This is a genomic window from Paracidovorax anthurii, from assembly GCF_003269065.1.
Classification (GTDB): Bacteria; Pseudomonadota; Gammaproteobacteria; order Burkholderiales; family Burkholderiaceae_C; genus Paracidovorax; species Paracidovorax anthurii.
Map to the genome: position 1 here is coordinate 1 of NZ_QLTA01000019.1, position 83,340 is coordinate 83,340.

Here is an 83,340-nt window from a genome sequence, read left to right on the forward strand (position 1 = left end):
GGGCAGATCGTTGCCGCCCAGACTCAAGGACAGCTGCTGCACCACCTGCCACATCGGCAGTTGCCGATATAGCGACAAGCCGATGACCAGCCAGATGGCGTGCTCGGCTGGAAGCTTGCGCCTGCGGATGCTGGCCTTGCCGCTGGCGGCAAGGGCTTGGGTGATCCACTCGTTGTCGATCAACTGCGCCAGCTCCCCCAGGCTATCGTTGGGGGCTTGTTGCAGGGTTTGGGTCAGGGTGTTTTCGAGCAGGCGCAAAGCAAAAAGGGAACGTGTTGCACACGTTCCCTTTTTAGCTCCCATCAGACTTCCAAGGGCTTATCTGACTGGCATTGCCCTGCGGGCGGGGCCCGCGCCCGGCCGGCCTATTGCCGCGCCGTGCGCACGTTGGGCGGCAGGGCCTGCGGGTGGCTGGTGCGCAGCGGGTTGATGTCCAGCCCGCCCCGGCGCGTGTAGCGTGCGTACACCGACAGCTTGATGGGCCGGCAGCGCGTCCACAGGTCCATGAAGATGCGCTCCACGCACTGCTCGTGGAATTCGTTGTGGTTGCGGAAGCTGACGAGGTATTGCAGCAGCCCCGCCTGGTCAATCTGCGCGCCGCTGTACTGGATGCGCACGCTGCCCCAGTCGGGCTGGCCGGTCACCAGGCAGTTGCTCTTGAGCAGATGGCTCACGAGGGTCTCGGTGACGGGGGCTTCGCCGTGTTGGGCGTGCAGCAGTTCGGGGGCCGGGGTGTACTGCGTGCATTCCACGTCCAGCCGGTCCAGCAGCAGGCCGTCGAGCTCCTGCACGGGCTCGCGGTCGAACATCTCGGGCAGCACGAGCTTCACGCCCACCGTGGCCGGGTGCTGCGCGCCGCGCCAGACCGCTTCGCTCACGTCGGCGCGGAGGCGCGCCTGCACTTCGGCCGCGTCGGCGAAGCGCGTGCCGTTGAAGCTGTTCAGGTAGAGCTTGAACGACTTGCTCTCCACGATGTTCGGCGTCTCGCAGGGCACGGTGACGTGCGCGATCGCCACCTGCGGCTTGCCGCGCGGGTTCAGCCACGAGAGCTCGAACGCGGTCCAGAGGTCCGCGCCGAAGAAGGGCGGCGCACCGGTGATGCCGATCTCGTCGCGCTTGGGCTTCCGCGGCAGGGGGAAAAGCAGCGAGGCGTCGTACTGGTCGGCATAGGCGGCGGCGCGGCCCAGCTGCGATTGGTCGGGAGTGCTCATGGGGTTTCGTGGAGATTGCTACTTTATTAATAGCAAACTATGTAGAAAATACGGCGACATGGAGGCGATTTCATTCGAAACGGCCCTCGCGCAGCCATTTCGTGGCGATCCACTTGTCTCCCGCGACGACGGGCGCCCCACCGTGCAGCGTGCGTGTGGACGGGTGGGGGCGCTCGTAGCTGAAGAACACCGCGTTGCCCTGGCGCGGGGCGATCTCCAGGTGCACGTCGGGGAAGGTGGTGCCGCCACCCTTCTCGGGGTTGTTGAGGTAGATGACCAGCGTGGCCACGCGCTGGCCGCCGCGCCGCAGGATGGTGGGCGTTCCGGGCTCGGCGGGGTCGAAGTAGTCGTAGTGCGGCTTGTATTCGGCGCCGGGCCGGTAGTGCAGCACCTGCAGGCCCTCGCCGTTCTCCAGGGGCCACTTCACCAGCCGGGCGATGCGTTCTTCCAGCCGCGCCACCACCGGGCTCTCGCCGCGCTGGAAGAACATGCCGTTGCTGGTGCGGTCGCCGTTCACCTCCTCGCCGCCCGTGCGCGTGGCGACGGTGAGCGAGCGCGCCATGCGGGGGCGGGCCGCGTCGATCAGGGCCTCGCATTCCTCGGGCGAGAGCAGGTTGCCGAACAGCACGATGCGCGGCTGAGCCAGGGCCATGAGCACTTCCACGTGGCGGTCGCCCACGTCGATGGAGCCGGGCGCGTCCGCCAGATCGGGCTCGGGCACGCGCGAGCCGGCGGGCTGGCCCTGCTCGACGGCCAGGGCTTCGAGGTGGTCGCGCAGCACGTGCTCCATCGCATAGGTGGCCACTTCCGGACTCCAGCCCGCGTCGAGCATGGACTGCAGCACCACGGATGCCGTGAAGCCGGCCTGGGCCTGCGCGATGATCCAGGTGCGCAATTCAGGCGTGATGGAACTGGAGAGCGCTGCGTCCTTGTCGTCGGCATGCGCGGGCGAGGTGCTGGGGCGTGTGGCGGACATGGCGGGTGGATCTCTGCGAAAGGCCGGTGGGAAGCGGGAAGGTACCGCCCGCGGGAAACTCGGTCGCCGAATGCGGTCTTTCCGCGGGGCGTTACTCCGAGGTCTTGCGGCGGAAGACGAGCCGCTCAGGCGCCGAGGCGGCAGGGGCGAAGGCATAGCCTTCGAGGTCGAAGCCTTCGAGCTGGCGCGGGGTGGCGATGCGCCGCTGGATGGCGTGGCGCGCCATCAGGCCGCGCGCGCGCTTGGCGTGGAAGCTGATGATCTTGTAGCGGCCGCCCTTCCAGTCCTCGAACACGCATTCGATCACGCGGGCCTTGAGCACGCGCGTGTCCACGGACTTGAAGTATTCCTGCGATGCGAGGTTGACCACCACGGGCGTGGCGTCGGCCGCGAGGCGCCGGTTCAGGTGCTCCGCGATGCGCGGGCCCCAGAACTGGTAGAGGTTGGCGCCGGCCTCCGTGGCCAGGCGCGTGCCCATCTCCAGGCGGTAGGGCTGCATCCAGTCGAGCGGGCGCAGCACGCCGTAGAGGCCGCTCAGGATGGCCAGGTGGTCCTGCGCCCACTGCAGGTCTTCGTGGCCGAGGCCGTGGGCCTGCAGGCCCTCGTACACGTCGCCATTGAAGGCCAGCGCGGCCTGCCGCGCGTTGGCGGCGCTGAATTTCGGGGACCACGCGGCGTAGCGCGCCACGTTCAGCCCGGCGAGCGCGTCGCTGATGTCCATCAGGGAGGCGATCTGCTGCGGCGACTGGCGCCGCAGCACCTCGATCAGGCGCGTGGACTCGGGAATGAACGGCGGCAGCGTGTGCGCCAGCCCTTCGGGCAGCGGCGTGTCGTAGTCCAGGGATTTGGCGGGGGACAGCAGGAACAGCATGGGCGCTCGGGTCCGGGGGATCGGGGGAGAGCGGGACGGGCGGCGGGGAGGGCGGCCCGGGGGCCGCGCGGAGGGCGCCGTGCCTGGCGCATGCCCCGTCCCGGAAAAAGAAGCCCGCCCGCAGGCGCCAGGCGGCGCCTGCGGGCGGAGGGCCCTTGCCGTCAGGCGGAGGCCTGCTGCTCGAACGGCAGCTTCAGGTCGCGCAGGTCGCGGCGGGTTTCCACCAGCACCAGCGGGCCTTCGTCGACCACCACCACCGGGGGCCGCTCGCGCGGCACGTGGACCGGGCGAGGCTCCGCGGCGATGGCGGCCTGGGCGGCAGCGATCTTCCCGGCATCGGAGTTCACCCACTGCAGGCCGGAGCCTTCGGCGATGCGGCTCAGCTCATCCACGGGCAGCGTGAAGGCCGACACGCGCGGCATGCCCGCTGCCGGAGCCGCTGCGGCAGGTGCCGTGGGCGCCACGGGGGCTGGAGCTGCCACGGGGGCCGGAGCCGCCACGGGGGCGGGCACGCTCGCCGCCACGGCCGTTTCCGCCACGACCGGAGCCGGTGCTGCGGCCTGCGGGGCCGGCTCGGCCGCCGGCGCGGGGGCGCTGTTGAAATAGCTGCGGCGTTGCGGCTCCTGCGGGGCGTCGTCCTCCTGCGGGACGGACGGGGAGTGCGGGGCGTCCGCCTGCACCGGCTCGGCCTCGGCGCCATCGCGCGGGGCACGGTCGCCGCGCTCGCGGCGGTCGCGTCCGTAGCGGTCGCGCGAGCGGCGTTCGCGGCGCGGCTCGTCGTCCGGCGCTGCCGTGGATTCGCCCACGTTCAGGTCCAGATCGGGCAGCGTCGCGAGCGGCGACGTGTCCACGAACTCGGCCTGGGCTTCGTCGCCACGCGGGCTGCGTTCGCGGCGCTCGCCGCCGCGCTCCCGGCGTTCGCGGCGCTCGCCATTGCGCGGGCCGCGCTCGGCGCGGTCCTGGCGCTCCTGCGCCGCGCCGTGGTCCACGGACACCTCGGCGGCGTTCAGGGGCAGGGCCGCATCGGCGCCGGCCAGGGGCTGGCGCTGCGCATCGGCCCCGTCACGGCGGTCGCGGCCCCGGCCACCTTCACGGCCCTCGCGGCCTTCACGACCATTCCGGGGGGCCAGTTCTCCTTCGCCCCGGGGGAGGGCGTCGCGGCCGTTGTCGCGTCCCGCATCGCGGCCGTTCTCACGGTCGCGGCCCTGGCGGCCTTCGCGGCCTTCACCGTCGCGCGGGCCTCGGCCGTTGCGCGGGGCCTCGCCCTCCGGGCGCTCGCTGCGTTCGCCCCGGCGGCCACGGCCTTCCGCGCCGCCGTTCTCGCGCTGTGCATCGCGCTGTCCGTCCCGGCCGCCGTCGCGGCCATTGCGCTCGCCACCGCGCCGGCCGCCACGTCCGTCACGGCGTCCTTCGCGCGGCGGCTCGGCCGCAGGTGCCGGCGCCGGCGCGGCCACCGGTGCGGGCCGGGTTTCGCCGAAGCCGAAGAGGCTTCGCAGCCATGCGAAGAATCCCTGCTCCTGCGGGGCCGCCGGCGCTGGCGCGGGTGCCGGTGCGGGGGCCGCGGCAGGGGCCGCCGCCGCGCCGGAGCGCGCGCCGCCCGTGCGCGTCGGCTCGGGGCGTGGCTCGGCGATCGGTGCGGGCGCGTCGGGCAGCACGCCCTTGATCACGGGCGTCTGCTTGTTGGTGGGCTCCTGCGAGCGGCGCGTGACGGTCGTGGGGTCTTCCATCTCCTCGGCCAGCGTGTAGCTGGCCGTGATGTGGTCCAGGCGCGGATCGTCGTGCTTGAGGCGCTCGAGCTTGTACTTGGGCGTCTCCATGGTCTTGTTGGGCACCATGAGCACGCTCACGCGCTGCTTGAGTTCGATCTTGGCGATCTCGGTGCGCTTCTCGTTGAGCAGGAACGAGGCCACTTCCACCGGCACCTGGCAGTGCACGGCGGCGGTGTTGTCCTTCATGGACTCCTCCTGGATCATGCGCAGGATCTGCAGCGAGAAGCCTTCCGTGTCGCGCACGTGGCCCGAGCCGTCGCAGCGCGGGCAGCGGATGTGCGCACCCTCGCTCAGCGAGGGCTTGAGGCGCTGGCGGCTCATCTCCATGAGGCCGAACTTGCTGATGGTGCCGAACTGCACGCGGGCGCGGTCCTGTCGCAGCGCGTCGCGCAGGCGGTTCTCGACCTCGCGGCGGTTCTTGGCCTCTTCCATGTCGATGAAATCGATCACGATCAGGCCGCCCAGGTCGCGCAGGCGCATCTGGCGCGCGACTTCATCCGCGGCTTCGAGGTTGGTGCGCGTGGCGGTTTCCTCGATGTCGCCGCCCTTGATGGCGCGCGCGGAGTTCACGTCCACCGAGACGAGCGCCTCGGTGTGGTCGATCACGATGGCGCCGCCGCTGGGCAACTGCACCGTGCGCGCGTAGGCGGATTCGATCTGGTGCTCGATCTGGAAGCGGCTGAACAGGGCCGCGTCGTCGCGGTAGCGCTTGACCTTGGCGGCATGCTCGGGCATCACGTGCGCCATGAACTGGTGCGCCTGCTCGTAGATGTCGTCGGTGTCGATGAGGATGTCACCGATGTCGTTGTTGAAGTAGTCGCGGATCGCGCGGATCACCAGCGACGATTCCTGGTAGATCAGGAACGCGCCCTTGCCGCCCTTGGCCGCGCCGTCGATGGCGGTCCAGAGCTTGAGCAGGTAGTTCAGGTCCCACTGCAGTTCGGGCGCCGAGCGGCCGATGCCGGCGGTGCGCGCGATGATGCTCATCCCCTTGGGGTATTCGAGCTGGTCCATCGCCTCCTTCAGTTCGGCGCGGTCCTCGCCCTCGATGCGGCGCGAGACCCCGCCGCCGCGCGGGTTGTTGGGCATCAGCACCACGTAGCGGCCCGCGAGGCTGACGAAGGTGGTCAGCGCCGCGCCCTTGTTGCCGCGCTCTTCCTTCTCGACCTGGACCAGCAGCTCCTGGCCCTCGCGGATCACGTCGTTGATGCGCGCCTGGCTGGGCGAGACGCCCTCGGCGAAATACTGGCGGGAGATTTCCTTGAACGGCAGGAAACCGTGGCGGTCCTCGCCGTAGTCGACGAAGCAGGCCTCCAGGCTGGGCTCCACGCGCGTGACGACGGCCTTGTAGATGTTGCCCTTGCGCTGTTCACGCCCTTCGATCTCGATCTCGTAGTCCAGCAGCTTCTGGCCGTCCACGATGGCCAGGCGCCGTTCTTCGGGCTGCGTGGCGTTGATGAGCATCCGCTTCATGATGCGTTTCCTTTTTTCGTTGCGTACGGGACGCTGCGCAGCAGGGGGCTGCATGCGTCCCGTGGGGGTTCAACCGATGACACAGGCTCTCCAGGAGCCATGGATGCCAGGGCCGACGCACTGAAACGAGGGGAATTGCCGCTGAAGCCAGGCGGCCGCGAAGCATCTAGCTTGGCAGCCGGGGAGGTGGGGCGTGGATGGGGGCGATGGAGAAGGCGTGCCTGGGTGCCATGAAGAAGGTGGCTGGTAGCGCACGCCACGCAGGCGCTTCCGGCATGCGGATGGCCCATACCAGAGGCGCTTGCCTCTGCCACAGGACCATGAACCAAGCCATCAGCGCCAACATGTTTTTCGCTTTGATCCGCGGCAGGGCAGTCTCGGAGAGGAGATGGCCTGCCGGCTGGGGATTCCGTTTGGATGTTTCAATTCGTCAGCCGGCCGTGCGGAATGCGGGCCTTCGCAGGCAACGGGCCTGCGATCTGCGCGCACGACGCCCGTTGGCATCGACCTTGCCCGGGCGGCTTGCAGGGTTGGGTGGACTAAACTCCAGACAAATCAACCACTTACACAACGTCGCACAGGTGAAACACATTATAGGGGCCAAACCGGCGCCCGGCCGCCCCCCGGCCGCCAACTCTCCCGGCCCCGCCACGGTGCGCATGGTGGAGGTCGATGCCGAATTCGCCGGCCAGCGGCTCGACAATTTCCTGATACGCGAACTCAAGGGCGTGCCCAAGACCCACGTCTATCGCATCATCCGCAGCGGCGAGGTGCGCATCAACAAGGGCCGCGCCCAGGCCGACACCCGCGTCGAGGCCGGCGACATCGTGCGCGTGCCGCCCGTGCGCGTATCCGAGAAGGCTGCCGAGAAGGCCGAGAGGCCCGCTCCGGCGCGCGAATTCCCGCCGCTGCTGGAAGACGATCACCTGATTGCCCTGGACAAGCCCGCCGGCGTGGCGGTGCACGGCGGCAGCGGCGTGAGCTTCGGCGTCATCGAGCAGTTGCGGCAGGCGCGGCCGCAGGCGCGCTTCCTGGAACTCGTGCACCGGCTGGACCGCGAGACCTCGGGCATCCTGCTCGTGGCCAAGAAGCGCTCGGCGCTCACCCACCTGCAGGACCAGTTCCGCGAGCGGGAGACCGGCAAGACCTACCTGGCCCTCGTGGCCGGGGACTGGCCCGAGCGGCTCAAGGTGATCGACGCGCCCCTGCACAAATACCTGCAGGCCGATGGCGAGCGCCGCGTGCGCGTCACCACGGCGGACGACCCCGATGGCATGCGCTCCATCACCCTCGTGCGGGTGCGCTCCCGCGCGGCGGCCCGTCCGGCCGAGGGCCTGCCCGCCATGACCCTGCTGGAGGTCACCATCAAGACCGGCCGCACCCACCAGATCCGCGTGCACCTGGCCAGCCAGGGGCATGGCATCGTGGGGGATGACAAGTACGGCGATTTCGACCTGAACCGCCGCGTGCACAAGCACGGCCTCAAGCGCATGTTCCTGCATGCGTGGCGGTTACAGTTCAGCCACCCCGCCAGCGGCGAGCGCATCGAGCTGCATGCCGAATTGCCGCCGGAGCTGGCCGGCTTCCTCGCCGCCATCCCCACCTGACTCCCGCCCGCCATGTCCGCATCCCGCCCCCGCCGCTTCGACCTGATCGCCTTCGACTGGGACGGCACGCTGTTCGACTCCACCGCCATCATCGTGCGCTGCATCCAGGATGCCGTGCGCGACGTTGGCGGGCAGGCGCCCAGCGACCGCGACGCGGCCTGGGTGATCGGCATGGGCCTGATGGAGGCGCTGGCGCACGCCGCGCCCCACGTGCCGCCCGAGAAATACCCCGAACTGCGCAGCCGCTATGGCTACCACTACGCGCGCCACCAGGACGACCTGAGCCTGTTCGATGGAGTGCTGCCCATGCTGGAAGACCTGCGGTCGCGCGGCCACCTGCTGGCCGTGGCCACCGGCAAGAGCCGCCGCGGGCTCGACGAGGTGCTGCATGCCAAGGTGCTGCGCGGCATGTTCGATGCGTCCCGCACGGCCGACGAAACGGCCAGCAAGCCCCATCCGCTCATGCTGCAGGAGCTGATGGCCGAGTTCGACGTGGCGCCGCAGCGGCTGCTCATGATCGGCGACACCACGCACGACCTGCAGATGGCCGTGTCGGCCGGCTGCGCGAGCGTGGGCGTGAGCTATGGCGCCCACGAGCCTTCCGGCTTCCATGCGCTGGCGCCGCTGCATGTCGCCCATTCGGTGCGCGACCTGCACGACTGGCTGGTGCTCAACGGCTGACCGCCGCCCGGATCGCCCGCATGGCTTCTCCCGCCGGCCAGCCCGTTGCCCTGTGCGCCAGCGCCGACCTGATCGATGGCGGCCTCGCCGTGCCGTTCGACGTGGTGTATGCCGGCCAGCCCTGCCGCGCGTTCGCCATCCGCCACCAGGGCCGGCCCCAGGCCTACCTGAACCGCTGCACCCATGTGGCGATGGAGATGGATTACCAGCCGAACCGCTTCTTCGACGACAGCGGCCAATGGCTGCTGTGCGCCACGCACGGCGCCGCCTACCGCCCCGATACCGGCGAGTGCGCGGGCGGCCCCTGCCGTGGCGGACTCGTGAAGATCGCGATTTCGGAAGAGCTCGGGATGGTGCGCTGGCATACTGACCGCCACGTGCAACCCGTGGAATTCTGAGAAATCACATGACCGATCCGACCCGGAACGAGCCATCCGGCCTGGGACAAAATCCGCCGCCCACTCCCGATCTGTGGGCGAAGCCTGCTCCTGAAAAAGGAGTGAAAGATGCCGAGGCATCCGCCGGCAAGGCGCCGGGTTGGGAGCGCGACGTCCTCGAAAAACTGGTCTTCGCCACCCTCAGGGAGCAGCGTTCCGCGCGCCGCTGGAGGGTTTTCACCCGCATGGCCTGGCTGGTGTTCCTGGTCGCGGTGGCCTGGGTGTTGCTGGCGCGCGACATGGCCGCCCCGAGCAAGAGCACGCCCCACACGGCCGTGGTCGATGTGAAGGGCGAGATCGCCTCGGGCGCGGAAGCCAGCGCCGAGTTCGTCGTGGCCGCCATGCGCAGCGCGTTCGAGGACTCGGGCTCGCAGGCCGTGGTGCTCCTGATCAACTCCCCGGGCGGCAGCCCGGTGCAGGCCGGCATCATCAATGACGAGATCGTGCGCCTCAAGGCCAAGTACAACAAGCCGGTGTACGCGGTGGTCGAGGAGACCTGCGCGTCGGCCGCCTACTACATCGCCGCCGGCGCGGACCAGATCTTCGTGGACAAGGCCAGCATCGTGGGCAGCATCGGCGTGCTGATGGACGGCTTCGGCTTCACGGGCACCATGGAGAAGCTCGGCGTGGAGCGCCGCCTGCTCACCGCCGGCGAGAACAAGGGCTTCCTCGATCCGTTCAGCCCCCAGACCGAAAAGCAGCGCGCCTACGCGCAGGCCATGCTGGACCAGATCCACCAGCAGTTCATCCACGTGGTCAAGCAAGGGCGGGGCGATCGCCTCAAGCCCACGGCCGACACCTTCAGCGGCCTGTTCTGGACCGGCCAGCAGGCCGTCGAGATGGGCCTCGCCGACCATCTGGGCAACCTGGACTACGTGGCCCGCGAAGTCGTCAAGGCCGAAGAGATCATCGACTACACGCGCCGCGACAACGTGGCCGAGCGCCTCGTGAAGAAGTTCGGCGCGGCCATGGGCGAAACCGCGATGCGCGCCATCAAGAGCGTGCCGGCCGTGCGCTGAAGCGCCGTTCGTCGCTTCCGCCGCATCCGGCAAGAAAGAAGGGGCGCCATCGGGCGCCCCTTCTTTCTTTATGGGGGCGAAGCCGCCGCTCCCGCCTTGCGCTGGCGCGAGCCGTCTTCCAGCAGGATGTCGTCCGCCATCAACTCGCCGTCCTCAGACCACTCCTTGCGCGCCTCGATGCGGGTGCGGCCCCGGTTGTCGGGGGCGCTGAAGGTTTCCTCGCGCGCCAGGCGGCCGTTGGCATGGAAGCGCTGCTGCACGCCCGTGGGTCGCCGGTCGGCCGTGAAAAGGCTGCGGTGCGTGAGCCGACCTTCGTCGTTGAAGAGTTCGCTCTGCAGCCGGGCGGCGTCCCCGGTGCCCGTCAGCACGGTGCGCTCGCGGCGCTCGCCGTTGGCGTACCAGCGTTCCTGGAGCGTCTCGCGGCCGGCCGTGTAGCCGATCTGCTCGATGAGCTGGCCGCCGGCACTCCAGCGCCGCAGGGTGGCCGGTTGCCCGCCGCGGTCGGTCAGCGGGCGCTCGTCGGGTTCGTAGATCCGCTCCTCGCGGCGCACGGGTGCGGGCAGGGTGCCCGTGCCGGCCGGGCCTTCGGCGCTGAAGCTGCGCTGCACGCGGCGGCCCTGCTCGAAAAGCCACTGCGTGGCCAGTTCCCCCCGCGCATTCCACTCGGAGGCGGCCATGAGCCGCCCGTTCTCGTAGCGGCGCTGGGCGGCTTTGCCGCCGTCGGCCGTGTAGAGCACGGTGTCGGCGGCACCGCCGGGGCCGAAGCCGCACAGGGGGCGGTCTTCCAGGGTGACGCTGCTGGCCGGGCAGAGCAGCCGCGTGGGCTGGCCCGCCGGGTTGTAGCTGGCGGAGAAGAGTTCGCGCCCCTCGCCATGGAAGGTGAGCCGTTCCAGCCGGCCCTGGCTGTCGAAGCTCCGCACCAGCCCCTGGGTGCGGCCATTGACGGCAAACTCCTCGCGCCGCACGCGGCCGTCGGGCCAGAACTCCACCACCCGGCCTTCGCTGTTGCCGCGCTCGTTCACGCTGCGCTCGCGCAGGAGCCGACCCTCCCGGTCGAAAAAGCGCTCCGGCCCCACGAAGCGGCCCTCCCGCAGGGTCTGTTCGCGCTGCAGGCGGCCCGTGTCCTGTTCCCGGCACTGCAGCAGGCCGGACCGCCCGGCCAACTCGGCGCCATGGGCCGGATTGACGGCCTGACCGTCCATTTCGCAGCGAATGATCGCGTATGTCGCCGTATTTATTGCAAAGTATGCTATGAAAATAGTAGCAATCGACAGGGCGTGGCGTGGCATGGCGGCAGGTGTTCAGCGCCCGATGGCGAATACCGCGGGCGTGCGGTTGTCCGGGGGCTCCGGCTGTTGCCGCCACTGGCGTACCAGGCGGCTCGACGTGCGTGCGTGTGCCAGGGTCAGGCCGCTGGCAATCGCGAGGCGGGTGTTGGCCTGCAGCGCCTGCACCAGGGATTGCCACAGCGCGGCGTTGCGGTAGGGCGTCTCGATGAAGAGCTGGGTCTGGCCCTGCTTGAGGGCGATGGCCTCCAGCTCGCGGATGCGCTGGGCGCGCTGGGCGGCATCCTGGGGCAGGTAGCCGTTGAACGCGAAACCCTGGCCGTTGAGCCCGCTCGCCGCCAGGGCCAGCAGCAGCGAAACGGGGCCGACCAGCGGCACCACGCGCAGCCCCAGGTCGTGGGCGGCGCGCACCACCGAACTGCCCGGGTCGGCCACGGCCGGCATGCCGGCCTCGCTTACCAGGCCCATGTCGTGGCCCACGAGCGCCGGCGCCAGCAGGCTCCGGGCGTCGAAGTGCGCCGCCTGGCCCATGCCCGCGTGGTCCCCTTTCTTGTGGACCTCGCGCGGCAGCTCCGTGATCTGCTGGCCTTGCAGGGGCGCCGCCAGCGGGTGGAGCGCATCGATGCGCTTGAGATAGGCGCGGGTGCTCTTGGCGTTCTCGCAGACCCAGTGCGTGAGCCGCGCGGCCGCCTGCAGCGTGCCGGCGGGCAGGGCTTCCTCCAGCGGTGCCTGGGCATCGCAGCCGAAATCGAGCGGCGCGGGGACGAGGTACAGGGCGCCGTGCGGGGGCGCGCCAGAGGGCGTGTCCGCCGTCATGGCAGCACCATTCCCGCAGCGCGCAGCATGCGGCAGGTGCGGATCAGCGGGAGCCCCACGAGCGCGGTGGGATCGTCGCTCACGATGGCTTCCAGCAGGCTGATGCCCAGGCCTTCGCTCTTGGCGCTGCCCGCGCAGTCGTAGGGTTGCTCGGTGCGCAGATAGCGCTCGATCTCCGCGTCGGAAAGGTCCCGGAAGCGGACCTCCACCGGCGCGATGTCCACGGCCTCGAAGCCGGTGGCCACGCACACCACCGCCAGGGCCGTCTGGAAGACCACTGCGCGGCCGCGCATCCGCTGCAGTTGCTCCACCGCGCGCTCATGGGTGCCCGGCTTGCCGAGCGGCTCGCCCGCCAGGTCTGCCACCTGGTCGGACCCGATGACGATGGCCCCGGGGTGCCGAGCGGACACGGCCCGCGCCTTGGCGAGCGCGAGGCGCAGGGCGAGGTCCCGGGGGGGCTCGCCCTGCGCGGGTGTTTCGTCCACATCGGGGGCTGCGACATCGAAGTCGAGGCCCAGCCGGGACAGCAGTTCGCGCCGGTAGCGGGACGTCGAGCCCAGTACCAACGGGCGGATCAGGGAGGGAGAGTCGGGCATGGCGGCGATTCTCTTACACTGCCGCCATGACCAAGGAATTCTCTCCCCAGCGCCTCGACGTCAAGGCATTCGCGCAGGCGGGCGGTCATCTGTCCGGCCACGATTCGCTCTTGAAATATGAGCGTCTGGTGCAGGAGGCAAAAGGACTGCACCCCGATTTGATCGTGGATTGGCAGGCCCATGGCGAAGTGCGTACCACGCACGGCATCGGCGGGCAGGTCTGGCTGCGGCTCGTCGTCAGGGCCTTCCTGCCGATGACTTGCCAGCGCTGCCTCGGCCCGGTGGACGTGCCGCTGGAGGTGGACCGCGAGTTCCGTTTCGTGGCCGACGAAGCCACCGCCGAGGCGCTCGACGACGAAAGCGAGGAAGACCTCCTCGCGATGAGCCGGGAGTTCAATCTGCGCGAGTTGATCGAAGACGAATTGCTCATGGTGATGCCCCTCGTGCCACGGCACGACGAGTGCCCGGCGCCCGTGCACATGGCGTCCAGCGACGAGGATTTCGAAGAGGCCAATGCCGACAAGCCCAACCCTTTCGCGGCCCTGGCTTCCTTGAAGGCCGGCAAGTCCGGAGGGTGAAAAAACCTTTTGGGCTATAATCGAGAGCTTCGCGCGAATCCCCTCGTGTCTTCTATGGGCTGATCGCGTTTTACCCAACCCTTCAAGACTCAGGAGCCACCATGGCTGTTCAGCAAAACAAAAAGTCTCCCTCCAAGCGCGGCATGCACCGTTCGCACAATGCGTTGACCGTGCCCGGCATTGCCGTCGAGCCCACCACCGGCGAAACCCATCTGCGCCACCACATCAGCCCGAACGGCTTCTATCGTGGCCGCCAAGTGCTGAAGAACAAGTCTGAAGCCTGACCTTCTTCCTCGCGCCAAGGCCCGCTGCTACGCAATAGGTAGCGCGGGCCTTTGTCTTGTCTGCAGCTCCATTTTTCCCTCGGGTCCCGTTCGTGCGACCCGCCAAGTCGCCCATGATCACACTGGCTGTTGACTGCATGGGGGGCGATCACGGCCCCCGCGTCACGCTGGCGGCGTGCCGCCAATTCCTCGATCGTCATCCTGAAGCGCGCCTTCTGCTGGTGGGGCAGCCGGATGGCTTGAGCGGCTTCGTGCATGAGCGCGCCGTGGTCGTGCCGGCCAGCGAGGTCGTTTCCATGGACGACCCGGTGGAGGTGGCCTTGCGTCGCAAGAAAGACTCCTCCATGCGGGTCGCGATCCAGCAAGTCAAGGAGGGCGCCGCCCAGGTTGCTGTATCTGCGGGTAATACAGGCGCTTTGATGGCGATCGCTCGCTATCTTCTCAAAACCCTGGATGGCATCGACCGCCCGGCCATCGCCACCCAGATGCCCAATGCCCAGGGGGGCGCCACGACCGTGCTCGATCTCGGGGCGAACGTGGACTGCAGCGCGGAACATCTGGTGCAGTTCGCCGTCATGGGGGCTGCGCTGGTGTCGGCATTGCAGGAAGAGCGACCGGAGCCTACCGTCGGCCTCCTCAATATCGGCGAGGAGGTCATCAAAGGCAATGAAATCATCAAGAAGACTGGTGAGCTGCTGCGTTCTGCCGCCAAGTCGGGCGATATCAACTTTTATGGCAACGTCGAGGGCAATGACATCTTCAAGGGCACCGTGGACATCGTCGTTTGTGACGGTTTTGTGGGCAATGTGGCGCTGAAGGCCAGCGAGGGGGTCGCCTCGATGATCGTCGGCGCGCTCAAGCAGGAGTTCAAACGCAGCATCTTCACGAAAGTGGCCGCGGTTGTTGCTTATCCGGTCTTATCTGCGCTTATGCAGCGCATGGATCATCGTCGCTACAACGGTGCCGCGCTCCTGGGGTTGCGGGGGTTGGTCTTCAAGAGTCATGGTTCCGCTGACACGATGGCTTTCGAGCAGGCGTTGAACCGCGCGTATGATGCGGCCCGCAACAACCTGCTCGACCGAGTCCGTACGCGGGTTGCGCATGCCGCTCCTCTTCTGGCGCCGGCCGATGTCCAGCCCGTTGCCTGAGCGTTCGAGCCTCTGATTAATGAGACGTTATTCCCGTATCACAGGGACTGGCAGCAGCCTGCCGCCCCGCCGTCTGACGAATGCCGACCTCGTGGCCGAACTGGCGGGGCGTGGCATCGAGACTTCGGACCAGTGGATCGTCGAGCGCACGGGCATCCGCGCGCGGCACTTCGCCGATCGGGATGTGTGCAGCAGCGATCTGGGGCTGGAGGCCGCCCGCCAGGCCCTGCAGGCCGCGGGGGTCCAGCCCCGGGATATCGATCTCATCATCGTCGCCACGTCCACTCCGGACATGGTGTTTCCTTCCACGGCCTGCATCCTCCAGAACAAGCTCGGTGCCAATGGTTGCCCGGCATTCGACGTGCAGGCGGTTTGCAGCGGTTTCGTCTATGCGCTGACGGTGGCGGATTCCATGATCCAGTCGGGTGCCGCGCGCCGCGCCCTGGTGGTGGGGGCCGAGGTGTTCAGCCGTCTGCTGGATTTCAATGACCGCACGACCTGTGTCCTCTTTGGGGATGGCGCGGGGGCCGTCGTGCTGGAGGCCTCCGACACTCCCGGGATTCTTTCCAGTGATCTGCATGCCGACGGGAGCCATGTGGGCATTCTCTGCGTGCCGGGCAACGTCTCTGGCGGGCAGGTCCTGGGTGATCCGCTGCTCAAGATGGATGGGCAGGCGGTGTTCAAGCTGGCGGTCGGCGTGCTGGAAAAGGCCGCCCGGGCCGTGCTGGACAAGGCTGGCCTGAAGGATGCCGACATCGACTGGCTGATTCCGCACCAAGCCAATATCCGCATCATGCAGAGCACGGCCCGGAAGCTGGGACTGCCGATGGACAAGGTGGTGGTCACGGTGGACCAGCATGGCAATACCTCGGCAGCGTCCATTCCCTTGGCGCTCGACCATGCCGTGCGGTCGGGGCAGGTGCGCCCAGGCCAGAACCTCCTGCTCGAAGGCGTGGGAGGGGGCTTCACCTGGGGCGCGGTGCTGTTGACGTTGTAGTCATCGAACCCCCTCCGTGCGGACGGGGGTTGTTATTGCTTGAACTCATTCATGACAACGAAAAATTTCGCATTTGTCTTTCCGGGGCAGGGATCGCAGTCTGTGGGCATGCTCGATGCCTGGGGCGACCACCCTGTGGTGGCGCAAACCTTGCAGGAAGCATCGGACGCCCTCGGGGAAGACGTCGCGCGCTTGATCCATGAAGGGCCCAAGGAGGCGTTGGCGCTGACCACCAATACCCAGCCCGTCATGCTGGTGGCGGGCGTGGCGGCATGGCGGGTGTGGCGTGCCGAAGGTGGTGCGGCTCCCTCGGCGGTCGCCGGGCATTCCCTCGGGGAGTATTCGGCCCTGGTGGCTGCGGAAGTGTTGTCCCTTGCCCAGGCTGCGCCCCTCGTGCGCCTGCGTGCGTCCGCCATGCAGGAGGCCGTGCCCGTGGGCACGGGCGCCATGGCCGCCATCCTGGGGCTGGACTCCCTCAAGGTGATCGAAGGCTGCGCGGCCGCCTCTGCTGCCTTCGGGCAAGGCAGCGCGGATGTCGTGGAGGCCGTCAATTTCAATGACCCGATTCAGACGGTCATCGCGGGGACCAAGGCGGGGGTCGAGAAGGCGTGTGAGCTGCTCAAGGCCGCTGGCGCCAAGCGTGCGCTGCTGCTGCCGGTGTCGGCGCCTTTCCATTCCAGTCTCATGAAGCCGGCGGCCGAGAAGCTGCGGGCGGCACTCGCGGAGCTGGCCTTGGCGGCTCCCCGGATTCCTGTCGTCAACAACGTCGATGTGGCTGTCCTGCAAGATGCCGATGCGATCCGCGACGCGCTCTATCGTCAGGCTTTCGGGCCCGTGCGGTGGGTGGAGTGCATCGGGGCGCTCAAGGCGCGTGGGGTGAGTCATGTGGTGGAATGCGGTCCGGGCAAGGTGTTGACGGGCTTGGTCAAGCGCATCGACTCCGCGCTGACGGCCGGATCCTTGTATGACCCCGCATCCCTGTCCGAAACCCGTGAATTGCTGGCGTGAACGCAATGTCTACCCATAACACCCCTTCTCCTCAGATCGCCCTCGTGACGGGGGCATCCCGTGGCATTGGTGCCGCCATTGCCGCAGAGCTGGCCGGGCGCGGTTACCGTGTCATCGGCACCGCCACCACCGACGAGGGGGCCCAGCGCATTACCCAGGCGCTTGCGACCCACGAGGGATGCCGCGGGGCGGCGCTCGATGTCAACGATGCGGCAGCCCTGGAGGCACTGGTCGATGGCATCGTCAAGGAGCATGGTGGCGTGCACGTGCTCGTGAACAACGCCGGCATCACGCGTGACCAGATCGCCATGCGCATGAAGGACGACGACTGGGATGCCGTGCTAGACACGAATCTCAAGGCAGTGTTTCGAGCCAGCAGGGCCGTGATGCGCCCGATGATGAAGCAGCGCTTCGGGCGCATCATCAATATCACCAGCGTGGTGGGTGCATCCGGTAACCCGGGTCAGGCCAATTACGCTGCCGCCAAGGCCGGCGTGGCCGGCATGACCCGCGCTCTTGCCCGGGAACTGGGCAGCCGGGGCATCACGGTGAACTGCGTGGCACCCGGCTTCATCCGGACCGACATGACGGCGGAGTTGTCGGAGGAGCAGAACAAGGCGCTGCAGGCCCAGATTCCGCTGGGTCACATGGGCCAGCCCTCGGACATCGCGCAGGCGGTCGCATACCTCGCATCCCAGGGGGCTGGGTACGTGACAGGCCAGGAGTTGCATGTCAATGGCGGCATGTGCATGTAATTGAAGCAAGTTAACGCCGGTTGTTCCGCCCGGCAGGCTATTTCGGGGTGTATCTCGATACGGCTAGAATCGCGGATTCATTCACAACCCCCAAAGGGAAACCATGAGCGATATCGAAGCACGTGTCAAAAAAATCATCGCCGAACAACTCGGCGTGGAAGAGTCGCAAGTCACCAATGAAAAGGCTTTCGTGGCCGATCTGGGTGCTGACTCTCTCGACACGGTGGAGCTGGTGATGGCGCTGGAAGACGAATTCGGCATCGAGATCCCTGACGAAGACGCAGAGAAGATCACGACGGTGCAAAACGCCATCGACTACGCGAACGCCCATCAGAAGGCCTGAGTCCGGGTTTCGATCCCGGATCTCCCGATCCGATCAGCACACAAGAGTCTTAGCGCATGAGCCGTCGTCGCGTCGTCGTGACCGGCCTGGGTTGCATCACCCCCGTCGGTAACACGGTGGCGGAAGCCTGGGCCCGTATTTTGGCCGGTCAGTCCGGTATCGATCTCATCACCAAGTTCGATGCATCGAACTTTGCCTGCAAGATCGCAGGCGAGGTCAAGGGATTCGACCTGAATGCCTACATCAACGCCAAGGATGCACGCGCGATGGACACGTTCATCCACTACGGCATTGCTGCGGCGGATCAAGCGGTGCGCGATGCGGGCTTGCCCACGGGAGAAGCCCTGGACGATGATCTGGCCACCCGCATCGGCTGCATCATCGGGTCGGGCATCGGCGGCCTGCCGCTGATCGAGAACACGCACGCCGAACTCGAAAGCCGGGGGCCGCGCCGTGTCACGCCGTTCTTCGTGCCGGCATCCATCATCAACATGGTGGCGGGGCATGTGTCGATGCGCTTCGGCTTCAAGGGGCCCAATCTCTCGGTCGTCACGGCCTGCACTACGGGATTGCATTGCATTGGCGAAGGTGCGCGCAAGATCGAGTATGGGGATGCCGATGTGATCATCGCCGGTGGCACGGAGTCCACCGTTTCTCCATTGGGGGTCGGTGGCTTTGCGGCCATGCGGGCGTTGTCGACCCGCAATGACGATCCCAAGACGGCCTCTCGCCCATGGGACAAGGACCGCGATGGGTTCGTCCTGGGTGAAGGGGCGGGAATGATGGTTCTTGAAGAGTACGAGCATGCGAAGGCCCGTGGCGCCAAGATCTATGCCGAACTCTGCGGGTATGGCCTGAGCGCCGATGCGGGGCACATGACGGCGCCCAGCATGGATGGTCCGCGCCGGGCCATGCTCTCGGCGCTGCGCAATGCGGGCATCAATGCCGATGAGGTCGATTACCTGAATGCCCATGGCACGTCGACCCCGCTGGGCGATCTCAACGAAACCAATGCGATCAAGGCGGCATTAGGAGATCATGCCAAGCGCATGGTGGTGAGTTCCACCAAGTCGATGACCGGCCATTTGCTCGGAGGGGCGGGCGGTATCGAGAGTGTTTTCACCGTATTGGCCTTGCGTGACCAGAAGGTGCCACCCACGATCAATATCTTCGAGCAAGATCCTGAGTGCGATCTGGATTACTGTGCCAATACAGCGCGCGATCTGAAGATGAATGTCGCCGTGAAGAACAATTTTGGATTTGGTGGCACCAACGGCACGCTGGTGTTCCGCCGCATGTGATCCATCCCACGCGCGCAGTCCGTCGCTGAACGCCACGTTGCCTTGCACGCCCTCATGGCGTATTCCGTTCGGACCCACCATGCTCCGGCTGTGCGCCATATCGTGGGAGCCGGCCGCTGTGTGCCGGCTTTTGCGATCTGCGTCAGTCTCCTGGGGCTTGGGCTGTGGAGTGCCTGGGTGCTGACGGGGAGCGGGTCCCACTGGATGCCTGCAGTGCTTGGTTGCGTACTTTGGGTCACCGTGTCGGGGGCCGCTTGGCATACCGTTCATCGCTGGGCCGAAGGGCTGTTGTCCTGGGATGGTCTTTATTGGTCACTGGACCGGGGAAACGCGTCTGCGCAGCTCCTGGGGCGGCTGGAGATACAACTGGATCTGCAGTTTTTCATCCTGGCCCGCCTGCTCGGCCTCGATGGCCGTACGGTGTGGCTGGGGCTTGAGCGGGGCAATGACTCTGCCGCATGGTCGGCGTTGCGCCGTGCGGTATATTCCCGGCCCGAACGGGAGCCCGCTGCCGAGGGTTCGACGATCCCTCCCGCTCATCGCGACGGCGCATGAGCTATTGAATACATGAACGCTTCCACGCCCCCGCCTTCTCCCGCCGACAGCGACATCCAGCTCGTGGAGCGCACGGTTTCCGGCGACCACAGGGCATACGAACTGCTGGTGATCAAATACCAGCGCCGCATCGAGCGCCTGATCGGCCGCATGGTGCGCGATTCCGACCTTGTGCAGGACATTGCGCAAGAGACCTTTCTGCGGGCCTACCGCGCGTTGCACCAGTTTCGTGGAGAGGCCCAGTTCTATACGTGGCTCTACCGCATCGCCGTCAACACGGCTAAGAAGGCCTTGATGGATATCAAGCGCAATCCGGTGATTTCCGAAAATGCGCTGAGGGGAGGTGACGATGAAGATGAAACTTCCCGTATCGGACATGAACTAACCAGCGACGAAACCCCGGAAACCGTCCTGGCTGCACAGGAAATCGCGGCGGCGGTGAATGCCGCGATGGATGCGCTTCCCGAGGATTTGCGCCAGGCCGTGGCATTGCGCGAAATCGAGGGGTTGACCTATGAGGAAATTGCCGACGCCATGAATTGCCCGATCGGGACGGTGCGTTCGAGAATCTTCAGGGCGCGTGAAGCCATCTCTGCCCGCGTGCGCCCACTGCTGGAAAAGCAGTCCGGCAAACGCTGGTGACACGAGATGGTGTTGGGAGCCTGGCGGCCTTGCCAGGCGCAACGACGATAGCAGGTGATTAGCATGAAAGACGATCTGAAACTGCGTGAGCAACTTTCCGCCCTGGCCGATGGCCAGTTGCAAGGGGCGGAATGGAGCGAGGCGGTCGCGTACGCTCAGAGCGACGATGGCCGGGCCCATTGGGAGGTCTACCACTTGGTCGGTGACGTCCTTCGTTCCTCGGACCTGGGCAAACCTTCCGATAGGTCGCTTGCGGCCCGGGTTCGCTCGCAGCTGGAGCAGGACCGCACGCACGTGGAATTGCCCGAGCCGGCACGGGTCGTGGCAAAGACGATCGAAGCGCAGGATGAGGCGGCCAACGCGGCGGTATTCCGCTGGAAGATGGTGGCTGGTCTGGCGTCCCTGGCGGCGGTGGGGGTTCTGGGCTGGAATGGCTTGAATGCACTGCAGCAATCGGATGGCGGTGCGCAACTGGCGTCCATTGCCGCGCCGGGGCAGGTGCAGGGGGCCACCATTGCCGCAACGGAGGTGGCGGGAAGCCAGCAAGTGATGCTCAGGGATCCCCGGCTGGATGAGTTGCTGGCGGCGCACAAGCAGTATGGGGGCGCGTCCGCGCTGCAGATGCCGGCCGGATTTCTGCGTAACGCCACGTTCGAAACTTCCGCGCGGTGAGCATTGGTGGGACAGGAGGGAGTGGGTTGGCCAGGAACCATGACATCGGGTCTTGTGTGAGCACGCGAAGGCCCGCGGCCAGGACATGCGGTCTCTGGATTTCGGCATGGCTGGCATGCACGCTGATGGGAGGGAACGTGTGGGCGACTCCCCCCGAGCCCGAGCGCCCGGCATCCGTTGCCTTGCGCTCCGCGGCGCCGGCCGATATCCAGCAGTGGATGGAGCGCATTCACCGCGCTTCGCGCGAATACAGCTACAGCGGCAGCTTCGTGGTCTGGTCCTCCTCGGGCGCCATGGCCAGTTCGCGGATCTGGCATGCGACCGATGGCAAGGTGCAGATCGAGCGTATCGAGGCGTTGAACGGCTCGCCGCGCACCGTGTTCCGCCGTGATGACCTCGTTCGCACATTCCTGCCGCAGGCCCAGATGGTCAAGGAGGAGCAGCGGGACATGCCGGGCCTCTTTCCCCATCTTCCCCAGGCCGAGGGGGCGGCGCTGGCCAGCCACTATCAGGCGCGGGTGGTGGGCAGCGAACGAGTGGTGGGGCAGGAGGCCGACATCGTCTTGCTCCAGCCCAAAGACGCGTTGCGCTTCGGCTATCGCATATGGACGGCGCGCACGAGTGGCCTGGTCGTCAAGCTGCAGACCCTGGGGCCGCAGGGGCGGGTTCTGGAGCAGGCCGCTTTTTCTCAGCTCGATTTCGACGCGCCGCCCACGGTGTCCCAACTGGCGGCGCTGATGAACGATACGCGCGGGTTCCGCGTGCTGACGATTCCTCTGGCCAAAACCACGGCGAAGGATGCGGGCTGGCAAATGCGCCAGCCTGTCGCGGGCTTCTCGCCGGGCGATTGCTACAAGCGCGAAGCTTCGTCCATGCCGATGGCGATGGCCCTGCCGCCGCTGCAGTGCATTTTTTCGGATGGCCTTGCGACGGTCTCCCTCTTCTTCGAGCCGTACGACGCGGCCCGGCATGCGCGCGAGCCCAGGCGCATGGACATGGGTGCCACCCAGACGCTGGCCATGAAGGTGGCGGGCGATACGTGGCTGACGGCTGTGGGCGAGGTGCCCCAGGAAACGTTGCGGTTGCTGGCAGAGCAGGTCGAGCCCCTGCGCTGATGCTCCATTCCACGGATGGGGTGGCCGCCGGATACGATCTCCGGAACCAAACAAGGTCTTGGCCTTCACACCATCGGTCACTTTTTGACCAAGATATCTGATTTGCACGAAGAGAAGGAAAGGTCTTTCATGCTCACGATGCCGCGTAGAACGCTGCCGTTTCAAGCCCTGGCCCGCGCGCTCGCCTTGGCAGGCGCCGTGGCCCTGGTGCCCGCCGGAGCCCTCCATGCCCAGGCGGCCACGCCTTCCTCGCCGTCCCTGGTGCAGGGTCTTCCCGACTTCACGGATCTGGTGGATCAGGTGGGGCCGGCCGTGGTCAACATCCGCACGCTGGAGAAGGTGCCCGATCGGGCGGCCGCCGGCGCGATGGACGAGGAAATGCTGGAGTTCTTCAAGCGCTTCGGCCTGCCGATGCCCAACGCGCCTCGCCAGCAGCGTCCGCAGCGCCCGGATGAGGAGCAGCCCCGGGGCGTGGGCTCGGGCTTCATCCTGACTTCCGACGGCTATGTGATGACGAATGCCCATGTGGTGGAGGGTGCCCAGGAGGTGCTCGTCACCCTGACCGACAAGCGGGAGTTCAAGGCCAAGATCGTGGGCTCGGACAAGCGCACCGACGTGGCGGTGGTCAAGATCGAGGCCACGGGCCTGCCTGCGGTGAAGGTGGGAGATGTGAACCGCCTGCGCGTGGGTGAATGGGTGATGGCCATCGGTTCGCCGTTCGGGCTCGAGAATTCGGTGACTGCCGGGATCGTCAGCGCCAAGCAGCGCGACACGGGCGACTATCTGCCGTTCATCCAGACCGACGTGGCGATCAACCCGGGCAATTCGGGGGGGCCGCTGATCAACATGCGCGGAGAGGTCGTGGGCATCAACAGCCAGATCTACTCGCGCTCGGGCGGCTTCATGGGGATTTCCTTCGCCATTCCGATCGATGAGGCCATCCGGGTGAGCGACCAGTTGCGCGCCACGGGGCGGGTGACCCGTGGGCGCATCGGCGTCCAGATCGGCCAGGTGACCAAGGACGTGGCGGAGTCGATCGGCCTCGGCAAGCCCCAGGGGGCGCTGGTGACCGGGGTCGAGGCAGGCTCGCCCGCCGAGAAGGCCGGCGTGGAGGCGGGCGACATCATCACCCGTTTCGACGGCAAGGGCATCGACAAGATCTCGGACCTGCCACGGATGGTGGGCAACACCAAGCCGGGCAACAAGAGCACCGTCACCGTGTTCCGGCGTGGTTCCACGCGCGATCTGTCCATCACCGTGGCCGAGATCGAGCCCGACGAGAAGGTGGCCGCGAATGCCAATGAACGCGGCAACGCGAAGCCCAAGGCGTCTCCTGCGGCGCAACAGCTGGGGCTGGCGGTCGTGGAGCTGACGGACGCGCAGAAAAAGGAACTCAAGGTGAAGGGGGGCGTGCGCGTGAGCGCCGCCACCGACGCGGCGGCCCGTGCCGGGCTGCGCGAGGGTGACGTCATCCTGGGCATCGCCAACACGGAGATCACGGGCCTCAAGGATTTCGAGGCGGCGCTGGCCAAGGCGGACAAGAGCAAGCCCGTCAACGTGCTCTTCCGGCGGGGCGACTGGGCGCAGTATGCGCTGATCCGCCCGGCGCGCTGATGGCGTCCGGGCCCCGGATGCCGAAAAGCCCCATCCCGCAGTCGGGAGTGGGGCTTTTGGTCGGTCCGGGGTGCCCCATTGGGAAGGCCCTTGCAGGCAGCGATGCCTGCAGAAAAAAGTCTATCTACAGCTTTGGATAGAATGCGGGGCGTTTTTGCGGCGCTGATGGTATATGCGAGGCTTGTAACATCACGATATGGGATCGTCACTCTTCATGCACAGGTGTTCCACAGATCGCCCACAACTTGTTCCCAAAGAACTCGGCATTTCTGTGAATAAGTTGTGCATAAAATACGCGTTGCAGGGTGGCAACGCGCTCTGGGCGTGGTAGTGCAGGCTTTCCCTGGCGGCCTTTTTGCCTACAATGAAGCTCCAACCATCGCAGTTGCCAAAGATTGTTGGTTCAGGGCGCGTCACCATTTGACGCGCCCTTTTTTCTTGTGCGCGCCGTTTCAATTCAATTACTTGTCGCTTCTCGTTGATGAATCACATCAGAAATTTCTCGATCATTGCGCACATCGACCACGGCAAATCGACCTTGGCTGACCGGCTGATTCAGCGGTGCGGCGGCCTGGCGGACCGCGAGATGGAGGCCCAGGTGCTCGACTCGATGGACATCGAGAAGGAGCGTGGGATAACCATCAAGGCCCAGACGGCGGCTCTGCAGTACACGGCGCGCGATGGCAAGGTCTACAACCTCAATCTGATCGACACGCCGGGCCACGTGGATTTCTCGTACGAGGTGTCGCGCTCGCTGTCGGCGTGCGAAGGGGCGCTGCTGGTGGTCGATGCGTCGCAGGGGGTGGAAGCGCAGACGGTGGCGAACTGCTATACGGCGCTGGACCTGGGCGTCGAGGTGCTGCCCGTGCTGAACAAGATGGATCTGCCGCAGGCCGACCCGGACACCGCGAAGGCCGAGATCGAGGATGTGATCGGCATCGACGCGACCGATGCGATTCCCTGCTCCGCCAAGACCGGCATGGGCATCGACGAGATCCTCGAGTTGATCGTCGCCAGGGTGCCCGCGCCGCGCGGCAACCCGGACGCGCCGCTGCGCGCGATGATCATCGACAGCTGGTTCGATCCCTACGTGGGCGTGGTGATGCTGGTGCGCGTGGTGGATGGCCGCCTGCTCAAGGGCGAGCGCTTCAAGATGATGGCTTCGGGGGCGGCGTACAACGCCGACAACCTGGGCGTGTTTACGCCCGCCAACGAGCCGCGCAATGCGCTGAATGCGGGCGAGGTGGGCTACATCATCGCCGGCATCAAGGAGCTCAAGGCAGCGAAGGTGGGCGACACCATCACGCTGGAAAAGAAGCTGCCGAACAACCTGGGCCCGGCGGAGCGGGCGCTGCCCGGTTTCAAGGAAATCCAGCCGCAGGTGTTCGCCGGCCTCTATCCGACCGAGGCCAGCGAATACGACCAGTTGCGCGACGCGCTGGAGAAGCTGCAGCTCAACGATGCCTCGCTGCATTTCGAGCCCGAGGTGTCGCAGGCGCTGGGCTTCGGCTTCCGCTGCGGCTTCCTGGGCCTGCTGCACATGGAGATCGTGCAGGAGCGGCTGGAGCGCGAGTTCGACCAGGACCTGATCACCACGGCGCCCAGCGTGGTGTACGAGGTGGTCAAGGGCGACGGCGAGGTCATCATGGTGGAGAACCCCTCCAAGATGCCCGAGCAGGGCCGCATCCAGGAGATCCGCGAGCCCATCGTGACGGTGCACCTCTACATGCCGCAGGACTACGTGGGCCCGGTGATGACGCTCGCCAACCAGAAGCGTGGCGTGCAGATCAACATGGCCTACCACGGCCGGCAGGTGATGCTCACCTATGAACTGCCGCTGGGCGAGATCGTGCTCGACTTCTTCGACAAGCTGAAGTCGGTTTCGCGCGGCTATGCGTCGATGGACTACGAGTTCAAGGAGTACCGTGCCTCCGATGTGGTGAAGGTGGACATCCTGCTCAATGGCGAGAAGGTGGATGCGCTCTCGATCATCGTGCACCGCAGCCAGTCGCAATACCGCGGCCGCGCGGTGGCGGCCAAGATGCGCGAGATCATCAGCCGGCAGATGTTCGATGTGGCGATCCAGGCGGCCATCGGCGCGAACATCATCGCGCGCGAGACCATCAAGGCGCTGCGCAAGAACGTGCTGGCCAAGTGCTACGGCGGCGACATCACCCGCAAACGCAAGCTGCTCGAAAAGCAGAAGGCGGGCAAGAAGCGCATGAAGCAGATCGGATCGGTCGAAGTGCCGCAAGAGGCCTTCCTGGCGATTCTGCAGGTGGAGGACTGATCCGATGCAAGCAATGCAATATGTGACCGCCGCGGTGCTGGCGGCCTTCGTGGGCTACGTGGGTGCCTGGTACGTGGGCGCCATCGAGGGCAACTTCGCGCTGCTGCTGCTGCTCGCGACGGTGGTGACCGGCGCCTACTGGGTGGCCGAGCGCCTCGTGTTCCTGCCGCGCCGCCAGCGTGCCGCGCAGGCCATCGAGGAGGCCGCGGCCCAGCGCCGCGCCGAACTCGACCGCATGGGCATCGCCAAGGTGGACGGCGACGTGCAGGAGGCGAAGGACAGCATCCTCATGCAGCCCTGGTGGCTCGACTGGACCGCCGGGCTCTTCCCGGTGATCGCCGTCGTGTTCCTGCTGCGCTCCTTCCTCTTCGAGCCCTTCAAGATCCCGTCCGGCTCGATGATTCCGACGCTGCTGGTGGGCGACCTCATCCTCGTGAACAAGTTCACCTACGGCATCCGCCTGCCCGTGATCAACAAGAAGATCTCCCAGGGCACGCCGCCCCAGCGCGGCGACGTGATGGTGTTCCGCTATCCGCCGCAGCCCAGCATGGACTACATCAAGCGCGTGGTCGGAGTGCCCGGCGACGAGATCGCCTACCTGAACAAGCGGCTGACGGTGAACGGCAAGCCGGTGGAAACCACGGCGCTGCCCGACTTCCTCGACGAGGATTCGATGCGCTATTTCAAGCAGTTCGACGAGCAGCTGGGCGAGAAGCGCCACCGCATCATCAACAACCCGGACGTGCCGGCCTTCATCCAGGGCGCGAGCGACTACGCATTCCGCGAGAACTGCCGCTACAGCGTGGAAGGGGTGGTGTGCAAGGTGCCCGAGGGCCACTATTTCATGATGGGCGACAACCGCGATAATTCGCTCGATTCCCGCTACTGGGGCTTCGTGCCGGATGCGAACATCGTCGGCAAGGCCTTTTTCGTGTGGATGAATTTCGGCAACTTGAAGCGCATCGGGCCGTTCCAGTGAACGGCGGCGCGCCGCCGGCGGGTCGCATGGCCTGGCGGCGCCACCCAACAGGACGACAGAAAGACGAGGGTTCGGGCATGGGTCTGCATCAGCACTATCGGCAATCCTTTCCATCGCGTGCCATCGGGGCGGGGCGCCGCGCCCGGCAGCGGGGCCTGTCGTTCATCGGGCTCGTGTTCGCGGCCGTGTTCGCGGTGGCGGTTTTCGCGATCGGCGGGCAGTCCGTGCCCATCTTCCTGGAGTACCAGGCGATCCGCAAGGCGGCAAACAAGGCCGCGCGCGAAGCCACCACGGTGCCGGAGGTGCGTGCCGTATTCGACCGCGCCAGCGCCATCGACAACATCAGCTCGATCGGCGGCAAGGACCTCGAGGTGACCAAGCGCAACGACAAGATCGTGGTGTCGTTCAGCTATTCGCGCGAGATCCCGCTCGTGGGCCCGGCCTATCTGGTGTACCGCTTCCGCGACCAGACCAACTGATTCTTTCTATTTCCGCTTTCTCGGTGTCTCCCAGTCTTTCCGCATTGCAGGACCGCCTGCAGCACGCCTTTTCCGATTTTTCCCTGCTGCAGCGAGCCGTCACGCACCGCAGCTTTTCGGCCGACCACAACGAGCGCCTCGAATTCCTGGGCGACTCGGTCCTGAGCCTGGCCATCTCCAGCCTGCTCTATCAGCGCCTGCGCGACCTTCCCGAGGGCGATCTCTCGCGCGTGCGGGCCAATCTGGTCCGCCAGGAGACGCTGCACGGCCTGGCGCTGGGCCTGCAGCTGCCGGAGGTGCTGCGGCTGGGCGAGGGCGAGACCAAGTCGGGCGGCAAGCAGCGGCCCTCGATCCTGGCCGACGCGCTGGAGGCCCTCATCGGCGCGGTGTACCTCGATGCGGGCTACCAGCGCGCCGAGGCGATGGTGCACCGGCTCTACCAGGGCGTGGAGATCAATCCGCGCATGCAGGCCGCCGCCAAGGACGCGAAAACCGCGTTGCAGGAGTGGCTGCAGGGCCGCAAAATGAAACTGCCGCAGTACCGCGTGGTCGCCACCGTGGGCGCTGCCCACCGGCAGACCTTCGACGTGGAGTGCGACATCCCCGAACTGGGCCTGACCGAGCGTGGCATCGGTGGCTCCCGGCGGGCGGGCGAGCAGGCCGCCGCCACCGCCATGCTGGCCACCCTGAAAGCGAAACATCCATGAATCCGACCGTTCCCCCTTCCACCGGCGCCGACGCAGGCCAGGACGACCTGGAGGCCATGCTGGCCGCGGCCCGGCCGGGGAGCGCCGCCGCGCCGGCGGCCGGCGCCGAGGGCCCGCAGCGCTGCGGCCTGATCGCCATCGTGGGCAAGCCCAATGTGGGCAAGTCCACGCTCATGAACGCGCTCGTGGGCCAGAAGATCAGCATCACCTCGCGCAAGGCGCAGACCACGCGCCACCGCATCACGGGCATCCGCACGCGCGAGCAGACGCAGTTCGTCTTCGTCGATACGCCGGGCTTCCAGACCCGGCACAGCACGGCGCTGAACAAGTCGCTCAACAAGACGGTGATGGGCGCGATCGGCGACGTGGATCTGATCCTCTTCGTGGTCGAGGCCGGCAGCTTCACGCTGGCCGACGCCAAGGTGCTCTCGCTCTTCAAGCCCGGCATTCCCACGCTGCTGATCGCCAACAAGCTCGACACGGTGCACCGCCGCGCCGAGATCGCGCCCTGGCTCAAGGGCATGCAGGAGCGCCACCCGTTCGCCGAATTCGTGCCCATGTCGGCCAAGAACAAGGGCGACATCGAGCGGCTCTTCGGCATCTGCGCGAAGTATCTGCCCGAGCAGGCCTGGTGGTATGCCGAGGACGAGCTGACCGACCGCAGCGAGAAGTTCCTGGCCAGCGAGACGGTGCGCGAGAAGCTCTTCCGCTTCACGGGCGACGAGCTGCCCTACACCTCCACCGTGGTGATCGACAAGTTCGACGAGGAGCCCAGCAAGACGCACAAGCGCTTCGTGCGCGTGGCCGCCACGATCGTGGTGGAGCGCGACGGCCACAAGGCGATGGTGATCGGCGAGAAGGGCGAGCGCCTCAAGCGCATCAGTACCGAGGCGCGCCAGGAGCTGGAGAAGCTGCTGGATGCCAAGGTGTTCCTCGAAGTGTGGGTGAAGGTGCGCTCGGGCTGGGCCGACGACGAGGCGCGCGTGCGCTCGTTCGGGTATGAGTGAGGCCCCCCCTGAGTCGCCTGCGGCGCCTTCCCTCCGAGGGGGGACGACGCCAGCGGCCGGGCAAAGCCCGCTCCGCGGCGTCTGCCGGCCTGGCCTGCTCCGCGGCCATCTGAACGATGGGCGCCGCGCCGGTTTCGGGTGCCGTGGGTGAGCGGACGTGCGCCGGGCTCCTGACCGTTCCTGTCTCCGCTTTTTTCGCTGGCCGCTGTCCGGCGGGCGCGCCGTGCCGTTGGCGAACTAGCAATCCATGGCCGCACGCCGCATCTCCGAAGAACCCGCCTATGTGCTGCACCGCTACGACTGGAGCGAGTCCAGCCTGATCCTGGACGTGTTCACACGCCACCATGGCCGCGTGGCGCTGGTGGCCAAGGGGGCGAAGAAGCCCACCTCCAATTTCCGGCCCGTGCTGCTGCCGCTGCAGCCGCTGCGCGTGGGCTACACGCTGGGCGGGGAAGGGCGGGGCGAGGTGCATGCGCTCAAGGGCGCCGAGTGGGTGGGCGGGCACGTGATGCCCACGGGCGATGCGCTGCTCTCGGGCCTGTACCTGAACGAGCTGCTGATGCGCCTGCTGGCCCGCGAGGACACGCATGCGCCGCTCTTCGATGCCTATGCCGGCGTGGTGCGCGTGCTGGCCAGCGAGCATGGTGACGCGCTGGAGCCCGTGCTGCGGAGCTTCGAGCTGCTGCTGCTGCGCGAGATCGGCCTGCTGCCCGCGCTGGACGCCGAAACCGCCACCCTCGCGCCGCTCGCGCCGCAGGCGCGCTATGCGCTGGTGCCCGAGGCGGGTCTGCGCGCGGCGCTGCCCGCGGACCGCAGCGCGCTGGGGGGCGCGCAGTGGCGGTTGCTGCACCGCGCGCTGGACGATGCGCAGCCCTACACGGCCACGCTGCGCGCCATCGTGACCGGCATCGCGGGCGCGCCCCTGGCGGCCGACCTCAAGCCGCAGCTGCGCACGCTGCTGCAATACCATTGCGGCAGCCCTTTGCTGCGCACCCGGCAGCTCATGATCGATCTCCAATCCCTATGACGCAGCATTCCCCCCGCACCGCGCTGTCGGTGAACGTGAACAAGGTCGCCCTGGTGCGCAACACGCGCCATCTGGGCATTCCCAGCGTGGAGCGCGCCGCGCGGCTGTGCCTGGAGGCCGGCGCCCAGGGCATCACCATCCACCCGCGCCCCGATGGCCGGCACATCCGCGCGGACGACGTGCATGCCCTGGCCGCGCTGATGCGCCAGTGGCCGGACCGCGAGTTCAACATCGAGGGCAATCCCTCGCAGAACCTGATGGACTTCATCCGCGAGGCGCGGCCCCACCAGGCGACCTTCGTGCCCGACAGCGAGGACCAGTTCACCAGCGACCACGGCTGGAGCTTCCCGCAGGACGCCGAGCGGCTGGCGCCCCTGGTGGCCGAGTGCCGGAGCCTGGGCGTGCGCGTGAGCCTCTTCATGGACCCGGAGCCCGGGTCGATGGCCGCCGCCCGCGCCGTGGGCGCCGACCGCGTGGAGCTCTACACCGAGCCCTATGCCGCCGCCTGGGGCACGCCGCAGCAGGTGGCGCAGCTCGCCCGCTATGCCGCCGCCGCGCGCGCGGCGCAGGGTGCCGGCCTGGGCGTGAACGCCGGGCACGACCTGAACCGCGACAACCTCGCGGCCTTCGTCGCCCAGGTGCCCGGCGTGCTGGAGGTCTCCATCGGCCACGCGCTCATCGCCGACGCCCTGGAGCTGGGGTATGCCGCCACCGTGCAGGCCTACCAGCGCTGCATCGACGAAGGTGTCGCCGCACGGCGCTGAGTGCTATTAATTAAATAGCTGCTCATGCAGCAAAGACGGCGACATGACTGCAATTTCGGCCTGAATCAACCCCGGGGGCGCGCTTTTCCATGATCTACGGCATCGGCACCGACATCTGCGACATCCGCCGCATCCGCGCGAGCCTGGAGCGGCACGGCGACCGCTTCGCCGAGAAGGTGCTGGCCGCCGGCGAACTCGCCACCTGGCGCGAGCGCGGCGCCCGCTGGCCCGAGCGCGGCGTGCGCTACCTGGCCACGCGGTTTTCCGCCAAGGAGGCCTTCAGCAAGGCCATCGGCATGGGGATGCGCATGCCCATGACCTGGCGCGACTGCGAGGTGGCCAAGCTGGACAGCGGCCAGCCCGTCATCGTGCTGCACGGCGCGCTCAAGGCATGGTTCGAGGCCCGCGGCCTGCGCTGCCACCTGAGCGTCACCGACGAAAGCGACTACGCCGCGAGCTTCTGCGTGGTGGAGCACGCGCAGGCGGCTGGCGGCACGGATTCGGGTCGAATCCCCTCCATGTCGCCGTAAACGCTATGCGAATAGCTCACTAATTGATAGCAAATCATCTTCCAGCTCCCCCCATGACCCCCGACATCGAACACGCACCCGTCATCCTCGACGTGGCCGGCACGGCCCTGAGCGACGCCGACCGCCGCCGCCTGGCCCATCCGCTGACCGGCGGCGTCATCCTCTTCGCGCGCAACTGGCGCGACCGCGCGCAGCTGCTGGAGCTGACGGCCTCGATCAAGGCCGTGCGCGACGATCTGCTCATCTGCGTGGACCACGAGGGCGGGCGCGTGCAGCGCTTCCGCACCGATGGCTTCACCCCGCTGCCGCCCATGCGCGCCCTGGGCGCGATGTGGATGGCGGACGGCCGCCAGCGCCCCGGCAGCGGCGCGCTGCGCGCCACCCAGGCCGCGACCGCGGTGGGCTATGTGCTGGCCAGCGAACTGCGCGCCTGCGGCGTGGACTTCTCCTTCGCGCCGGTGCTGGACCTCGACTGGCCGGGCGATGCCGCCGGGGCGGGGTCGGCCGGCGGCTCCCAGAGCAGCGTGATCGGCGACCGGGCGTTCCACGGCGATCCGCGCGTGGTCACGCTGCTGGCCAAGAGCGTCGCCCACGGCATGCTGCAGGCGGGCATGGCGCATTGCGGCAAGCACTTTCCGGGGCATGGCTTCGTGCGCGCCGATTCGCACACCGACGTGCCGGTGGACCGCCGCAGCCTCAAGGCGATCCTGGCGGACGACGCCGCGCCCTACGAATGGCTCTGCGGCACGCTCACGGCGGTGATGCCCGCGCACGTCATCTATCCCAAGGTGGACGGCCGGCCGGCGGGCTTCTCGCAGCGCTGGCTGCAGGACATCCTGCGCCAGCGGCTGCGCTTCGGCGGAGCCATCTTCAGCGACGACCTCAGCATGGAAGGGGCCCGCCGCATCGACGGGGCCGTGGTGGACTACGCCACCGCTGCCCTCGCGGCCCTGGAGGCCGGCTGCGATCTCGTGGTGCTGTGCAACCAGAGCCTCGTGGGCGAGGGCGCCGAGCGGGGCCGGGCGCTGGACGACCTGCTCGACGGGCTGTCGCGGGCCCGCGCCCTGGGCCGCTGGCGGCCCAGCCCCGGCAGCGAGTCGCGGCGCGTGGCGCTGCTGCCCCAGACGCTGCCCCTGCCCTGGGACGAACTGATGCTGGAGCCCGCCTACATGCAGGCGCTCGACTCTCTGCCCTGATTTTCGGGGCCTCCGGGGATGCCGGGCGGCGGCCCGGATGGGGTGGGCGGGGGGTAACCCATCCTCCCTGGATTGTGAGCAAGTGTTGCTGGCGGCGGGCGGTTCCCGGTGGGCGGCTGCGGCGCCTGAATGGCCTGCCTCCCGAGGGAGCGCGGGCCTGCGGCCAGGGCGCGGGCTCCCACGCGCCGCCGTCACATCGGCCTACAGATCGGGGTCAACGCGGCGCGCAGGCTGGCGTTGGGAAAAAGGTGCGGCTGCCGATGGCGGCAGCGCGGCTTTCCCGGAAGGACCTTCCCATGGCGCGACCCTCCCTGTTTTTCACCGGCCGGCTTCCCCCCGCGGCGCTCACCCTGCTGGCGGCCTGCGCGCTGGCCGCCTGCCAGCGCGTCGCGCCCCCCACGCCCTCGGCCGCCGGCCCGGCGCCCGAGCCGCCTCCCGCCGTCGTGCCCGCCGCCTACACGCCGCCCGGCGCCGATGCCCTCTACCAGATGGTCGCGCCCATCGCGCTCTATCCCGACAAGCTGGTGGCCCAGGTGCTGGCCGGGGCCACCTACCCGGACCAGATCACCGCGGCGGAGGGCTGGCTGGCGCAGAACCCGGCGCTCAAGGGCGATGCCCTGGCGAACGCCGCGGAGTCCCAGCCCTGGGACCCGAGCGTGAAGTCGCTCACGGCCTTCCCGAACGTGCTGGAGCAGATGGCGTCCAACCTGCCCTGGACGACGGCGCTGGGCAAGGCCTACTACCACGACCCCGCCGATGTCATGAACGCGATCCAGGTGCTGCGCGCCCGGGCGGCCCGGGCCGGAACGCTCCAGAGTTCGCCGCGGCTGCGGGTGGCCACGGTGGCCGGCAGCGCGCTGCCCCCGCCGCCGCCGGCCACGCTGCCCGTGGAGGTTTTCCAGGGCCCGGTGGTGGTGGCGCCGCCGCCGACGGTGATCACCATCGAGCCCACGGAGGTGCAGACCGTCTATGTGCCGCGCTACGACCCGCAGGTGGTGTTCGGAACGCCGGTGCCGCTTTATTCCGGCTACCGCTGGGCCGCGCCCGTGGTGCCGATGGTTCCCGTGGCCGTCGCGGCCGGGCCCGACCCGGTGGCCGTGGGGGTGCTGGCCTTCGGCGCCGGCGTGCTGGTCGGGGCCCTGGCCGGCCACGGCCACCATGCCTGGGGGTGGGACGCCTGGAATGTGCACTGGGGCGGGCCCCCGCCGCAGCCCGTGGCGTGGGGGCCCGCGCCCGCTCCCGCGTGGCGCCCCGCCGTGGTGTACCGGGGAACGACCTACGTGTCGCAGTCGCCCACGGTGATCGAGAACATCCACAACCACATCACCGTGAACCACCGCGACACGTTCTATGCGGCGCCCTCGGCTCCCCCGCTGCCCGGGCCCGTCCGGGTGACCGCGGAGGCCGGCGGCGCGCCCGCCATGGCGCTGGCTGGCGGCATGGCCGCCCCGGCCCGGCCCGGGGGGCCGCCGCACCCCGTGCAAGGGGTGGGCCAGCCCGCCGCGCCGATGGCCCGGGTGTTCGCGCCAGGGGCACCATCGCCTGGATCAGCCGCCTTCGCGGCCGGGCGCCATGCGCCGCCCCTGGTGGCTGCGGTCCCGGCGGCACTCGCCCACGTGCCCGTGGCGCTCCCGCATCCGCCATCGCAATCGACCCTGCCCGGCCGGCCGGCCGCGCCGCTGGTCCAGGCGGTGCGCAATGCTCCGGGTGGGGTGCCTCCTGCCGCCGTGCCCCGGGACGCCGCGCATCCCCCCGCCGGGCCCGTGGCGGCCGCCCTGGCCACGCCGGGCCCGTTTCCCGTGAGGATGGCCGCACCCTCGCCGGTGCCGGCACCGCCGCACGGATCGGAGGTGGTTCACGCGGGGCCGGGCAGCGGCAATGCGCGCGAGGCATTCCAGGCGCGCGGCATGCCGATGCCGCCGGTGCCCATGCCCCGGCCCATGCCGGTGGAAGCCCCGGTGGCGCGGCATGAGCCGCCGCCCCGGCCGCAGCAACCCGTGGTCCACATGCCGCCCGCGCTGCAGCAGGTCCATGCCGCGCCGGCCCCGCAGTTCGCCGGCGGGCACCCGCCCCCGCAGGGCGGCGCGCCGAGGCCCGAGGCGCACGCACATGGGCAGCCGCCGCAGCAGCGGCCCGACCACCGCCATCCGCATGGCGATGGCGCCTGAGAGCGCCAGCACGTTCTGACGCCCGGGCCGCGCCGAAGGGGCGCGGGCCCGCCCGTCAGGGCCCGGCGGGCGTGGGGGCGGGTGTGCCGGCTTCCGCCGTGGCCGTGGCGGAGGGCGCGGCGTCGCCGGCATGCGCCACGGCCGCGTTCGGCCGGGAGGGCGCCGTGGTCCAGCGGCGCACCACGCGCTGGAAGATGAGCGCGTTCGGTATCTGCAGCAGCACGGGGGCGTCCGAGTCGCCGAGGAAGTCTTCCAGCGTGGTGTAGAGCAGGTTGATGTCTACCACGCGGCCCTTGGCGCCGGGCTTTTCGGCGGTGTCGAGCACCTCGATGTAATCGCCCAGCCGGAACGGCTCCACGGTGAAGATCAGCAGGGCGCAGAACAGGTTGGAGAGCACGCTCCAGGCCGCGAAGAACGCCACCGCGCCCACGGCCGCGAAGCCCGTGAACGCCGTCCAGAGCACGGTGGCGGAGACGCCCAGGCGTTCGAGCACCAGCAGCGCGGCGCCGCCCATGATGATCCAGCGCACGAGCGCGCCGATGGGCACCATGAACTCGATCGGCCACTGGTAGTGGCGCCCGGCGCGCTGCAGCAGGCGGTGCAGCATGCGCTGCAGCAGGATGGCCACGAGCACGATGAGCACGATCTGTACGCCGGGCACGATGATGTCCAGCCAGTCCTGCATCCAGTCGGGGAGGTAGGGGCGAAGGCGCAGCATGGGGGAGGAGAAGGAGAACAACGGATTCGGGAAGGGCAATGGGAAAGGCACGGGCCCGGGGCCGCCTCGGAGGGCGGGTGTTCCGCGGAGCGGACCAGAGAATACGCCGGAATGCGGCCGTGGACCCCAACCTGGCCCGGGCCGGTCCGGCCGCCGCCGGGCGGGCCGCGTTTCAGCTGCGCAGCTGCTCGACGGTGTCCATCTGCATCTCGAAGCTGAAGAAGCGGGCCCGGCCCTGGGCCTTGGCGGCGTAGAGGGCCTCGTCGGCGCGCATCAGCATGGCCTCGGCGCTCGTGCCCTCGTCGGGCACGCAGGTGGTGATGCCGCCCGACACGGTGAGGTGGTCGCCCAGCGGGGAATCCGGGTGGGGCATGGCGCGCGCGTTCACCAGCTTGCCCAGCGCCCGCGCGAACGTCATGGCGCCCGAGCGCGGCGTGTTGGGCAGGATCAGCGCGAACTCCTCGCCGCCGTAGCGCGCCGCCACGTCGCGGGGCCGCACGCACACGTCCTTGAGCAGCCGGCCCACCTCGCGCAGGCAGGTATCGCCCTGCACGTGGCCCACGGCGTCGTTGAAGCGCTTGAAGTGGTCCAGGTCGCAGAGCATCAGGGTGAGTGGCAGGCCGTCGCGGCGCGCGGCCAGGATCTCGCTGTGCAGGATGCGGTCGAAGCCGCGCCGGTTGACCAGGCCCGTGAGCGTGTCCACCTCCACCATCTCGTTGAGCCGCTGGTTGGCCAGGTGCAGCTCCTGCGACATGCTCACGAGCCGGCGGCGCATGTCCAGCAGCCGGCGCATGGCGCGCAGCTTGGCCACCAGCACGATGGGCTTGACCGGCTTGACGAGGTAGTCGTCGCCGCCGGCCTCGATGCCGCGCCACACGTCCAGGTCGCTGTCCAGGCCCGAGAGGAAGATGATCGGCGTCCAGCCGCCCGGCTCGGCCTCGCGCATCTGCTGCGCGACCCAGTAGCCGTCGTTCTCGTCCGAGAGGCGGATGTCCAGCAGGACCAGGTCCGGGCGGCGCAGCTTGAAGAGCTGCAGGGCCACGTCGCCGGAGGCCGCCTCCAGGACGTCGGAGACGCCGGCGTGCCGCAGCTCGGACACCAGCGCCAGCCGCACCGAGAGCTGGTCTTCCACCACCAGCACGGAAAAGGGCCCCGCCGCCGGCGGTTCGTCGTTGTGCCGGCCGGCGTGCACGGAAGGATCGGTGGGCGTGGAGGTCATGGTCCGTCCTCTCAGGGCTGGGCGCGTTCTTGTGAAAGGTGCCGCCACGCCCGGGCCCCGGAGGCCGGCCGCGCGGCGGGCACGCTTTTTCAGTGCTCGCGGCGCAGCGCGGGGAACAGGATCACGTCGCGGATGCTCGGGCTGTCGGTCAACAGCATCATGAGCCGATCGATGCCGATGCCGCAACCCCCGGCGGGAGGCATTCCGTACTCCAGGGCGCGCACGAAGTCGTGGTCGAAGTACATGGCCTCGTCGTCGCCGCTGTCTTTCTGCGCCACCTGGGCCTGGAAGCGCGCGGCCTGGTCCTCGGCGTCGTTCAGCTCGGAGAAGCCGTTGCCGAATTCGCGGCCGGTGATGTAGAGCTCGAAGCGCTCGGTGACCTCCGGGCGGGCATCGTTGGCGCGCGCGAGCGGCGAGATCTCGGTCGGGTGCTCCATGATGAAGGTGGGCTGCCAGAGCTTGTCCTCCACCGTTTCCTCGAAGTAGAGCACCTGCAGGCCGGCCAGGGTGCGGGTGGAGAGGCGGTTCTTCTCCTCGGAGAGGCCCAGCTTCTTGAGCGCGCTGGTGAGCCAGGCGGCGTCGTCCACGTGGGCCCCGGCCTCGGTGTACTGGAAGATCGCCTCGCGGATCGTGAGGCGCTGGAAGGGCTGCGAGAGATCCACCTCGCGCCCGCCGTAGGTGAGCTGCAGGCCGCCGGTGGCCTTCATCGCGGCGTCGCGCACGAGCTGCTCGGTGAAGTCCATCAGGTCGCGGTAGTTCCAGTAGGCCGCGTAGAACTCCATCATCGTGAACTCGGGGTTGTGGCGCACCGAGATGCCTTCGTTGCGGAAGTTGCGGTTGATCTCGAACACCCGCTCGAAGCCGCCCACGACCAGGCGCTTGAGGTAGAGCTCGGGCGCGATGCGCAGGTACATCTCCTGCTCCAGCGCGTTGTGGTGCGTCACGAACGGCTTGGCGTTGGCGCCGCCCGGAATAGGGTGGAGCATGGGCGTCTCCACCTCCAGGAAGCCGTGCCCCACCATGAATTCACGGATGCCGCTCACGGCCTTGCTGCGCGCGATGAAGCGCCTGCGGGCGGCTTCGTCGGTCATCAGATCCACGTAGCGCTGGCGGTACTTGACCTCCTGGTCGGCCACGCCGTGGAACTTGTCGGGCATGGGGTGCAGGCTCTTGGTGAGCAGGCGCAGGTTCGTCACCTTGACCGACAGCTCGCCGGTCTTGGTCTTCATGAGCGTGCCCTCGGCCCCGACGATGTCGCCCAGGTCCCAGTGCTTGAAGGCCGCATAAGGTTCTTCGCCGATCGCGTCGCGCGTCACGTAGAGCTGGATGCGGCCATGGGTGGCGCCGAGCGAGCCGTCCTGCACGGTGGCGAAGCTGGCCTTGCCCATCACGCGCTTGAGCATCATGCGGCCGGCCACGATCACGGGCACCGGACTGGCTTCGAGCGCCGCGGCGTCGGTTTCGGCGTACCGGGCCTGCAGGTCCGCGGCGTGGTGCGCGGGCTTGAAATCGTTGGGGAACGCCACGCCCTTGCCCTGTGCCTGGGCCTCCCGCAGGGCCTTGAGTTTTTCGCGGCGCTCGGCGACGAGCTGGTTGGTGTCGATGGCAGGCGTGGCAGTGTCGGACATAGGATCGAAAAGGGGAGGGCGTGGAGGCGCGCGTCGCGGTGCGCGGCCAAACCGGTGATTTTAAGAGGCAGTCCGCAAAACGAGCTCTAGCGCAGCCAGGTGCGCAGCAGCCGCAGGCCGAATTTCAGGCAGGAGACCGGCAGCGCCAGCACCAGCGCGCCGCGGTGCGCGCGCCAATCGACGGCACCGAGCGCCCTCAGCTCCCCGCGCTGCATGCGCCACAACTGCGCGCTCAGGCCCGATGCGCCGAAGGCCGGTTTGTGCATGAACGAGAGCGTCTGCGTGTGGCGCGCACAGCGCCAGCCGGCCGCGATCAGCTGCAGCCAGAGCGCATAGTCTTCGCTGAGCTGGCCGTCCTCGGGAAAGCGCACCCGTGCATCGCGCCGCACCATGACCGACGAGGTGTGGAAGGGGTTCGACAGCATGGCCGGCAGCAGTGCGACCTCGCGGGTGTCGAGTGGAGGGGGCGCATCGTGCGGGCGTGCCGGCGGCATTTCCGGTGCCAGCAGGCCCGAGTAGCCGCCGAACAGGTCCAGGCCCTGCCGCTGCATCGCCTCCAGCTGGCGCGCGAGCTTGTCCGGCGACCAGAGGTCGTCGGCATCGAGAAAGGCAATGACGTCGCCCGTGGCCAGGTCCAGGCCGCGGTTGCGCGCCGCTGCCGCACCGGCGTTGCGCGGCTGCTGCACCACCCGCAGCAGGAAAGCGCCCGCGGGGTCGTAGCGCGTGGCCAGCGCGACGGAGCCGTCGCGCGAGCCGTCATCCACGCAGATCACCTCGAACGGCGGCAGGGTCTGGGCCCGCACCGAGTCGAGCGCGCGCTGCAGCGTTGCCTCGGCGTTGTAGACGGGGATGACGACGGAGACGCGCGGCAGGCTCATGGCGCCGGGGCGAAATCGGCGCCGAGCCGGTGCCATCCGGGCAGCGACGGATCGGCCCCGGCGAGCGCGGGGCCCCGGAACCACGGCGCCGGCGCAAACACCGCACGCGCGCCACCCAGGTAGCCCGCCATCGCGCTGAACGAGCTGTTGGCGCAGGCCAGGACATCGGCATTGATCAGGGCCTGCAGCGCCTGTTCGGCCGTGTCGTTGCCGCCGAGGTGGGTGTCGAGGAACAGGCCGCGGTCCGGTGGCATGAGCGGCGCGAGCAGGGCCCGTGCATGCGCATAGTCATCGGAGATGACCAGCACGGGCAGTTCGGGCCAGTCGCGCTCCAGCGCCTGCAGCACGCTGCGGTAATAGCCGGCGCCGAGCGGGCCGATCTGCTCGCGGTTGTAGCGCAAGGCGGCATAGTCGCCGCCCCGGACATGCAGGGCCGCGTAGCGCGACAGGCCTGCGGGGGCCGTGCGCAGCGCCGGGCGCAGCCGTTCACGGGCCTGCAGCAGCGCCCGCTCGCTGAAATGGCGCGGATGCTGGTAGTAGCCGTAGTGAAAGCGTGCAGGCGTGCTGCCGTCCGCGGAAGAGGCATCGGTGCGCAATTGGCCCAGCAGGCGGGCTGCACGCACGAACACCGGTTCGGCGCGCCACAGGCCCTGGGTGCGGCGCAGCGGCAGGCGCAGGTCAGTGAACACCTTGGCCAGTTCGACCTCGCCGATGGCCTGGTTGCCGCGCACCTTGCGCAGGAAGCTGGTGTCGAGCGCGACATCGGCTCCCGATTCGGCCAACGTCAGTGCGTGCAGCCATTCGAAGAACTGGTTGCCGAGCCCGCCGCGCAGGAAGACGCGCGTTGTGGTCATGTTTTTTTCCGGTCAGTGGACACGATGGAGTTGGAAGAGACCGGGCAGGCTCGCAATGAGAGCGACAAGATTGATGACCAGCCAGCCCGACGTTGCGCCGACCACCCCGAAGCGGGCGACCATGATGGGAATGATCAGCAGGCACAGCGCGCCGGTCAGCACATTGATCTGGAAGATGCGGTCGATTTTGCCGTGCACGAGCCAGTGGGTATAGCCGATGTTGTAGAACGCATTGAGGATGGCTCCGACCAGAAGCCACCCCAGCAAGGGATAGACGACCGCTGCGGCATGCGCGTCCTTGAGCCACCATTGCAGCAGTGCAGGACCAGGGACCGCGTAGACCATCACGCCCGAGGCGGCGATCACCGCGATGGCGCCGAACAGCCGCAGGTACAGGCGCCCCAGCGCCATCGGATCTGCCTTGAGTCTGAGGGCGCGCGGCAGCACGGCCTGCATCAAAGGATAGGTCAGCAGGAACAGGCCGCCCGCCGCCGACGAGGCGATCACGTAGTAGCCGAAGTCCGCGATCGGGACCAGGTTGCTGAGCAGCAGCTTGTCCAGTTGCATCGTGAGCGCGCCCAGGCCCGAGGCGACCGCAAGGCCGGCAACCGCAGGCCAGGCCTGGCGGATCACCTCGCCGTGCCAGCGGGCGTCGCGGCGCCGCGTGCCGGTCGCGGACCAGGCGGCGCGGGCGCGCAGCGCGGTCTCGAACAGCCCGGCGGCGACGTGCCAGACCAGATAGACCGTCAGTGACGGCCAGCAGGTCACGGCCAGCACGGCGCCGCCATGGCGAAGCAGCGTGGCGATGAGCAGGATCTTGTTGAGGGTGACCTGATGCTCCGTGCCCACGAGGAGGCTGCGGTAGAGCGAGCCCGGGAACATGGTTGCGAAGATCGCGGCCGCACCGAAGACCGCAGCATGGCCGCTGGCCTGCGCCGCTGCATCCAGGTGGAGCCAGTGGCGCGCGATGGGCCCTGCGAGCAGGGCCAGTCCGAGGCAGATCAGGAGCGCCAGCGCCCAGTAAAAGCGCTCGAACCCGTACAACAGGGTCGCTGTGCGCGGCTTCACGGCGCCTTCGCCGGCGGAGCGCAGCGAGATCTCGCGCACCAGGGCCTGGCTCATGCCCGCGTCGAGCAGGTTGAGCACGGCCTGCAGCGTGGTGACGAAGCCCACGAAGCCGAACTGCTGCGGGCCGAGCGCGGCGAGATACCAGGGCAGGGCCAGGATGGGCGCGAGCGCGACGGCTCCCGAACCGACGTAGTTCGCCAGGATGTTGCGCTCAAGGGACATGGGGGGGCGTGGCGCCTGCGTGAAGACCCGGCCGGCATGGCGCGCATCGACCTGGAGCTGCGGGATGGCCTGCTTCCTGGCCGGCCCTGTCGGTCTTGCCTGGAAGCACCCGGGGTACAGGCCGGGCCGCCAATCGTTGCCGGTCAGCCGTTTTCACCGCGCTCCAAACCCCGTCAATACCGTGCGCACCGTTTTGTAGCCAATGAGCAGGTCCAGCGCCATGGAGCAGTGCGCCACGTAGTAGAGGTCGTAGCTCAGTTTGATGGCGGTCTGCTCGGCGCTGTCGGCGTAGCCCTGCTGCACCTGCGCCCAGCCCGTGAGGCCGGGGCGCACCAGGTGGCGGTAGGGGTAGGTCGGCATGGCGGCCGCAAAATCCTGCGCGAACTGCACCTGCTCGGGGCGAGGGCCGATCAGGCTCATGTCGCCGCGCAGCACATTCCAGAGCTGGGGCAGCTCGTCCAGCCGGGTACGGCGGATGAAGCGGCCCACGCGCGTGATGCGGTCATCCTGCTGGCGCGCGAACTGCGCGGTGCGGTCGGCGGGCTCGTGGCGCATGCTGCGCAATTTCCAGATGCGGAACGTGCGCCCGTGGCGGCCCATGCGCGGCTGCGAGTACAGCATGGGGCCCGGCGAGTCGAACTTCACGGCCAGCCCCGCGCCCAGGCACAACGCGAGCCACACCGGCAGGGAGATCAGGGTCAGGCCCAGGTCCAGCAAGCGCTTGGCGATGTCGTAGGCGGGGTGGCTGGCCAGTTGCCACAAGTCCTGCTCGCCCAGCGAGCCGGTGATCTTGCGGCCCGACAGCATTTCCGCCGCCGCTTCGGTGCTGTAGAGCGGCACGCGCTGGAGCTTGAGTTCGCTCACCCATTGCAGGCGCTGCATGTCTGCATCGACCAGCCGGTCGATCACCACGCCGTCCACGCCCATGCGCTGTGCGGGAGCGGGCAGGCCGCCCGTCCAGCTGACCAGGCGCAACTGGCTGTCGCGCTGTTCCTGGGGGCGGAGCATCTGGCGCAGCGCGGGGGGAGTGCCCGCATCGAGATAGGCCAGGTGCAGCGTGCGGCGGCGGCCCCAGAGCCCGTGCCCGCACAGCAGCCAGGCCAATGCCAGCACGTAGGCCAGCAGGACGGCACCGCGCGAGTAAGGCTCTTGCAGCAGCGCGAAACCCAGCGGCGCCAGCAGAAACGCCACCGTGGTCACCACCAGCAGGAAGCCGCCCTGTTCCAGGGGCGGCAGGTGGGCACCCTGGTGCAGCCAGCGCGCCGCGAGCAGGTAGGGCACGGCGCACCACAGCACGGTGGAGGGAAACAGTGGCGTGACCCAGCCCGCGTCCTCCATCTGGCGTGCCACGGCGTAGCCCAGCGCCTGCGTCAGCAGGCCCAGCAGACTCCACCAGAGCAGGGCGTTGCCACGCCGCGTGGGGGCGGGCGCTGTGGTGGGGCGGGGCGTACCGGAAGAGGTCATGCAAGGGCCTGGATGTAGATGGCGAGTATGGCCGACGCCATGTGTTCGGGGGTATGGCGCTCTTCGTACCGCGTGCGGGCCGCCCGGCCCAGGCGCTCGCGCAGCGCGGAGCTGCGGGCCAGGCGTTCCAGGGCGTGGGCGATGGCCTCCACCTCGTTGGGGACCAGGGCGCCGTGCTGTTCGCCGGGGAGCAGCTCGCCGATGCCCGGCAAATGGCTGGCCACGATGGGAAGGCCCGCACGCATGGCTTCGATCACCGAGATGGGCAAGCCCTCGTGGTCGGACAGCAGCACGAAGATGCTGTGCCGGGCGAGGCGCCGGGGCACGTCATCCGCATCGCCCACGAAGCCGACCTGGTGCAATGCCAATTGGTGCGCCTGCGCTTGCAAGGCCACGCGACCCGGGCCGTCGCCGATGATGCTGGCGGGCACCTCGTGCCCCAGGGCATCGCGCAGCCGGGCCAGGGCGTGCAGTAGCAGATCGGGGCGCTTGGGCGCGGCCAGCCGGGCCACCATGGCGATGCACGCGGGTTCGAGCCCGGGCTGCGCCCGGTGGCCGTCGTCTTCCACGGCATTGGGCACGACGGTTTGCCGGCCAGCCTGCACCGGCAAGCCTTGCGCAAGCTGCAGTTCATGCGCCGATACGCACACCAGGTGCTGCGTCCACCGCGCCAGCAGCCATTCGCAGCACCAGGCCACGGTGCGGCGCAGCCAGGGCGCCTCGGGCTTGAAGGCAAACCCGTGCACGGTATAGACCACGGGCTTGCGGCACAGCCTGCCCGCAAGGCGCGCCACCACGCCGGCCACGGCGCTGTGGGCGTGCAGCACATCGGGTTCGTGCTGGCGGATCAGCGCACGCAGTTCCAGGACCGAGCGGCACAGGTGCCAGGGCGCCAGTGAATTGCGCAGGCTGGGCGCGCGGTGGACGGGGAGCCCCAAGGCGTGCAGATCGCTTTCGAGTGGCGCGGGCTCGGTGCCGCCGATGACGGCGCTGAAGCGGACTTGCGGGGCGAGTGCCCGGCACAGGGTGCGCACGTGGGTCTGGGCGCCACCCCGTTCGCCTTTGGTGATGACCTGCATCACCTTCGGTTCAGCCGCCATGTTCTATCTGGAATGTGTTGTCGCCATGGAGGGATCGCATCGCCCTGCGAAAGTGTGTGGGTGCACGCACGGCGCCGTGTGTCTTGAAGGTGGGCGTACTGTGATGCGTTTCGCGACCCTTTTCATGGCGTCGGCGGCCCCTAGCTCGCAATACCCGTGCGGTCCAGCACGTCGCCCACCAGTTCCAGCCGCAGCAGCGGGCTTTCGAGCTGCATGAGCTGCTGCTTCAGGTCGAGCGGCACGGGCAGCAGCTCGCACCAGCGGTTGGCCACCCAGCCGCAATCGTCCAGTTGCGCCGCCAGGGGCACGGCCAGGCCAGGGTCGTCCGGGCTGCGGTCGCGCAGCCGCGCCAGCACCTGCTCCAGGGCCGATGCGGTCTTGCGCAGGTCTTCGGGCACCGGGATCGCGGCGTCCGGCGGCAGTTGCTCCACGTCGGCGATCCAGAGGCCGTGGGGCAGCAGGTGGCGGCGCACGATGCGAAAGCGCTCCGACCCTTGCGCCCGCAGGGCGATGAGGCCGGGGTGCGATGCGTCCAGGTCGGCGATGGCGGCGAGCGTGCCGACATCGTGGAATTGCTCCGGCGCCGCCCCTGGCTGGCGCACCTCGTGGCCGTCCGTCAGGGCCACCACCCCGAAGGGCGCGCCGGTCTGGCGGCACTTGCGCACCATGTCGAGGTAGCGCACCTCGAAGACGCGCAACGCCAGCTGCCCTCCCGGAAAGAGCACCGTGCCGAGCGGGAACAGCGGCAGCGATGTCAGGGTGAGCGGCGGGGTGGGGGGCTCGGAGGGGGGCGGGGCGAAGGTCATGGTCGCCAGTATGGCCCGCTATCATCCCATGGCGAAACAGGCCCGCGACGGGTCTTTACATGACGAGGTTTCATGCTTTTCCAGATCGCATCTTTCTTGCTGGACGTGGTAGGCGGGCTGCTCACCGGCGCCTGCCTGCTGCGTCTCTACATGCAACTGCAGCGCGTCCCTTTCTCCAACCCGATTGGGCGGCTGGTGTTCGCGCTCAGCGACTGGCTCGTGCTGCCGCTGCGCCGGGTCGTGCCCACGGCGGGGCGCTGGGACTGGGCGAGCCTCGTGGGCGGGCTGCTGATCCAGTTCGTTCAGTACCTGCTTCTCTGGCTGCTGCTCGGCGGCGGCATGGGGCTGACCTGGCTGCCCTGGCTGGCGGTGTTCGGGCTGGCGCGGGTGGCGGTGTCCGGCCTGATGGGCCTGCTCATCGTGTGCGCCGTGCTGTCGTGGGTGCAGACACGCTCGCCGCTCTCGGACGTCATCACGCGGCTCTGCGACCCGGTGCTGCGGCCGCTGCGGCGCGTGATCCCGTTGCTGGGCGGGGTGGACCTGTCTCCCCTCGTGGCCATCGTGGGCCTACAGGTCGTCATGATCGTGCTCGGCCACCTGCAGAATGCGGTGCTGTAGCAGCGACTGGCCAGAAGCCGGAAGCGGCGCCCCCGGCGCCTACTTGCATGAGAAATAGCTGCCATGTCGCTGAATCCAGGACGTCGGCAGCTATCTTTTTGATAGCGCAGTGTGCCGGGGCCGCTCAGGCCACGGAATCGGCGGGCAGGCGCTGCAGCATCGCGAGGCTCTTGGCCACCGTGCTGCGCAGCTCGCGCCGGTCGCAGATGAAGTCCACCGCGCCCTTGGTCTGCAGGAACTCGGCGCGCTGGAAGCCTTCAGGCAGGGTGACGCGCACGGTGGATTCGATCACGCGCGGCCCGGCGAAGCCGATCAGTGCCTTGGGCTCGGCGATCACGATGTCGCCCACGAACGCGAAGCCGGCCGACACGCCGCCCATGGTCGGGTCGGTGAGCACGCTCACGTAGGGCAGGCCCTTCTTGGCCAGCCGTGTGAGGGCCGCGTTGGTCTTGGCCATCTGCATGAGCGAGAGCAGGCCTTCCTGCATGCGCGCGCCGCCCGTGGCGGTGAAGCAGATGAAGGGCACCTTCTGCTCGATGGCGGTCTCGACGCCGCGCACGAAGCGCTCGCCCACCACGCTGCCCATGGAGCCGCCCATGAAATCGAACTCGAAGCAGGCCACCACCACGTTGATGCTCTTGACCGAGCCGCCCATCACCACCAGTGCGTCGGTCTCGCCGGTGTTCTCCAGGGCTTCCTTCAGGCGCTCGGTGTACTTGCGGCTGTCCTTGAACTTGAGCGCGTCCACCGGCAGCACTTCCTGGCCGATCTCGTAGCGGCCTTCCGGATCGAGGAAGGCGTCCAGGCGCGGACGGGCATTGATGCGGTGGTGGTGGCTGCAGTGCGGGCACACGTTCTGGTTGTGCTCCAGATCGGTCTTGTAGAGCACCGTCTCGCAGCTCGGGCACTTGATCCAGAGCCCCTCGGGCACCTGGCGGCGCTCCGTCGGGTCGGACTGCTGGATCTTGGACGGCAGGAGTTTTTCAAGCCAGGACATGTGTATTCCTCTAGATGAATGGCAGGTCGCAGCACGCAACCTTCAAAACCGGCGCGGCCCAGGCGAGGGACGCCGCGGAACCGGCTCCGCCGGGCCGCTGGCGTCGTCCCCCTTCCCGCGCGAAGCGCGAGAGAAGGGGGAAGCGGCAAAGCCGCTCAGGGGGATGCGCCCCATTTTATGCGTCGAGCGCCTTGCGCACCCCGCGCAGGAAGTCGATGGCGAGCGGCACCACCTTCTCGTGGGGCTGGTCGTCCAGCAACTGGATGATGCGGCTGCCGATCACCACGGCGTCCGCCACGCGGCCAATGGCCTGCGCGGTGGCCGCGTCGCGGATGCCGAAGCCCACGCCCACGGGGATGTGCACGTGGCGGCGGATCACCGGCAGCATGGCCTCGACGGCCGAGGTGTCGAGCGCGCCCGAGCCGGTCACGCCCTTGAGCGAGACGTAGTACACGTAGCCGCTCGCCACGCGCGCCACCTGCTGCATGCGGGTCTCGGTGCTGGTGGGCGCGAGCAGGAAGATCAGGTCCATGCCGTGCGCGCGCAGCCGGGCCGCGAAGTCTTCGCATTCCTCGGGCGGGTAGTCCACGATGAGCACGCCGTCCACGCCGGCCTGCGCGGCATCGCGCACGAAGGCGCCATCGCCGTGGACCTGGTCGTAGCGCTCCACCGGGTTGGCATAGCCCATGAGCACCACGGGCGTCTTGGTGTTGCGCTGGCGGAACTCGCGCACGTGGCCCAGCACCTGCGCCATGCCGATGCCCAGCGACAGGGCCTTTTCGCCCGCTTTCTGGATCACCGGCCCGTCGGCCATGGGGTCGGAGAAGGGCACGCCCAGCTCGATGATGTCGGCGCCGGCCTCCACCATGCCGTGCATGAGCGCTGGCGTGATGTCGGCGAAGGGGAAGCCGGCCGTCACGTAGGGGATGAGCGCCTTGCGGCCCTTGGCCTGCAGTTCGGCGAACGTGGCGGCGATGCGCCCGCCCGTGGCGGAGGGAGGGGTGGTGGTGGAAGCGGTCATGCGGTGGGGCTCCCCTTCACGGCGTGGCCGCGCATGGAGGGGCGGTCGTAGAAGTCCACGCCCGAGAGGTCGGCCACGGTGCCGATGTCCTTGTCGCCCCGGCCCGAGAGGTTCACGAGGATGGACTGGTCGGCGCGCATCGTGCGGGCGAGCTGCAGGGCATAGGCCACGGCATGGCTCGACTCCAGCGCGGGGATGATGCCCTCGGTGCGGCAGAGGTAGTGGAAGGCGTCCAGCGCCTCCTTGTCGGTGATGCCGACGTATTCGGCGCGGCCGATCTCCTGGAGCCAGGCGTGCTCGGGGCCGACGCCGGGGTAGTCCAGCCCGGCGCTGATGCTGTGCGTCTCGGTGATCTGGCCGTTCTCGTCCTGCAGGATGAACGTGCGGTTGCCGTGCAGCACGCCGGCGCTGCCGCGCTGCAGCGAGGCCGAGTGCTTGCCGCTGTCCAGGCCCTCGCCCGCGGCTTCCACGCCGATGAGGCGCGTCTTCTCGTGCGGGATGTAGGGGTGGAAGATGCCCATGGCGTTGCTGCCGCCGCCCACGCAGGCGATCACCGCGTCGGGGTGCCCGGCGGCGATGTTCTGCGCGGCGAGCATGGCGGGCATCTGCGCGAGGCACTCGGTGCCGATCACGCTCTGGAAGTCGCGCACCATCATCGGGTAGGGGTGGGGGCCCGCCACGGTGCCGATGATGTAGAAGGTGTCGTCCACGTTGGCCACCCAGTCGCGCATGGCTTCGTTGAGCGCGTCCTTGAGCGTGCGGCTGCCCGATTCGACGGGCACCACGGTGGCGCCCAGCAGCTTCATGCGATAGACGTTGGGGCTCTGGCGCTTCACGTCCTCCGCGCCCATGTACACCACGCACTCCAGGCCGTAGCGCGCGCAGATGGTGGCCGTGGCCACGCCGTGCTGGCCCGCGCCGGTTTCGGCGATCACGCGCGGCTTGCCCATGCGCCGGGCCAGCATCGCCTGGCCGATCACGTTGTTGATCTTGTGCGCGCCGGTGTGGTTCAAGTCCTCGCGCTTGAGGTAGATCTGCGCGCCGCCCATCTCGCGGCTGGTGCGTGCCGCGTGGTAGATGGGCGAGGGCCGCCCCACGAAGTGCGCCAGTTCACTGTGGAATTCCTTCAGGAAGTCCGGGTCGTTCTGGTAGCGCGCATAGGCCTCCCGGAGTTCGGTGAGGGCGTGCGTGAGCGTCTCGCTCGCGAAACTGCCGCCATAGCGGCCGAAATGTCCCGAGGCATCGGGTTGCTGGTAGGAAAGCATCAATCGTTCTCTGCAAAGTGCCCATCGGCCGCGCGCACGGCGGCGATGAAGCGTTGGATCTTGCCGGCGTCCTTGATGCCCCGCAGCGGCTTGCCGTCGGGGCCATCGGCTTCCACGCCGGAACTGACGTCAACCGCGAGCGAGAGGCCGCGCGGCCGCACCTGCAAGATGCCATCGGTCACGTTTGCAGGCGTGAGTCCACCAGACAAAACGAGGTGAGAGCCGACGCTTGGAGGAAGGAGTGACCAATTGAATGCCTTGCCGCCGCCGCCATAGCCTTCGACATGGGCGTCGAGCAGGATGGCCTGGGCGTGTGAGTATTGGTGGGCGAATTGTACGAGGTCGAAAGCCGGGGCCTCCGCGCCCAGGGGAATGCGCGCGGCCCGCAGGTAGGGCCGGCGGCCGGCATCGGCCGCCGCCCGGCAGTCCTCGGGGGTCTCGTCCCCATGGAACTGCACGGTGGCCGTCGGAATGTCGGCGCAGGCGGCCATCACGTTGGCGGTGCTCTCGTTCACGAACAGGAGGACCGGCGTGACGAACGGGGGCAGGCGGCGCGCCAGCTCGGCCGCGCGCCGGGGCGTGACGGCCCGGGGGCTCTTGGCGTAGAGCACGAAACCCACGGCATCGGCGCCCGCCGCCACGGCGGCATCCACGTCCTGCTCGCGGGTCAGCCCGCAGATCTTGATCCGGGTGCGCGTGGCCGCGCCGGCCGGGAGGGCTGCGCTGGAAGGGGAACTGGAGGCGGAAGGCGGTGGGTGGAGCATGGCAAGCCGAAAGCGCTGGATGCCCCGGAGGGCGGCGGAACCCGTTCGGGACGGGGCCGTGGGCGGTGAAAGCGTGGGTTGCGCCGCTGGTTGCCCGCGTCAGGGCAGCCAATCATACGCAGCGGTGCGTGCGGGCAGCCCCCAGGCCGGATCGTAGACGGGGCCGAGAAAGTAGAGCCCGTCGGGGGAAAAGGTGGGGGCGGCGGCATCGCGCGAGCGTGCTTGCAGCACGGAGCGCATCCAGTCCGGGGGGTGCTGGCCCTGGCCCACGGCCACGAGACAGCCCATGATGTTGCGCACCATGTGGTGCAGGAAGGCATTGCCCTCGAATTCGAAGCGCCAGTAGCAGGCAGGAACGTCGTCGCGCCCTCCCGGGCGTGGAACGGGCTGCGTATCCAGGGGGCCGCGCCGCGTGATCGCGATGCGGTTCAGCGTTTTCACCGGCGACTTGGCCTGGCAGGCGGAGGCGCGGAACGAGGTGAAATCGTGCTCGCCGATCAGGTGCGTCGCCGCGGCGCGCATGGCGTCTTCGCCGAGCGCATTGAATACCCATCCCACACGCCCGGCATCCACGCTGGGCCGCACGGGGGACTGCAGCAGCACGTAGGCGTACCGCCGGGCGGTAGCGCAGGCTCGGGAATGGAAGGATTCCGGCACGGGCCGGGCCCACTGCACCGCGATGTCCGGCGGCAGGAAGGTGTTGGTGCCCCGCACCCAGGAGAACGGTGCCCGCTCCAGGGGCGTATCGAAGTGCACGACCTGCATCAGGCCGTGCACGCCGGCATCGGTGCGGCCCGCGCAGATGGTGGCTACTTCATGGGTGGCGAAGCGGGCCAGGGCCGCTTCGAGGTGGTCTTGCACGGTCTGGCCGCCGGGCTGGCTCTGCCAGCCGCGGTAGGCCTGGCCGTTGTAGCTGACGCCGAGGGCGACCCTCATGGCCGCGCGCCCTTCCGCCCGGCCCGCGCCGGGGCGGACACGGCGGGCATCAGCCCAGTTCGGCCAACAGGCGCTGTGCCCGGGCCTTGAGCGGGCCGGAGGATTCGGCGATCACTTCCTCGACCAGGGTGCGGGCGCCTTCGCTGTCGCCGATGGCGTTGAACTCCTCGGCCAACGCGAGTTTGGTGGCCAGCGGATCGTCCGGCAGGGCCGGCGCGTCGTCGGCGGCAGGGTCCGCCGCAGGGGCTTCGGCGGCGGGGGCTTCGGATTCCAGGCCCGAGCGCGCGGTGGTGGGCGAGTCCAGGTCGAGCGACAGGCCGCCCAGGTCGAACTCCAGCGGCGCGGGGGCCGAGGCCGGGCTGGCGTCCGGCGTGAGCGGGGCGCTTGCCGAGTTCATGAGCGACAGATCGGTCGGGAAGTCGAGCTCGGGGGCTGCTGGCTCGAGGTTGTTGGCCGCCGCCACCGGAGGCGGCGCCATGCTGGCTGGCTCGAAGTGCAGCGGCTCCATGCCGGCCGGGGGCGTGGGTGCCGCAGAGGCGGCAGCCGTTGCCGCGGCGAACGCGCCGGGGGCGGCCGGAGGCGCCGGGGGGGCCTCGGTCAGCGCATCGTCCGGCAGGTCGAGGTCCAGGTCCAGGTCGAGATCGGGCGGCAGGGCCGCTGCCGCCGCTGCGGCCGCCCCGGCACCCGCCACGGCGACTCCGGCTCCGGTCCCGGCCGGGCGGCCGTCGGTGAGCGTGCTCGCAAAGCCTTCGCTGGGGTAGCTGCGGCTGTCGTCGCTCTCCAGCGTGGGCGGGCGGCCGCCGGGCTGGTAGAACGCATTGTCGGGGTCGATGCCCCGGCCGATGTCCGCCACGCGGCTCCAGTCGGGGCCCTGGCCGTCGGTGAGGCGGAACACGTCCTGGGCCACGGCTTCGAGGGCCTTGCGGTCCTGGCGCTTGGCATAGATTTCGGCCAGCTTCACGTGCACCGCCGTCCGCTCGGGGCTGTGGCGCAGGGCCTCCTTCAGGATCTCCTCGGCCTGCAGGTCGCGGCCATAGGCGAGGTATACGTCGGCCTCCGCCACGGGGTCCACGTCGCCGCCGGCATCGAGCTGGCTCGGGGAGTACGCCATGGACGACGAGCCGGTGCTCAACTGGCTGCTGGCGGTGTCCACCCGCTGGCCGCCGCTCGCGCCGAAGAACGAGTCCTGCTGCAGCTTGCTTTCCATGAAGGAGCTGTCGACCGCGCCCCGGTTGCGACGGCTCTGTACCGTGCGATAGACGCCGTAGCCCAGCAACAGCGCGAGCAATCCGCCGCCTGCCAGGGGGACCATCGGGTTTTCGAGCAGGGAATCGACGAACCCAGGCTCCTCGGGTGCGGGAGCCGGCGCGGGGGCCGGACGCGGCGGTGCCGCCGGGGCTGGCGCGGCGGATGCCGTGGCCTCGGGCTCGGGCGCCGCAGTGCTGGCGGCGGGGGCCGGCTCGGAGGCGGCCGGCGCCGAGGGGGCTGCGCTGGATGCGCCAGCCGCCACGGCTGGGGCCGGGGTGGGGGCCGCGGGGGCGCTGGCCACGGGGGCTGGAACGGAGGCCGGGGTGGCAGCCGCCGGCGCGGCCGGAACGCTGCCCGCAGGGACCGCGACGCGGGCGCCGCCCGCAGCCGACGCCGCAGGCGCGGGGGTGGGCGCACCCGCCGGTGCGGAGGCCGTCCCCAGCTTGTTCAGGTCGGAGATGTTCTTGGACAGCTCGGCCATGCGGTTCGACGCATCGCTGGCCTGCTTGTCGCGGGCCAGTTGCTCCTCGGCGGCACGCTGGCCCTGCACCGATCCCTTGGACAGCGTGAGCTTGTCGGGCGCGGTGGTGGCCGGCTTGCGGTCTTCGACCTGGGCCTGGACGCGGCCGCTGGCCGAGCGTTCTGCCGTGCCCACGTCTGCGGACGGCGCGGCACCGGCCAGGCGGCGGCGGAAGTCGTTGAAGTCGCGGCTCTGGGCGGCGATGATCTGGCGGGCCTCGGCGGGCGGCGTGGCGCGGGCCTGGGTCTCGTCCGGGATCTGGAGCACCGCGCCGGCCTTGAGCCGGTTCACGTTGCCACGCACGAAGGCGTCGGGGTTGGCGCGCATCATCGCCACCAGCATCTGGTCGAGCGACACGCCCGAGGGGCGGTACGTGCTGGCCAGCCGGCCGGCGGTGTCGCCAGGGCGTGCCACCACGCTGTCGGCGCTGGCCGGTGCAGATGCAGATGCAGATGCAGGGACAGCGGCGGGGCGGGGGGTGGGTGCGGGACGGGGTGCGGCCGCCGGCGTTTCAGCCCGCGGCGATGCGGGCGCGGCCGTGGCGGGCCGCGTGGACTGCGGCGCTGCCGACGCGGTGCTGCCGGCCTGTGCCGCGGCCGTGGGCGAGGGGGCTTCGCGGCGCATGGCCGGCGGGTCCAGCAGCAGCGTGTAGCTGCGCACGATCTGGCCGGAACTCCAGCTGGCGTCCAGCACCAGATCGACGAAGGGGTCGTTGACCGGGCGGCTCGTGCTCAGCCGCAGCGCCATCGTGCCGTCGGCACGGCGCTGCAGGCGCACCTGAAGATCGTTGAGGGTGGGCGAGAACTCCATGCCCTGGGCGCGGTAGGCCTGCGGGGAGGCCGGCGCGGCGCGCAGGGATTCCGCCTCGGCGGCGGTGATCTGCGGCAGATCGATTTCCGCCCGCAGGGGTTCCCCCAGGGCGGATTGCACCGTGAGGCGACCGAGGGCGAGGGCGCTGGCATCGGGAGCATAGAAGCTGGCCGAGACGAAGGCCGCGGCGGCCAGGACAGAGAGTTTCCAACGATGCATGTGTGCCATCAGCCAGTCAGGTTGAGCCTTCGCGAAAAACGCGGAAGCAGGCCTGAACCCGGTTCCGCGCCAACGCGTGAAAATATGTAAAAAGCACCATAGCATCAATGGTTTGCAGTGACAAGCCGAGCCGCACGGCGTTCCAGAGAGCCTCTGGAGATGCTCAAAAACAGAGGGTTTTCGATGTTGCCGGGCGACAACGAGTCGTAACAAACCGTGCCAGAGGCGGCCGTGGCGGGCGGGTCGCGGACCCGCCTCCGCCGCGGCGGTCCGTCAGGCGTCCAGCAGGATGCGCAGCATGCGGCGCAGCGGCTCCGCGGCACCCCACAGCAGCTGGTCCCCGATGGTGAACGCGCCGATGTATTCCGGTCCCATGGCGAGCTGGCGGATGCGGCCCACGGGAATGTGCATGGTGCCGGTCACGGCCACGGGCGTGAGGTCGCGCAGCGTGGCCTCGCGCGTGTTGGGCACCACCTTCACCCAGTCGTTGTCGGCGGCGATCATGGCCTCGAGGTCGGCCACGGGCACGTGCTTCTTCAGCTTGAAGGTCAGTGCCTGGCTGTGGCAGCGCATCGCGCCCACGCGCACGCAGAAGCCGTCCACCGGCACGGGCTGCGTGCCGAAGCCTTCGCCCTGGCCCATGATCTTGTTGGTTTCGGCCATGCCCTTCCACTCTTCCTTGGACATGCCGTTGCCCAGGTCCTTGTCGATCCAGGGGATCAGGCTGCCGCCCAGGGGCACGCCGAAGTTGGCGGTCTCGGCCTCGGAGAGGCTGCGCTGCTTGGCGATGACCTTGCGGTCGATCTCCAGGATGGCGCTCTTGGGATCGTCGAGCAGCGCGCGCACCTCGGCGTTGAGCGTGCCGTACTGAGTGAGCAGCTCGCGCATGTGCTGCGCGCCGCCGCCGCTGGCGGCCTGGTAGGTCTGCGTGCTCATCCATTCGACGAGGCCGGCCTTGTACAGCGCGCCCACGCCCATCAGCATGCAGCTCACGGTGCAGTTGCCGCCGACCCAGTTGTTGCCGCCGCTGGCCAGGGCGTTCTTGATGACGGGCATGTTCACCGGATCGAGCACGATCACGGCGTCGTCCTTCATGCGCAGGGTGGACGCGGCGTCGATCCAGTGGCCCTTCCAGCCGGCTTCGCGCAGCTTGGGGAAGACTTCGGTGGTGTAGTCGCCGCCTTGCGCGGTGATGATGATGTCGCAGCGCTTGAGGGCGTTGATGTCGAACGCGTCCTGCAGCGTGGTTTCGTTGCGTGCCTGGGCGGGCGCCTTGCCACCGGCGTTCGACGTGGAGAAGAACAGCGGTTCGATGAGGCCGAAATCGCCTTCGGCCTGCATGCGTTCCATCAACACCGAGCCGACCATGCCGCGCCAGCCCACCAACCCTACCAACTTGCTCATTTCAACGCCCTTTCGGTTTAAGAAAACAGTGCCCGACCGGGACTGCTCGCCTGGCTCGTCTGGGCCAGGAAGGGCGCACGACGAACCAGGCTGGGTCAGCCCTTAATGGTGGTCGTGGTTTTGGTGATCGTTGCGCGCTCGGCCACACCGGCCAGGGCGGCGGGTGCATTGTTCAGGGCGAACGGGCGGGCGGCAAACATGGCGGGCATTGTAGCGGATAGCCTTGCGCGGCCCCGTACGTGGATCCACGCATCGCGTGCCGCCGGGTGGGACGCGGCGCTTGCCGGCCGGGCCCGCACCCGGAAGGGAAAGCGGCCCGTGGGCCGCCGTGCCGGCACACGGGCGCAGGGCGAGGTCAGGCCGCCAGCGCCTTCACCACCGCGTCGCCCATCTGCGCCGTGCCCACCTTCGTGGTGCCTTCGCTGTGGATGTCGGGCGTGCGCAGGCCCTGCGCGAGCACCTTCGTGACGGCGGCCTCGATGCGGCGCGCGGCGTCTTCCTGGTCCAGGCTGAAGCGCAGCATCATCGCCGCCGAGAGGATGGTGGCGAGCGGGTTGGCCACGCCCTGGCCGGCGATGTCGGGCGCGCTGCCGTGGCTGGGCTCGTACAGGCCCTGGTTCTTCGCGTTCAGGCTGGCCGAGGGCAGCATGCCGATGGAGCCGGTGAGCATGGACGCCTCGTCGGAGAGGATGTCGCCGAACATGTTGCCGGTGACGATCACGTCGAAGGCCTTGGGCTTCTTCACGAGCTGCATGGCGGCGTTGTCCACGTACATGTGCTCCAGCGCGACGTCGGGGTAGTCCTTGTGCACCTCGGTGACCACGTCCTTCCAGAACTGGAAGGTCTCCAGCACGTTGGCCTTGTCCACGCTCGTCACCTTCTTGCCGCGCTTGCGAGCGGCCTGGAAGGCGACGTGCGCGATGCGCTCGATTTCGGGGCGGCTGTAGCGCATGGTGTCGAAGGCTTCCTCGGCACCGGGGAAGTGGCCGTCGGCGGCGGTGCGGCGGCCGCGCGGCTGGCCGAAGTAGATGTCGCCGGTCAGCTCGCGGATGATGAGGATGTCCAGGCCCGCGACGAGTTCGGGCTTGAGGCTCGATGCGTGCGTGAGCTGCTCATAGCAGATCGCGGGACGGAAGTTGGCGAACAGGCCAAGGTTCTTGCGCAGGCCCAGGATGGCCTGCTCGGGGCGCAGCGGGCGGTCGAGCTTGTCGTACTTCCAGTCGCCCACGGCCCCGAAGAGCACGGCGTCGGCCTGCTGCGCGAGCGCCAGGGTGGCCTCGGGCAGCGGGTGGCCGTGCGCCTCGTAGGCCGCGCCGCCCACCAGGGCCGATTCCATCTCGAACGGGAGGCCGAGCGCGTCGAGCACCTTGACGGCCTCCGCCACGATTTCCGGGCCGATGCCGTCACCCGGCAGAACTGCGATTTTCATACTTGCTTCTCTTTTGATAGCGGACTATTGAGTGAATACGGCGACCTGGAGCCCCCCGGGCTTGAAATCCGGCTCCGGGGCGCACCGGAGCGCCCCGGGAGGGGGCCTCAGGCCGGCATGGTGTGCGCCAGCCAGGGCTTTTTGGCCAGGCGCTCGGCCTCGTAGGCGCGGATCTTGTCGGACTGGCGCAGGGTGAGGCCGATGTCGTCGAAGCCGTTGAGCAGGCAGTACTTGCGGAAGGGCAGCACGTCGAAGGCGATCTCCTCGCCCTGCGGGCGCACGATCGCCTGCCGCTCCAGGTCGATGGTGAGCTGGTAGCCGGGGAAGGCGGCCACTTCGTCGAAGAGCTGCGCCACGGTGGCCTCGGGCAGCACGATGGGCAGCAGGCCGTTCTTGAAGCAGTTGTTGAAGAAGATGTCGGCGAAGCTCGGCGCGATGACGGCGCGGAAGCCGTACTGGTCGAGCGCCCAGGGCGCGTGCTCGCGGCTCGATCCGCAGCCGAAATTCCTGCGCGCCAGTAGGATCGAAGCGCCCGCGTAGCGCGGCTGGTTCAGCACGAAATCGGGGTTGGGCTTGCGGCTGGCCGGGTCCTGGCCGGGCTCGCCGTGGTCCAGGTAGCGCCATTCGTCGAACAGGTTCACGCCGAAGCCGGTCTTCTTGATCGACTTGAGGAACTGCTTGGGGATGATGGCGTCGGTATCGACGTTCTCGCGGTCCATGGGGGCCACGAGGCCCTGGTGCACGGTGAATTTCTGCATGGTGGTGTTCCGGGTGTCCTGGGCTTTACTTGGCGGCGCGCTCGATGGCGCTGCCCGCGCGCTGCACGTCCTGGCCCATGCCCTTGACGGTGTTGCAGCCCGCCAGCAGGCAGGCCAGCGCGACGGCGATGAACGATGCGGTCGTTTTCATGGCGATGCTTCCTTCGTGTTCTTTCCGTGGCGGTGCGGATCAGGCGAACTGGCGCACGTCCACGAAATGCCCGTGCACGGCGGCGGCGGCGGCCATGGCGGGGCTCACGAGGTGGGTGCGCCCGCCCGCGCCCTGGCGGCCTTCGAAATTGCGGTTGCTGGTGGAGGCGCAGCGCTCGCCAGGCTCCAGGCGGTCGGCGTTCATCGCGAGGCACATCGAGCAGCCCGGCTCGCGCCATTCGAAGCCCGCGGCCTTGAAGATCTCGTGCAGGCCCTCGCGCTCGGCCTGCTCCTTCACGAGGCCCGAGCCCGGCACGACCATCGCCACCTTGACGTTGCGCGCGACCTTCTGGCCGAGCTTCTTCACGATGGCGGCAGCCTCGCGCATGTCCTCGATGCGGCTGTTGGTGCAGCTGCCGATGAAGATCTTGTCCACGAAGATGTCGGCCAGCGGCTTGCCGGGCTCCAGGTTCATGTAGGTCAGGGCGCGCTCGATGGCGCCGCGCTTGTTGGGGTCTTTCTCCTTGTCGGGGTCGGGCACGCGGCCGTCGATGCCCAGCACCATCTCGGGCGAGGTGCCCCAGGTCACCTGCGGCACGATGGCCGCGGCGTCGAGATCCACCACCGTGTCGAACTTCGCATCCGGATCGGAATGCAGCGTCTTCCAGTAGGCGGCGGCTTGGTCCCACTCCACGCCCGTGGGCGACAGGGGGCGGTTCTTCACGTAGTCGATGGTCTTCTCGTCCACCGCCACGAGGCCCGCGCGCGCGCCGGCCTCGATGGCCATGTTGCACACGGTCATGCGGCCTTCCATGCTGAGCGCGCGGATGGCGGAGCCCGCGAACTCGATGGTGTAGCCCGTGCCGCCGGCGGTGCCGATCTTCCCGATGATGGCCAGCACGATGTCCTTGGCCGTCACGCCCCGCGCCACCGGGCCTTCCACCCGGATGAGCATGTTCTTCGCCTTCTTGGCCAGCAGCGTCTGCGTGGCCATCACGTGCTCGACCTCGCTGGTGCCGATGCCGTGCGCCAGCGCGCCGAAGGCGCCGTGGGTGGAGGTGTGGCTGTCGCCGCAGACCACCGTCATGCCCGGCAGCGTGGCGCCGTTCTCGGGGCCGATCACGTGCACGATGCCCTGGCGGCGGCTCATGAACGGGAAGAACGCGGCGGCGCCCACCTCGGCGATGTTCTTGTCGAGCGTGGTGATCTGCTCCTTGCTGATCGGGTCGGCGATGCCGTCGTAGCCGAGTTCCCAGCCGGTGGTGGGCGTGTTGTGGTCGGCGGTGGCCACGATGGAGCTCACGCGCCAGACCTTGCGGCCCGCCTGCCGCAGGCCCTCGAAGGCCTGCGGGCTGGTCACCTCGTGGACGAGGTGGCGGTCGATGTAGAGGATCGAGGTGCCGTCTTCCTCGGTGTGGACGACGTGTTCGTCCCAGATCTTGTCGTAGAGGGTGCGTCCCATGGTGTGCTTTCTCGTGGGCTGGTTCAGGTGGGGTGGTGGATTGTAGGAAGGCCGGATGGCGGGGCTGTAACCGTGCCCTGCGCGCCGCCGGCGGCCTGGCGCGCGAGGTGGCCGGCCAGCAGGCGCGCGGCGGCGGGCAGGGCATCGAAGTCGCGCGCCACGAGGCGCAACGAGCGCTCCGCCCAGGGTTCGTCGAGCGCCACGGCCTGCAGCCGCCCCACGCCGCGCATGAGCGCGAACGCCCGGTCGGGCAGCAGGCCGATGCCCAGGCCGTTGTCGATCATGCGGCACATGGCGTCGAGCCCGGTGACCTGGATGCGCTGGCGCAGCGGCCGGCCGGCCCGCGCGGCGGCGCGCCGCATCGCCAGGCTGATGCTGCTGTGGGCCTGCAGGCCGACGATGTCCCGGTCCAGCACGTCCTCGAAGCGGACGGCGGGCCGCCCGGCCAGCGCATGCCCTTCGGGCACGACCAGCACCAGCCGGTCGCCGCGGTAGGGGCGGCTCTGCAGCTCCTGCGGCTCCGCGCCGTCGCTGGTGTGGCACAGGCCCAGATCGGCGGCGCCCTCGCGCACGGCGTGGAGCACGTCGGGGCTCAGGTGCTCCTGCAGGTCGATCTTGATCCGGTCGTGCTCGCGCGTGAACGCTCCGAGGTCCTCGGGGAGGAACTGCACGATGGCGGAGATGTTGGCGTGCATGCGCACGTGGCCGCGCACGCCGTCGGTGTATTCGCCCAGCTCGCCCTGCATGCGCTCCAGCCCGAAGAGCACGGTGCGCGCATGGTGCAGCAGGCTCTCGCCCGCCGGGGTGAGGGAGACGCCCCGGCTGTGGCGTTGGAGCAGGGCGGTGCCGACGGCGGACTCCAGGTCCGAGAGGCGCTTGCTCACGGCCGATGCCGCGATGAACTCCCGCTCCGCCGCGCGGCCGATGCTGCCCAGTTCGCAGACGGCGACGAACAGTTGCAGCGAGGTCAGGTCGATACGGCGCGCGAAACTGCGCTCGGAGTTCTTCATGGCGGGGTGTGCTTCTCGATTGGAGAAGGGATGCCCCTATTTTCCTGTAGAAGAACCTCGCCAGCCATCGTGAGATGCGATGTCGCGCATCGCGATGGCGCATCCCTGGGCGCAAAAAAAGCCGCCCGGCCATGGGGCGCGGGCGGCGTGGCGGGTGGCCGCCGGCGGAGACGGGCGGCCCGAGGGCAGGGTCAGCTGAACAGGTTCTTCAGCCGGTCGGTCCAGCTCTCGCCGCTGGGAGAATGCTTGGCGCCGCCCTTCTTGAGCGATTCGTCCAGCTCGCGCAGCAGCTTGCGCTGGTGCTCGGTGAGCTTGACGGGGGTCTCGACCACGATGTGGCAATAGAGGTCGCCCGGGTAGGTGGCCCGCACGCCCTTGATGCCCTTGCCGCGCAGGCGGAACTGCTTGCCGGCCTGCGTGCCCTCGGGGATGTCGATGGCGGCCTTGCCCTGCAGCGTCGGCACCTCGATCTCGCCGCCCAGCGCGGCGGTGATGAAGCTCACCGGCACCTGGCAGTGCAGGTCGTCGCCGTCGCGCTCGAAGATCTCGTGCTTCTTGAGGCGGATCTCGATGTAGAGGTCGCCCGGCGGCCCGCCGTTGGTGCCGGGCTCGCCGTTGCCCACGCTGCGGATGCGCATGCCGTCGTCGATGCCGGCGGGGATCTTCACCTCCAGCGTCTTCTGCTTCTTCACGCGGCCCTGGCCGTGGCAGGTCGTGCAGGGCTCGGGGATGATCTTGCCGGTGCCCCGGCAGTGCGGGCAGGTCTGCTGCACGCTGAAGAAGCCCTGGCGCATCTGCACCGTGCCCGTGCCCGCGCAGGTCGTGCAGGTCTTGGCGCTGGTGCCGGGCTTGGCGCCGCTGCCGTGGCAGGTCTCGCAGTTCTCCCAGGACGGGATGCGGATCTGCGCTTCCTTGCCCTTGGCGGCTTCCTCCAGCGTGATGTCCATCGCGTAGCTGAGGTCGTTGCCGCGATAGACCTGCCGGCCGCCGCCCGCGCCCCGGCGCCCGCCGAACATGTCGCCGAAGATGTCGCCGAAGGCCTCCGCGAAGCCGCCGAAGCCTTCCGCGCCGGCGCCGCCCGGGCCGCGCATGTTGGGGTCCACGCCGGCATGGCCGAACTGGTCGTAGGCCGAACGCTTCTGGGGGTCGGAGAGCATCTCGTAGGCCTCCTTGACCTCCTTGAACTTCTCCTCGGCCGGCTTGGCGGCATCACCCTGGTTGCGGTCCGGGTGGTACTTCATCGCCAGCTTGCGATAGGCCTTCTTGATTTCGTCGTCCGAGGCGTTCTTCGGAACGCCCAGGATCTCGTAAAAATCTCTTTTGGACATGGTGTTTCCGGGTCCGTTGGGAACAGGAACGCCGCGCTGGCCCTGGGGAAGGGCCCGGCGCGGCGGCTATGGAAGGCACGCGGGCCCCACGGGTCCGCGCGCGCGGGGCGTCAGCCCTTCTTGACTTCCTTGACTTCGGCGTCCACCACGTTGTCGTCGTGCGGTGCGGAAGCGCCGCCCGAGGACGACGAGGCCGCGCCGCCGGCCGCAGGGCCGGCTTCCGCACCCGCCGCTGCGGCGGCAGCGGCCTGGGCGGCCTGCGCGTCGGCGTACATCTTCTCGCCCAGCTTCTGGCTGGCGGTCATCAGCGCGTTCGTCTTTTCCTCGATCGCGGCCTTGTCCTCGCCCTTGAGCACGGCTTCAAGGTCCTTCACGGCGGCCTCGATCTTCTCCTTCTCGCCGGCATCGAGCTTGTCGCCATGCTCGGCGAGGCTCTTGTTCACGCTGTGCACCGTGGCCTCGCCCTGGTTGCGGGCCTGCACGAGTTCGAGCTTCTTCTTGTCGTCGGCGGCGTTCAGCTCGGCGTCCTTCACCATCTTCTGGATCTCGTCCTCGGACAGGCCCGAGTTCGCCTTGATGGTGATCTTGTTTTCCTTGCCGGTGCCCTTGTCCTTGGCGCCCACGTGCAGGATGCCGTTGGCGTCGATGTCGAAGCTCACCTCGATCTGCGGCACGCCGCGCCCGGCCGGCGGAATGCCTTCCAGGTTGAATTCGCCCAGCAGCTTGTTGGCGGTGGCGAGCTCGCGCTCGCCCTGGAACACCTTGATCGTCACGGCCGGCTGGTTGTCGTCGGCGGTGGAGAAGGTCTGAGCGAACTTCGTCGGGATCGTGGTGTTCTTGGTGATCATCTTGGTCATCACGCCGCCCAGGGTCTCGATGCCCAGGGACAGCGGGGTGACGTCGAGCAGCAGCACGTCCTTGCGGTCGCCCGAGAGCACCTGGCCCTGGATGGCGGCGCCGACGGCCACGGCCTCGTCGGGGTTCACGTCCTTGCGCGGCTCCTTGCCGAAGAACTCCTTGACCTTCTCCTGCACCTTGGGCATGCGGGTCATGCCGCCCACGAGGATCACGTCGTGGATGTCGGCCACGCTGATGCCGGCATCCTTGATGGCCGTGCGGCAGGGGGCGATGGTGCGCTCGATCAGCTCATCGACCAGGCTTTCGAGCTTGGCGCGCGTGAGCTTGATGTTCAGGTGCTTCGGGCCGGAGGCATCGGCCGTGACGTAGGGCAGGTTGATGTCGGTGGCCGAGGAGCTGGACAGCTCGATCTTGGCCTTCTCGGCGGCTTCCTTCAGGCGCTGCAGGGCCAGCACGTCCTTGGACAGATCGACGCCTTGCTCTTTCTTGAACTCGGCAATGATGTAGTCGATGATGCGCTGGTCGAAGTCCTCGCCGCCCAGGAACGTGTCGCCGTTGGTGGAGAGCACCTCGAACTGCTTTTCGCCATCGACGTCGGCGATCTCGATGATGGACACGTCGAACGTGCCGCCGCCCAGGTCATACACGGCGATCTTGCGGTCGCCCTTTTCCTGCTTGTCCAGGCCGAAGGCGAGCGCGGCGGCCGTGGGCTCGTTGATGATGCGCTTGACGTCCAGGCCGGCGATGCGGCCGGCGTCCTTGGTGGCCTGGCGCTGGGCGTCGTTGAAGTAGGCCGGCACCGTGATCACGGCCTCGGTCACGGGCTCGCCCAGGTAGTCCTCGGCGGTCTTCTTCATCTTGCGCAGCACTTCGGCGCTGATCTGCGGGGGCGCCAGCTTGTTGCCGCGCACTTCCACCCAGGCGTCGCCGTTGTCGGCCTTGGCGATCGTGTAGGGCATGAGGTCGATGTCCTTCTGGACTTCTTTTTCCTCGAACTTGCGGCCGATCAGGCGCTTGGCGGCGTAGATGGTGTTGCGGGGGTTGGTGACGGCCTGGCGCTTGGCCGAGGCGCCGACGAGGATCTCGCCGTCTTCCTGGTAGGCGATGATGGACGGCGTGGTGCGGGCACCCTCGCTGTTCTCGATCACGCGCGTGGTATTGCCTTCCATGATGGCCACGCAGCTATTCGTGGTGCCCAGGTCGATACCGATGATTTTTCCCATGTTGTTCTCCGCGATTCTTGAAGGATTTGGATAGCCAATAACGTGTGGATAACTTGCCCGGCTTCAAGCCGTCCGCGCACCGATTTCTGCAGGTCGCGCGGCCCGGTCCGGGGCGGGGCGGCTTATTTCGGGGCCGCCACGGTCACCAGCGCGGGGCGCAGCACGCGGTCCGCGATGGCGTAGCCCCTCTGCAGCACGGCAACCACGGTGTTGGGCTCCTGCTCGGCGGGCACCATGCTGATGGCCTGGTGGTGGTGGGGGTCGAACTTTTCGCCCGCGGCCGGCTGGATGGCCAGCACCTTGTTGCGCTCGAGGGCGGAGTTGAGCTGGCGCAGCGTGGCGTCGGAGCCTTCGCGCAGTTGCTCGATCGTGGCGTCCTTGATCGCCAGGGCCGCCGTCAGGCTGTCGGCCACGGGCAGGAGGCTTTCCGCGAAGCTCTCGATGCCGAACTTGCGGGCCTTGGACACTTCCTCTTCCGCGCGGCGGCGGGCGTTCTCGGCCTCGGCCTTGGCGCGCAGGAACTGGTCGGCCAGATCCGCGCTCTTGGCCTTGAGCTCCGCCAGCTCGTTCTGCAGGCGGCCCAGTTCGTCCGCGGTGTGCGCCGCCATCGCAGCTTCGACCTCTTCGGGCGCGGCGGACGGTGCGGGGGTGCCTGCGGGTGGGGGGGTGAAATGCTGTGGATCGGACATGTCGGTTGTTCTATGAAGAAGTGAGAATGAACGAGGACGCCCGGCACCTGGGTACAAAGGGACGGATTTCAAGCGAAAACCCGCCAAATTCCGGCATCTGCCTCCTCCGCAGGTGCGGCAGGCGCACGGCGACCAGGCGGAAGTGTACAAGCCGGAGGGCTCGCGGCTATAATCGCCGGCTTTGCCTTGCCACACTGCTTCACTCGACGCGGCAGGTGGTTTTCGACCAAAAGGAGTTTGCATGCGTCACTACGAAATCATCTTGCTGATCCACCCGGATCAAAGCGAACAGGTTCCAGCCATGCTGGAGCGCTACAAGGGCATGATCACTGCCGGCGGCGGCAAGGTCCACCGCGTGGAAGACTGGGGCCGCCGCCAGCTGGCCTACATGATCAACAAGCTCGCCAAGGCCCACTACCTCTGCGTGAACATCGAGGCCGATCAGGCCGTGATGGCCGAGCTGGAGCACGCCTTCAAGTTCAACGACGCCGTGCTGCGCCACCTGACCGTCCAGAAGAAGAAGGCCGATACCGGTCCTTCCTCCATGATGAAGACCGTCGAGCGCGAAGAGGCCCGCAAGGCCAGCCAGGCCGAGTTCGCCGCTACCGAGCGCTGATCCGCCGGCAGCATCCGAGGATGCGTGGAACACCGCAATACCGTGGCCCTCACGGCCTGCATCGCGGAGACGAAACCCCTGCGATACACGCCCGCCGGCCTGCCTGCGCTGGATCTTCTGCTGGAGCACGCATCGCGGCAGACGGAAGCCGGCGTGCAGCGTGAAGTGAGCGCCGCCGTCAAGGCGATCGCCTTCGGCGCGCTGGCCGAGCGGCTGGCCCGGCAGGCGCTGGGAAGCCTCTGGACGTTCCAGGGCTTTCTCGCCACGCCGCGCAACGGCAAGGGTCTGGTGTTCCACATCCAAGACATTCAACAAGATTAATTTTCAAGAGGTCCGAAAATGGCCACGTTCAAGAAATTCAACAAGGACAAGCGTCCGAAGCGCAACACCCAGTCGCTGCTGTTCAAGCGCAAGCGCTTCTGCCGCTTCACCGTCGCCGGCGTCGAAGAAATCGACTACAAGGACGTCGACACGCTGCGCGATTTCATCGCCGAGAACGGCAAGATCATCCCCGCGCGCCTGACCGGCACGCGCGCCATCTACCAGCGTCAGCTGAACACCGCCATCAAGCGCGCCCGCTTCCTGGCCCTGGTGCCCTACAGCGACCAGCACAAGATCTAAGGAGCACGAGCCATGCAAATCATCCTGCTCGACAAGGTCGTCAACCTCGGTAACCTCGGCGAGATCGTCAAGGTCAAGGACGGCTACGCACGCAATTTCCTGATCCCCGCGGGCCGCGCCCGCCGCGCCACCGAAGCCGCCAAGGCCGAGTTCGAAGCCAAGCGCGCCGAACTCGAAAAGGCCGCTGCCGCCAAGCTGGCGGAAGCCCAGGCCCAGGGCGAGAAGCTCGGCGGCACGACCGTCAAGCTGACGCAGAAGGCTGGCGTGGACGGCCGCCTGTTCGGCTCCGTGACCAACCACGACATCGCCGACGAGCTGAACAAGCAAGGCTACAAGGTCGCGAAGGCGCAGATCCGCCTGCCCAACGGCCCCCTCAAGACGGTGGGCGACGCCACGGTGAGCGTGGCTCTGCACACCGACGTGGTGGTGGAAGTCAACGTGTCCGTGTACGGCGAAACCGCCTGATCCACGCGGAAAGAAGACTTCTTTCCGCCATGGGCAAAAGCCGCCTCCGGGGCGGCTTTTGCGTTTCTGGCGCGGCCATTCATGCACCGCCTGCCCACCGGCTGTGAACGGGTTGTCCACAGACTTGTCCCCTGATCGATATGCCCCGGGCGCCTCGGCGCGCGGGGGTGCAAGGACCGATTGCCATGAGTACCGACTTCCCTCCCCTCCTTGAGTCCGATTTCACGCCGTCCGTGCCTGCCGACCAGGAGGTGGCCAAGCTGCGCGTGCCGCCGCATTCGCTGGAGGCCGAATCCAGCGTGCTGGGCGGGCTGCTGCTGGACAACATGGCCTGGGACCGCGTGGGCGACCTGCTGGTGGACGGCGCCTTCTACCGGCATGAGCACCAGCTGATCTATGCGGCCATCGGCAAGCTGATCAATTCCAGCAAGCCGGCCGACGTGATCACGGTCTTCGAGGAACTGCAGAGCCTGGGCAAGGCCGAAGAGGTGGGCGGGCTGGTCTACCTCAACAACCTGGCGCAGTACGTGCCCAGCGCCAGCAACATCCGCCGCTATGCGGAAATCGTGCGTGAGCGCTCGGTGCTGCGCAAGCTGGTCACGGCCAGCGACGAGATTTCCACGAATGCCTTCAACCCCAAGGGCAGGACCGTGGAGAAGATCCTGGACGAGGCCGAGTCCAAGATCTTCGCCATCGGCGAAGAAGGCTCGCGCATGAAGCAGGGTTTCCAGTCGCTGGACACCCTGGTGGTCGATCTGCTGGACCAGGTGCAGGAGATGGCGGACAACCCCATGGACGTGACGGGGGTGCCCACCGGCTTCGCGGACCTCGACCGCATGACGTCGGGGCTGCAGGCCGGCGACATGATCGTGCTGGCGGCGCGGCCGTCCATGGGCAAGACCTCGTTCGCCGTCAACATCGCCGAGCACGTGGCGCTCAACGAAGGGCTGCCCGTCGCGATCTTCTCGATGGAAATGGGCGCCGCGCAGCTCGCGGTGCGGATCGTGGGCTCCATCGGCCGCGTGAATCAGGGCAACCTGCGCACCGGCAAGCTCACCGACGAGGAGTGGCCGCGTCTGACCGAGGCCATCGAGCGCCTGCGCACCGTGTCGCTGCACATCGACGAAACCCCGGGCCTCACGCCCGGCGAACTGCGCGCCAATGCGCGGCGGCTGGCGCGGCAGTGCGGCAAGCTGGGGTTGATCGTGGTCGATTACCTGCAGCTCATGAGCGGATCGGGCAGCAGCGGCGGCGACAACCGCGCCACCGAGCTGGGCGAGATCTCGCGGGGCCTGAAGATGCTGGCCAAGGAGCTGCAATGCCCGGTGATCGCGCTCTCGCAGCTCAACCGCTCGGTGGAGCAGCGCACCGACAAGCGCCCCATGATGTCCGACCTGCGCGAATCCGGCGCCATCGAGCAGGATGCGGACATCATCATGTTCATCTACCGCGACGACTACTACAACAAGGACAGCAAGGAGCCGAACGTGGCCGAGGTCATCATCGGCAAGCAGCGGAACGGGCCGACGGGCACGGTGAAGCTGTTCTTCCAGAAGAACCAGACGCGCTTCGAGAACCTTGCCATGGGCTCGGGCGACGACTTCTGAAGCCTTTTGGGCTCCATGTCGCCGTATCCATTGAATAGTTTGCTATTTTTTATGTAGCAATCGGAGGCCTTGGGCCTCGCGGTACGCGGCTGGCGGTTTCAGGCACCCGCCGTCACCCAGGCCCCCAGCACCACCACCACGAGGGCCAGCGCGCCGCCGGCCCAGGCGAGCCGCTGGCCCTGCACGCGCAGGGTCTCCACGGTGCGCACCAGCAGGGCGTTCTGCTCGGCCAGGGACTGGATCAGCTGGGCGGACGCCTGCTGCTCGGCCTCGAGGCGCTGCACGCGTTCCAGCAGCATCGCCGCGGTTTCCTCGGGCGAGGGCGCGGCAGGCGCGCCCGGCGCCGTCTCGGCGGGGCGGCGCGATGCGCCCAGCAGCCGGCGGGCCGCCTGCACGATCTGGGGCGTGGCTTCGATCACCTCGCCCCAGGGCACGAGTTTCAGCGCGGTCATCCATCCCACGGCCATGCCCGGTGCCCCTGCCGTCAGAGCACTTCACTCGCGAAGTCCGCGAGGCGCGAGCGCTCGCCGCGTGCCAGGGTGATGTGCCCGCTGTGCGGCCAGCCCTTGAAGCGGTCCACGGCGTAGGTGAGGCCGGAAGAGCCTTCGGTGAGGTAGGGTGTGTCGATCTGCGCGAGGTTGCCCATGCAGATGATCTTGGTGCCCGGGCCCGCGCGCGTGATGAGGGTCTTCATCTGCTTGGGCGTGAGGTTCTGGGCCTCGTCGATGATCACGTACTTGTTCAGGAAGGTGCGGCCGCGCATGAAGTTCATGCTCTTGATCTTGATGCGGCTGCGGATCAGCTCGTTGGTGGCCGCGCGGCCCCATTCGCCAGCATTGCCGCCGTCGCCCTTGGCCAGGAATTCGAGGTTGTCGTCGAGCGCGCCCATCCAGGGGCCCATCTTTTCCTCTTCGGTGCCGGGCAGGAAGCCGATGTCCTCGCCCACGCTCACGGTGGCGCGGGTCATGATGATCTCGGTGTAGCGGCGCTCGTCCAGCACCTGGGTGAGACCCGCGGCGAGTGCCATGAGCGTCTTGCCGGTGCCGGCCGTGCCGGTCAGGGTGACGAAATCCACGTCCGGGTCCATGAGCAGGTTCATCGCGAAGTTCTGCTCGCGGTTGCGCGTGTTCACGCCCCAGACGGTGTTCTTGGCCGAGCCATAGTCCTTGAGCGTCTGCAGCACGGCGGTCTTGTCGCGGATCTCGGTGACGCGCGCGAACAGGCTGGGCTCGCCGGGCGCCTCGAAGAACACGAACTGGTTGATCATGAGCTGCGGCACGATCGGCCCGCCGATGCGGTAGTAGGTGTGCGGGCCGTTCTGCCAGCTCTCCACGTTCTTGCCGGTCTTGGCCCAGAAGTCGGGCGGCAGGGCCAGCACGCCGGAGTAGAGCAGGTCGCCGTCCTCCAGGGCCTTGTCGTTCTGGTAGTCCTCGGCGGCGAGGCCCAGGGCGCGCGCCTTGACGCGCATGTTGATGTCCTTGGACACCAGCACGACCTCGCGCGGGGCGTACTTGTGGCGCAGGGCCTCGACCACGCCCAGGATCTGGTTGTCGGCCTTGCCGGGGGGCAGGCTCGTGGGCAGGCTGTAGTCGAGGGGCTCGGTCTGGAAGTAGAGGCTGCCGCCGGCCGCGCGCTGGCCCGTGGCGTCGAGCCGGAGGCCGCGGGCCATGTCGGCGCCCTGCGCGGCGGCGAGCTGATCGAGCGTGCGGCTGGCCTGGCGGCCGTTGCGGGCCACCTCGGTCATGCCCTTCTTGTGGCCGTCGAGCTCCTCCAGCACGATCATCGGCAGGAAGATGTCGTGCTCTTCGAAGCGGAAGAGGCTCGTCGGGTCGTGCAGCAGCACGTTGGTGTCGAGTACGAACATCTTGGTGGGGCCGGTGCCCCGTGCCTTGCGCGGGCGCACCGCAGGTTCGGCGGGCGGGGTGGGCTGCACGCGGGTTGCCGCGGGCTCGGCGGCGGTGGCTGCGGGCGGTGTGGCGAGGACGGCGGCCGGGCGCTTGGCGGTGCGCCGTGCGCTGGAGGCGGGCACGGGCGCTGCTGCCGGCGTGGAGTCCTCGGTGGCCGCGCTCTTGGCGCGTGCATTGGCGCGTGCATTGGCGCGGGGGGCGGTGCCCGGGGTGGCGCGCGCGGTGCGCCGGGAGGACGTGCGCGGTGCTTCGGCGGGGGTGGCCGGCACATCGGCGCCACGGTCATCCGTGGCCTGCGGGTCTTCCGTGCGGGACTTGGCGGTGGCGCGGAACGCGTCCGGGGAGAGCAGGGCGGCGCGCTTCGTCGGTGCGGGTGGCAGGGGCATGGTGCGGGGCCTCGAAAGGACGGAAGAGGGTCAGAAAGCAAAAAGCCGCCTGGAGGCCAAGGCGGCTTTGGTGGGGAGCGGTGGCTTTGCGGAGTGCTGCGGCATCGAGCCCATTATGCACGTCCCCATGCGGCTCCCGCGGTGCGCGGGCGGGTGCCCGCAGGGGCTTACGCCGCCTTCTTGAGGGCCTTGATGGACTTGACGGCCTTCAGGACCTCGTCCACGTGGCCCGGAACCTTCAGGCCGCGCCACTCCTGCACGAGGATGCCGTCGGGGCCGATGAGGAAGGTGCTGCGCTCGATGCCCTTGACCTTCTTGCCGTACATGATCTTGTTCTTGACCACGCCGAACATGTGGCACATCTTCTCTTCCGTGTCGGCGATGAGCTCGAAGGGCAGCTCCAGCTTTTCCTTGAAGTCGTCGTGGGACTTCATGTTGTCGCGCGACACGCCGAACACCGCTGCGCCGGCCTTGGCGAAATCCTGGTACTTGTCGCGGAACTGCATGGCCTCGGTGGTGCAGCCCGGTGTGTTGTCCTTGGGATAGAAGTACAGGATCAGAATCTGGCCGAGGTGCGATGTGTTGGAGACCTTGATCCCGCCGGTCGCGTTGGCTTCAAATTCAGGGAGGGGTTTGTTGACAACGATCGCCATGGCACTTCAATCTTTGGATGTAGTCGTTGAAAAGCCGGAGGAGTTGTGTGTTATTGCTCTTGGAAGGCCCCCGACCGCAACCCGTGATTTTACCTTGAAACGGACTCTTTCGCGAATCGCAGTCTGTAACCAAGATACCAGCGCATTTCAGGCGGTGGACTCCAGCACCAGGGCCGCGACGACGTTGCGGCCCTCGCCGGCGAGGATGTTGTAGGTGCGGCAGGCGGCCTGCGTGTCCATGGTTTCCAGGCCCGTGCGCCGGGCCATGAGCGGCTGCAGCCAGGCGGGCGGCGGGAAGCGGTTGCGGCGGCCGCTGCCGAAGATGATCACCTCGGCATCGAGGTCGGCCAGTTGCGCGAAATGCCCGGCCGTCAGGTCTTCGAAGCGCGCGCAGTTCCAGGTCAGCCGCTGGCCGCGCGCGCCGATCACCACGCTCTCGGTGAGCCGCTCGCTGCCCACCGCGATCCAGTCCGGGCCATAGGCGCTGATGGTCTGGGCTTCGGAGCGGTCGGGCTGGAATTTCATGGGGCTGGGCGGGTGCGCCGCCCGCGGTGTCTGCCGCCGCGCGGGCAGCTCTGCGCAGGGCGCGGGCGAAGGGTGGAACTGTGGTCAAATTATAGGTTTCGCCAGAGAGGCAATGCCCGCTGGCGGGGTATCCGGCCTTTTACGTTCCCTCTTCCCAAGTCCCTCGCGGCGCCGTTGCGCGCGGGCCTCCGCATGATGAAAACGATTCACAAATCCGCGAAGTTGAATAACGTTCTCTATGACGTGCGGGGGCCGATCGTGGATGCGGCCAAGCAGATGGAGGACGAGGGCCAGAAAATCATCAAGCTCAATATCGGCAATCTCGCGCCGTTCGGTTTCGATGCCCCCGAGGAAATCCAGCAGGACATGATCCGCAATCTGCCGAATTCGGCGGGTTATTCCGACAGCAAGGGGATTTTCGCGGCGCGCAAGGCCGTGATGCATTACAGCCAGCAGCAGGGCGTCAAGGGCGTGACGCTCGACGACATCTACCTGGGCAACGGCGCGAGCGACCTCATCACCATGGCCACCAACGCGCTGCTCGACGACGGCGACGAGCTGCTGGTGCCCGCGCCCGATTACCCGCTCTGGACCGCCGCGGCGAGCCTCTCGGGTGGCCGCCCCGTGCACTACCTGTGCGACGAGGCCAACGGCTGGATGCCCAACCTGGACGACATCCGCGCCAGGATCACGCCGCGCACCAAGGGCCTCGTGGTCATCAACCCCAACAACCCCACGGGCGCGCTCTATTCCGACGAGCTGCTGCAGGCGCTGGTGGACATCGCGCGCGAGCACGGCCTGGTGCTGCTCGCCGACGAGGTGTACGACAAGGTGCTCTACGACGGCGTGCGCCACACGCCGCTGGCGAGCCTCTCGACCGACGTGCTCACGCTCACGTTCAATTCGCTCTCCAAGGCCTATCGCTCCTGCGGCTACCGCGCGGGCTGGATGGTGATCTCGGGCAACCGGTCGGTGGCCCGCGACTACATCGAGGGCATCAACATGCTCGCCAACATCAAGCTGGGCTCGAACGTGCCCGGCCAGTGGGCGATCCAGACGGCGCTGGGCGGCTACCAGAGCATCAACGACCTGGTCAAGGAAGGCGGGCGCCTGCGGCGCCAGCGCGACCTGGCCTACGAGCTCATCTCGGCGATCCCGGGTGTGAGCTGCGTGAAGCCGAAGGCGGCGCTCTACATGTTCCCCCGCCTCGATCCCGCGATGTACCCCATCGCGGACGACCGCCAGTTCTTCATGGAGGTGCTGCGCGCCACGCGCGTGATGCTCGTGCAGGGCTCGGGGTTCAATTACCCCGACCAGCAGCATTTCCGCATCGTCTTCCTGCCGCACGAGGACGACCTGCGCGAGGCCATCGGCCGGCTGGCCGACTTCCTCGCGCAATACCGCCAGAAGCACGGTACGGCGTGACGCCGGGCCGGCTGCTGACCCCTGTTTCCATCGCCGCGGATGCCGCCCCGGGTGCGCGATGCGGCGCAATTTGACTGGTAATTCTCTGATCATGAAACCGATCCAAGTGGGCCTGCTGGGCATTGGCACCGTCGGCAGCGGCGTGTTCAACGTGCTGAACCGCAACCAGGAAGAAATCCGCCGCCGCGCGGGCCGCGGCATCGAAATCGCCTGCGTCGCCGACCTGGACGTCGGGCGCGCCCGCTCGGTGGTGGGCGATGCCGCGCAGGTCGTGGCCGATGCGCGCGCCGTGATCGCCAACCCCGACATCGACATCGTGGTGGAGCTGATCGGCGGCTACGGCATCGCCAAGGCGCTGGTGCTCGAAGCCATCGCCGCCGGCAAGCACGTGGTCACCGCCAACAAGGCGCTGCTGGCCGTGCACGGCACGGAGATCTTCGCGGCCGCCTCGGCCAAGGGCGTGATGGTGGCCTTCGAGGCCGCGGTGGCCGGCGGCATCCCGATCATCAAGGCGCTGCGCGAGGGCCTCACGGCCAACCGCATCCAGTGGATCGCCGGCATCATCAACGGCACCACCAACTTCATCCTCTCGGAGATGCGCGACAAGGGGCTGGACTTCGACGTGGTGCTCAAGGAGGCGCAGCGCCTGGGCTACGCCGAGGCCGACCCGACCTTCGACATCGAGGGCGTGGATGCCGCGCACAAGGCCACGATCATGAGCGCCATCGCCTTCGGCATCCCGGTGCAGTTCGACAAGGCCTACGTGGAAGGCATCACCAAGCTCGGGGCGGCCGACATCCGCTATGCCGAGCAGCTCGGCTACCGCATCAAGCTGCTGGGCATCGCCCGCCGCCGCACGGGCGGGGCCGACGGCGTGGAACTGCGCGTGCACCCGACCCTGGTGCCGGCCAAGCGCCTGATCGCCAACGTGGAAGGCGCGATGAACGCCGTGGTGGTGCAGGCCGATGCCGTGGGCACCACGCTCTACTACGGCAAGGGCGCGGGCAGCGAGCCCACGGCCAGCGCCGTGATCGCCGACCTGGTGGACATCGCGCGCCTGGCGGCCGCCGACCCCGAGCACCGCGTGCCCCACCTGGCCTTCCAGCCCCACACGCTCGACGAGGCGCGCGACGCGCTGCCCGTGCTGCCGATGACCGAGGTGGTCACGAGCTACTACCTGCGCCTGCGCGTGGCCGACGAGGCCGGCGTGCTCGCCAAGGTGACCGGCCTGCTGGCCGGCGCGGACATCAGCATCGATGCCGTGCTGCAGCGCGAGGCCGACGAGGTGGGCGGCGAGGGCTCGACCCACACCGACCTCATCATCCTCACGCACGAGACGCGCGAGGGCACCATGAACGACGCGATCGCGCAGATGCAGGCCCTGCCCACGGTGCTGGGGCCGATCGTGCGCATCCGCAAGGAGGAGTTGAACTGATGCGCTACCTCTCCACCCGCGGCCACGCAGACCGCAAGCGCTTCTGCGAGATCCTGCTGGAAGGCCTCGCGCCCGACGGCGGCCTTTACCTGCCCGAGCACTATCCGCGCATCGACGACGCCGCGCTCACGCGCTTGCGCGCGGCCTACCACGAGCAGGGCTACGCCGAGCTGGCGTTCCAGATCCTCTCGCTCTACATCGACGACATTCCCCCCGCCGACCTCAAGCGCCTGTGCGAGAAGACGTACACGGCCGAGGTGTTCGGCACGGGCGAGATCGTGCCGCTGCGCCACCTGGAGAACAGCCTGTGGCTGGAAGCGCTTTCCAACGGCCCCACGCTCGCCTTCAAGGACATGGCGATGCAGCTGCTCGGCAACCTGTTCGAGTACGAACTGGGCCGCCGCGGCGAGACGCTCAACATCCTTGGCGCGACCAGCGGCGACACCGGCAGCGCGGCCGAGTACGCGATGCGCGGCAAGCGCGGCATCCGCGTGTTCATGACCAGCCCGCACGGGCGCATGAGCCCGTTCCAGCAGGCGCAGATGTTCAGCCTGCAGGACGAGAACATCTTCAACATCGCCATCGAGGGCGTGTTCGACGATTGCCAGGACATCGTCAAGGCCGTGAGCAACGACCTGGCCTTCAAGCGACGCTTCAAGATCGGCACGGTGAACTCGATCAACTGGGCGCGGCTGCTGGCGCAGGTGGTCTATTACTTCGCGGGCTACGTGCAGGCGACGGAGCACAACGACCAGAAGGTGAGCTTCACGGTGCCCTCGGGCAATTTCGGCAACGTCTGCGCGGGCCACGTGGCGCGCATGATGGGTCTGCCGATCGACAAGCTCGTGGTGGCCACCAATGAGAACGACGTGCTCGACGAGTTCTTCCGCACCGGGGTCTACCGCGTGCGCGGCAGCGCCGACACGCACGAGACCTCCAGCCCGTCGATGGACATCAGCAAGGCCAGCAATTTCGAGCGCTTCGTGTTCGACCTGCTGGGCCGCGATGCGCAGGCGACCCGCGCGCTCTTCGGGGATGCCCTCGCGCGCGAGGGCCGCTTCGACCTGAGCGGCGACCCGCGCTTCGCCGAGGCGGCCGCTCGCTACGGCTTCGAGAGCGGCAAGAGCACGCACGCCGACCGCATCGCCACCATCCGCGACACCTGGCAGCGCTTCGGCATCACCATCGACACCCACACGGCCGATGGCGTGAAGGTGGCGCGCGAGCACACCGAGCCCGGCGTGCCCATGCTGGTGCTGGAGACGGCGCTGCCGATCAAGTTCGCGGAGACGATCGAGGAGGCCCTGGGCCACGCGCCCGAGCGCCCCGCGAAGTTCGAGGGCATCGAGAACCTGCCCAAGCGCGTGCAGGTGATGCCCGCCGACGCGCAGCGGGTGAAGGCCTACATCGAGCAGCATTGCGAAGCCCCGGCTTGAGGGTTTGAACGCGTTCTGAGAGCCTGGGAGCCTCCATGTCGCCGTGTTTGCTGCATGGAATGCTCCTGAAAATATAGCAAACGCACGGAGGCTGCCATGAAGGTCGTCGGCTTCGCCGGTTTTTCCAACAGCGGCAAGACCACGCTCGTGGAGCGGCTCATTCCCCTGCTGCGCGCGCACGGGCAGCGCGTGTCGGTGGTGAAGCACGCACACCACAAGTTCGACATCGACCAGCCCGGCAAAGACACCTGGCGCCACCGCGTGGCGGGGGCCTTCGAGGTGGTGGCGTCCTCCGGCCAGCGCATGGCGCTGATGCGCGAATACGAAGTGCCCGCCGAGCCCGTGGTGCACGACCTGATCGCGCGGCTCGACCCGGCCGTGGACTGGGTGCTGGTGGAGGGCTTCAAGGAAAGCGACCTGCCCAAGGTCGAGGTCTGGCGTTCGCCCTCGGCCGACTATCCGGCGCATCCCGTGCGCTACGGCGCCGATCCGTGGATCGTGGCCGTGGCCGCCGATGCGCCCGCCGCGCGCCTGCCCGCGCCGCCCGGCGCGCTGCCCGTGTTCGACGTGCGCGAGCCTGCCGCGCTGGCCGACTGGCTGCGGGCCGAGGGGCACCGCTGGGAGTACCGCGCGGGCGGCGCCGCGCCGGCGGCCCGGGAGGCCCGGCCATGACCGCCCCCGCACCCCGCCCGCCGCTCAAGCCCCTGGACGATGCGCTGGCGGACCTGCTCGCGCAGGCCGCCCCGCTGTCGGGCGAGGACGTCGTGGACACCTTCGATGCCGATGGCCGCGTGCTGGTGGCCGATGCCGTCTCGCCGCTGCGGGTGCCGCCGCACGACAACAGCGCCATGGATGGCTACGCGCTGCGCTGCGCCGATCTGCCGCTGGAGGCATCGGCCGGGCTGCCAGTGTCGCAGCGCATCGCGGCGGGGGCCGCGCCTGAACCCCTCGCGCCCGGCACGGCCGCGCGCATCTTCACGGGCGCGCCGCTGCCTCCGGGCGCGGACGCGGTGGTCATGCAGGAGGAGTGCGAGGCCCTGGAGGGCGGTGCGCGCGTGCGCATCCAGGCCGTGCCCCGGCCGGGCCAGTGGGTGCGCTGCGCGGGCGAGGACATCGAGGCGGGCGCCACGGTGCTCGCGGCCGGCACGCGGCTCGGGCCGGCGGCGCTGGGGCTGGCGGCCAGCATCGGGCTCGCGCGGCTGCGCGTGGCCCCGCGCCCGCGCGTGGCGCTGTTCTCCACCGGCGACGAACTCGTGATGCCCGGCGAGGTGCCCTCCGAGCGCATGCCGCCCGGCGCCATCTACAACAGCAACCGCTTCTTCCTGCGCGCGATGCTGCAGCGCCTGGGCTGCGAGGTGACCGACCTGGGCATCGTGCCCGACCGGCGCGATGCCACCGAACGCGCGCTGCGCGAGGCCGCGCAGGGCCACGATCTGGTGCTCACGAGCGGTGGCGTCTCGGTGGGCGAGGAAGACCACGTCAAGCCCGCCGTGGCGGCGCTCGGCCGGCTCGACCTGTGGCAGGTGGCGCTCAAGCCGGGCAAGCCCTTCGCCTACGGGCGCATCGGCGAGCGCGCGCATTTCATGGGGCTGCCGGGCAATCCGGTGTCGAGCTTCGTCACCTTCGCGGTGCTGGTGCGGCCCTTCCTGCTGCGGCTGCAGGGCGCGCGCGACGTGGCGCCCCGGGCGGTGGATGCGCGCGCCCATTTCGCGTGGCCCCGGGCGGACAAGCGCCGTGAATTCCTGCGCGTGCGCCGCAATGCCGAGGGCGGGCTCGAATTGTTCCCGCACCAGGGCTCGGGCGTGCTCACGTCCGCTGCCTGGGGCGACGGCGTGGTGGACAACCCGCCGGGCCGCACGATCGCCCACGGCGACACGGTGCGCTTCATTCCCTTCGCCGATCTGCTCGCATGACCTTCGACGCGCCAGCTTCTTCCGTCACCGCTCCGGGCTCCCCCGGGGCCATCACGGTCACCGTGCGGTATTTCGCGTCCATCCGCGAGGCGGTGGGGCGGGGCGCCGAGGCGCTGGCCACGCGCGCGGCCACGCCGGGCGCGCTGCGCGACGAGCTGATCGCGCGCGGCGGCCCCTGGGCCGAGGCCCTGGCGCGCGGCCGCGCGGTGCGCGTGGCGCTCGATCAGGTGCTGTGCGGCGAGGATGCCGCGCTGGCCGAGGGGGCCGAGGTGGCGTTTTTCCCGCCGGTGACGGGCGGCTGAACTCGCCACGGCAGCGCCCGTCCCTTCATTCCCGGGGCGTGTCGAGGTCCGCGAGCGCTTCCGCCTGCGCCTTCGCCGCGTCCCGCAGGCGCTGGGCCAGCGCCACCGAGGCCGGCGCCATCGGCGCGCGCAGCGTGTTCTCCATCCAGCCCCGGGCCGACAGCAGGGCCTTGAGCGGCGCGGGGTTGGGCTCGGTGAAGAAGGCCTCGACCAGCGGCGCGAGCGCGCGCCACAGCGCCCGGGCGCGCGCGAGGTGGCCCGCCTCCAGCGCGCGCAGGCATTCCACGAGGCGCGCCGGCTGCCAGTGCGCGCTGGCCGCGATGGCGCCCGCGCCGCCCAGGGCCATGGTGGCGAAGATCTGCGCATCTTCCCCCGCCAGCACCTGCAGCGCGCCGTCGGCGATCAGCGCCTGGGTCTTGGCCGTGCTGCCGCCGCAGTCCTTCACGGCGCGGATGTTGGCGTGCGCGGCCAGCGTGCGCAGCGTGCCCAGCTCCAGCGTGGCGCCGGTGCGGTAGGGGATGTCGTAGACGATGAGCGGCACGGCGCTGGCGTCGGCGATGGCGTGGAACCACTGCAGCAGGCCCGCCTGCGCGGGGCGGATGTAGTGCGGCGCCGGCACCAGCAGGCCGGCCAGGGGCAGGGCGTTCCACTGGCGCACGCGCTCCAGCGCGTGGCCCAGGTGGTAGCCCGACAGGCCCATCACCACCGGCAGGCCGTCCGCGGCGTCCAGCACGGTGGCCAGCACCGCATCCTGCTCGCCGGGCTCCAGCGCGGCCGCCTCGCCCGTGGAGCCGCAGGCCACGAAGCCCGCGATGCCCTGGTCCCGCAGGCGCCGCACCAGGGCCGCCAGCGTCGCATGGTCCACCGCGCCGCCCGAGGCCGCGAAGGGCGTGACGAGCGGCACCCAGAGCCCCGAGAAGTCGCCGCGGGCGCGCCGCGGGGCGGGCGCGGGCAAGGGCGCGGCGGCCACGGAGAGGGAGACGGGGGAGGTAAGGGGCATGGAAAGCATCCTTGTTCAAGAAACCGGAATGCCGGGACCGGCCCCGTTGCCCTCCGGCATGCGCAGGGAGGTCCGGTGGGTCGGGGATGCCTGGGGGAGGGAGGGGGCCGCCGCGCACCAGGACGGGCATGGCCCAGTGTAGTGGCGGTGCCGTAAAAACAGTGTCAATGCCGCGCCGCATTCCACGCGGGCCCGGGGCCCGCGCTGTCAGAACGTGTTCACGTGCTCAGGCGGCGGGTGGCGCCCCGGCGGCCGGCAGCTCCGGGCAGCGCCAGTCCAGCAGTTCGGCCAGCCGCAGGGTGATCCAGCGGGCCTCCGCCATGGTCACGCCGGCGCCGGGCGAGGCCAGGCCGGCGTGGATGCGCAGCAGCACTTCGGATTCCGACGGCGCCTGCACGTGGTAGAGCACCCGGGCCTGCTCCACGAGGTGGTTCGCGAGGTCTTCGCAGAACTCGTGGCGCTCCCGCACCTCGGCGGCCGGCGCGGTGAGGCGCTGGCGCGCGTCGCTGTAGAGCGCGATGAAGGAGGGCGGGACGTGGATCTGGTTGTCGTCGTGCATGGCGGCGGCTCGGGGGGCGGGGCGGTGTCAGTCGGGCGTGAAGAGCCGCTCGAAGCGCCGGGCATCCTCCTCGCGCTCGAAGGTGGCGAGCTGCCCCATCTTGTTGTCCGCGTGCCGGCAGGCGGCGAACAGGCTGGCCGGGCCGGCGAGGCCGTAGTCCGGCAGGTGGATGAGGGCATACGGATGGGGCACGAAGACCTGGTGCGCGAAGACGTCCCGGCGCGTGTTGCGCGGCGACGGGAAGAGCAGGTAGAGGTCGGTGGTGATGGTCTGCGTGGCCATGGCGGGAAGCGGCGTGGGGATCGGCGGGCCGGGCACTTTAGCAAACGTGGCCCCGGGCGCGCGGCGCGGCCGCTTCCGTGGACCGTTCCCGTGGACAATGGGCAGCCATTCACGCTGATACACGCACCAGGAGCCCGCATGGCACGCCAGGACAAGAACGCATGGGCCGCGAAGGTCTTCGCCCTCATCCAGGGAGGCCAGACGCAGGCCGCCATGGCGCAGATCAAGGTCGCCCCCTCGGCCGCCGACGTCGGGCGGCTGCAGGCGATGCTTGCGCGCGCGCCGGCCGCCACGGCCGTGCGCCGCCAGCTCGACGCCTTCATCGAGGAGGAGCAGGCCCTGCTGGCTGCGCCCCGCCTGCACCGCGCGCCCTGAGGACGTGTGAGCGTGTGAACGAATCCCGCGTGCCCGCTCCATGAACGCCCCCCATCCCCCGTCCCCCGCCCGCGTCGCCATCCAGGCGCAGGATTTCGACGTCTCGGCCGAGCTGGCCGCGCTGCGCGCGCAGGACGCGCGCGTGGGCGCCGTGTGCTGCTTCGTGGGCACGGTGCGCGACCGCAGCGGGGGCGAGTCGGTCGCCTCGATGGAGCTGGAGCACTACCCCGGCATGACCGAGAAATCCATCGAGGCGATGGTGGACGAGGCGCTGCGGCGCTTCGACATCTTCGCCGCGCGCGTGGTGCACCGCATCGGTTGGCTCGTGCCGCAGGACCAGATCGTGCTGGTGGCCGTCACCTCGGCGCACCGGGGGCAGGGCTTCCAGGCCTGCGAATTCCTCATGGACTACCTCAAGACCCAGGCGCCTTTCTGGAAGAAAGAGGCCACGCCCGGGGGCTCCCGCTGGGTGGATGCGCGCGTGAGCGACGACGAGGCGCTGGCGCGCTGGGGCATCGCGTCCCGCAACGCCTGAGAGCGTGTTCACGATCCCGCCGAGAGCTTCGAGCGGGTTCACGGTGCCGGATACGAGCGCCGAGCGCGGGCCGGGGCGGTGCCTGCCCGTGGGCCATTCGGTCCCGACGGCGTGCGATGGCTCTGCGGGAACGATCTGCACATTCCTCTTTGATCGCAGGTAAGGGAATTCCCACCCTCCGCGAATGGAGATTCCCCGGTACTGTTCGGCCATAAAGGCGAAAAGCCAGAACACGTGTGCTTAGAGGTAAAGGGAGGGAGCAGCATGAAAGCTGTCGTTTTTACGGTGGCGGACTATTTGCTTGCGCGGCTGAAACAGTTGGATGTGACCGAGGTCTTCCAGATCCCAGGCGACTACGTCAAACATTTCACCCAGGCGCTTGAGCATTTTCCGGGCATCGCCACCATCGGCGCTGCCAACGAGCTGGACGCGGCCTACGCCGCAGATGCCTATGCCCGCACTCGCGGGCTGGGGGCGGTTTCGCTCCAATACGGCGTCAGCACCTTCAGCGCGCTGAACGCGATTGCCGGGGCCTATGTGGAGCGGAGCCCGGTGATCGTCATCAGCGCCACGCCCGGGGCCGACGCCCGAAACATTACCGACATGTACGGCGTCACCTTTCACCATTCCACGGGTGATCTGCATGCCGACCAGAACGTGTTCGAGAACGTGACGGTGGCCGCCCGCACGTTGAGCACGAATGTCGGCGCGGCCGAGGCCATCGACCACCTGATCGTCGAGGCGCTGACGCACAGCCGGCCGGTCTATATCGCCTGCTACAAGGAGGTGTGGGGCCAGCCCTGCCCCCGCCCGCCCCGGACGCCTCTGAAGGCCCGCGAACTCAAGGGCCCGCCCGACGCCTTGCGGAACGCCGTCGAGCAGGCGTGGAGCATGATCACGGCGGCCAAGAAGCCCGTCATCCTGGCGGGTGAAGAAGTGCTGCGCTTTGGCCTGAGCGGCTTGCTGCAGCAGCTCATCGACGCGAGCGGGTTCGTCTATACCACCACCTCCCTGGGCAAGACGGTGCTGGACGAAGGCGGCCCCAAGTTCCTGGGCACCTATTCGGATGAAGCATCCATCCCCAGCGTGATCGACGCGGTCCTGGGCGCCGACTGCGTGCTGTGCCTGGGCACCTTCATCACCGACGACTACCTGATCTTCATCGAGAAGCAGTACGCCAACATGGTCCTGGCCACGGCGCAGGGCGTGCGCGCGGGCTACTTCAAGTACCCGGACGTGGTGATGAAGGAGTTCATGCAGGCGCTGCTCGAGAAGTTCAAGGGCAGCAAGGCCTATCCCGGCAAGGCCATCGCCCCGCCGCAGCCGGCCTACCCCGAGCCCTGGAAGAGCAACTCGGACCCGAAGTTCGACAAGCAGCCCGAGGTCATCACCTTCAACCGCTTCTTCCAGCACTCGATGAACTTCCTGGCCGAAGCCGGCCACCTGGACGACATCGTCATGCCGCTCGGCGTCAGCAGCTCCATGTACGTGGCCACGAACGCCTACGGCATGCGCCAGGGCAGCTTCATGGCGTCAGCCGCCTGGCAGTGCGTGGGCTTCGAGACCGGGGCGGCCAGCGGCGCTCAATTGGGCAGCCGCAAACGCGCGTGGGCGGTGGCGGGCGATGGCGGCGTGATGATGGTGTGCCAGGCCATCAGCACCCTGGCCAAGTACAAGCTCAACAGCGTCATCTTCGTGATGAGCAACCAGGTCTATGCCATCGAGCAGGTGTACGTGGACATGAGTGCCTTCCAGACGGGCAAGTTCGACACCTTCGACATCCTGCCCCAGTGGGACTACCTGGCACTGGCCAAGGCCTATGGCGCCGAAGGATTCCGCCTCGAAACCGTGTCCGACCTGAAGGCCGCGCTGCCGCGGATATGGAAGGTCAAGGACCGCCCGGTGCTGGTGGAGGTCGTCATTCCCGCGACCGACCTGGCCGGACAAATGAAGCGCCTGGGCAGCGAGTGACCCCGGCCCGGCCCCTCTTCCAACTCCCACAAGATCCGCGACGATGACCAAGAAGACCTACTCCATCTTTGGTGCCGGTGCTGCCGGCCTGTACACCGCCTGGCGCCTGCTCGAAGGCCAGCTGAAGAACGCGAAGTTCGCCAGCCGCCAACTCAAGCGTGGCGATGTGCTCGAGTTGTACGACTGGGGCCAGTACGACTTCAACTCCGCCAACCCCGGCACGCGCGCCGCGGGCGCGCGCATCTGCACCTGGCACTACCAGAACAACCCCGGCAATTCCTTTGTGGAGTTGGGCGGCATGCGCTATTCCCACTGGGAATCCACGCCCACGCCGCAGTTTCCCGACCCCAACGGCGGCACCACGCCCGGGCACCGGCTGGTCACCACCGTCATCCACGAACTGGGCCTGGACAAGTTCAGCGTGCCCTTCAACGTGACGGACAACCAGCTCTACAGCCTGCGCACCCGCAACTTCTACCTGAACGACATCAGCAGCAACAACCCGGCCCCGTATGCCGCGGCCAACTACGCGGCCGGCGTCAGCCCGGACAACGGGTTCTCGGTGCTGCAAGACCTGGTGCCGCAGACGATGGGCAGCCACTGGACGCGCAAGGACTGGTGCCACTTCTACACCACAGGCGTCATCGAGCGCCGGCAGTCCGACGGCTACGTCTTCCAGCAAGGCGACCGCTTGCGCGACATCGGCTACTGGAACCTGCTGTACGACCAACTGGGCTCCGAAGGTTTCGACTACGCGGCCGACGGCAACGGCTACAGCTCGAACGTCATCAACACCCACGCCGGCGTGTCGATGAACATCAACAACGAGTTCACGCCGGGCACGCAGTACCGTACCCTCACGACGGGCTTCTCGGGCATGTTCAATGCCCTGTTCGACCGGATCGAGAAGCTCGCCAAGGCCAAGGGCGTGGTCTTCAAATACCAGCCCAACACCCGCCTGCACTCCATCCTCTGGAAAGACGGGAAGGCCGCCTTCACGCTGGCCACGCGGGCCAACCCGGACAAGCCCAGCGCCCGAGGCCAGGCCGACGCGGCGTGGCTGGCCATGGGTCGGGCGCCTATCGAGCGGGTGGCCCAGGCGACCTGCTACCAGGAGCAACCCGGGCTGGACGTGCTGAACCACGAGCAGGTCAGCTTGTACCGGGAGTCCACCATCATGCAGCCGTCCTACAAGGTGGGCATGTTCTTCGACACCGACTGGTACTCCAATCTTTCATCCTCCGCGCCCCCCTATCCCGCCAAGATCGAAGGCTATTGCGTCACGCCCACGGAGATCGCGGAGCTGGCCAAAAGCAAGTTCCCGGCCCCGGCCATCAAGGCGCTGAAGACACTGGCGTTCAACCCCTACACGTCCATCGGCGATCTGGTCGAAGCCATCGAGGCGCAGACCGGCACCGCCTTGACGGTCAAGCAGGGGCTTTGTTGCACAAATCACCCCGGCCACACCGGTAGACTGAAGGCGTGACGGAAGCAAAGAGCGAGAGGCGGACCAAGTACCGCACGACGAACTGGAAAGCCTACAACGCAGCGCTGAAGGCGCGAGGATCGTTGACGATGTGGCTGGATGAAGGCATGCAGTGGCTTGGCAAGCCGAACGGCAAGCGCGGGCGCAGCCCGACGTTCTCGGACGCAGCCATCCAGTTTTGCTTGAGCATCAAGTGCCTGTTCGGCCAGCCCCTGCGGCAGGCGCTGGGCATGGTGGACAGCCTGCTGCGGCTGGCCAAGCTGGACTGGCCGGT

83 protein-coding genes are annotated in these 83,340 nt (G+C 68.5%); 44 read left to right on the forward strand and 39 right to left on the reverse strand.

What is annotated here, in order from left to right; translation table 11 throughout:
• The 5 genes from AX018_RS25925 to AX018_RS11125 all read right to left on the reverse strand — a co-directional run.
• Positions 1 to 258 (reverse strand): transposase domain-containing protein (locus AX018_RS25925; RefSeq protein ID WP_211322413.1); only part of this gene is annotated, 258 nt, incomplete at its 3' end.
• 107 nt (positions 259 to 365) lie between these two features.
• Entirely contained in the window at positions 366 to 1,211 is an 846-nt protein-coding gene (gene queF, locus AX018_RS11110; protein WP_111877353.1) for an NADPH-dependent 7-cyano-7-deazaguanine reductase QueF, read from the reverse strand.
• Positions 1,212 to 1,281: 70 nt separating this feature from the next.
• The gene (locus tag AX018_RS11115; RefSeq protein WP_111877354.1) at positions 1,282 to 2,187 is read right to left on the reverse strand and encodes a 2OG-Fe(II) oxygenase; all 906 of its coding nucleotides are present in this window, start codon (positions 2,185 to 2,187) and stop codon (positions 1,282 to 1,284) included.
• Positions 2,188 to 2,278: 91 nt separating this feature from the next.
• Positions 2,279 to 3,058, reverse strand: a complete 780-nt coding sequence (gene yaaA / locus AX018_RS11120) for a peroxide stress protein YaaA (protein WP_111877355.1) — start codon at positions 3,056 to 3,058, stop codon at positions 2,279 to 2,281.
• Between the two features lie 161 nt (positions 3,059 to 3,219).
• The gene (locus AX018_RS11125) at positions 3,220 to 6,300 is read right to left on the reverse strand and encodes an Rne/Rng family ribonuclease (protein WP_111877356.1); all 3,081 of its coding nucleotides are present in this window, start codon (positions 6,298 to 6,300) and stop codon (positions 3,220 to 3,222) included.
• A 581-nt stretch (positions 6,301 to 6,881) separates the two neighbouring features.
• Between AX018_RS11125 and AX018_RS11135 the strand changes: the two genes are divergently transcribed.
• The 4 genes from AX018_RS11135 to AX018_RS11150 are packed head-to-tail and all read left to right on the forward strand — an operon-like array spanning position 6,882 to position 10,044.
• The gene (locus tag AX018_RS11135; RefSeq protein ID WP_111877358.1) at positions 6,882 to 7,907 is read left to right on the forward strand and encodes an RluA family pseudouridine synthase; all 1,026 of its coding nucleotides are present in this window, start codon (positions 6,882 to 6,884) and stop codon (positions 7,905 to 7,907) included.
• 12 nt (positions 7,908 to 7,919) lie between these two features.
• Positions 7,920 to 8,588 (forward strand): HAD-IA family hydrolase, encoded by a 669-nt coding sequence (locus AX018_RS11140; protein WP_111877359.1) that lies wholly within the window; start codon positions 7,920 to 7,922, stop codon positions 8,586 to 8,588.
• A 20-nt stretch (positions 8,589 to 8,608) separates the two neighbouring features.
• Positions 8,609 to 8,986: a Rieske (2Fe-2S) protein gene (locus tag AX018_RS11145; protein WP_111877360.1), complete on the forward strand. Its 378-nt coding sequence runs from the start codon at positions 8,609 to 8,611 to the stop codon at positions 8,984 to 8,986.
• 8 nt (positions 8,987 to 8,994) lie between these two features.
• A complete protein-coding gene (locus AX018_RS11150) occupies positions 8,995 to 10,044 on the forward strand; it encodes a S49 family peptidase (RefSeq protein WP_111877361.1) in 1,050 nt (349 codons plus the stop codon).
• Between the two features lie 68 nt (positions 10,045 to 10,112).
• Here the strand turns inward: AX018_RS11150 and AX018_RS11155 are convergent, their stop codons facing one another.
• From AX018_RS11155 to AX018_RS11165, 3 genes are read right to left on the reverse strand one after another with little or no spacing between them, the layout of a single operon-like run.
• The gene (locus AX018_RS11155) at positions 10,113 to 11,333 is read right to left on the reverse strand and encodes a toxin-antitoxin system YwqK family antitoxin (protein ID WP_245951516.1); all 1,221 of its coding nucleotides are present in this window, start codon (positions 11,331 to 11,333) and stop codon (positions 10,113 to 10,115) included.
• A gap of 12 nt (positions 11,334 to 11,345) precedes the next feature.
• Positions 11,346 to 12,146: an SAM-dependent methyltransferase gene (locus AX018_RS11160; RefSeq protein ID WP_111877363.1), complete on the reverse strand. Its 801-nt coding sequence runs from the start codon at positions 12,144 to 12,146 to the stop codon at positions 11,346 to 11,348.
• On the reverse strand, positions 12,143 to 12,742 hold the full coding sequence (locus tag AX018_RS11165; RefSeq protein WP_111877364.1) for a Maf family nucleotide pyrophosphatase: 600 nt from the start codon (positions 12,740 to 12,742) through the stop codon (positions 12,143 to 12,145). The genes AX018_RS11160 and AX018_RS11165 overlap by 4 nt, the downstream gene beginning before the upstream one ends.
• A gap of 26 nt (positions 12,743 to 12,768) precedes the next feature.
• On the opposite strand from AX018_RS11165, the gene AX018_RS11170 reads away from it, so the two are divergent.
• The 23 genes from AX018_RS11170 (at position 12,769) to AX018_RS11280 (ending at position 34,901) form a co-directional block, all read left to right on the forward strand.
• Complete coding sequence (locus AX018_RS11170; RefSeq protein WP_111877365.1) at positions 12,769 to 13,320, forward strand: YceD family protein; 552 nt, start codon at positions 12,769 to 12,771, stop codon at positions 13,318 to 13,320.
• 101 nt (positions 13,321 to 13,421) lie between these two features.
• Positions 13,422 to 13,604 (forward strand): 50S ribosomal protein L32, encoded by a 183-nt coding sequence (gene rpmF / locus AX018_RS11175; protein ID WP_011794326.1) that lies wholly within the window; start codon positions 13,422 to 13,424, stop codon positions 13,602 to 13,604.
• 113 nt (positions 13,605 to 13,717) lie between these two features.
• A complete protein-coding gene (gene plsX, locus AX018_RS11180; protein ID WP_111877366.1) occupies positions 13,718 to 14,752 on the forward strand; it encodes a phosphate acyltransferase PlsX in 1,035 nt (344 codons plus the stop codon).
• 19 nt (positions 14,753 to 14,771) lie between these two features.
• A complete protein-coding gene (locus AX018_RS11185; RefSeq protein WP_111877367.1) occupies positions 14,772 to 15,749 on the forward strand; it encodes a beta-ketoacyl-ACP synthase III in 978 nt (325 codons plus the stop codon).
• A 51-nt stretch (positions 15,750 to 15,800) separates the two neighbouring features.
• Positions 15,801 to 16,757 carry an ACP S-malonyltransferase gene (fabD, locus tag AX018_RS11190; protein WP_111877368.1) on the forward strand — a complete coding sequence of 319 codons (957 nt, stop codon included), beginning with the start codon at positions 15,801 to 15,803 and terminating at the stop codon, positions 16,755 to 16,757.
• A 5-nt stretch (positions 16,758 to 16,762) separates the two neighbouring features.
• Positions 16,763 to 17,512, forward strand: a complete 750-nt coding sequence (fabG, locus tag AX018_RS11195; protein ID WP_111877369.1) for a 3-oxoacyl-ACP reductase FabG — start codon at positions 16,763 to 16,765, stop codon at positions 17,510 to 17,512.
• A 103-nt stretch (positions 17,513 to 17,615) separates the two neighbouring features.
• On the forward strand, positions 17,616 to 17,855 hold the full coding sequence (gene acpP, locus AX018_RS11200) for an acyl carrier protein (protein WP_013902185.1): 240 nt from the start codon (positions 17,616 to 17,618) through the stop codon (positions 17,853 to 17,855).
• Positions 17,856 to 17,911: 56 nt separating this feature from the next.
• A complete protein-coding gene (gene fabF / locus AX018_RS11205; protein ID WP_111877370.1) occupies positions 17,912 to 19,156 on the forward strand; it encodes a beta-ketoacyl-ACP synthase II in 1,245 nt (414 codons plus the stop codon).
• A 204-nt stretch (positions 19,157 to 19,360) separates the two neighbouring features.
• On the forward strand, positions 19,361 to 19,711 hold the full coding sequence (locus AX018_RS11210; protein WP_245951517.1) for a hypothetical protein: 351 nt from the start codon (positions 19,361 to 19,363) through the stop codon (positions 19,709 to 19,711).
• A 12-nt stretch (positions 19,712 to 19,723) separates the two neighbouring features.
• Positions 19,724 to 20,353 carry an RNA polymerase sigma factor RpoE gene (gene rpoE / locus AX018_RS11215; protein WP_111877372.1) on the forward strand — a complete coding sequence of 210 codons (630 nt, stop codon included), beginning with the start codon at positions 19,724 to 19,726 and terminating at the stop codon, positions 20,351 to 20,353.
• Between the two features lie 63 nt (positions 20,354 to 20,416).
• Complete coding sequence (locus tag AX018_RS11220; protein ID WP_111877373.1) at positions 20,417 to 21,025, forward strand: sigma-E factor negative regulatory protein; 609 nt, start codon at positions 20,417 to 20,419, stop codon at positions 21,023 to 21,025.
• 137 nt (positions 21,026 to 21,162) lie between these two features.
• Positions 21,163 to 22,140 carry a MucB/RseB C-terminal domain-containing protein gene (locus AX018_RS11225; RefSeq protein WP_245951518.1) on the forward strand — a complete coding sequence of 326 codons (978 nt, stop codon included), beginning with the start codon at positions 21,163 to 21,165 and terminating at the stop codon, positions 22,138 to 22,140.
• 129 nt (positions 22,141 to 22,269) lie between these two features.
• Positions 22,270 to 23,754 carry a DegQ family serine endoprotease gene (locus AX018_RS11230; RefSeq protein WP_415842118.1) on the forward strand — a complete coding sequence of 495 codons (1,485 nt, stop codon included), beginning with the start codon at positions 22,270 to 22,272 and terminating at the stop codon, positions 23,752 to 23,754.
• A gap of 481 nt (positions 23,755 to 24,235) precedes the next feature.
• Complete coding sequence (lepA, locus tag AX018_RS11235; protein ID WP_111877375.1) at positions 24,236 to 26,044, forward strand: translation elongation factor 4; 1,809 nt, start codon at positions 24,236 to 24,238, stop codon at positions 26,042 to 26,044.
• 4 nt (positions 26,045 to 26,048) lie between these two features.
• A complete protein-coding gene (gene lepB / locus AX018_RS11240; protein WP_111877376.1) occupies positions 26,049 to 27,023 on the forward strand; it encodes a signal peptidase I in 975 nt (324 codons plus the stop codon).
• 77 nt (positions 27,024 to 27,100) lie between these two features.
• Positions 27,101 to 27,502 (forward strand): DUF4845 domain-containing protein, encoded by a 402-nt coding sequence (locus AX018_RS11245; protein ID WP_111877377.1) that lies wholly within the window; start codon positions 27,101 to 27,103, stop codon positions 27,500 to 27,502.
• Between the two features lie 23 nt (positions 27,503 to 27,525).
• Positions 27,526 to 28,209 (forward strand): ribonuclease III, encoded by a 684-nt coding sequence (gene rnc, locus AX018_RS11250; RefSeq protein WP_111877378.1) that lies wholly within the window; start codon positions 27,526 to 27,528, stop codon positions 28,207 to 28,209.
• Positions 28,206 to 29,216, forward strand: coding sequence for a GTPase Era (gene era, locus AX018_RS11255; RefSeq protein ID WP_111877379.1), 1,011 nt, complete (start codon positions 28,206 to 28,208; stop codon positions 29,214 to 29,216). Before rnc ends, era begins: the two co-directional genes overlap by 4 nt.
• 247 nt (positions 29,217 to 29,463) lie before the next feature.
• On the forward strand, positions 29,464 to 30,243 hold the full coding sequence (gene recO / locus AX018_RS11260) for a DNA repair protein RecO (RefSeq protein ID WP_111877380.1): 780 nt from the start codon (positions 29,464 to 29,466) through the stop codon (positions 30,241 to 30,243).
• A complete protein-coding gene (locus AX018_RS11265; protein ID WP_111877381.1) occupies positions 30,240 to 31,007 on the forward strand; it encodes a pyridoxine 5'-phosphate synthase in 768 nt (255 codons plus the stop codon). The genes recO and AX018_RS11265 overlap by 4 nt, the downstream gene beginning before the upstream one ends.
• An 89-nt stretch (positions 31,008 to 31,096) precedes the next feature.
• Positions 31,097 to 31,537: a holo-ACP synthase gene (acpS, locus tag AX018_RS11270; protein ID WP_111877382.1), complete on the forward strand. Its 441-nt coding sequence runs from the start codon at positions 31,097 to 31,099 to the stop codon at positions 31,535 to 31,537.
• A gap of 53 nt (positions 31,538 to 31,590) precedes the next feature.
• Positions 31,591 to 32,733 (forward strand): beta-N-acetylhexosaminidase, encoded by a 1,143-nt coding sequence (gene nagZ / locus AX018_RS11275; protein WP_111877383.1) that lies wholly within the window; start codon positions 31,591 to 31,593, stop codon positions 32,731 to 32,733.
• 296 nt (positions 32,734 to 33,029) lie between these two features.
• On the forward strand, positions 33,030 to 34,901 hold the full coding sequence (locus AX018_RS11280) for a DUF3300 domain-containing protein (protein WP_111877384.1): 1,872 nt from the start codon (positions 33,030 to 33,032) through the stop codon (positions 34,899 to 34,901).
• 55 nt (positions 34,902 to 34,956) lie between these two features.
• On the opposite strand, the gene AX018_RS11285 is transcribed toward AX018_RS11280, so the two are convergent.
• From AX018_RS11285 to AX018_RS11325, 9 genes are all read right to left on the reverse strand, one after another.
• Positions 34,957 to 35,619, reverse strand: a complete 663-nt coding sequence (locus AX018_RS11285; RefSeq protein ID WP_111877426.1) for a mechanosensitive ion channel family protein — start codon at positions 35,617 to 35,619, stop codon at positions 34,957 to 34,959.
• Positions 35,620 to 35,791: 172 nt separating this feature from the next.
• The gene (locus tag AX018_RS11290) at positions 35,792 to 36,838 is read right to left on the reverse strand and encodes a GGDEF domain-containing response regulator (RefSeq protein ID WP_245951519.1); all 1,047 of its coding nucleotides are present in this window, start codon (positions 36,836 to 36,838) and stop codon (positions 35,792 to 35,794) included.
• Between the two features lie 89 nt (positions 36,839 to 36,927).
• Complete coding sequence (gene lysS, locus AX018_RS11295; RefSeq protein ID WP_111877385.1) at positions 36,928 to 38,466, reverse strand: lysine--tRNA ligase; 1,539 nt, start codon at positions 38,464 to 38,466, stop codon at positions 36,928 to 36,930.
• Positions 38,467 to 38,552: 86 nt separating this feature from the next.
• Complete coding sequence (locus tag AX018_RS11300) at positions 38,553 to 39,344, reverse strand: glycosyltransferase family 2 protein (RefSeq protein ID WP_111877386.1); 792 nt, start codon at positions 39,342 to 39,344, stop codon at positions 38,553 to 38,555.
• Positions 39,341 to 40,198 (reverse strand): O-fucosyltransferase family protein, encoded by an 858-nt coding sequence (locus AX018_RS11305; RefSeq protein WP_111877387.1) that lies wholly within the window; start codon positions 40,196 to 40,198, stop codon positions 39,341 to 39,343. Before AX018_RS11305 ends, AX018_RS11300 begins: the two co-directional genes overlap by 4 nt.
• 12 nt (positions 40,199 to 40,210) lie before the next feature.
• Entirely contained in the window at positions 40,211 to 41,488 is a 1,278-nt protein-coding gene (locus tag AX018_RS11310) for a lipopolysaccharide biosynthesis protein (RefSeq protein WP_111877388.1), read from the reverse strand.
• A 153-nt stretch (positions 41,489 to 41,641) separates the two neighbouring features.
• A complete protein-coding gene (locus AX018_RS11315; RefSeq protein ID WP_111877389.1) occupies positions 41,642 to 42,952 on the reverse strand; it encodes an exopolysaccharide biosynthesis polyprenyl glycosylphosphotransferase in 1,311 nt (436 codons plus the stop codon).
• A complete protein-coding gene (locus AX018_RS11320) occupies positions 42,949 to 44,052 on the reverse strand; it encodes a glycosyltransferase (protein ID WP_111877390.1) in 1,104 nt (367 codons plus the stop codon). Before AX018_RS11320 ends, AX018_RS11315 begins: the two co-directional genes overlap by 4 nt.
• 140 nt (positions 44,053 to 44,192) lie before the next feature.
• Positions 44,193 to 44,858 (reverse strand): LON peptidase substrate-binding domain-containing protein, encoded by a 666-nt coding sequence (locus AX018_RS11325; protein ID WP_111877391.1) that lies wholly within the window; start codon positions 44,856 to 44,858, stop codon positions 44,193 to 44,195.
• Positions 44,859 to 44,930: 72 nt separating this feature from the next.
• On the opposite strand from AX018_RS11325, the gene AX018_RS11330 reads away from it, so the two are divergent.
• A complete protein-coding gene (locus tag AX018_RS11330; protein WP_111877392.1) occupies positions 44,931 to 45,476 on the forward strand; it encodes a YggT family protein in 546 nt (181 codons plus the stop codon).
• Positions 45,477 to 45,600: 124 nt separating this feature from the next.
• On the opposite strand, the gene accD is transcribed toward AX018_RS11330, so the two are convergent.
• From accD to grpE, 15 genes are all read right to left on the reverse strand, one after another.
• On the reverse strand, positions 45,601 to 46,473 hold the full coding sequence (gene accD / locus AX018_RS11335) for an acetyl-CoA carboxylase, carboxyltransferase subunit beta (protein ID WP_111877393.1): 873 nt from the start codon (positions 46,471 to 46,473) through the stop codon (positions 45,601 to 45,603).
• A gap of 175 nt (positions 46,474 to 46,648) precedes the next feature.
• Positions 46,649 to 47,494 (reverse strand): tryptophan synthase subunit alpha, encoded by an 846-nt coding sequence (trpA, locus tag AX018_RS11345; RefSeq protein WP_111877394.1) that lies wholly within the window; start codon positions 47,492 to 47,494, stop codon positions 46,649 to 46,651.
• Positions 47,491 to 48,759, reverse strand: a complete 1,269-nt coding sequence (gene trpB / locus AX018_RS11350) for a tryptophan synthase subunit beta (protein ID WP_111877395.1) — start codon at positions 48,757 to 48,759, stop codon at positions 47,491 to 47,493. Before trpB ends, trpA begins: the two co-directional genes overlap by 4 nt.
• A complete protein-coding gene (locus AX018_RS11355; RefSeq protein WP_111877396.1) occupies positions 48,759 to 49,523 on the reverse strand; it encodes a phosphoribosylanthranilate isomerase in 765 nt (254 codons plus the stop codon). The genes trpB and AX018_RS11355 overlap by 1 nt, the downstream gene beginning before the upstream one ends.
• 99 nt (positions 49,524 to 49,622) lie before the next feature.
• Entirely contained in the window at positions 49,623 to 50,459 is an 837-nt protein-coding gene (gene truA, locus AX018_RS11360; RefSeq protein WP_111877397.1) for a tRNA pseudouridine(38-40) synthase TruA, read from the reverse strand.
• A gap of 49 nt (positions 50,460 to 50,508) precedes the next feature.
• On the reverse strand, positions 50,509 to 53,256 hold the full coding sequence (locus AX018_RS11365) for a motility hub landmark protein FimV (RefSeq protein WP_111877398.1): 2,748 nt from the start codon (positions 53,254 to 53,256) through the stop codon (positions 50,509 to 50,511).
• 273 nt (positions 53,257 to 53,529) lie between these two features.
• The gene (gene asd / locus AX018_RS11370; protein ID WP_111877399.1) at positions 53,530 to 54,660 is read right to left on the reverse strand and encodes an aspartate-semialdehyde dehydrogenase; all 1,131 of its coding nucleotides are present in this window, start codon (positions 54,658 to 54,660) and stop codon (positions 53,530 to 53,532) included.
• 355 nt (positions 54,661 to 55,015) lie between these two features.
• Positions 55,016 to 56,089 (reverse strand): 3-isopropylmalate dehydrogenase, encoded by a 1,074-nt coding sequence (gene leuB / locus AX018_RS11375; RefSeq protein WP_111877400.1) that lies wholly within the window; start codon positions 56,087 to 56,089, stop codon positions 55,016 to 55,018.
• Between the two features lie 107 nt (positions 56,090 to 56,196).
• On the reverse strand, positions 56,197 to 56,847 hold the full coding sequence (leuD, locus tag AX018_RS11380; protein ID WP_111877401.1) for a 3-isopropylmalate dehydratase small subunit: 651 nt from the start codon (positions 56,845 to 56,847) through the stop codon (positions 56,197 to 56,199).
• A gap of 25 nt (positions 56,848 to 56,872) precedes the next feature.
• On the reverse strand, positions 56,873 to 56,998 hold the full coding sequence (locus AX018_RS11385; RefSeq protein WP_111877402.1) for an entericidin A/B family lipoprotein: 126 nt from the start codon (positions 56,996 to 56,998) through the stop codon (positions 56,873 to 56,875).
• 39 nt (positions 56,999 to 57,037) lie between these two features.
• Positions 57,038 to 58,459, reverse strand: a complete 1,422-nt coding sequence (gene leuC, locus AX018_RS11390; RefSeq protein WP_111877403.1) for a 3-isopropylmalate dehydratase large subunit — start codon at positions 58,457 to 58,459, stop codon at positions 57,038 to 57,040.
• Between the two features lie 23 nt (positions 58,460 to 58,482).
• Positions 58,483 to 59,469, reverse strand: coding sequence for a LysR family transcriptional regulator (locus AX018_RS11395; RefSeq protein WP_245951520.1), 987 nt, complete (start codon positions 59,467 to 59,469; stop codon positions 58,483 to 58,485).
• Between the two features lie 191 nt (positions 59,470 to 59,660).
• Positions 59,661 to 60,797, reverse strand: coding sequence for a molecular chaperone DnaJ (dnaJ, locus tag AX018_RS11400; protein WP_111877404.1), 1,137 nt, complete (start codon positions 60,795 to 60,797; stop codon positions 59,661 to 59,663).
• A 110-nt stretch (positions 60,798 to 60,907) separates the two neighbouring features.
• Complete coding sequence (gene dnaK / locus AX018_RS11405) at positions 60,908 to 62,878, reverse strand: molecular chaperone DnaK (protein ID WP_111877405.1); 1,971 nt, start codon at positions 62,876 to 62,878, stop codon at positions 60,908 to 60,910.
• A 122-nt stretch (positions 62,879 to 63,000) separates the two neighbouring features.
• Entirely contained in the window at positions 63,001 to 63,567 is a 567-nt protein-coding gene (gene grpE / locus AX018_RS11410; RefSeq protein ID WP_111877406.1) for a nucleotide exchange factor GrpE, read from the reverse strand.
• A 241-nt stretch (positions 63,568 to 63,808) separates the two neighbouring features.
• Between grpE and rpsF the strand changes: the two genes are divergently transcribed.
• The 5 genes from rpsF to dnaB all read left to right on the forward strand — a co-directional run bounded on the left by rpsF (position 63,809) and on the right by dnaB (position 66,876).
• The gene (gene rpsF, locus AX018_RS11415) at positions 63,809 to 64,183 is read left to right on the forward strand and encodes a 30S ribosomal protein S6 (protein ID WP_111877407.1); all 375 of its coding nucleotides are present in this window, start codon (positions 63,809 to 63,811) and stop codon (positions 64,181 to 64,183) included.
• 24 nt (positions 64,184 to 64,207) lie between these two features.
• Complete coding sequence (gene priB, locus AX018_RS11420; protein ID WP_111877408.1) at positions 64,208 to 64,504, forward strand: primosomal replication protein N; 297 nt, start codon at positions 64,208 to 64,210, stop codon at positions 64,502 to 64,504.
• Between the two features lie 18 nt (positions 64,505 to 64,522).
• Positions 64,523 to 64,804 carry a 30S ribosomal protein S18 gene (rpsR, locus tag AX018_RS11425; RefSeq protein WP_011794373.1) on the forward strand — a complete coding sequence of 94 codons (282 nt, stop codon included), beginning with the start codon at positions 64,523 to 64,525 and terminating at the stop codon, positions 64,802 to 64,804.
• Between the two features lie 12 nt (positions 64,805 to 64,816).
• On the forward strand, positions 64,817 to 65,269 hold the full coding sequence (gene rplI / locus AX018_RS11430; RefSeq protein WP_111877409.1) for a 50S ribosomal protein L9: 453 nt from the start codon (positions 64,817 to 64,819) through the stop codon (positions 65,267 to 65,269).
• Between the two features lie 185 nt (positions 65,270 to 65,454).
• Positions 65,455 to 66,876, forward strand: a complete 1,422-nt coding sequence (gene dnaB, locus AX018_RS11435; protein WP_111877410.1) for a replicative DNA helicase — start codon at positions 65,455 to 65,457, stop codon at positions 66,874 to 66,876.
• A 98-nt stretch (positions 66,877 to 66,974) separates the two neighbouring features.
• Here the strand turns inward: dnaB and AX018_RS11440 are convergent, their stop codons facing one another.
• The 4 genes from AX018_RS11440 to AX018_RS11455 form a co-directional block, all read right to left on the reverse strand.
• On the reverse strand, positions 66,975 to 67,343 hold the full coding sequence (locus AX018_RS11440; protein ID WP_111877411.1) for a hypothetical protein: 369 nt from the start codon (positions 67,341 to 67,343) through the stop codon (positions 66,975 to 66,977).
• 17 nt (positions 67,344 to 67,360) lie between these two features.
• The gene (locus AX018_RS11445) at positions 67,361 to 69,169 is read right to left on the reverse strand and encodes a PhoH family protein (protein ID WP_111877412.1); all 1,809 of its coding nucleotides are present in this window, start codon (positions 69,167 to 69,169) and stop codon (positions 67,361 to 67,363) included.
• A 167-nt stretch (positions 69,170 to 69,336) separates the two neighbouring features.
• Positions 69,337 to 69,822, reverse strand: a complete 486-nt coding sequence (locus AX018_RS11450) for a peroxiredoxin (RefSeq protein ID WP_111877413.1) — start codon at positions 69,820 to 69,822, stop codon at positions 69,337 to 69,339.
• Between the two features lie 147 nt (positions 69,823 to 69,969).
• A complete protein-coding gene (locus tag AX018_RS11455; RefSeq protein ID WP_111877414.1) occupies positions 69,970 to 70,347 on the reverse strand; it encodes an Mth938-like domain-containing protein in 378 nt (125 codons plus the stop codon).
• 195 nt (positions 70,348 to 70,542) lie between these two features.
• Between AX018_RS11455 and AX018_RS11460 the strand changes: the two genes are divergently transcribed.
• From AX018_RS11460 to AX018_RS11485, 6 genes are all read left to right on the forward strand, one after another.
• A complete protein-coding gene (locus AX018_RS11460; RefSeq protein ID WP_111877428.1) occupies positions 70,543 to 71,772 on the forward strand; it encodes a pyridoxal phosphate-dependent aminotransferase in 1,230 nt (409 codons plus the stop codon).
• 91 nt (positions 71,773 to 71,863) lie between these two features.
• Complete coding sequence (locus AX018_RS11465) at positions 71,864 to 73,207, forward strand: homoserine dehydrogenase (protein WP_111877415.1); 1,344 nt, start codon at positions 71,864 to 71,866, stop codon at positions 73,205 to 73,207.
• On the forward strand, positions 73,207 to 74,643 hold the full coding sequence (thrC, locus tag AX018_RS11470) for a threonine synthase (RefSeq protein ID WP_111877416.1): 1,437 nt from the start codon (positions 73,207 to 73,209) through the stop codon (positions 74,641 to 74,643). Before AX018_RS11465 ends, thrC begins: the two co-directional genes overlap by 1 nt.
• Before the next feature lie 96 nt (positions 74,644 to 74,739).
• On the forward strand, positions 74,740 to 75,315 hold the full coding sequence (gene mobB, locus AX018_RS11475; RefSeq protein WP_111877417.1) for a molybdopterin-guanine dinucleotide biosynthesis protein B: 576 nt from the start codon (positions 74,740 to 74,742) through the stop codon (positions 75,313 to 75,315).
• A complete protein-coding gene (locus AX018_RS11480) occupies positions 75,312 to 76,556 on the forward strand; it encodes a molybdopterin molybdotransferase MoeA (RefSeq protein WP_111877418.1) in 1,245 nt (414 codons plus the stop codon). Before mobB ends, AX018_RS11480 begins: the two co-directional genes overlap by 4 nt.
• Positions 76,553 to 76,858, forward strand: a complete 306-nt coding sequence (locus tag AX018_RS11485; protein WP_111877419.1) for a MoaD/ThiS family protein — start codon at positions 76,553 to 76,555, stop codon at positions 76,856 to 76,858. Before AX018_RS11480 ends, AX018_RS11485 begins: the two co-directional genes overlap by 4 nt.
• Positions 76,859 to 76,883: 25 nt before the next feature.
• Here the strand turns inward: AX018_RS11485 and dapA are convergent, their stop codons facing one another.
• The 3 genes from dapA to AX018_RS11500 form a co-directional block, all read right to left on the reverse strand.
• Entirely contained in the window at positions 76,884 to 77,858 is a 975-nt protein-coding gene (gene dapA, locus AX018_RS11490; RefSeq protein ID WP_111877429.1) for a 4-hydroxy-tetrahydrodipicolinate synthase, read from the reverse strand.
• Positions 77,859 to 78,084: 226 nt separating this feature from the next.
• The gene (locus AX018_RS11495; RefSeq protein ID WP_111877420.1) at positions 78,085 to 78,417 is read right to left on the reverse strand and encodes a hypothetical protein; all 333 of its coding nucleotides are present in this window, start codon (positions 78,415 to 78,417) and stop codon (positions 78,085 to 78,087) included.
• A gap of 27 nt (positions 78,418 to 78,444) precedes the next feature.
• Positions 78,445 to 78,699, reverse strand: coding sequence for a hypothetical protein (locus AX018_RS11500; protein WP_111877421.1), 255 nt, complete (start codon positions 78,697 to 78,699; stop codon positions 78,445 to 78,447).
• Between the two features lie 138 nt (positions 78,700 to 78,837).
• Here AX018_RS11500 and AX018_RS11505 point away from each other — a divergent pair, with 138 nt between their 5' ends.
• From AX018_RS11505 to AX018_RS11525, 5 genes are all read left to right on the forward strand, one after another.
• The gene (locus AX018_RS11505) at positions 78,838 to 79,074 is read left to right on the forward strand and encodes a hypothetical protein (protein WP_111877422.1); all 237 of its coding nucleotides are present in this window, start codon (positions 78,838 to 78,840) and stop codon (positions 79,072 to 79,074) included.
• 40 nt (positions 79,075 to 79,114) lie between these two features.
• Positions 79,115 to 79,609, forward strand: coding sequence for a molybdenum cofactor biosynthesis protein MoaE (locus AX018_RS11510; protein ID WP_111877423.1), 495 nt, complete (start codon positions 79,115 to 79,117; stop codon positions 79,607 to 79,609).
• Positions 79,610 to 79,873: 264 nt separating this feature from the next.
• On the forward strand, positions 79,874 to 81,580 hold the full coding sequence (locus AX018_RS11515; RefSeq protein WP_111877424.1) for an alpha-keto acid decarboxylase family protein: 1,707 nt from the start codon (positions 79,874 to 79,876) through the stop codon (positions 81,578 to 81,580).
• Between the two features lie 43 nt (positions 81,581 to 81,623).
• Positions 81,624 to 83,066 (forward strand): flavin monoamine oxidase family protein, encoded by a 1,443-nt coding sequence (locus AX018_RS11520; RefSeq protein ID WP_211322414.1) that lies wholly within the window; start codon positions 81,624 to 81,626, stop codon positions 83,064 to 83,066.
• On the forward strand, positions 83,063 to 83,340 hold a 278-nt coding region (locus AX018_RS11525), incomplete at its 3' end, for a transposase (protein WP_211322415.1). The genes AX018_RS11520 and AX018_RS11525, both read left to right, overlap by 4 nt.

What these genes read in the sequence shown, in the direction of transcription:
- queF (WP_111877353.1), bottom strand. Translation starts at nt 1,211, where the DNA reads ATGAGCACTCCCGACCAATCGCAGCTGGGCCGCGCCGCCGCCTATGCC.
- AX018_RS11115 (WP_111877354.1), bottom strand. Translation starts at nt 2,187, where the DNA reads ATGTCCGCCACACGCCCCAGCACCTCGCCCGCGCATGCCGACGACAAG.
- yaaA (WP_111877355.1), bottom strand. Translation starts at nt 3,058, where the DNA reads ATGCTGTTCCTGCTGTCCCCCGCCAAATCCCTGGACTACGACACGCCG.
- AX018_RS11125 (WP_111877356.1), bottom strand. Translation starts at nt 6,300, where the DNA reads ATGAAGCGGATGCTCATCAACGCCACGCAGCCCGAAGAACGGCGCCTG.
- AX018_RS11140 (WP_111877359.1), top strand. Translation starts at nt 7,920, where the DNA reads ATGTCCGCATCCCGCCCCCGCCGCTTCGACCTGATCGCCTTCGACTGG.
- AX018_RS11145 (WP_111877360.1), top strand. Translation starts at nt 8,609, where the DNA reads ATGGCTTCTCCCGCCGGCCAGCCCGTTGCCCTGTGCGCCAGCGCCGAC.
- AX018_RS11150 (WP_111877361.1), top strand. Translation starts at nt 8,995, where the DNA reads ATGACCGATCCGACCCGGAACGAGCCATCCGGCCTGGGACAAAATCCG.
- AX018_RS11155 (WP_245951516.1), bottom strand. Translation starts at nt 11,333, where the DNA reads ATGCCACGCCACGCCCTGTCGATTGCTACTATTTTCATAGCATACTTT.
- AX018_RS11160 (WP_111877363.1), bottom strand. Translation starts at nt 12,146, where the DNA reads ATGACGGCGGACACGCCCTCTGGCGCGCCCCCGCACGGCGCCCTGTAC.
- AX018_RS11165 (WP_111877364.1), bottom strand. Translation starts at nt 12,742, where the DNA reads ATGCCCGACTCTCCCTCCCTGATCCGCCCGTTGGTACTGGGCTCGACG.
- AX018_RS11170 (WP_111877365.1), top strand. Translation starts at nt 12,769, where the DNA reads ATGACCAAGGAATTCTCTCCCCAGCGCCTCGACGTCAAGGCATTCGCG.
- rpmF (WP_011794326.1), top strand. Translation starts at nt 13,422, where the DNA reads ATGGCTGTTCAGCAAAACAAAAAGTCTCCCTCCAAGCGCGGCATGCAC.
- plsX (WP_111877366.1), top strand. Translation starts at nt 13,718, where the DNA reads ATGATCACACTGGCTGTTGACTGCATGGGGGGCGATCACGGCCCCCGC.
- AX018_RS11185 (WP_111877367.1), top strand. Translation starts at nt 14,772, where the DNA reads ATGAGACGTTATTCCCGTATCACAGGGACTGGCAGCAGCCTGCCGCCC.
- fabD (WP_111877368.1), top strand. Translation starts at nt 15,801, where the DNA reads ATGACAACGAAAAATTTCGCATTTGTCTTTCCGGGGCAGGGATCGCAG.
- fabG (WP_111877369.1), top strand. Translation starts at nt 16,763, where the DNA reads ATGTCTACCCATAACACCCCTTCTCCTCAGATCGCCCTCGTGACGGGG.
- acpP (WP_013902185.1), top strand. Translation starts at nt 17,616, where the DNA reads ATGAGCGATATCGAAGCACGTGTCAAAAAAATCATCGCCGAACAACTC.
- fabF (WP_111877370.1), top strand. Translation starts at nt 17,912, where the DNA reads ATGAGCCGTCGTCGCGTCGTCGTGACCGGCCTGGGTTGCATCACCCCC.
- AX018_RS11210 (WP_245951517.1), top strand. Translation starts at nt 19,361, where the DNA reads ATGCCTGCAGTGCTTGGTTGCGTACTTTGGGTCACCGTGTCGGGGGCC.
- rpoE (WP_111877372.1), top strand. Translation starts at nt 19,724, where the DNA reads ATGAACGCTTCCACGCCCCCGCCTTCTCCCGCCGACAGCGACATCCAG.
- AX018_RS11220 (WP_111877373.1), top strand. Translation starts at nt 20,417, where the DNA reads ATGAAAGACGATCTGAAACTGCGTGAGCAACTTTCCGCCCTGGCCGAT.
- AX018_RS11230 (WP_415842118.1), top strand. Translation starts at nt 22,270, where the DNA reads ATGCTCACGATGCCGCGTAGAACGCTGCCGTTTCAAGCCCTGGCCCGC.
- lepA (WP_111877375.1), top strand. Translation starts at nt 24,236, where the DNA reads ATGAATCACATCAGAAATTTCTCGATCATTGCGCACATCGACCACGGC.
- lepB (WP_111877376.1), top strand. Translation starts at nt 26,049, where the DNA reads ATGCAAGCAATGCAATATGTGACCGCCGCGGTGCTGGCGGCCTTCGTG.
- AX018_RS11245 (WP_111877377.1), top strand. Translation starts at nt 27,101, where the DNA reads ATGGGTCTGCATCAGCACTATCGGCAATCCTTTCCATCGCGTGCCATC.
- era (WP_111877379.1), top strand. Translation starts at nt 28,206, where the DNA reads ATGAATCCGACCGTTCCCCCTTCCACCGGCGCCGACGCAGGCCAGGAC.
- recO (WP_111877380.1), top strand. Translation starts at nt 29,464, where the DNA reads ATGGCCGCACGCCGCATCTCCGAAGAACCCGCCTATGTGCTGCACCGC.
- AX018_RS11265 (WP_111877381.1), top strand. Translation starts at nt 30,240, where the DNA reads ATGACGCAGCATTCCCCCCGCACCGCGCTGTCGGTGAACGTGAACAAG.
- acpS (WP_111877382.1), top strand. Translation starts at nt 31,097, where the DNA reads ATGATCTACGGCATCGGCACCGACATCTGCGACATCCGCCGCATCCGC.
- nagZ (WP_111877383.1), top strand. Translation starts at nt 31,591, where the DNA reads ATGACCCCCGACATCGAACACGCACCCGTCATCCTCGACGTGGCCGGC.
- AX018_RS11280 (WP_111877384.1), top strand. Translation starts at nt 33,030, where the DNA reads ATGGCGCGACCCTCCCTGTTTTTCACCGGCCGGCTTCCCCCCGCGGCG.
- AX018_RS11285 (WP_111877426.1), bottom strand. Translation starts at nt 35,619, where the DNA reads ATGCTGCGCCTTCGCCCCTACCTCCCCGACTGGATGCAGGACTGGCTG.
- AX018_RS11290 (WP_245951519.1), bottom strand. Translation starts at nt 36,838, where the DNA reads ATGACCTCCACGCCCACCGATCCTTCCGTGCACGCCGGCCGGCACAAC.
- lysS (WP_111877385.1), bottom strand. Translation starts at nt 38,466, where the DNA reads ATGTCCGACACTGCCACGCCTGCCATCGACACCAACCAGCTCGTCGCC.
- AX018_RS11300 (WP_111877386.1), bottom strand. Translation starts at nt 39,344, where the DNA reads ATGAGCCTGCCGCGCGTCTCCGTCGTCATCCCCGTCTACAACGCCGAG.
- AX018_RS11305 (WP_111877387.1), bottom strand. Translation starts at nt 40,198, where the DNA reads ATGACCACAACGCGCGTCTTCCTGCGCGGCGGGCTCGGCAACCAGTTC.
- AX018_RS11310 (WP_111877388.1), bottom strand. Translation starts at nt 41,488, where the DNA reads ATGTCCCTTGAGCGCAACATCCTGGCGAACTACGTCGGTTCGGGAGCC.
- AX018_RS11315 (WP_111877389.1), bottom strand. Translation starts at nt 42,952, where the DNA reads ATGACCTCTTCCGGTACGCCCCGCCCCACCACAGCGCCCGCCCCCACG.
- AX018_RS11320 (WP_111877390.1), bottom strand. Translation starts at nt 44,052, where the DNA reads ATGGCGGCTGAACCGAAGGTGATGCAGGTCATCACCAAAGGCGAACGG.
- AX018_RS11325 (WP_111877391.1), bottom strand. Translation starts at nt 44,858, where the DNA reads ATGACCTTCGCCCCGCCCCCCTCCGAGCCCCCCACCCCGCCGCTCACC.
- AX018_RS11330 (WP_111877392.1), top strand. Translation starts at nt 44,931, where the DNA reads ATGCTTTTCCAGATCGCATCTTTCTTGCTGGACGTGGTAGGCGGGCTG.
- accD (WP_111877393.1), bottom strand. Translation starts at nt 46,473, where the DNA reads ATGTCCTGGCTTGAAAAACTCCTGCCGTCCAAGATCCAGCAGTCCGAC.
- trpA (WP_111877394.1), bottom strand. Translation starts at nt 47,494, where the DNA reads ATGACCGCTTCCACCACCACCCCTCCCTCCGCCACGGGCGGGCGCATC.
- trpB (WP_111877395.1), bottom strand. Translation starts at nt 48,759, where the DNA reads ATGCTTTCCTACCAGCAACCCGATGCCTCGGGACATTTCGGCCGCTAT.
- AX018_RS11355 (WP_111877396.1), bottom strand. Translation starts at nt 49,523, where the DNA reads ATGCTCCACCCACCGCCTTCCGCCTCCAGTTCCCCTTCCAGCGCAGCC.
- truA (WP_111877397.1), bottom strand. Translation starts at nt 50,459, where the DNA reads ATGAGGGTCGCCCTCGGCGTCAGCTACAACGGCCAGGCCTACCGCGGC.
- AX018_RS11365 (WP_111877398.1), bottom strand. Translation starts at nt 53,256, where the DNA reads ATGCATCGTTGGAAACTCTCTGTCCTGGCCGCCGCGGCCTTCGTCTCG.
- asd (WP_111877399.1), bottom strand. Translation starts at nt 54,660, where the DNA reads ATGAGCAAGTTGGTAGGGTTGGTGGGCTGGCGCGGCATGGTCGGCTCG.
- leuB (WP_111877400.1), bottom strand. Translation starts at nt 56,089, where the DNA reads ATGAAAATCGCAGTTCTGCCGGGTGACGGCATCGGCCCGGAAATCGTG.
- leuD (WP_111877401.1), bottom strand. Translation starts at nt 56,847, where the DNA reads ATGCAGAAATTCACCGTGCACCAGGGCCTCGTGGCCCCCATGGACCGC.
- AX018_RS11385 (WP_111877402.1), bottom strand. Translation starts at nt 56,998, where the DNA reads ATGAAAACGACCGCATCGTTCATCGCCGTCGCGCTGGCCTGCCTGCTG.
- leuC (WP_111877403.1), bottom strand. Translation starts at nt 58,459, where the DNA reads ATGGGACGCACCCTCTACGACAAGATCTGGGACGAACACGTCGTCCAC.
- AX018_RS11395 (WP_245951520.1), bottom strand. Translation starts at nt 59,469, where the DNA reads ATGAAGAACTCCGAGCGCAGTTTCGCGCGCCGTATCGACCTGACCTCG.
- dnaJ (WP_111877404.1), bottom strand. Translation starts at nt 60,797, where the DNA reads ATGTCCAAAAGAGATTTTTACGAGATCCTGGGCGTTCCGAAGAACGCC.
- dnaK (WP_111877405.1), bottom strand. Translation starts at nt 62,878, where the DNA reads ATGGGAAAAATCATCGGTATCGACCTGGGCACCACGAATAGCTGCGTG.
- grpE (WP_111877406.1), bottom strand. Translation starts at nt 63,567, where the DNA reads ATGTCCGATCCACAGCATTTCACCCCCCCACCCGCAGGCACCCCCGCA.
- rpsF (WP_111877407.1), top strand. Translation starts at nt 63,809, where the DNA reads ATGCGTCACTACGAAATCATCTTGCTGATCCACCCGGATCAAAGCGAA.
- rpsR (WP_011794373.1), top strand. Translation starts at nt 64,523, where the DNA reads ATGGCCACGTTCAAGAAATTCAACAAGGACAAGCGTCCGAAGCGCAAC.
- rplI (WP_111877409.1), top strand. Translation starts at nt 64,817, where the DNA reads ATGCAAATCATCCTGCTCGACAAGGTCGTCAACCTCGGTAACCTCGGC.
- dnaB (WP_111877410.1), top strand. Translation starts at nt 65,455, where the DNA reads ATGAGTACCGACTTCCCTCCCCTCCTTGAGTCCGATTTCACGCCGTCC.
- AX018_RS11440 (WP_111877411.1), bottom strand. Translation starts at nt 67,343, where the DNA reads ATGGCCGTGGGATGGATGACCGCGCTGAAACTCGTGCCCTGGGGCGAG.
- AX018_RS11445 (WP_111877412.1), bottom strand. Translation starts at nt 69,169, where the DNA reads ATGCCCCTGCCACCCGCACCGACGAAGCGCGCCGCCCTGCTCTCCCCG.
- AX018_RS11450 (WP_111877413.1), bottom strand. Translation starts at nt 69,822, where the DNA reads ATGGCGATCGTTGTCAACAAACCCCTCCCTGAATTTGAAGCCAACGCG.
- AX018_RS11455 (WP_111877414.1), bottom strand. Translation starts at nt 70,347, where the DNA reads ATGAAATTCCAGCCCGACCGCTCCGAAGCCCAGACCATCAGCGCCTAT.
- AX018_RS11460 (WP_111877428.1), top strand. Translation starts at nt 70,543, where the DNA reads ATGAAAACGATTCACAAATCCGCGAAGTTGAATAACGTTCTCTATGAC.
- AX018_RS11465 (WP_111877415.1), top strand. Translation starts at nt 71,864, where the DNA reads ATGAAACCGATCCAAGTGGGCCTGCTGGGCATTGGCACCGTCGGCAGC.
- thrC (WP_111877416.1), top strand. Translation starts at nt 73,207, where the DNA reads ATGCGCTACCTCTCCACCCGCGGCCACGCAGACCGCAAGCGCTTCTGC.
- mobB (WP_111877417.1), top strand. Translation starts at nt 74,740, where the DNA reads ATGAAGGTCGTCGGCTTCGCCGGTTTTTCCAACAGCGGCAAGACCACG.
- AX018_RS11480 (WP_111877418.1), top strand. Translation starts at nt 75,312, where the DNA reads ATGACCGCCCCCGCACCCCGCCCGCCGCTCAAGCCCCTGGACGATGCG.
- AX018_RS11485 (WP_111877419.1), top strand. Translation starts at nt 76,553, where the DNA reads ATGACCTTCGACGCGCCAGCTTCTTCCGTCACCGCTCCGGGCTCCCCC.
- dapA (WP_111877429.1), bottom strand. Translation starts at nt 77,858, where the DNA reads ATGCCCCTTACCTCCCCCGTCTCCCTCTCCGTGGCCGCCGCGCCCTTG.
- AX018_RS11495 (WP_111877420.1), bottom strand. Translation starts at nt 78,417, where the DNA reads ATGCACGACGACAACCAGATCCACGTCCCGCCCTCCTTCATCGCGCTC.
- AX018_RS11500 (WP_111877421.1), bottom strand. Translation starts at nt 78,699, where the DNA reads ATGGCCACGCAGACCATCACCACCGACCTCTACCTGCTCTTCCCGTCG.
- AX018_RS11505 (WP_111877422.1), top strand. Translation starts at nt 78,838, where the DNA reads ATGGCACGCCAGGACAAGAACGCATGGGCCGCGAAGGTCTTCGCCCTC.
- AX018_RS11510 (WP_111877423.1), top strand. Translation starts at nt 79,115, where the DNA reads ATGAACGCCCCCCATCCCCCGTCCCCCGCCCGCGTCGCCATCCAGGCG.
- AX018_RS11515 (WP_111877424.1), top strand. Translation starts at nt 79,874, where the DNA reads ATGAAAGCTGTCGTTTTTACGGTGGCGGACTATTTGCTTGCGCGGCTG.
- AX018_RS11520 (WP_211322414.1), top strand. Translation starts at nt 81,624, where the DNA reads ATGACCAAGAAGACCTACTCCATCTTTGGTGCCGGTGCTGCCGGCCTG.